Source organism: Acidovorax sp. FG42, assembly GCF_057809195.1.
This window is the reverse complement of sequence record NZ_JBMDJM010000003.1, coordinates 1-113,332: the sequence shown is the minus strand read 5'-3', so window position 1 is coordinate 113,332 and position 113,332 is coordinate 1. Positions and strand designations below refer to the sequence as shown.

General features: G+C 66.4%; 102 protein-coding genes and 2 tRNA genes (1 of these 104 cut by a window edge). 39 read left to right on the top strand and 65 right to left on the bottom strand.

The genetic code is table 11. From position 1 onward, the window contains the following. The 8 genes in view from ACODSM_RS04945 to phnG are tightly spaced (at most 2 nt apart) and all read right to left on the bottom strand, a layout consistent with a single transcriptional unit that may run on beyond the window. Positions 1-1,126 carry the 5' portion of an alpha-D-ribose 1-methylphosphonate 5-triphosphate diphosphatase gene (locus ACODSM_RS04945; RefSeq protein ID WP_488804514.1) on the bottom strand. 29 nt of this gene lie to the left of the window's left edge, so only the first 1,126 of its 1,155 coding nucleotides appear in the window; the start codon lies at positions 1,124-1,126; the stop codon falls past the left edge of the window. Then, on the bottom strand, positions 1,123-1,854 hold the full coding sequence (gene phnL / locus ACODSM_RS04940; RefSeq protein WP_488804513.1) for a phosphonate C-P lyase system protein PhnL: 732 nt from the start codon (positions 1,852-1,854) through the stop codon (positions 1,123-1,125). The genes ACODSM_RS04945 and phnL overlap by 4 nt, the downstream gene beginning before the upstream one ends. Beyond that, the gene (gene phnK, locus ACODSM_RS04935) at positions 1,851-2,639 is read right to left on the bottom strand and encodes a phosphonate C-P lyase system protein PhnK (RefSeq protein WP_055399975.1); all 789 of its coding nucleotides are present in this window, start codon (positions 2,637-2,639) and stop codon (positions 1,851-1,853) included. Before phnK ends, phnL begins: the two co-directional genes overlap by 4 nt. Next, positions 2,636-3,097: a GNAT family N-acetyltransferase gene (locus ACODSM_RS04930; protein ID WP_488804512.1), complete on the bottom strand. Its 462-nt coding sequence runs from the start codon at positions 3,095-3,097 to the stop codon at positions 2,636-2,638. The genes phnK and ACODSM_RS04930 overlap by 4 nt, the downstream gene beginning before the upstream one ends. Then, positions 3,094-4,014 (bottom strand): alpha-D-ribose 1-methylphosphonate 5-phosphate C-P-lyase PhnJ, encoded by a 921-nt coding sequence (locus ACODSM_RS04925; RefSeq protein ID WP_488804511.1) that lies wholly within the window; start codon positions 4,012-4,014, stop codon positions 3,094-3,096. The genes ACODSM_RS04930 and ACODSM_RS04925 overlap by 4 nt, the downstream gene beginning before the upstream one ends. Next, complete coding sequence (locus ACODSM_RS04920; protein WP_488804510.1) at positions 4,011-5,114, bottom strand: carbon-phosphorus lyase complex subunit; 1,104 nt, start codon at positions 5,112-5,114, stop codon at positions 4,011-4,013. The genes ACODSM_RS04925 and ACODSM_RS04920 overlap by 4 nt, the downstream gene beginning before the upstream one ends. Positions 5,115-5,116: 2 nt before the next feature. Further along, positions 5,117-5,758 carry a phosphonate C-P lyase system protein PhnH gene (gene phnH, locus ACODSM_RS04915; protein ID WP_488804509.1) on the bottom strand — a complete coding sequence of 214 codons (642 nt, stop codon included), beginning with the start codon at positions 5,756-5,758 and terminating at the stop codon, positions 5,117-5,119. After that, positions 5,755-6,267, bottom strand: a complete 513-nt coding sequence (phnG, locus tag ACODSM_RS04910) for a phosphonate C-P lyase system protein PhnG (protein ID WP_488804508.1) — start codon at positions 6,265-6,267, stop codon at positions 5,755-5,757. The genes phnH and phnG overlap by 4 nt, the downstream gene beginning before the upstream one ends. A gap of 75 nt (positions 6,268-6,342) precedes the next feature. Between phnG and phnF the strand changes: the two genes are divergently transcribed. From phnF to ACODSM_RS04885, 5 genes are read left to right on the top strand one after another with little or no spacing between them, the layout of a single operon-like run. Then, complete coding sequence (phnF, locus tag ACODSM_RS04905; protein ID WP_488804507.1) at positions 6,343-7,125, top strand: phosphonate metabolism transcriptional regulator PhnF; 783 nt, start codon at positions 6,343-6,345, stop codon at positions 7,123-7,125. Then, a complete protein-coding gene (locus ACODSM_RS04900) occupies positions 7,112-7,840 on the top strand; it encodes a DUF1045 domain-containing protein (RefSeq protein ID WP_488804506.1) in 729 nt (242 codons plus the stop codon). Before phnF ends, ACODSM_RS04900 begins: the two co-directional genes overlap by 14 nt. Beyond that, a complete protein-coding gene (gene phnN, locus ACODSM_RS04895) occupies positions 7,837-8,451 on the top strand; it encodes a phosphonate metabolism protein/1,5-bisphosphokinase (PRPP-forming) PhnN (protein WP_488804505.1) in 615 nt (204 codons plus the stop codon). The genes ACODSM_RS04900 and phnN overlap by 4 nt, the downstream gene beginning before the upstream one ends. Further along, on the top strand, positions 8,448-8,870 hold the full coding sequence (arsC, locus tag ACODSM_RS04890) for an arsenate reductase (glutaredoxin) (RefSeq protein WP_488804504.1): 423 nt from the start codon (positions 8,448-8,450) through the stop codon (positions 8,868-8,870). The genes phnN and arsC overlap by 4 nt, the downstream gene beginning before the upstream one ends. A 39-nt stretch (positions 8,871-8,909) precedes the next feature. Further along, positions 8,910-10,109: an MFS transporter gene (locus ACODSM_RS04885; RefSeq protein WP_488804503.1), complete on the top strand. Its 1,200-nt coding sequence runs from the start codon at positions 8,910-8,912 to the stop codon at positions 10,107-10,109. Positions 10,110-10,113: 4 nt separating this feature from the next. On the opposite strand, the gene ACODSM_RS04880 is transcribed toward ACODSM_RS04885, so the two are convergent. Then, positions 10,114-10,788 (bottom strand): DNA-3-methyladenine glycosylase I, encoded by a 675-nt coding sequence (locus ACODSM_RS04880; RefSeq protein ID WP_488804502.1) that lies wholly within the window; start codon positions 10,786-10,788, stop codon positions 10,114-10,116. A gap of 81 nt (positions 10,789-10,869) precedes the next feature. Here ACODSM_RS04880 and ACODSM_RS04875 point away from each other — a divergent pair, with 81 nt between their 5' ends. Genes ACODSM_RS04875 through ACODSM_RS04865 form a run of 3 tightly spaced genes read left to right on the top strand, consistent with a single transcriptional unit; the run spans position 10,870 to position 13,139 of the window. Continuing rightward, the gene (locus ACODSM_RS04875) at positions 10,870-12,042 is read left to right on the top strand and encodes an aminopeptidase (RefSeq protein WP_488804501.1); all 1,173 of its coding nucleotides are present in this window, start codon (positions 10,870-10,872) and stop codon (positions 12,040-12,042) included. Beyond that, positions 12,035-12,418 carry a polyhydroxyalkanoic acid system family protein gene (locus ACODSM_RS04870; protein WP_488804500.1) on the top strand — a complete coding sequence of 128 codons (384 nt, stop codon included), beginning with the start codon at positions 12,035-12,037 and terminating at the stop codon, positions 12,416-12,418. The genes ACODSM_RS04875 and ACODSM_RS04870 overlap by 8 nt, the downstream gene beginning before the upstream one ends. Positions 12,419-12,434: 16 nt before the next feature. Then, complete coding sequence (locus tag ACODSM_RS04865; RefSeq protein ID WP_488804499.1) at positions 12,435-13,139, top strand: nitroreductase; 705 nt, start codon at positions 12,435-12,437, stop codon at positions 13,137-13,139. A gap of 28 nt (positions 13,140-13,167) precedes the next feature. Here ACODSM_RS04865 and ocd read toward each other — a convergent pair whose 3' ends face one another. Continuing rightward, positions 13,168-14,232: an ornithine cyclodeaminase gene (ocd, locus tag ACODSM_RS04860; RefSeq protein WP_488804498.1), complete on the bottom strand. Its 1,065-nt coding sequence runs from the start codon at positions 14,230-14,232 to the stop codon at positions 13,168-13,170. 200 nt (positions 14,233-14,432) lie between these two features. Between ocd and ACODSM_RS04855 the strand changes: the two genes are divergently transcribed. Further along, complete coding sequence (locus tag ACODSM_RS04855; RefSeq protein ID WP_488804497.1) at positions 14,433-15,353, top strand: hydroxymethylglutaryl-CoA lyase; 921 nt, start codon at positions 14,433-14,435, stop codon at positions 15,351-15,353. Between the two features lie 63 nt (positions 15,354-15,416). Here ACODSM_RS04855 and ACODSM_RS04850 read toward each other — a convergent pair whose 3' ends face one another. Further along, positions 15,417-15,671 carry an acyl-CoA-binding protein gene (locus ACODSM_RS04850; RefSeq protein ID WP_060985084.1) on the bottom strand — a complete coding sequence of 85 codons (255 nt, stop codon included), beginning with the start codon at positions 15,669-15,671 and terminating at the stop codon, positions 15,417-15,419. 147 nt (positions 15,672-15,818) lie between these two features. Here ACODSM_RS04850 and ACODSM_RS04845 point away from each other — a divergent pair, with 147 nt between their 5' ends. Next, positions 15,819-17,453 carry a wax ester/triacylglycerol synthase family O-acyltransferase gene (locus ACODSM_RS04845; protein ID WP_488804496.1) on the top strand — a complete coding sequence of 545 codons (1,635 nt, stop codon included), beginning with the start codon at positions 15,819-15,821 and terminating at the stop codon, positions 17,451-17,453. Positions 17,454-17,485: 32 nt separating this feature from the next. Continuing rightward, on the top strand, positions 17,486-18,043 hold the full coding sequence (locus tag ACODSM_RS04840) for a DUF922 domain-containing Zn-dependent protease (protein ID WP_099731427.1): 558 nt from the start codon (positions 17,486-17,488) through the stop codon (positions 18,041-18,043). Positions 18,044-18,095: 52 nt separating this feature from the next. Here ACODSM_RS04840 and ACODSM_RS04835 read toward each other — a convergent pair whose 3' ends face one another. Beyond that, positions 18,096-18,704, bottom strand: coding sequence for a TetR/AcrR family transcriptional regulator (locus ACODSM_RS04835; RefSeq protein ID WP_488804495.1), 609 nt, complete (start codon positions 18,702-18,704; stop codon positions 18,096-18,098). Between the two features lie 89 nt (positions 18,705-18,793). Here ACODSM_RS04835 and ACODSM_RS04830 point away from each other — a divergent pair, with 89 nt between their 5' ends. Continuing rightward, positions 18,794-19,261, top strand: coding sequence for a nuclear transport factor 2 family protein (locus ACODSM_RS04830; RefSeq protein ID WP_056059789.1), 468 nt, complete (start codon positions 18,794-18,796; stop codon positions 19,259-19,261). Positions 19,262-19,294: 33 nt separating this feature from the next. Here ACODSM_RS04830 and ACODSM_RS04825 read toward each other — a convergent pair whose 3' ends face one another. Continuing rightward, positions 19,295-20,242, bottom strand: a complete 948-nt coding sequence (locus ACODSM_RS04825; protein WP_260666059.1) for a LysR family transcriptional regulator — start codon at positions 20,240-20,242, stop codon at positions 19,295-19,297. Between the two features lie 118 nt (positions 20,243-20,360). Between ACODSM_RS04825 and ACODSM_RS04820 the strand changes: the two genes are divergently transcribed. The 4 genes from ACODSM_RS04820 (at position 20,361) to ACODSM_RS04805 (ending at position 24,250) form a co-directional block, all read left to right on the top strand. Further along, on the top strand, positions 20,361-21,299 hold the full coding sequence (locus tag ACODSM_RS04820) for a dihydrodipicolinate synthase family protein (protein WP_056745719.1): 939 nt from the start codon (positions 20,361-20,363) through the stop codon (positions 21,297-21,299). An 81-nt stretch (positions 21,300-21,380) separates the two neighbouring features. Further along, positions 21,381-22,343 (top strand): Bug family tripartite tricarboxylate transporter substrate binding protein, encoded by a 963-nt coding sequence (locus tag ACODSM_RS04815; protein WP_260666057.1) that lies wholly within the window; start codon positions 21,381-21,383, stop codon positions 22,341-22,343. Beyond that, positions 22,333-23,031 carry an SDR family NAD(P)-dependent oxidoreductase gene (locus tag ACODSM_RS04810; protein ID WP_488804494.1) on the top strand — a complete coding sequence of 233 codons (699 nt, stop codon included), beginning with the start codon at positions 22,333-22,335 and terminating at the stop codon, positions 23,029-23,031. Before ACODSM_RS04815 ends, ACODSM_RS04810 begins: the two co-directional genes overlap by 11 nt. 52 nt (positions 23,032-23,083) lie before the next feature. Continuing rightward, on the top strand, positions 23,084-24,250 hold the full coding sequence (locus ACODSM_RS04805; protein ID WP_488804493.1) for a mandelate racemase/muconate lactonizing enzyme family protein: 1,167 nt from the start codon (positions 23,084-23,086) through the stop codon (positions 24,248-24,250). 67 nt (positions 24,251-24,317) lie between these two features. Here ACODSM_RS04805 and ACODSM_RS04800 read toward each other — a convergent pair whose 3' ends face one another. The 4 genes from ACODSM_RS04800 to ACODSM_RS04785 form a co-directional block, all read right to left on the bottom strand. Further along, on the bottom strand, positions 24,318-25,952 hold the full coding sequence (locus ACODSM_RS04800; protein ID WP_488804492.1) for a tannase/feruloyl esterase family alpha/beta hydrolase: 1,635 nt from the start codon (positions 25,950-25,952) through the stop codon (positions 24,318-24,320). 187 nt (positions 25,953-26,139) lie between these two features. Beyond that, on the bottom strand, positions 26,140-27,165 hold the full coding sequence (locus ACODSM_RS04795) for a helix-turn-helix transcriptional regulator (protein ID WP_488804491.1): 1,026 nt from the start codon (positions 27,163-27,165) through the stop codon (positions 26,140-26,142). 201 nt (positions 27,166-27,366) lie between these two features. Next, positions 27,367-28,464 (bottom strand): M14 family metallopeptidase, encoded by a 1,098-nt coding sequence (locus ACODSM_RS04790; RefSeq protein WP_309827110.1) that lies wholly within the window; start codon positions 28,462-28,464, stop codon positions 27,367-27,369. Positions 28,465-28,575: 111 nt separating this feature from the next. Further along, positions 28,576-29,787, bottom strand: a complete 1,212-nt coding sequence (locus ACODSM_RS04785; protein ID WP_108626405.1) for a M20 aminoacylase family protein — start codon at positions 29,785-29,787, stop codon at positions 28,576-28,578. A 76-nt stretch (positions 29,788-29,863) separates the two neighbouring features. On the opposite strand from ACODSM_RS04785, the gene argE reads away from it, so the two are divergent. Next, positions 29,864-31,021 (top strand): acetylornithine deacetylase, encoded by a 1,158-nt coding sequence (gene argE / locus ACODSM_RS04780; protein ID WP_488804490.1) that lies wholly within the window; start codon positions 29,864-29,866, stop codon positions 31,019-31,021. A gap of 46 nt (positions 31,022-31,067) precedes the next feature. On the opposite strand, the gene ACODSM_RS04775 is transcribed toward argE, so the two are convergent. Continuing rightward, a complete protein-coding gene (locus ACODSM_RS04775) occupies positions 31,068-32,216 on the bottom strand; it encodes an ABC transporter substrate-binding protein (protein ID WP_291441999.1) in 1,149 nt (382 codons plus the stop codon). Between the two features lie 136 nt (positions 32,217-32,352). On the opposite strand from ACODSM_RS04775, the gene ACODSM_RS04770 reads away from it, so the two are divergent. Further along, on the top strand, positions 32,353-34,473 hold the full coding sequence (locus tag ACODSM_RS04770) for a molybdopterin-containing oxidoreductase family protein (RefSeq protein WP_488804489.1): 2,121 nt from the start codon (positions 32,353-32,355) through the stop codon (positions 34,471-34,473). 146 nt (positions 34,474-34,619) lie between these two features. On the opposite strand, the gene ACODSM_RS04765 is transcribed toward ACODSM_RS04770, so the two are convergent. The 4 genes from ACODSM_RS04765 to ACODSM_RS04750 form a co-directional block, all read right to left on the bottom strand. Further along, on the bottom strand, positions 34,620-35,300 hold the full coding sequence (locus ACODSM_RS04765; RefSeq protein WP_488804488.1) for a type 1 glutamine amidotransferase domain-containing protein: 681 nt from the start codon (positions 35,298-35,300) through the stop codon (positions 34,620-34,622). Positions 35,301-35,441: 141 nt separating this feature from the next. Then, the gene (locus tag ACODSM_RS04760; RefSeq protein ID WP_488804487.1) at positions 35,442-36,524 is read right to left on the bottom strand and encodes an alpha/beta hydrolase family protein; all 1,083 of its coding nucleotides are present in this window, start codon (positions 36,522-36,524) and stop codon (positions 35,442-35,444) included. A gap of 170 nt (positions 36,525-36,694) precedes the next feature. Further along, complete coding sequence (locus tag ACODSM_RS04755; RefSeq protein WP_476016290.1) at positions 36,695-37,858, bottom strand: iron-containing alcohol dehydrogenase; 1,164 nt, start codon at positions 37,856-37,858, stop codon at positions 36,695-36,697. Between the two features lie 199 nt (positions 37,859-38,057). Next, the gene (locus ACODSM_RS04750; RefSeq protein ID WP_488804486.1) at positions 38,058-38,975 is read right to left on the bottom strand and encodes a LysR family transcriptional regulator; all 918 of its coding nucleotides are present in this window, start codon (positions 38,973-38,975) and stop codon (positions 38,058-38,060) included. Positions 38,976-39,106: 131 nt separating this feature from the next. On the opposite strand from ACODSM_RS04750, the gene ACODSM_RS04745 reads away from it, so the two are divergent. Both ACODSM_RS04745 and ACODSM_RS04740 read left to right on the top strand, forming a co-directional pair. Continuing rightward, positions 39,107-40,129, top strand: a complete 1,023-nt coding sequence (locus tag ACODSM_RS04745; RefSeq protein ID WP_488804485.1) for a zinc-binding alcohol dehydrogenase family protein — start codon at positions 39,107-39,109, stop codon at positions 40,127-40,129. A 126-nt stretch (positions 40,130-40,255) separates the two neighbouring features. Continuing rightward, positions 40,256-40,669 carry a VOC family protein gene (locus ACODSM_RS04740; protein WP_488804484.1) on the top strand — a complete coding sequence of 138 codons (414 nt, stop codon included), beginning with the start codon at positions 40,256-40,258 and terminating at the stop codon, positions 40,667-40,669. A gap of 119 nt (positions 40,670-40,788) precedes the next feature. Here ACODSM_RS04740 and ACODSM_RS04735 read toward each other — a convergent pair whose 3' ends face one another. Both ACODSM_RS04735 and ACODSM_RS04730 read right to left on the bottom strand, forming a co-directional pair. Continuing rightward, the gene (locus ACODSM_RS04735) at positions 40,789-41,766 is read right to left on the bottom strand and encodes a Bug family tripartite tricarboxylate transporter substrate binding protein (RefSeq protein WP_110961654.1); all 978 of its coding nucleotides are present in this window, start codon (positions 41,764-41,766) and stop codon (positions 40,789-40,791) included. A 96-nt stretch (positions 41,767-41,862) separates the two neighbouring features. Beyond that, positions 41,863-42,873, bottom strand: a complete 1,011-nt coding sequence (locus ACODSM_RS04730; RefSeq protein ID WP_056059821.1) for a fumarylacetoacetate hydrolase family protein — start codon at positions 42,871-42,873, stop codon at positions 41,863-41,865. 103 nt (positions 42,874-42,976) lie between these two features. Here ACODSM_RS04730 and ACODSM_RS04725 point away from each other — a divergent pair, with 103 nt between their 5' ends. From ACODSM_RS04725 to ACODSM_RS04715, 3 genes are all read left to right on the top strand, one after another. Next, positions 42,977-43,759: an IclR family transcriptional regulator gene (locus ACODSM_RS04725; RefSeq protein ID WP_015012292.1), complete on the top strand. Its 783-nt coding sequence runs from the start codon at positions 42,977-42,979 to the stop codon at positions 43,757-43,759. 23 nt (positions 43,760-43,782) lie between these two features. Next, positions 43,783-44,934: a DUF3108 domain-containing protein gene (locus ACODSM_RS04720; protein WP_488804483.1), complete on the top strand. Its 1,152-nt coding sequence runs from the start codon at positions 43,783-43,785 to the stop codon at positions 44,932-44,934. A 210-nt stretch (positions 44,935-45,144) separates the two neighbouring features. Beyond that, positions 45,145-45,444: a BTH_I0359 family protein gene (locus ACODSM_RS04715; RefSeq protein ID WP_060984226.1), complete on the top strand. Its 300-nt coding sequence runs from the start codon at positions 45,145-45,147 to the stop codon at positions 45,442-45,444. Positions 45,445-45,471: 27 nt separating this feature from the next. Here the strand turns inward: ACODSM_RS04715 and ACODSM_RS04710 are convergent, their stop codons facing one another. The 15 genes from ACODSM_RS04710 to ACODSM_RS04640 form a co-directional block, all read right to left on the bottom strand. Next, positions 45,472-46,554: an AbrB family transcriptional regulator gene (locus ACODSM_RS04710; protein ID WP_488804482.1), complete on the bottom strand. Its 1,083-nt coding sequence runs from the start codon at positions 46,552-46,554 to the stop codon at positions 45,472-45,474. Between the two features lie 255 nt (positions 46,555-46,809). Next, on the bottom strand, positions 46,810-47,394 hold the full coding sequence (locus ACODSM_RS04705; RefSeq protein WP_488804481.1) for a hemerythrin domain-containing protein: 585 nt from the start codon (positions 47,392-47,394) through the stop codon (positions 46,810-46,812). Between the two features lie 8 nt (positions 47,395-47,402). Continuing rightward, a complete protein-coding gene (locus tag ACODSM_RS04700) occupies positions 47,403-47,816 on the bottom strand; it encodes a ribonucleotide reductase subunit alpha (RefSeq protein ID WP_488804480.1) in 414 nt (137 codons plus the stop codon). A gap of 46 nt (positions 47,817-47,862) precedes the next feature. Then, positions 47,863-48,540: a nitroreductase family protein gene (locus tag ACODSM_RS04695; RefSeq protein ID WP_488804479.1), complete on the bottom strand. Its 678-nt coding sequence runs from the start codon at positions 48,538-48,540 to the stop codon at positions 47,863-47,865. Positions 48,541-48,612: 72 nt separating this feature from the next. Beyond that, positions 48,613-51,060 (bottom strand): adenosylcobalamin-dependent ribonucleoside-diphosphate reductase, encoded by a 2,448-nt coding sequence (locus tag ACODSM_RS04690; RefSeq protein ID WP_488804478.1) that lies wholly within the window; start codon positions 51,058-51,060, stop codon positions 48,613-48,615. A 99-nt stretch (positions 51,061-51,159) separates the two neighbouring features. Further along, positions 51,160-51,837, bottom strand: a complete 678-nt coding sequence (locus tag ACODSM_RS04685) for a carbonic anhydrase (RefSeq protein WP_110961660.1) — start codon at positions 51,835-51,837, stop codon at positions 51,160-51,162. A 52-nt stretch (positions 51,838-51,889) separates the two neighbouring features. Then, positions 51,890-52,831, bottom strand: coding sequence for a peptidylprolyl isomerase (locus ACODSM_RS04680; RefSeq protein WP_488804477.1), 942 nt, complete (start codon positions 52,829-52,831; stop codon positions 51,890-51,892). A 27-nt stretch (positions 52,832-52,858) separates the two neighbouring features. Beyond that, a complete protein-coding gene (gene narI, locus ACODSM_RS04675; RefSeq protein ID WP_209816440.1) occupies positions 52,859-53,593 on the bottom strand; it encodes a respiratory nitrate reductase subunit gamma in 735 nt (244 codons plus the stop codon). Next, positions 53,590-54,291, bottom strand: a complete 702-nt coding sequence (narJ, locus tag ACODSM_RS04670; protein ID WP_488804476.1) for a nitrate reductase molybdenum cofactor assembly chaperone — start codon at positions 54,289-54,291, stop codon at positions 53,590-53,592. The genes narI and narJ overlap by 4 nt, the downstream gene beginning before the upstream one ends. Before the next feature lie 22 nt (positions 54,292-54,313). Then, positions 54,314-55,837, bottom strand: coding sequence for a nitrate reductase subunit beta (narH, locus tag ACODSM_RS04665; protein ID WP_209816441.1), 1,524 nt, complete (start codon positions 55,835-55,837; stop codon positions 54,314-54,316). A gap of 23 nt (positions 55,838-55,860) precedes the next feature. Next, positions 55,861-59,658, bottom strand: coding sequence for a nitrate reductase subunit alpha (locus ACODSM_RS04660; protein WP_488804475.1), 3,798 nt, complete (start codon positions 59,656-59,658; stop codon positions 55,861-55,863). Positions 59,659-59,693: 35 nt separating this feature from the next. Further along, positions 59,694-61,103 carry a NarK family nitrate/nitrite MFS transporter gene (locus ACODSM_RS04655; RefSeq protein WP_060984778.1) on the bottom strand — a complete coding sequence of 470 codons (1,410 nt, stop codon included), beginning with the start codon at positions 61,101-61,103 and terminating at the stop codon, positions 59,694-59,696. A gap of 21 nt (positions 61,104-61,124) precedes the next feature. Further along, positions 61,125-62,417 (bottom strand): MFS transporter, encoded by a 1,293-nt coding sequence (locus ACODSM_RS04650; protein ID WP_488804474.1) that lies wholly within the window; start codon positions 62,415-62,417, stop codon positions 61,125-61,127. Positions 62,418-62,636: 219 nt separating this feature from the next. Then, entirely contained in the window at positions 62,637-63,359 is a 723-nt protein-coding gene (locus tag ACODSM_RS04645) for a response regulator (RefSeq protein WP_488804473.1), read from the bottom strand. Further along, the gene (locus tag ACODSM_RS04640; protein WP_488804472.1) at positions 63,356-65,311 is read right to left on the bottom strand and encodes a type IV pili methyl-accepting chemotaxis transducer N-terminal domain-containing protein; all 1,956 of its coding nucleotides are present in this window, start codon (positions 65,309-65,311) and stop codon (positions 63,356-63,358) included. Before ACODSM_RS04640 ends, ACODSM_RS04645 begins: the two co-directional genes overlap by 4 nt. 71 nt (positions 65,312-65,382) lie before the next feature. On the opposite strand from ACODSM_RS04640, the gene ACODSM_RS04635 reads away from it, so the two are divergent. Continuing rightward, on the top strand, positions 65,383-66,321 hold the full coding sequence (locus tag ACODSM_RS04635; protein ID WP_488804471.1) for a ChaN family lipoprotein: 939 nt from the start codon (positions 65,383-65,385) through the stop codon (positions 66,319-66,321). Between the two features lie 5 nt (positions 66,322-66,326). Here ACODSM_RS04635 and ACODSM_RS04630 read toward each other — a convergent pair whose 3' ends face one another. Next, positions 66,327-68,648 (bottom strand): putative bifunctional diguanylate cyclase/phosphodiesterase, encoded by a 2,322-nt coding sequence (locus ACODSM_RS04630; protein ID WP_488804470.1) that lies wholly within the window; start codon positions 68,646-68,648, stop codon positions 66,327-66,329. 72 nt (positions 68,649-68,720) lie between these two features. Between ACODSM_RS04630 and purU the strand changes: the two genes are divergently transcribed. The 5 genes from purU to ACODSM_RS04605 all read left to right on the top strand — a co-directional run bounded on the left by purU (position 68,721) and on the right by ACODSM_RS04605 (position 73,320). After that, positions 68,721-69,569: a formyltetrahydrofolate deformylase gene (gene purU / locus ACODSM_RS04625; RefSeq protein ID WP_015012272.1), complete on the top strand. Its 849-nt coding sequence runs from the start codon at positions 68,721-68,723 to the stop codon at positions 69,567-69,569. Between the two features lie 13 nt (positions 69,570-69,582). Then, positions 69,583-70,488 (top strand): LysR substrate-binding domain-containing protein, encoded by a 906-nt coding sequence (locus ACODSM_RS04620; protein ID WP_060984772.1) that lies wholly within the window; start codon positions 69,583-69,585, stop codon positions 70,486-70,488. 270 nt (positions 70,489-70,758) lie between these two features. Further along, a complete protein-coding gene (locus ACODSM_RS04615) occupies positions 70,759-72,246 on the top strand; it encodes an FAD-linked oxidase C-terminal domain-containing protein (RefSeq protein ID WP_488804469.1) in 1,488 nt (495 codons plus the stop codon). A 5-nt stretch (positions 72,247-72,251) separates the two neighbouring features. Further along, a complete protein-coding gene (locus ACODSM_RS04610) occupies positions 72,252-72,611 on the top strand; it encodes a CidA/LrgA family protein (RefSeq protein WP_488804468.1) in 360 nt (119 codons plus the stop codon). After that, the gene (locus tag ACODSM_RS04605) at positions 72,595-73,320 is read left to right on the top strand and encodes an LrgB family protein (RefSeq protein WP_060984769.1); all 726 of its coding nucleotides are present in this window, start codon (positions 72,595-72,597) and stop codon (positions 73,318-73,320) included. Before ACODSM_RS04610 ends, ACODSM_RS04605 begins: the two co-directional genes overlap by 17 nt. A gap of 60 nt (positions 73,321-73,380) precedes the next feature. Here the strand turns inward: ACODSM_RS04605 and ACODSM_RS04600 are convergent, their stop codons facing one another. Both ACODSM_RS04600 and ACODSM_RS04595 read right to left on the bottom strand, forming a co-directional pair. Beyond that, the gene (locus tag ACODSM_RS04600; protein WP_488804467.1) at positions 73,381-74,676 is read right to left on the bottom strand and encodes a DUF445 domain-containing protein; all 1,296 of its coding nucleotides are present in this window, start codon (positions 74,674-74,676) and stop codon (positions 73,381-73,383) included. Between the two features lie 33 nt (positions 74,677-74,709). After that, positions 74,710-75,849, bottom strand: coding sequence for an aminotransferase class V-fold PLP-dependent enzyme (locus tag ACODSM_RS04595; RefSeq protein WP_015012266.1), 1,140 nt, complete (start codon positions 75,847-75,849; stop codon positions 74,710-74,712). An 88-nt stretch (positions 75,850-75,937) separates the two neighbouring features. On the opposite strand from ACODSM_RS04595, the gene ACODSM_RS04590 reads away from it, so the two are divergent. Both ACODSM_RS04590 and ACODSM_RS04585 read left to right on the top strand, forming a co-directional pair. Beyond that, positions 75,938-76,747, top strand: a complete 810-nt coding sequence (locus ACODSM_RS04590) for a helix-turn-helix transcriptional regulator (RefSeq protein ID WP_488804466.1) — start codon at positions 75,938-75,940, stop codon at positions 76,745-76,747. Between the two features lie 99 nt (positions 76,748-76,846). Then, complete coding sequence (locus tag ACODSM_RS04585) at positions 76,847-77,458, top strand: LysE family translocator (RefSeq protein WP_488804465.1); 612 nt, start codon at positions 76,847-76,849, stop codon at positions 77,456-77,458. 19 nt (positions 77,459-77,477) lie between these two features. Here the strand turns inward: ACODSM_RS04585 and ACODSM_RS04580 are convergent, their stop codons facing one another. Both ACODSM_RS04580 and ACODSM_RS04575 read right to left on the bottom strand, forming a co-directional pair. Next, the gene (locus ACODSM_RS04580; protein WP_488804464.1) at positions 77,478-80,765 is read right to left on the bottom strand and encodes an acetyl-CoA carboxylase family protein; all 3,288 of its coding nucleotides are present in this window, start codon (positions 80,763-80,765) and stop codon (positions 77,478-77,480) included. Positions 80,766-80,833: 68 nt separating this feature from the next. Beyond that, positions 80,834-82,444 (bottom strand): AMP-binding protein, encoded by a 1,611-nt coding sequence (locus ACODSM_RS04575; RefSeq protein ID WP_488804463.1) that lies wholly within the window; start codon positions 82,442-82,444, stop codon positions 80,834-80,836. Between the two features lie 144 nt (positions 82,445-82,588). On the opposite strand from ACODSM_RS04575, the gene ACODSM_RS04570 reads away from it, so the two are divergent. From ACODSM_RS04570 to ltaE, 3 genes are all read left to right on the top strand, one after another. Then, positions 82,589-83,239: a TetR/AcrR family transcriptional regulator gene (locus tag ACODSM_RS04570; RefSeq protein WP_309827181.1), complete on the top strand. Its 651-nt coding sequence runs from the start codon at positions 82,589-82,591 to the stop codon at positions 83,237-83,239. A gap of 53 nt (positions 83,240-83,292) precedes the next feature. Further along, positions 83,293-84,540, top strand: a complete 1,248-nt coding sequence (locus ACODSM_RS04565; protein WP_488804462.1) for a branched-chain amino acid ABC transporter substrate-binding protein — start codon at positions 83,293-83,295, stop codon at positions 84,538-84,540. Between the two features lie 109 nt (positions 84,541-84,649). Continuing rightward, positions 84,650-85,720 (top strand): low-specificity L-threonine aldolase, encoded by a 1,071-nt coding sequence (gene ltaE / locus ACODSM_RS04560; protein WP_488804461.1) that lies wholly within the window; start codon positions 84,650-84,652, stop codon positions 85,718-85,720. A 6-nt stretch (positions 85,721-85,726) separates the two neighbouring features. Here ltaE and ACODSM_RS04555 read toward each other — a convergent pair whose 3' ends face one another. Continuing rightward, positions 85,727-86,446: a YggS family pyridoxal phosphate-dependent enzyme gene (locus ACODSM_RS04555; protein ID WP_488804460.1), complete on the bottom strand. Its 720-nt coding sequence runs from the start codon at positions 86,444-86,446 to the stop codon at positions 85,727-85,729. A 37-nt stretch (positions 86,447-86,483) separates the two neighbouring features. Between ACODSM_RS04555 and ACODSM_RS04550 the strand changes: the two genes are divergently transcribed. The 4 genes from ACODSM_RS04550 (at position 86,484) to ACODSM_RS04535 (ending at position 90,439) form a co-directional block, all read left to right on the top strand. Further along, positions 86,484-87,527: a type IV pilus twitching motility protein PilT gene (locus ACODSM_RS04550; protein WP_015012257.1), complete on the top strand. Its 1,044-nt coding sequence runs from the start codon at positions 86,484-86,486 to the stop codon at positions 87,525-87,527. A gap of 67 nt (positions 87,528-87,594) precedes the next feature. After that, positions 87,595-88,230 carry a Crp/Fnr family transcriptional regulator gene (locus tag ACODSM_RS04545; RefSeq protein ID WP_015012256.1) on the top strand — a complete coding sequence of 212 codons (636 nt, stop codon included), beginning with the start codon at positions 87,595-87,597 and terminating at the stop codon, positions 88,228-88,230. A gap of 58 nt (positions 88,231-88,288) precedes the next feature. Next, positions 88,289-89,425: a PilT/PilU family type 4a pilus ATPase gene (locus tag ACODSM_RS04540; RefSeq protein ID WP_488804459.1), complete on the top strand. Its 1,137-nt coding sequence runs from the start codon at positions 88,289-88,291 to the stop codon at positions 89,423-89,425. Between the two features lie 99 nt (positions 89,426-89,524). Next, the gene (locus tag ACODSM_RS04535) at positions 89,525-90,439 is read left to right on the top strand and encodes an NAD(P)-dependent oxidoreductase (protein ID WP_488804458.1); all 915 of its coding nucleotides are present in this window, start codon (positions 89,525-89,527) and stop codon (positions 90,437-90,439) included. Between the two features lie 127 nt (positions 90,440-90,566). Here ACODSM_RS04535 and ACODSM_RS04530 read toward each other — a convergent pair whose 3' ends face one another. The 3 genes from ACODSM_RS04530 to ACODSM_RS04520 form a co-directional block, all read right to left on the bottom strand. After that, entirely contained in the window at positions 90,567-91,232 is a 666-nt protein-coding gene (locus ACODSM_RS04530) for a BON domain-containing protein (protein ID WP_488804457.1), read from the bottom strand. Continuing rightward, positions 91,229-91,828 (bottom strand): SIS domain-containing protein, encoded by a 600-nt coding sequence (locus tag ACODSM_RS04525; RefSeq protein WP_015012252.1) that lies wholly within the window; start codon positions 91,826-91,828, stop codon positions 91,229-91,231. The genes ACODSM_RS04530 and ACODSM_RS04525 overlap by 4 nt, the downstream gene beginning before the upstream one ends. A gap of 90 nt (positions 91,829-91,918) precedes the next feature. Beyond that, complete coding sequence (locus ACODSM_RS04520) at positions 91,919-92,329, bottom strand: YraN family protein (protein WP_488804456.1); 411 nt, start codon at positions 92,327-92,329, stop codon at positions 91,919-91,921. Between ACODSM_RS04520 and rsmI the strand changes: the two genes are divergently transcribed. Continuing rightward, positions 92,329-93,258, top strand: coding sequence for a 16S rRNA (cytidine(1402)-2'-O)-methyltransferase (gene rsmI, locus ACODSM_RS04515; RefSeq protein ID WP_488804455.1), 930 nt, complete (start codon positions 92,329-92,331; stop codon positions 93,256-93,258). The two genes, ACODSM_RS04520 and rsmI, sit on opposite strands and share 1 nt — an antisense overlap. 101 nt (positions 93,259-93,359) lie before the next feature. Here the strand turns inward: rsmI and ACODSM_RS04510 are convergent, their stop codons facing one another. The 17 genes from ACODSM_RS04510 to ACODSM_RS04430 form a co-directional block, all read right to left on the bottom strand. Continuing rightward, the gene (locus ACODSM_RS04510) at positions 93,360-94,613 is read right to left on the bottom strand and encodes an Hsp70 family protein (protein ID WP_488804454.1); all 1,254 of its coding nucleotides are present in this window, start codon (positions 94,611-94,613) and stop codon (positions 93,360-93,362) included. Between the two features lie 173 nt (positions 94,614-94,786). After that, a tRNA-Phe gene (locus tag ACODSM_RS04505) sits at positions 94,787-94,862 on the bottom strand. 60 nt (positions 94,863-94,922) lie between these two features. After that, positions 94,923-95,606: a response regulator gene (locus tag ACODSM_RS04500; RefSeq protein WP_015012241.1), complete on the bottom strand. Its 684-nt coding sequence runs from the start codon at positions 95,604-95,606 to the stop codon at positions 94,923-94,925. Between the two features lie 42 nt (positions 95,607-95,648). After that, positions 95,649-97,943 (bottom strand): sensor histidine kinase, encoded by a 2,295-nt coding sequence (locus ACODSM_RS04495; RefSeq protein ID WP_488804453.1) that lies wholly within the window; start codon positions 97,941-97,943, stop codon positions 95,649-95,651. Continuing rightward, positions 97,940-98,551, bottom strand: coding sequence for a DUF4390 domain-containing protein (locus ACODSM_RS04490; protein WP_488804452.1), 612 nt, complete (start codon positions 98,549-98,551; stop codon positions 97,940-97,942). The genes ACODSM_RS04495 and ACODSM_RS04490 overlap by 4 nt, the downstream gene beginning before the upstream one ends. A 10-nt stretch (positions 98,552-98,561) precedes the next feature. Beyond that, positions 98,562-99,890, bottom strand: coding sequence for a 16S rRNA (cytosine(967)-C(5))-methyltransferase RsmB (gene rsmB, locus ACODSM_RS04485; RefSeq protein ID WP_488804451.1), 1,329 nt, complete (start codon positions 99,888-99,890; stop codon positions 98,562-98,564). A gap of 159 nt (positions 99,891-100,049) precedes the next feature. Further along, on the bottom strand, positions 100,050-100,658 hold the full coding sequence (locus ACODSM_RS04480; RefSeq protein ID WP_488804450.1) for a LemA family protein: 609 nt from the start codon (positions 100,656-100,658) through the stop codon (positions 100,050-100,052). Positions 100,659-100,837: 179 nt separating this feature from the next. Further along, positions 100,838-105,073 carry a DNA-directed RNA polymerase subunit beta' gene (gene rpoC, locus ACODSM_RS04475; protein ID WP_488804449.1) on the bottom strand — a complete coding sequence of 1,412 codons (4,236 nt, stop codon included), beginning with the start codon at positions 105,071-105,073 and terminating at the stop codon, positions 100,838-100,840. 21 nt (positions 105,074-105,094) lie between these two features. After that, complete coding sequence (gene rpoB, locus ACODSM_RS04470; RefSeq protein WP_060986603.1) at positions 105,095-109,207, bottom strand: DNA-directed RNA polymerase subunit beta; 4,113 nt, start codon at positions 109,205-109,207, stop codon at positions 105,095-105,097. Between the two features lie 266 nt (positions 109,208-109,473). Further along, positions 109,474-109,851, bottom strand: a complete 378-nt coding sequence (gene rplL / locus ACODSM_RS04465; protein ID WP_015012234.1) for a 50S ribosomal protein L7/L12 — start codon at positions 109,849-109,851, stop codon at positions 109,474-109,476. A 40-nt stretch (positions 109,852-109,891) separates the two neighbouring features. After that, positions 109,892-110,416 (bottom strand): 50S ribosomal protein L10, encoded by a 525-nt coding sequence (gene rplJ / locus ACODSM_RS04460; protein ID WP_060986604.1) that lies wholly within the window; start codon positions 110,414-110,416, stop codon positions 109,892-109,894. Positions 110,417-110,656: 240 nt separating this feature from the next. Continuing rightward, on the bottom strand, positions 110,657-111,352 hold the full coding sequence (rplA, locus tag ACODSM_RS04455; RefSeq protein WP_015012232.1) for a 50S ribosomal protein L1: 696 nt from the start codon (positions 111,350-111,352) through the stop codon (positions 110,657-110,659). Then, positions 111,353-111,784 (bottom strand): 50S ribosomal protein L11, encoded by a 432-nt coding sequence (gene rplK, locus ACODSM_RS04450; RefSeq protein ID WP_008907082.1) that lies wholly within the window; start codon positions 111,782-111,784, stop codon positions 111,353-111,355. A gap of 162 nt (positions 111,785-111,946) precedes the next feature. Further along, positions 111,947-112,543: a transcription termination/antitermination protein NusG gene (gene nusG, locus ACODSM_RS04445; protein ID WP_015012231.1), complete on the bottom strand. Its 597-nt coding sequence runs from the start codon at positions 112,541-112,543 to the stop codon at positions 111,947-111,949. After that, the gene (secE, locus tag ACODSM_RS04440) at positions 112,540-112,926 is read right to left on the bottom strand and encodes a preprotein translocase subunit SecE (protein ID WP_488804448.1); all 387 of its coding nucleotides are present in this window, start codon (positions 112,924-112,926) and stop codon (positions 112,540-112,542) included. The genes nusG and secE overlap by 4 nt, the downstream gene beginning before the upstream one ends. A 91-nt stretch (positions 112,927-113,017) precedes the next feature. After that, positions 113,018-113,093 (bottom strand) — tRNA-Trp (locus ACODSM_RS04435). Positions 113,094-113,108: 15 nt separating this feature from the next. Then, positions 113,109-113,332, bottom strand: a 224-nt coding sequence (locus ACODSM_RS04430; protein WP_488804447.1) for an EF-Tu C-terminal domain-related protein, incomplete at its 5' end; no start/stop codon positions are given.

The window sequence follows — 113,332 nt, the reverse complement described above, 5'->3', positions numbered from 1 at the left end:
CGCCACGCACCACGGCCTGGCGGCCGCCATCGGGCAGTTCGGCCATGTGCACCTGCACCAGGTCTGCGCGCAGGCCAGGGGCCAGCTCGCCGCGATCGGCCATGCCCGCAGCCTTGGCTGGGTTGCGGGTGACGGTGGCCACGGCCTGCGGCAGGGGCAGGATGTCGTCCTGCACCAGCCGCATCACCGCGCTCAGCAGGCTGCCGGGTACGTAGTCGGACGAGAGGATGTCCAGCAGCCCCCGGCGTGCCAGATCGGCCGCCGCCACGTTGCCCGAGTGGGAGCCACCACGGACCACATTGGGCCCACCCATCACGGTGAGCAAGCCACGCTCATGTGCAGCCTGGGCCGCGGCCAGCGTGGTCGGGAACTCCGACATCGCAGCCCCTTCGGCATGGGCCTGCTCCACGTGCGCCACCGTGGTGTCGTCGTGGCTGGCCAGCGAGATGCCGTGCGTACGGCAATAGTCCACGAAGTACGCACGGTGCGGCTCGGCGTACTGCGCCTGCAGCGTGGCCGCGTGCGCCACCTGGCGCTCGAACTTCTCGGCGCTCCAGCCCTTCTTGCCGGTGTAGTAGGTGCGTGCCTGCTCGATGTTCTCCCACTGGCGCTGACCCGGGGTGTGGTCCATCAGCGAGATCAGCGACAGGCGCGGGTGCCCGTGGAACGGCTCGAACAGGTCGATGGTGTTGGGCGCGGGCAGCTCGCAGCGCACATGCAGGTGGTGGTCGGCCCGCAGCAGGTTGCGCTCGGTGCAGGTGTCGATGGTATCGAGAACGCGGTTCCAGGCACTGCCGCGCAGGCTGTCCACATCGGCCTCGCCCACGCCCAGCGCGTCCAGCACCGTCGTGATGCCTGCGGCCGCAATCTCGGCGTCGTGCGCCAGCAGCGCGGGCATCTCGGCCCACTGCACCTTGGGGCGCGGCATGAGGTGGCGCTCGAAGTTGTCGGTGTGAATTTCCACCAGGCCCGGAAGCAGGTAGTCGCCGCCCAGGTCAATGCCCTGCAACGCCGATGTGCCACCGCCGTCCACCGACGCGATGCGCCCAGCATCCACCTGCAGGCTGCCCAACACCACTTCGCCCGGCAGCACCATGCGGGCGTTTTTGAACACGGTCGCGGTCATGCCGATACCCCCCGGAAGTCACCCACATTCACGCGGCGCGTGGCCACAGCGGCACCCACCTGCGCGTCGTGAAAGATGCCCACCAGGGCCGCGCCGCGCGCCACGGCCTCGCGGATCATGGCAATCACGGTCTCTGTGTTGGCCGCGTCGAGCGATGCAGTCGGCTCGTCCAGCAGCAGCAGCGGCTTGGGCTTGATCATGTTGCGGGCGATGTTGATGCGCTGCTGCTCACCGCCCGAGAAGGTGGCAGGCGGCAGGTGCCACAGCCGCTCGGGGATGCGCAGGCGGGTCAGCCACTGGCGGGCGGCCTCGCGCGCGGCCTCGATGCCCACGGGGTCGTCGCCCGCGTCTTCGGCCAGCGGCTCGGCCACCACATCCAGGGCCGACACGCGCGGGATGACCCGCAGGAATTGGCTCACATAGCCCACGGTGTCGCGGCGCAGCTGCACCAGCGCACGCGGCGTGGCCTGCGTCACGTCCACCACGGTGCCATCGGACGAGCGCACGGTGATGCGGCCGGCATTGGCCCGGTAGTTGGCGTAGATCATCTTGAGCAGCGTGCTCTTGCCCATGCCCGAGGGGCCGTCAAGCACCACGCACTCGCCGGGCTGCACGGCCAGGTCCACCTGGGCGAGCACAGACAGTTCGATACCGTTCTGGTGGTGCAGGGTGAAGCGCTTGGCCACCCCTTGCATCTGGAGAATGGGCGCAATGGAAGGTGGGTTCATGGCTGCAGTACCGAAGAAACAAGAAGCTGGGTGTAGGGGTGTTGCGGGTCGTCGAGCACCTGGTCGGTCAGGCCCGCCTCGACCACGCGGCCGCGCTGCATGACCACCATGCGGTGCGCCAGCAGGCGCGCCACGGCCAGGTCGTGTGTGACCACAATGGCGGCCAGCTGCATCTGCCGCGTGAGCTGGCGCAGCAGGTCCAAGAGGCGCGCCTGCACCGAAACATCGAGCCCCGAGGTGGGCTCATCCATGAACACCAGGCGGGGCTGGGTGACGAGGTTGCGCGCAATCTGCAGGCGCTGGCGCATGCCGCCTGAGAAGGTGCGCGGCGCATCGTCGATACGTGCAGCATCAATCTCCACGCGCTGCAGCCATTCCGTGGCCGTGGCGCGCAAGCGGCCATAGTGGCGCTCACCCAGGCCCATCAGGCGCTCGCCCACGTTGGCACCAGCAGATACATCCATGCGCAAGCCGTCGGCCGCGTTCTGGTGCACAAAGCCCCAGTCGGTGCGGGCCAGCAGGCGCTGCTGCGCTTCGGTCATGGCATAGATGTCCTGCAACTCGCCGCTGCGCTGGCGGAACTGCACCGTGCCTTCGTCCGGCGCGCTGCGCGCCGCAATGGCATTCAGCAGCGTGGACTTGCCGGAGCCCGACTCGCCCACCACGGCCAGCACCTCGCCGGGCCAGAGGTCAAAGGACGCGCCTTGCAGCGCCACGCGGTCGCCATAGCGCTTGCTGACGTTGCGCACGCTCAGCAGCGGCGCAGAAGGTTCGGGGTGATTCATGTGAGGGTCTCGACGACAAAGCTCAGGCCGTGCTGTGCAAAGCCCAGGGATTCATAAAAGGCATGCGCCCCCTTGCGGCGGGCGTTGGACGAGAGCGCGAGCTTGTAACAGCCCGCCTCACGCGCCTGCTGCATGGCGTGGGCCATCATCTGGCGGCCAATGCCACGGCCCTGCTGGTGCTGTGCCACCACCACGTCTTCGACGATGGCCGAGGGCGCGCCCCGGTGCGCCAGGTTGTGCATGACGAGCAGCGCATAGGTGCCCACCACCGCGCCGTGCTGCGCGGGGTCGCAAGCGACCCACAGCCGGTAGCTGGGGTAGCGCGCAAACTGGGCCCACACGGCCTGGGCTTCTTCCAGTGTCAGTACGTCGGCGGGGCTGTCCTCAATCGCGGCGTACAGGGCCAGCACGCTCTCCAGGTCGGCCTGCCGGGCTTCGTGGATCTGCACGGCGCTCATGCGGCGCCGCCTTGTTCCACCGCCGATTCAGCCTGCTCCGCCTGGCGTTCCTGGCAGTAGTCCGAGTCGGAACACACATGCATGCGCCCGCCCTGGTCGTCGGTGATGACCTCGTCCAGAAAGCTGTCGGTGGCACCGCACAGCGCACAGGCGGCATCCCAGCGCTGCACCTCGAACGGGTGGTCTTCAAAACCAAGGCTCTCCACCGGCGTGTAGGGCGGTACGGCGTAGATGCGCTTTTCGCGGCCCGCGCCAAACAGCTGCAGCGCGGGGTTCAAGTGCATCTTGGGGTTGTCGAACTTCGGGATGGGCGACGGCGCCATCACATAGCGGCCATTGACCAGCACGGGGTAGTCGTAGGTGGTGGCAATGTGGCCGTAGCGTGCGATGTCTTCGTAGAGCTTGACATGCATGAGCCCGTACTCGGCCAGGCCGTGCAGGGTGCGCGTTTCGGTCTCGCGCGGCTCCAGGCGCTGCATGGGCTCGGGCACGGGCACTTGGTAGACGATGACCTGGCCTTCGGCCAGCGGCGTCTCGGGGATGCGGTGGCGCGTCTGGATCAGCGTGGCCTCCCGCGTGCGGGTGGTAGTGGCCACGGCCGTGGTGCGCTCAAAAAAGCGGCGAATGTTGACCGCATTGACCGTGTCATCCGAACCCTGGTCGATGACCTTGAGGCAGTCCTCTGGGCCGATGATGGACGCGGTGACCTGGATGCCGCCCGTGCCCCAGCCGTAGGGCAGGGGCATTTCGCGCGAGCCAAACGGCACCTGGTAGCCGGGGATGGCCACGGCCTTGAGGATGGCGCGGCGGATCATGCGCTTGGTGCGCTCGTCCAGGTAGGCAAAGTTGAAGTGGCCGTCCACCGGCGCGGCGTCGGCGGGCAGGCCCATCACGGCGGATTCCATGGGCGCGTTCATGCGGCGTCCTCCTCGACGGGGGTAGTGGGGTGGGCGGCTGCGGCGCGCATCTTGCGCACCAGCTCCAGTTCGGACTGAAAGTCCACGTAGTGCGGCAGCTTCAGGTGCTGCACGAAGCCCGAAGCCTCCAGGCTGTCGCTGTGGCCCAGCACAAATTCCTGCATCTGCGCAGGCGACTCCACAGGCTCGCCCAGTTCGTCGGCGCGCAGCGCGCGGTCCACCAGGCTCATGGCCATGGCCTTGCGCTCGCTGTGGCCAAACGCCAGGCCGTAGCCGCGCGTGAACTGCGGCGGCTGGCTCTTGCTGCCCGCAAACTGGTTCACCATCTCGCACTCGGTGATCTCTATGTCGCCGATGTCGATGGCAAAGCCGAGTTCTTCGGGTTCGATCTCCACCGCCACCGTGCCCAGGCGCACCTCGCCCACAAAGGGGTGCGAGTGCGAGTAGCCGCGCTGTGTGGAATACGCCATGGCGAGCAAAAAGCCCTCGTCGCCGCGCGCCAGGTTTTGCAGGCGCGTGGCCCGGTTGGCGGGGAAGCGCAGCGGCTCGCGGGTCAGGTCCGTGGGCGCGGGGTCGCCTGGGGGGACGGGGCGGGTTTCGATCAAGCCTTCCTGGTTGAGCAGATCCACCACACGCGGCGTGGGGCTGGGTGGCACCACGGCTACTGCAGCGGCAGGCGGCGTCACCGTGCCTTCGGCCAGCAGCTTGAAGTCCAGCAGGCGCTGCGTGTAGTCGTAGGTGGGGCCTAGCACCTGGCCACCGGGCAGATCCTTGAACGTAGCGGAGATGCGCCGGTCCAGCGCCATGCGGCTGGTGTCCAGCGGGCAGGTCGTGCCCAGGCGCGGCAGCGTGGCGCGGTAGGCGCGCAGCAGGAAGATGGCTTCCACCAGGTCACCCGCAGCCTGCTTGATGGCCAGGGCCGCGAGCTCGGGGTCGTACACCGAGCCCTCGGTCATGACCCGATCCACGGCCAGCTTGAGCTGCTGGCGGATCTGCGGCACCGAGAGTTCGGGCTGTGCTACATCGCCCCGGCACTGGCGCGCCAGCAGCTGGTAGCTGTTGAGAATGGCGGCTTCCCCGCCTTTGACGGCTACGTACATGCTCAGGCCTCCTGAAGGGCAGTGGCACCGCGCGTTGCCCGCGTGGTGCGTGGCAGACCCACGATGTGGTCCGCAGTGGCCAGCAGCAGATCCACACCGCGTGGAAACACCCCATGGTTAGCCGCCCACTGGGTCTCGAAGTCGTCGGGCAAACCATCCACCTGCAAGTCCGCCACATCCCGAATGCCGGGGCCGCGCAAGTGCCATGCATCACTCGCGTCCACCGTGGTGGCGGCGGCACGCGATACATCGACCACGCAAGTCGCTGATTGGTCGGGGTAGATGTCGGTGCCCAGGGCCAGACGGTTCAGGGCAGGCAGCGCATCACCCTGCGCCACCCACACAAAACGGGCTTGCGCAGCGTCGGCCACCAAAGTACAGCCTGTGTGAAAGCGCAGCCAGGCACCGGCATCGCTGTTTGCCAGCCTGGGCGAGAGCCACAACGTGCAGTCGCTGTCGAGCAGCGCCAGCAGCACGGCAGCCGATGCGGCATGCCCCACGGCAGGAGCTTGCGCGTCGTGTTCTACCGCCACCGTGCGGCCGGGATGCGACAGCGCCTGCAGCACCGCGCGGAACACCGCCTGGCTGCCAAGGGCTTCGTTCGAGAATCCGGCACCCAGCGATGCCAAGGGGGTCGTGCTCATTCGGTGTCCTCGTCGTTGTCGGCACCGCTCTCGCGCGCCACGGTAAAGAAGTCCACCTTGGTGCTGGCAGCCCGCGCCTGGCGCTCGGCCTGGGTGTTGCGCAGGTGGTTGCGGATGGGTTCGAGCAGCTGTGCGTCCAGCACCGGTTGCTGAACAGGGTCTTGCAGCAGCGCATCGGCCAGGGCCGCCAGCTGCACCTGGCGGTGCGAGCGACCCAGCACGTAGGCCACGCCCACAGTGGCCTCGGCGGCGTCCGATGCGTCGGCCACGCGCAGCGCGCAGCGGGTGACGGTGACCTCGCCCAGGTTGAAGCACTCGCCCGTGCCACCGGCGCGGCCCTGCACCATCATCAGGCCGGTCTCTGGCGCACGCAGCCAGCGCGCGGGGCGCGTGGCATGCTCGTGCAAGGCAGATTCGAGCAGCCCCAGCGGCGCCCGGGCCAGCAGCGCCATCCACTGCGCGCGGCCCAGGGGGCGGCCCGGCCCCGGGTTGTCAAAGGCTTGAAACATGGAAGTGGTACCCTGAAAGTTGTATAGACAAATTGAACAACTGGCGCCAGCTTAAAGAGCGCGCATGTAGGTTTCATGACAGCCAGCACCACCTCTCTCACGACCCCGTTACAGGTCCCTCAAGCACCACCACTGCGCCCCGCGCGCGACAGTTTCTGGACGCGCATAGCCGCCGAGCTGGCCGAGGCCATCGGCAGCGGCGTCTATCCGCCGGGCCAGCGCCTGCCCTCGGAACACGCGCTGGCAGAGCAGTTCGGCGTGAACCGGCACACCATCCGCCGCTCCCTCGCCAGCCTGTGCAGCCAGGGGCTGGTGCGCATCACGCAGGGCAGTGGCACCTATGTGGAAGACTTTGCGGTGGACCTGGTGCTGGGCAAGCGCACGCGCCACCAGCAGGGCCTGGCACAGGCGGGGCTGCGCGGCAGCCTGGTGGTGCTGCAGGCCCAGACCACGCGCGCCACGGCGGCGCTGGCCAAGGCACTGCAGGTGCCCGCGCGCAGCCCGATGCTGGCGCTGCGCGTGCGGGGCGACGCCGAAGGCCAGCCCCTGCACATCAGCGAGCGCTACTTCCCCCTGCCGCGCTTCGACAACCTAGCGGCCGTGGTGCGCGAGACAGGCTCCATCACCGCAGGCTTCACCGCCCACGGTGTGGCCGACTACACGCGCCGCGAAAGCCGCATCACCGCCGAGCTGCCCAGCCCCGAAGTGGCCGCCCAGCTGCGCCAACCTACGTCACGCCCCGTGCTGCAGGTAGAGAGCCTGAACGTGGACCTGGAGGGCACACCCATCGAATGGGCCCGTGCCTGGTTTGCGGGCGACCGCGTGAAACTGACGATTGACCACAATGAACACGCCTGACATGCCACCCACCCACCACCGCTATGCGGTCTATTTCGCACCCAACCCGGGCAGCCTGGGCTGGCTGGCCGGCAGCCACTGGCTGGGGCGCTGCGCTGCGTTGCTGCAGCCGCTGCAGCAGCTGGCCATTGACGGCGTGGCGGCCGACACGCTGCACCGCCTGACCGCAGCACCCCGGCGCTACGGATGGCACGCCACGCTCAAGGCGCCGTTTGCGCTGGCGCCCGGCACCGACTGGATCACGCTGCACCAGGCCGTGCAGGAGGTGGCACGCGGGCTGCAACCCTTTGTGCTGCCGCCGCTGCAGGTGCAACGCATCGACGACTTTCTGGCGCTGGTGCCCCCCGCACTGCACCCCGCCAATGCGCAGATCCAGGAAACCGCTGCCACCTGCGTGACCGCGCTGCAGCCCTTGGCCGCGCCCCTGTCCGAAGCCGACCTGGCCCGGCGCCGTGCAGCGGTGCTCACCGCCCGGCAAGACGCACTGCTGCAGCAATGGGGCTACCCGTTTGTGCTGGACGAATTCCGCTTTCACATGTCTCTCACCGGCAGCCTGGCGCAGGTAGACGCACCCACCCAGTCGCTGGTGTTCGAAGCCGCGCAGGAGTTCTTCTCCGACCTGCCCATCCTCAAATTCAACAGCCTCGCCTTGTTCGCAGAGCCCACGCCGGGCGCGGACTTTGTGTTGCTGGACCACCTGGAGATGGGCGCATGACCACCGGTCGGCTGGTCTACTGCATGGGCCCCTCAGGCGCGGGCAAGGACAGCCTGCTGGGCTGGCTGCGCACGCACCTGCCCCAGCCCTGCCCCGTGCACTGGGCGCAGCGCACCATCAGCCGTGCCGCCACGTCCGGCGGCGAAGCCCATGACAGCGTTTCGCTCGCAGCGTTTGCAGCGCTGTGCAGCGAGCACGCGTTTGCCCTGCACTGGCAAGCCAACGGCCTGGGCTACGGCGTGCGGCATGCACAACTGGCGCCGCTGGCGCAGGGCCACTGGGTACTGCTCAATGGCTCGCGCGCCTACCTGCCTGAGGCCCTGGTGCGGTTCCCGGACCTGGTGGCCGTGCACATCACCGCCAGCCCGCAGGTGCTGCGCGAGCGCCTGCTGTCGCGCGGCCGCGAGACGCGCGAAGAGGTGGAGGCCCGGGTGCAGCGCGCACTGGCCTATACCCCGCCCCCGGGAGCCGCCAGCCTGGAGGTGCACAACGACGGCGCGCTGGGCGATGCGGGCCAGCGGCTGCTGAACGCGCTGGAAAATTTGCCGGGCTGGCCTCGGCGCAGTGGCAAACTTTCGCCCATCGCTCCCATCCTTTCCAGCACGCCATGACCACCATCACGATCTATCACAACCCAAAGTGCGGCACGTCCCGCAACACCCTCGCCATGATCCGTAACAGCGGTACGGAGCCCGAGGTCATCGAATACCTGAAAACCCCGCCCGACCGCGCCACGCTGGTAGCGCTGATTGCCGCCATGGGCGAGCCGGTGATCAACGCCGTGCGCACCAAGGAAGCGATCTTCACCGAGCTGCAGCTGGACGCACCAGGTGTCACCGACGCGCAACTCATCGACGCAATGCTGCAGCATCCCATCCTCATCAACCGCCCCATCGTGGTCACGCCCCTGGGCACACGGCTGTGCCGCCCTTCCGAGAAGGTGCTGGACATTCTGCCCGCGCCCCAGCAAGGTGCCTTCACCAAGGAGGATGGCGAAGTCGTCATCAACGCGCAGGGCCAGCGTGTCTGAGGCAACCTCGCGCGCCCCCGCCATAGCCCACCACGCGGCATGAGCGCCGCCTCGCAACGCTGGACCGTGGCGCGCCTGGGCACGGCCCAGACGCTGGCCTGGGCCTCGTCCTACTACCTGCCCGCCATGCTGGCCGCGCCCATGGCGCACGACCTGGGCGTGGCTACATCCACCGTGTTCGCGGCGTTTTCGGTGGCGCTCATCGTGTCGGCGCTGCTCGGGCCTTTCGCGGGCCGGGCCATTGACCGCCACGGCGGCCGCCCGGTGCTGGTGGGCACCAACCTGTTGTTTGCAGCTGCTTTGACGGGCATGGCCTTGGCGCAAGGCCCCGTGGGTCTGTTTGCCGCCTGGGTGTTGATGGGCGTGGCCATGGGTTCGGGCCTGTACGAGGCTGCGTTTGCCACGCTGGTGCGCCTGTACGGCCAGGGCGCACGCGGCGCCATCACCGGCATCACGCTGATTGCGGGATTTGCCAGCACCGTGGGCTGGCCGCTGTCGGCCTGGATGGAGACGCAATGGGGCTGGCGCGGCGCGTGTGCGGGCTGGGCTGCCCTGCACTTGCTGGTGGGCGTGCCGCTCAACGGCTGGCTGCCCCGTGCCGACACCGCAAAGAAGCCGTCCCCACCTTCGGCGGATGAACCTGTGGCGGCCACCTCGGCACCGGCTGCAACCGCCCCGTCCGCTGCCACCCACCCGCTGCGCACCACCGTGCTGCTGTCGTTTGTGTTCGCCGTCACCTGGTTCACCAGTACCGCCATGGCGGCGCACCTGCCGCGCCTGCTGCAGGCCAGCGGCACGTCGCTGCAGGCGGCAGTGGCCCTGGCCGCGCTGGTGGGCCCGGCACAGGTGGCGGCGCGCCTGCTGGAGTTTGGCTTGCTGCGCCGCCTGCACCCGCTGCTGTCGGCCCAGCTGGCTGCCGCCGCACACCCTGTGGGCGCGGGCCTGCTGATGGTGCTGGGCGGGCCTGCAGCTGCAGTGTTCACCCTGCTGCATGGCGCAGGCAACGGCATCCTGACCATTGCCAAGGGCACGCTGCCGCTGGTGCTGTTTGGCCCTGCGGGCTATGGCGCACGCCAGGGCCTGATGATGGTGCCCGCCCGTGTGGCGCAGGCGTTTGCACCGGTGCTGTTTGGCATGGCGTTGGACCACGCTGGAGCCGCCGCCCTGTGGCTCACCACGCTGCTGGGCCTGGCCGCACTGGCAGCGCTGTGGCTGTTGCGGCCTATGGCGCGGTCCTGAACGATCAGGCGCGCGGCACCACAAACGCCTCGCGCGCAGCGAGCGCTGCGGGGCGCGAATGGCAACCTTCCAGGTGGTCGTTCACCAGCCCCATGGCCTGCATGAAGGCGTAGACCGTGGTCGGACCCACAAAACTCCAGCCGCGCTTCTTCAGGTCCTTGGACATGGCGATGGATGCGGCCGAAGTGGACAGGGTGCGCGCCACTTCGCGCGTGAGGCGCTCGGGCCGGTCGGTGGCGGCGGGCTCGTAGCGCCAGGCGTAGTGCGCCAGCGAGCCGAACTCGCGCCGCAGCTCCAGCACGCGGCGCGCGTTGTTGATGGTGGACTCGATCTTGCCCCGGTGGCGCACGATGGCCACGTCCTGCACTAGGCGCTCAACCTCGGCCGGGCCGAAGGCCGCGACCTGCTCGGCGTCGAAGTTCGCGAACGCTGCGCGAAAGCCCTCGCGCTTGTTCAGGATGGTGAGCCAGCTCAGGCCCGACTGAAAACCCTCTAGGCAGATCTTCTCGAACAGCCGGCGGTCGTCCGCCACCGGGAAGCCCCACTCGGTATCGTGGTAGTGGCGGTACAGCGGCGTGGCCTGGCACCAGGTGCAACGCGGGCAACCGGATTCGTCGGCAAACAGGCCGTCGGCCAGTGCGGGTGGGCGAGCAGGATCTTGAGCAGTCGGGGGGGTCATGCGCGGCATTCTAGAAACCACCGCAGCCGGCTGCTGACAGGGCGGAGACAAAGGGCCCGATCTGCCCATAAACTGCACTGCATGCGTGAGCCACTTTCCCGCCTGCGGGTCACTTTCAGCCTGATGTTTTGCCTGGTGCTGGGCGGCTGCGCCAGCACCACCGGCCCCTCCAACGCTTGGGGCTACTACTGGCAATCGCTGCGCGGGCACATGCAGATCATGCATGCCGCAGAACCCATTGACGACTGGGTAGTGCGCAAGGACATCTCGCCCGCCCTGCGCGAGCGGCTGCAGCTGGCGCAACGTGCGCGGGCCTTTGCGGTCACCGAACTCGGCCTGCCCGACAACGCCAGCTACCGCCGCTATGCCGACCTGAAGCGCTCCGCCGCCGTGTGGAACGTGGTGGCTGCACCGCCCTATTCGCTGACGCTGCACACCTGGTGCTTCCCGGTCACAGGCTGCATCGGCTACCGGGGTTACTTCACCGAGGCCGCAGCTCAGGCCGAAGCCGCTGAGCTGGCCGCGCAGGGCCTGGAGGTGGAGGTGTACGGCGTCCCCGCGTACTCCACGCTGGGCTACATGAACTGGGCGGGCGGCGACCCGCTGCTGTCCACCTTCATCGCCTGGCCCGAGGGCGACTTTGTGCGCCTGCTGTTCCACGAGCTGGCGCACCAGGTGGTCTACGCCCAAAACGACACCTTGTTCAACGAGTCCTTTGCCACGGCGGTGGAGCGCCTCGGCGTGGCGCAGTGGCTGGCCACGCAATCCACCCCCGCCGCGCGCGAGGCCTACGCCACCAGCGAAGCGCGGCGCAGCGCCTTCCGCATGCTCACCCGGGCCACGCGCACCCGCCTGGCGGCCATTTATGAGCAAAAGGAGCTTCAAGCGCTAGAAGATCATGCCTTGAGCGCTATGAAAAAGGAAGCAATGCAAGCATTTCGCGACGACTATGCCGCACTGCGCGCACGCTGGCTGGACGCGCCCGGCGGCACGCCCCCCCGGGCCACCACCGCCCAGGTGGCAGGCTACGACCGCTGGGTGGCCCAGGCCAACAACGCCAGTTTTGCCGCCCAGGCCGCCTACGACGAACTGGTGCCCGCGTTCGAGGCCTTGTTTGAACGCGAGGGCCGCAACTGGCCCCGGTTTTATGATGCCATACGACAACTGGCGCAGCAGCCCCAGCCCGAGCGGCACGACGCACTGCGCGCCCTTTTACCTGACCCCCAACACCTCAAGGAGACAGCCGGTGCCTGACATTCATATCCACCGCGAACACCATCTGGGCTTCAAGGAAGCCCGCAAGGTCGCCTTCTCCTGGGCCGAGAAGGCCGAAGAAAAATTCGACATGGAATGCACCTACGAAGAGGGCGACAAGGAAGACCTGCTCACCTTCACCCGCTCGGGCGTCAAGGGCACGCTGCTGGTGGATGCCCACCAGTTCGAGATGAAGGCACAGCTCGGTTTTCTGTTCGGCGCGTTCAAGGACCGCATCGAGGCCGAAATTGGCGAGCAGCTGGACGCCCTGCTCAACGCGCCCCACCCCAGTGCCAAGAAGCCAGCGGCCGACAAGAAGAAAGCGGCGACAGACACGGATGCCGGCAAGCCTGCCGCCAAGGCCAAGAAGGCCTAGCCGCAAGGGCCCCGCCATGACATCCACCGCGAACGAGGCCAGCGCCCACAGCCCGGCGTTTGACACCCTCTCCACGCTGCTGCGCACCCGCTACAGCTGCCGCGCCTTTCTGCCCGAGCCGCTCCCGCGCAGCACCATCGAAGCCATCCTGGCCGCCGCGCAGCGCACGGCCTCGTGGTGCAACGCGCAGCCCTGGCAACTCACCATTGCCAGCGGCGCTGCGCTGGCGCGTCTGCGCAGCGCCCTGCAATCCCACATGCTCGCCGCGGCACCCCAGCCCGACCTGCCCTGGCCCCGCGAATACCGGGGCGTGTACCAGGAGCGGCGGCGCGAATGCGGCTGGGGCCTGTACGAATCCCTGGGCATTGCCAAGGGCGACCGCGAAGCTTCGGCGCGCCAGGCGGCGCAGAACTTCACCATGTTTGGTGCGCCGCATGTGGCCATCGTCACCAGCGACGAGGCCCTGGGCGTGTACGGCGCGGTGGACTGCGGTGCGTATGTGAGCAACTTCATGCTGGCCGCGCACAGCCTGGGCGTGGGCTCCATCGCGCAGGCCGCGCTGGCCTCCTACCCCGGCGTGCTGCGTGACGTGCTGGGCATTGGCGAAGACCGCAGCATCGTCTGCGGCATTTCGTTCGGCATGGCAGACCCAGCCCACCCGGCCAACCATTTCCGCACCACCCGCGCCGACCCGGCCAGCAGCGTGGTGTGGAAGGACTGAGACGCCGAGAGGCGGGACCTGACGGGCGTCAGGCTACAACACGCAGCAGGGGACTGCGTGTATGCAGCAACCCAAACAGGTTCTTGGGGTCGGACAGCTGGGGGATGAGTTCGATGGGCTGGCCCATGCCCAGCTCGGCCGCCGCGTCGCGCAGGAAGCGCAGCGCAGAAAAGTCCTCCAGCGCAAAGCCTACCGAGTCGAACACCGTCACCGCCGCATCGCTGGCGCGCCCGCCATGCTGGCCCGCCAACACTTGCCACAGCTCGGTCACTGCAAAGTCAGGCGGCAGTTGCTGGATGTCGCCTTCGATGCGCGTTTGCGGCGCGTATTCCACAAACACCTGGGCCTGGCGCAGCACGTCGGCATGCATCTCGGTCTTGCCGGGGCAGTCGCCGCCCACCGCGTTGATGTGCATGCCGGGCGCCAGCAGGTCGGGCGTGAGGATGGTGGCGTTGGTCTTGTCGGCCGTCACCGTGGTCACGATGTCGGCGCCGCGCACGGCCTCGGCCGTGCTGGTGCAGGCCACGGGGCGCAGGCCCACCGTGCCTTGCAGGTTGGCCTGCAGCTTGGCCGTTGCAGCCGGATCGGTGTCGAATAAACGCAGGGAGTCGATACCCAGCAGATGGTGAAAGGCCAGCGCCTGGAACTCGCTCTGTGCACCGTTGCCAATCAGCGCCATGGTGCGGGCACCGGGGCGGGCCAAGGCCCGTGCGGCCACGGCCGACATGGCGGCGGTGCGCAGCGCGGTGGTGAGGGTGAGTTCGCTCAACAGCAGCGGCGCGCCCGTGGACACATCGGCCAGCACGCCAAACGCCATCACGGTCGGCAAGCCCCAGCGCGTGTTCTTGGGGTGGCCGTTGACGTACTTGAATGCATAGGTCTGCCCATCTGCAATCGGCATGAGTTCGATCACGCCGTCGCGGGAGTGGCTGGCCACACGTGCGGACTTGTCGAAGGCGCCCCAGCGCAGAAAGTCAGCCTGGATGTAGTCGGCGATGCCGCGCAGGCAGGCCTCGATGCCCTTGCGCTGCACCAGCGCGATCACATCAGGGGCGCTGAGATACAGGGTGGAAAAGTGCTGGGGGGTAGCCATGGTGTAGGTCTCCGGGTGCCGATGTATGCGTCTACAGGCAGTGTCCCGAAGCGGAAAAACAATGGGAATCGCCCAAACTGCCGCCTATTGCAGGGCAGTTTGCCGGTATGCCAGCCAAAATTGCCACTTTGCTCAAAAGCCCAGGGCTGCGTTTGGCCCAGCCCGCGCGCTATCCTCTGCCGCTTGATTTGCCCCGCACCATGACGTCCCCAGAAATCCTCATCAGCGAAGTCGGCCCGCGCGACGGCCTGCAGTCCGTTCAGGCCACCATGCCCACGGCCGACAAACTGCGCTGGATCGACGCGCTGGTGGCGGCCGGCCTGCGCGAGATCGAAGTCGGCTCGTTCGTGCCCGCCCGCCTGCTGCCCCAGATGGCCGATGTGGCCGAAGTAGTGCGCCACGCGCTCACCCACCCCGGCATCACCGTGATGGCGCTGGCGCCCAACCTGCGTGGGGCCGAGGCCGCGCTGGCGGCGGGCGTGCACAAGGTCACCCTGCCGGTGTCGGCCAGCGCGGCCCATTCGCTGGCCAACGTGCGCAAGACGCGCGAAGCCATGGTCGAAGAAGTGCGTGCCGTGGCACAGCTGCGTGACGAGCAGGCGCCTGGCGTGCTGGTGGAGGTAGGGCTGTCCACCGCCTTTGGCTGCACGCTGCAAGGCGCGGTGCCCGAGGACGATGTGATCTGGCTCGCCGGCCTGTGTGCCGAGGCGGGTGCCGACGAGGTGGGCTTGTCGGACACCACCGGCATGGCCAACCCGGCCCAGGTGCGCCGCCTGTTCACGCGTTTGCGCGCCGAACTGGGCGCCAAGGCCGGAGCCGCCCACATGCACAACACCCGGGGCCTGGGCCTGGCCAACTGCCTGGCGGCCTACGACGTGGGGGTGCGCACCTTTGATGCGTCGCTGGGCGGCCTGGGCGGCTGCCCCTATGCGCCGGGCGCGTCGGGCAATGTGGTGACCGAAGACCTGGTGTTCATGTTTGAGGCCATGGGCATCACCACGGGGGTGGACCTGGAGCGCCTGATGGCCGCGCGCGCGCCGCTGCAGGCGGGGCTGCCGGACGAGCCGGTCTATGGGATGACGCCGGAGGCGGGATTGCCCAAGGGGTGGGTTCAGCGTTAGACCGCCGTTGCACCCAAAGAAAAAGGCGACCTTGGTCGCCTTTTTCTTTGGGAGTACGCCGTATCAGCTCAGCGAGGTGATCAGGTCCACATACTGCTGCTTGGCCTCGTCGGCGCTGGTGCCCTTGAGCTTTTCCCAGGCGTCCCACTTGGCACGGCCCACCATGTCGGAGAAGCTGGGCTTCTTCTCGGTGTTGTCGCCAGCGGTGGCCTGCTTGTACAGCGCGTAGATCTTGAGCAGCGTGGCGTTGTCGGGGCGCTCGCTCAGGTTCTTGGAATTGGCCACAGCGGCTTCGAAGGTGGCGTTCAGGTCGGCCATGTCGGTGCTCCTTGGGTTTGTATGGGGGAGGGAAAGAACGGTGTCGGCAAGGGTTTGCTGCGTTGTATCTTACGGGCTGAGCATGGCCCGGGGCCGCTCAATCCATAGAGGCAAGCCCCCAAAAATCAAACAATAGGTGTACATCTGATGGTGACCCGCATTCCCGCCCCCCGCAAAGCCGCACCCGGCCACAGCACAAGCCCCCTGCGCACCCTGCGCGACCAAGGGCCTGATGTGGCGCGCAAGGCGGCCCAGGCCCTGCCCCCCGCAGCCCGCAAGGCCGCCACCGTGGTGCAGAAGAACGTGCGCCGCGCGGCCACCGGCATGCTGGGCCTGTCGGGCGAACGCATGAGCAAGGTCGATACCGCCTGGCTGCGCATGGATTCGCACAGCAACCTGATGATGATCAACGGCGTGTGGACCCTGTCACCCGGCATCACCTGGGAGGCCTTGTGCGAACGTGTACAGCAGCGCCTGCTGCAGTACCCGCGCTTTCGCCAGCGGGTGGTGGAAGATGCCGCAGGCGCCACCTGGGTGGAGGACCGCAACTTCGACATCGCTGCGCATGTGCTGCGCGAAAAGCTGCCCCACCGCACAGGCCACAGCATGCAGCGCGCACTGCAGGACCGCGTGGGCGAACTCGCCATGCAACCGCTCGATACACGCCGCCCGCTGTGGCAAATGCACCTGATCGAAGACTTTGTGGGTGATGACGGCGCGAAAGGCAGCGCGCTCATCGTGCGCATCCACCACTGCATTGCCGACGGCATTGCACTCATCTCGGTGACCATGTCGCTGGTCGATGGCGGCTCGGAGCCCCCCAAGCGCAAGGCGCGGGCAGATAAGGAAGCCGCTACCGCCGAGGACTGGATCGCCGACGCACTCATCAAGCCCTTCACCGGCCTCACCGTCAAGGCACTGGACCTGGCGGGCGACAGCGCCGCCAAGTCGTTGCAGATGCTGGGGGACCCGGAAAAGGCCATGCACCACGGGCTGACCGGCACCATGGACATGGCCCGCGTGGCCTACCAGCTCGTCAGCGATGCGGCGGCATTGGCGCTGATGCCTGACGACTCGCCCACGCGCCTGAAGGGCCAGCCCGGCAGCGCCAAGCGCGTGGCCTGGTGCCCGCCGATTCCGCTCGAAGAGGTCAAGGCCATCGGCAAGGCGCTCAACTGCTCCATCAACGATGTGCTGCTGTCGTGTGTGGCGGGCGCCATCGGCGGCTACCTGCGCAGCCAGGGCGACGACCCCACGGGCCAGGAGATCCGCGCGATGATCCCGGTGAATCTGCGCCCCATGGAAGAGGCCTGGAAGCTGGGCAACCGCTTTGGCCTGGTGCCGCTGGTGCTGCCGATTGGCGTGGCCAACCCAGTCGAGCGCGTGTACGAAGTGCGCAAGCGCATGAACGCGCTCAAGGGCAGCACCCAGCCCATCCTGGCGTTTGCCATGCTCGCCGTGGCAGGCCTGATGATCAAGCCCGCGCAGGACGCACTGCTCAACCTGTTTGGCCGCAAGACCACGGCGGTGATGACCAACGTGCCCGGCCCCAAGGAGCAGCTCACGCTGTGCGGCGCACGCGTCACGCAGTGCATGTTCTGGGTACCGCAGTCGGGTGACATCGGCCTGGGGGTCTCCATCCTCAGCTACGGCGGCGGCGTGCAGTTTGGCGTGATCACCGACACCACCCTGTGCCCCGAGCCGCAGCAGATCATTGATGCCTTTGCGCCCGAGTTCGACCAGCTGTCGCTGCTCACGCTGATGCTGCCGTGGGGCGACTGAACGCATCTGCGTTGCCAGAGCCACCACCCTGCGTGCGTCTGGGGTGGGTGGTGGCCTTGCTGCTGTCTGCGGGCGGGGCACACGCGGCCGTGGAGGAAGAAAGCACCCAGCGGCCCTACGTGGTGCGCGCCCAGCCCGGAGAGACACTGCGCGAGGCCCTGCATGCTGCAACCCCCATTTCGGTGGGTGGACAGCGCTTTCATGGCTACACCCGCTGGAACGTGCGCTGGACCTTCCGCTGGTGGCGCGAAGCCTCGGGCCGCTGTGCGATCACCGAAGTCAACACCCGGCTGCGCACCGAAGTGCAGCTGCCCGACCTGCAGGCCGCCAGCCCGTCGCAGCAGGCGGTTTTTGACCGCTATTTGCAGGCGCTGTCCCACCACGAGCAAGGCCATGTGCAGATCGGGCGCGACGCAGCGCAGGCCATTGACCAGGCCATCCGCCAGATGCCCGCAGCGTCCGACTGCGCCACGCTGGAGCGCGAAGCCAACGCCTTGGGCCACCGGCTGCTGCAGGACCACGTGGCGCGCGAGAAGCAGTACGACCAGCGCACCCGCCACGGTGCCACACAAGGCGCGCGACTGGACTGACCGCCCGGTCGACCACCAGGAGCGTTCCCATCTTTTCTATCGACCGACAGGCTCACCCCTTGCGCTGAGGAGGCGCCGCCACCAACGCATCCGTCAGGCGGGACACTGCGGCCACCACAGCGGCCACGGGTTCGCCCATCTGCGCACGCACGATGGCGCCCTCCACCACCAGGGTGAGCGCCTGCGCGTCCTGCGCACGGTGGGAAGGCGCTGGCAACAAGGCAGCCAGCAACGCCGTCATGTCGCGCTTGTGGCGCTGCGCAATCTCCAGCACCTCCGGCACGGTGTCTCCCAGCTCGCTCACGCTGTTGATGAACGCACAGCCCCGAAAGTGCTTGCTGCCCAACCATTCCGCCAGGGCGGGCGCCAATGCTGGCGTGCGATCCGCCCCTGTGGGCAGCGCGTGCGCATGGCGCTGCAGCGCGTCGGCGAACCAGCGCATCCAGCCCGCATGCCGGTACTCCAGATACGCACAGATGAGCGCGTTCTTGCTCGGGAAATGCCGGTAGAAGGTCACCTTGGTCACGCCAGACTCCGCAATCACCCGGTCGATGCCCGTGGCGCGGATGCCATCCCGGTAGAACAGCGCGTGCGCCGTGTGCAGCAGGCGGTCTCGGGCGGGCAGGTCTTGCCAGCCAGGGGGGAGCGGATCAAAGGTCATTCGCTCATTGTAGACAAGTCTGTCTACATGGCTTTATGATGGCACGTAGACAGACCTGTCTACATCAACCCTTCACCGTCGAGGTTCCCATGGAAACACGCCCGCCTTTGCCCCCCTTTACCCAACACACCGCCGTCCAGAAAGTGCGCCTGGCCGAAGACGGCTGGAACTCGCGCGACCCTGCCCGCGTGGCCCTGGCCTACACCGAGGACACGCGCTGGCGCAACCGCGCCGAGTTCCCCGTGGGCCGCGAGGCCGCCCGGCAGCTGCTGGAGCGCAAGTGGGCACGCGAACTGGACTACCGCCTCATCAAGGAGCTGTGGGCGTTCAGCGGCCACCGCATCGCCGTGCGGTTTGCCTACGAATGGCATGACGACGCCGGCCAGTGGTACCGCAGCTATGGCAACGAGAACTGGGAGTTCAACGACGCAGGCCTGATGGCCGTGCGCCACGCCAGCATCAACGACCGCCCCATCCAGGCCGCAGACCGGCTGTTCTTCTGGCCGCTGGGGCGCCGGCCGGACGACCATCCGGGGCTGAGCGACCTGGGCCTTTAAGAATCGGCTGCCAGCCAGGGGGACGGCAAGCGCTCAGGCCTGCGGCGCCACCTGCGCCACCGCCAGTTCCCACAAGGACTCGGCCACTGGCGACATCTCGGCGCGCTGGCGGTACAGGCGAATCTGCACCGGCACGTTCCAGTCGGCGCCCCCGGCGGCCACCAGCGTGCCGGCGCGCAACTCGTCGGCAATCAGGCTTTCGGGCAGCCAGGCCACGCCCCGCCCTTCCTGGGCCAGGGTCTTGAGCAACACCGCGTGGTGCGCGGTGAACACCACCGCCACCGGGCCGTCAGCACCGTCAGCGAACACCCCGCGCATGCGGGCCCGCATGATGCGGCCCAGGCCCGACGCCTCGCTGTAGGCCAGCACGGGCACCGGGGCCTGCTGGCCCAGCGCATGCATCGGCTGGCCTGCTGCGCCGCCGGGCTGTGGCGCACTGACTGGCAGCAGCCGGTCGTCCGCCAGGCGGCACATGGGGTACTGCGCCTCGTCCAGGCGCCCCGGCACCTCGGCATGGCCATGGCACAGCACAAACTGCACACGCCGCTGGAGCATCAGGTCTTCGCAGGCCTGCGAGCTGTCGGACATGGTCTGGATGGGCCCCAGCCGCAGGCGCGCCTCCATGCCCACCAGCCAGCGCGGAAAGAACGTGAGCGAGAGCACGTGCGTGGCCGCAAAGCGCAGGCTGGCAGCCGCCAGGTCGTGTGCAGCACGGGCCTTGATGCGGGCAGCCTCCAGATTGGCCAGGATGGTTTCGAGCAGCGGCAGAAAGCGCTGGCCTGCCGCCGTGAGCGCCGCGGGATGGGCACTGCGGTCGAACAGCTCCACGCCCACCCAGTCCTCCAGCGCGCGGATATGGCGGCTGAAGGCGGGCTGGGCAATGGCGCGGGCCTCCGCTGCGCGCGAGAAATTGCCCGTCTCGGCCAGGGCGAGGAAATCCTCCAGCCATTCCAGGTCCAGGGGTCGGTTGCCGGGTCCCATGTGTCTCCGCGATGGATCGGTAGATAGTTGTATGCGATTCGAGTATTGGACCGCTGCAGCATGGCGCGGAATGATCCACCCCGTTGTTCACCAGCTTTTCCAACGGAGACAAGAAAGCATGCCTGCCATCTCGAATTATCGCGGGATCATCCCCGCCATCTCGTGCCCCTTCACCCCCGACCACCGCATCGACGAGCCCGCGCTGCGCAAGCTCGCCGCCTGGCTGGCGGGCCACGAGGGCGTGGTGGCCGTCATGACCAACGGCCACACCGGCGAGGTGTTCTCCCTCACACCGGCTGAACGCGCCGAGGTCACCCGCATCGTGGCCGACGAACTCAAGGGGCGCATGCCTGTCATTTCGTCCATCGTCTGCGAAGGCCTGGCCGACGCGGCCGACCATGCCCGTGCTGCCGTCGAGGCTGGTGCCGTGGCGCTGGACGTGATGCCCCCGCACCACTGGCTGCGCTTTGGCTTCACGCCCGGCCATGCACTGCAGTACTTCGAGGCCATCCACAAGGCGGCGCCCAACGCCGATCTGGTCTGCCACGTCTACCCGGCCTGGACGCGTGCCTCGTACTCGTCGCAGCTGCTGGCCGACCTGGCCCGGTTGCCCTACCTGCAGGCCTTCAAGGTGGGCCAGCGCGACATGAACAAGTACGCCCGCGACATCCAGGCGATCCGCGAGGCCGACGCGTCCAAGGCCATCCTGACCTGCCACGACGAGTACCTGCTGGCCTCGATGGTGCAGGGCGTGGACGGCGCGCTGGTGGGTTTTGCGACCTTCATCCCCCAGCTCATCATCGATCTGTGGAATGCGGTGAAGGCCGGCGACTTGAAGAAAGCCATGGCGGTGCAGGCTGTCATCACGCCCCTGAAGGACGCGGTGTATGGCGGCGGCGAGCCCACTGGCGAGGCCCACGCCCGCATGAAGGGTGGCATGTACCTGGCAGGCGTGATCGACGACGCCACCGTGCGCCCACCGACCGAGGCGCCCAACGCCAAGGAAGTCGAAGCGCTGCGCGCTGCAGTGAAGCAGGCCGGCCTGCTCAAGCGCTGAGCGGTCCCTGCGAGGCTCGGGGGATTTTGAGTCCCCCGCGCCTCATTGCACACAAGAAAACCGACAAGGAGACAAGACACCATGCAACGCCACCTTTTCATCCGCGCCGCCCTGGGTGTAGCCACGCTCGCGATGGCGGCCAGCAGCTTTGCGCAGGCTTACCCCACCAAGCCCATCCGGATGGTCATCCCCTTTCCGCCAGGCGGCACGCTCGACACCGTGGGCCGCATGCTCGCGCAAAAGCTGAGCGACCAGATGGGCCAGAACTTCATCGTCGAGAACAAGGCGGGCGGCAATGGCGTGATTGGCGGCGACGTGGTGGCCAAGGCCCCGGCCGACGGCTACACGCTGCTGTTCAACGCATCCACCTTCACCACGGCGCCCATGACCATGAAGTCCGTGCCCTACGGCGTGGTCAAGGACTTCACGCCCGTGGCGCTGGTGGCCAAGGCCCCGTTGTCGGTGGCCATCAACAAGAACCTGCCGGTCACCGACATCAAGTCGCTGATGGCCTACGCCAAAGCCAACCCCGGCAAGATGACCTTCGCCGTGGGCTCCATCGGGTCGGCCGGGCACCTCTCGACCGAACTGCTCAAGCGCGCAGGCAACCTCGACTACCTGATCGTGCCCTACAAGGGCACGGCGCCTGCGTTCCAGGACCTGATCGGCGGGCAGATCGACGGGTTCATCGACCCCATCCTGGGGTCTCTGCAGTACCACAAGAGCGGCATGCTGCGCGTGGTGGCCGTCACCTCCGCCCAGCGCGCAGCGAGCTTGCCCGACGTGCCCACGGTGGGCGAGACGATTCCGGGCTACGAGTTCTACAGCTGGTATGGCCTGTGGGGACCGGCCAAGCTGCCGGCGGACATCACCCAGCGGCTGAACACCGAGGTGAACAAGGCCCTGGCCGAGATGACGCCCAAGCTCAAGGAACAAGGGCTGCTGACCACGCCGGGCAGCGTGGAGGATTTCGCCAAGTTCCAGCGCAGCGACATGGAACGGTCGCAAAAAATCGTGACCGAAGGGAATATCCGTGTCGAGTAACACCCGCCACGCTGTCGTCACGGGTGCCAGCAGCGGCATCGGCCGCAGCATCGCCGAATCGCTGCTCGCGGACGGCTGGAGCGTGAGCGGCCTGGACGTTGCCCAGCCATCCATCGTCCATCCATCGTTCATCCACGTGCCGGTCAATCTTGCCGACGACGTTGACATTGCCCGCGTATCCACAGCGCTGCCCAACGTGGATGCGCTGGTCCACGCGGCGGGGGTGCTGCGCGTCGGGCCGCTGGGCCAGCTCGACCATGCGGGCGGCGAGCTGATGTGGCGGCTGCATGTCGACGCCGCCACCCGCCTGGCCGACGCCATCGTGCCCGACATGGCTCAGCGTGGCCAGGGGCGAGTGGTGTTCATTGGCAGCCGCGTGGCCCAGGGCATGGCCGGGCGCGGGCAGTACGCCGCGACCAAGGCCGCGCTGATCGCACTGGCGCGCAGCTGGGCGGCCGAGGTGGCTGCCCAAGGCGTGACGGTGAACGTGGTCTCGCCTGCTGCCACCGCCACCGGCATGCTGAGCGACCCTGCGCGCGATGGCAGCGCGCCGCGCCTGCCGCCCATCGGCCGCCTGATCGAACCCGCCGAGATTGCCGCGCTGGTGGCATTTCTTCTGTCCGCTCCTGCCTCCGCCATCACGGGGCAGGACATCGCGATCTGCGGAGGCTCTTCGCTCGCCCGCTGATCCGTCCTCTTTATTCCGCTCTCTTTCCTCTTTGCCAACGAACGCGACCACCATGAAGATCGTCAACATCCTCGAATCGACTCGCCCGATCAAGTCGGACATCCGCAACGCCTACATCGACTTCTCGAAGATGACGCTGAGCCTCGTGGCCGTGGTCACCGACGTGATCCGCGATGGCAAGCCGGTGATCGGCTACGGCTTCAACTCCAACGGCCGCTACGGCCAGGGCGCGCTGATGCGCGACCGTTTCATCCCGCGCGTGCTGGAGGCCGAACCCGCCAGCCTGCTGGATGAGACCGGTGAGAACCTGGACCCGCACAAGGTCTGGGCCCGCATGATGATCAACGAGAAGCCCGGCGGCCACGGCGAGCGCTCGGTGGCGGTGGGCACCATCGACATGGCCGTGTGGGATGCCACGGCCAAGATTGCGGGCAAGCCGCTGTTCCAGCTGCTGGCCGAACGCTACGGCAACGGCACACCCAACCCGCGCGTGTTCGTCTACGCCGCTGGCGGCTACTACTACCCCGGCAAGGGCTTGGACGGCCTCAAGAACGAAATGGAAAGCTACCTGGCGCGCGGCTATTCGGTGGTCAAGATGAAAATCGGCGGCGCCACGCTGGCCGAAGACTGCGAGCGCATCGAGTCCGTGCTCAAGATCCTGGGCCCCGGCCAGCAACTGGCGGTGGACGCCAATGGCCGCTTCGATCTGAAGACCGCCATCGAGTACGGCAAGGCCCTGTCGCAGTACCCGCTGTTCTGGTACGAAGAAGCTGGCGACCCGCTGGACTATGAGCTGCAAGCCAGACTGGGCGAGGTCTACAAGGGCCCGATGGCCACGGGCGAGAACCTGTTCTCGATGCAGGACGCGCGCAACCTGATCCGCCACGGCGGCATGCACAAGGACCGTGACTGGCTGCAGTTCGACTGCGCTTTGAGCTACGGCCTGGTGGAGTACCTGCGCACGCTCGACATGCTCAAGGAACACGGCTGGTCCGCCAGCCGCTGCATACCGCACGGCGGCCACCAGATGTCGCTGGCAATTGCCGCCGGCCTGGGCCTGGGCGGCAACGAGAGCTACCCCGACCTGTTCCAGCCTTACGGCGGCTTCCCCGATGGCGTGAAGGTGGATAACGGCTATGTCACGCTGCCGCCGCTGCCGGGCATCGGCTTTGAAGGCAAATCGGACCTGATTGCGGAGATGCGCGCGCTGGCATCCTGATGGACGACGGGACGAAAAAAGGCACGCCCAGGGGCGTGCCATTTTGCATCCACATCCAATGTGTTGCTCAAGTGGCTGAGCAGGTAAAGCTCTCTGCCTTGCTCGGGTCACCCGTGCCGTTGTAGCGCGGGAATTGGGGGTACTCGCACACCGGGCGCTGGGCCACGGGCGTGGTGGTGCTGGGCGCGAACTTGGTGGCGACCAGCTTATCCGGGGCCACGCCCTTTTCCACCCACGCGTCCATGGCGGCGAGCAGGTCGATGGAGCGCGGCTCGGTGCCCACGCCGTCCAGGTCATGCCCGTTGGAGGGCGATGTGACCATGCGTGCAAAGGTCTGTACCTTGCTGGCGCCCAGGCGCTGCTTCACCGTGTCGAAGTATTCCGCCGTGCGGTACAGCGACACGCAGGTGTCGCCCAGGCCGTACCAGATCAGCAGCTTGCCGCCGTTGTCGGCAAAGGCCGCAATGTCTGGGTCCGTGCCGTCGATCATCTCGGCCAGCCGGCTGTACTGCGCCTGGTACTGCGTGGGGTCGTGGGTCAGGATGTTGGCGTTGGGGTTGCCCTCCACCAGGCGCGCAGCTTCGGTCACGGCCATGTGGTTGAACGAATCGGGCGCGTCAAAGCTGGTGCCGAACATGTACGACTGCCAGTCCGAGGTGGACGATCCGCCCCGGCCATAGCGCGGGTAGCCCACGGCGCCGCGCGACAGGGTCACGGGCGTCTTGTGGTCGCTGTAGATGAGGCGGATGGACTCGATCTGTCCGGCCGTGAGGCAGCTGTCGTTGTCCGCGCCCTGGCACAGCAGGTCGGTGGGCACGTAGTTGCAGGCCTCGATGTTGCTGATGATGCCGTCCTTGAGGCCGTCCAGGCCGTCGCACGCCGCCACCTCGGCCTTGGCATACAGCGCGATCTTGGCGGGGCTCATCCAGTTGTCGCGGCTCTTGAAGATGTGGCGCAGCACCGTGGGGCCCAGGTTGACCTGGTGCGCCTGCTGGGCGATGGCGGGCTCCATGGCGACTACGCCGTCGTAGTCCTTGGGGTACTTCTGCGTGGAGATGAGCCCCGAGCGCCCACCGTTGGAATGGCCCATGTGGTAGCGCCGGGTGGGACGCTTGCCGTAGAACTCGGTAGCGATGGCGGTGCCCACCTCCAGCACGAAGTGGTTGGCGTCGAACGCATGGTTGCGCAGCGCCACGTCGCTGCGGCCCCAGGCAAAGCCGCGCACCTGGTGGCCGGAGTCGGAGCTGATCTTTACGTACGGGTTGGCCGACGGGCCCACCAGCTGCTGGTACCACGGGTCGTCGGTGGGGATGAAACCGTCAAAGCCGCCACCTCCAATGGTCAGCGTCTTGCCGTTCCACTGCGCGAGCGTGGGCAGCTCTACCGCCCAGTTGATGGTGGACTCGGGCGAGGAAACGATCTGCCCGCGCACGATGCAGGCATCGGGCAAGGTGGCGTCGGCCTTGCGCAGCTCGGTGCGGGTGACTTTGGCGCCATGGGGGAGCGCGGCAGAGGTGTACGCGGCGCAGGCTTCGGCCAGGGGTTTGCTGGCCAGTGGGGGATTGGCGTCGCTGCCGCCGCCGCAGGCGGTCAGGGCCAACGTGGCCACGGCACCCAAGGTGCAGGCGGCAGTCCATCGCCCTGCGCGTGCCAGGGCGTGGCGCCGGGGCGCCGCAGTGAGGGAGTGAGGATGGGGGAACATGCGAGGGTCTCCTGTTATGACGGTTCTTCAGGAATCCAGGCCGGGCGACGGTGTGGCCCGCACCGGTGTCTGGACTCCGGTGCGGACGATAGGAAAAGGCGGCGCGGTTGCAGCCTCTGCAAATGCAGAGGGAGCGGGAAACTACCGAGCACCGCGGGGTCCACCTGCGGTACCCCGTAACCGCTCGCTACTGGTGGCGCAGCGCGACCACCAGCTCCAGCTTGTTGCTCACGCCCAGCGCGGCATAGGCCGTGCGCAGGTAGGTGCGCACCGTGGCGGGGGTGAGGCCCAGCGTGGCCGCAATGTCTTTGTGCGAGCGGCCCTGTGCGTAGAGCATGGCGGCGCTCAGCTCGCGCGGGGCCAGCGCCTGCTTGTGCTGGCGCGAGGCCAGGCTCACCGCCACCAGCGGCCCGCAGGGCTCCAGCCGCAGGCGGCAGGCCTTGCCCACCGACAGGGTGCAGGGCGCGCCCGCCAGCGCCTGCGCCACCGCCGGTGGCAGGTGGGTGCCGTTCCAGCCGGGGCAGGCCTCGCCCAGCGCCCGGCTGATGCGCAGTCCGGCAAACAGCAGCTCGCCCGACGGCCGGGCCAGGGCAAAGCGGTCCCATGGGCGGCCGGGGGTGTCGCTCTGCAGACGCTGCAGCCGGTGGTGCCACTGCTGCAACAGGTGCAGGACGAATTCGCCGAACAGCACGGTCTCGCCGTCCGAAAACTCGGGCCGCGTCGGCGGGCGATAGATGGAGACAAAAAACATCAGTCCGCTGTCAGGCAGCTCGGCCGTGAGGGCCATGCAGTGGTGCAGGCCGTGGCGCTGGCTGAAGGCCAGCACCTGCGGGTGCTCTGGAGCCTCGCCGATCACATCGCGCTCGCGGATCACCACCCCGAGCTGGCGCATGGACTGCAACCCAAACTCATCGACGGCCGCCAGCGCGTTCCACTCCTCGGCAAAACTGCGACTCAGGCCCATGCTGCCGTGCAGCCAGTTGCGGGGCGCTACCTGCACGTCGCCCGCAGAGACCTCGCCCCACCAGGCGGAATCAAAAGGCACCAGGCTTTGCAAGGTCTGCATGGCCTGGTGCAACAAGTCCTGTGGGGCCACCTGCTGGGCGTGCTCAGACAGCTGGAGCAGGCTGCGGCTCAACGCGCGCAGCGGGTCGGGCGGGGGCACGAAGGGCTGCCGTGCCGACCCTGCCTGCCGGGCAGAAGGCGGGCTCATCGGCATGCGCGTCGCCCCGCATCGCGCACAGGGTCAGAGGCCATGGTGTCTCCTGGTTTTTGGGGCGATGGTAGCCGCCCTGCGGTGGCAGCCCCAACCCTCCTGAACCCGTACTACCCGCCAAACCCCTGCGCAATCACTACTATATTGATAGCGCCACAGGCATATGAAACTAGCACCTGGGGCTACTTTGGCACAAAATCAGGCCGCCAGCCCGTCCACCGCCTGGAACATCGACTGCCGTGCCTGGCTGATGATCTGGCCCTTCCACACGTCGGTGTCGGTGTAGAAGGCCGCCAGCATTTGCGCCTTGATCTGGGCCGCCTTGTCAGCCGGAGTTTCGGGGTGCAGATTGAGCCATTGCTCGGCACGGATGGCGTTCATCACGTCGAGCACGGGCACCGTGCCGTACTCCATGGCAATGCCGGTGTACTCGGCATGGGGGCACTCGTCGTAGATCGAGGTCCACATCAGGCCGGTGAGGAAGGCCGAGGTGGACGAGCCGTCGTAGATCGACGTGACCGGCGTGGCGCCGCCGCCGTCCCACCAGGCGCGTGCGCGAGCCACGGCCACGGCGTCGTCATTGCCGGCATAAATGCGCTCGCCATGGCCGCTGGGGCCCAGGCCGGTGTGCAGGTCAATCCAGGCAATCTTGGAAGCTGCGGCACCGTGCTGGCGCAGCACCTGGCGCAGCGTGCGGTTGCTCCAGGTGGGCTCGGTGCCACCAAAGAACACACCCTGCGGAAACTCGTGCTGGCCCTGCGAGATGGCGGCCTGCCACGCGGCCTCGCCCTTGGTGGCGATGTACTCCGCCACCGCCGCCTGGTTCTCGGGGCCGGGCGGCCACTGCTCGGGCAGCAGCAGGGGCTGCACCTCGCGGTAGGCCGTGTTCACCGGCAGGGGCTTGCTGAAGTCCTGGAAGTTGCGGTTCAGGTCCACGTTCTCGTGTGTGAAGCGGCGCACATGCGAGAAACCATAGGGGTTGAGCGCGTGGATGTAGAGCGTGGCCACTCCCGCATCGCGCGCCTTGGCGCGCCACTCGGCATCGTGCAGCGCAAACACCTGCACGCCGCTGCCACAGTAGCCCTCGACGCCATGGCAGGCACTGCTCACGATGAGCAGCTTCTTCGCATCCGCCGGGCCGTCGCGCACCACGTCCATCGCCAGGTCTTCACCATCGCGGCCCTTGAGCGGGTGGGCATGCGATTCGATGGGCAGGCCGGCGGCTGCGGCAGCCTCCAGAAACTTGGTGCGCGCCTGGGCATAGCTGGGCGAGAAGGCTTCAACGATTCCGGTCATGGGCAGGGCTTTCAGGAGTCAGTGGGGAGACAAAAAGAAAACCCGGGCACGCGCGCTGCGCGCGCCCGGGTGGAGGAGGGTCAACGCCGCTGCAAGCTGCTTCAGGCTGCTTCAGGCTGCTTTGGCAGGCTGGGCCAGCCATTCCTCGGCCAGCTTGACCCAGTAGGTCGCGCCCAGCGGGATCAGGTCGTCGTTGAAGTCATAGCTGGGGTTGTGCAGCATGCAGGGGCCGCCGCCGTGGCCCATCTCGCGGTGGGCACCGTCGCCGTTGGCGATGAAGCAGTACGCACCGGGCTTGGCCTGCAGCATGTAGGCAAAATCTTCGGCGCCCATGGTGGGCTCCTGGACCACCACACGCTCTTCACCCACGATGCCGGTCATGACCTTGCGGGCAAATTCGGCCTCGGCGGGGGAGTTGACGGTGGGCGGGTAGTTGCGCACGAACTCGAACTCGCAGGTGGCGTCGTGCGCAGCGCAATGGTTCTCGGCGATCTGGCGCATGCGCTTTTCGATGAGGTCCGTCACTTCAGTGGTGAAGGTGCGTACCGTGCCCTGCAGTTCCACGCTGTCGGGCACCACGTTGGTGGCCTCGCCCGCGTGGATCATGGTGACCGAGATCACGCCCGCGTCCACGGGCTTCTTGTTGCGGCTGATGATGGTCTGGAAGGTCTGCACCATGCCACAGGCAATCGGCACCGGGTCGATGCCGGTGTGCGGCAGCGCCGCATGGCCGCCCTTGCCCCGGATGGTGATCTTGAATTCGCTGGTCGATGCCATCACCGGGCCGGGGCTCACCGCAAAGGTGCCCACGGGCATGCCGGGCCAGTTGTGCATGCCGTACACGGCCTCCATGGGGAACTGCTCGAACAGGCCGTCCTCGATCATCACGCGGGCACCGCCACCGCCCTCTTCGGCCGGCTGGAAGATCAGGTACACGGTGCCGTCAAAGTTGCGGTGCTTGGCAAAGTGCTGGGCCGCCGCCAGCAGCATGGCCACGTGACCGTCGTGACCGCACGCGTGCATCTTGCCCTGGTGCTTGCTGGCGTGGGCGAAGGTGTTGAACTCCTGCATGGGCAGGGCGTCCATGTCGGCGCGCAGGCCGATGGCGCGGCCATTGGCGCCCCCATCGCGCCCCTTGACGATGCCCACCACGCCCGTCTTGCCCAGGCCCCGGTGGATGGGAATACCCCACTCGGTGAGCTTTTGCGCCACGACGTCGGCGGTGCGCACCTCCTCAAAGCACAGCTCGGGGTGGGCGTGAATGTCCCGGCGCACCGCTGCAATACTGGCCGCCTGGGTGACGATGGAGTCAATAACGTTCATGATATGTGTCCTTACGATCTCACAGTCTAGCCCGGGAGCAACACACGTGCCAACCCGGGTTATTCGCTAGCCACCCATGATTTCTGCCCACGCCCTCGAACTTGCGCAAACCCTGGTGCGCATGAACACCGTCAGCCACAACTCCAATCTGGAGCTGATCCATTTCATCCGCGACCACCTGGCCAGGCTGGGCGTGAAAAGCCGCCTAACCTTCAACGAGGACAAGACCAAGGCCAACCTGTTCGCCACGCTGGGCGAGGGCAAGCCAGCGGGCATCATCCTCTCGGGCCACACCGACACGGTGCCGTGGGACGGGCAGGACTGGACCATGGACCCGCTGAGTGCACTGGTCAAGGACGGCAACCTGTACGGGCGCGGCAGCGCCGACATGAAGGCCTTCATCGGCGTGGCCGTGTCGCAGGCCGAGCAGTTCCTGAACAGCGATGCGCCGTTCGCCCTTCACTACGCCTTCAGCTACGAGGAAGAGATTGGCTGCTTTGGCGTGAAGGAACTCATCGCCGACCTGCGCGACGCCAACATTCAACCACTGGCCTGCATCGTGGGCGAGCCCACCAGCATGATCCCCGCCATCGCGCACAAGGGCGTATACCGCTACAAGTGCTGCGTGCGCGGCAAGGAGGCGCATTCATCCCTCACCCCCCATTCGGTCAACGCCATCGAGATGGCCGCCCGCGTGGTGAGCCGGGTGCGCGACATGGCGGAAGACTTTGAAAAGAACGAGCCCCGCTTCGAGGGCTTTGACGTGCCCTTCTCCACCAGCAGCGTGGGCCAGTTCCACGGCGGCATCGCCGACAACGTGGTGCCGCGCGACGCCGAGTTCCGCTACGAGTTCCGCGACCTGCCCACGGCCAACGCCGCGCAGATGCAGTCTGAAGTGGTGGCCTACGCCAAATCGCTGGAGCCTGCCATGAAGAAGGTGGCGCCTGCCGCCGGCTTCGAGTTCGAGACCATCTGCGAGATCCCCAGCTTTCTGGGCAGCAAGGACGACCCGGTGACGCGTCTGGCGCAGGAGCTGTCGGGCGAAAAGAGCACCACGCTGGTGGCCTTTGGCACCGAGGCGGGCCTGTTCAAGAACGCAGGCATCTCCACCGTGGTGTGCGGCCCCGGCAGCATCCAGCAGGCGCACCAGCCGGATGAGTACGTGAGTCTGGAGCAGCTGGGCCGCTGCGAAGCATTCATGCAGGGGCTGGCGCGCACGCGCGCGCTGGGCTGATCGCTTCAGGGCGACGGGGCCTCCGCGTGCCCCCGCCCGACAGAGATCAGGTCCTGACCCGGCCGTCCCCGGTCAGCATCGACATCTCGACAAACTTCGACGCCGCATGGCTGGTGGCGCTGAACGACACCGGAAAGCCCGAGATCACCTGGTTGCCGATGGACTCGGTGCCGGTGATAAAGCTCTCGCGCGTGATCTTGCCGCCGGCCTGGGCCTGGCGCAGCCCTTCGGTGAACACGCGCGCGGCCAGGTAGCCCTCCATGCTGGAGTAGTTGGGCTGCACCTTGTCGCCGCCCTTCTTGATGGCCTCCAGAAACTCGCGCGTGATCTGGCGCGAAGGCTGGTAGGGCGATGGCACCACCTGCGACACCACCACGCCCGCACCGTCCTTGCCTAGCTCGTCGGCCAGCGCCTGCGTGCCCACAAACGATACGTTGTAGAACGTGCCGCCAAAACCCGCCTTGCGCGCCGCGCGCACAAAAGCAGCGCTGCCGGCGTAGGCGGCAATCTGCACCACCGCATCGGGCGTGGCGGGCACCAGCTTGTCCACGGCCGCTTTCACGTCGGTGGAATTGCGCTCCACGGTGGCGGTCGCCACAGGGGCCAGCTTCAGTTCGGCCAGCGCACGGGTCACGCCGTCAAGGCCGGCCTTGCCGTAGGCGTCGTTCTGGTAGAACACCGCGATCTTCTTGAGCCCCAGGTTGGTGAGCTGGCGCACGATGAGCGCGGTTTCGTCGTAGTAGGACGCACGCACATGGAAGATCAGCCGGTTGAACGGCTGGCGCAGCGCCTCGGCGCCGGTGAAGGGGCCAAAAAACGGCACCTTCTCCTTGGTGAACAGCGGCAGCGCGGCCAGGCTGGTGGGGGTGCCGATGTAGCCAAACAGGGCAAACACCTCGTCGGCAATCAGCTTGCGGGTGTTCTCGGCGCAGCGGTCGGGCTCGTAGCCGTCATCCATGGTGCGGATCTCCACCATGCGCTTGCCCACGCCGCCCTGGGCGTTGAGCTGGTCAAAAAAGAGTTTGGCACCCTGGTTGAACTGCACGCCCAGCTGGGCCGCCGGCCCGGTGAAGGCCGCCGACTGCCCCAGCACGATGCGCCCCTCGCCCTGCGCACGCGCCAGGCCGAACCCGCCCAGCGCCACGGCCCCCATGCCCACCGAAAACTGCCTGCGCCCCAATACTGTCTGGTTCATGGTGAAATCTCTGCTCTTATAAGAAGAAAGAAGGGGCATCCCCCTCTGCACTGCCGGTAGGCAGCTCCGTGGAAACAGGGGCCCATATGCACACCTGTTCCAACCCTGACAGCCAGTTTAACGATCCAGCCCCCGAATGCCCACGCCTTCTGACGCTAAATCCCCTCCATCGGCCCTGATTCAGGTGCGCGGCGCCTGCCCCCACGACTGCCCCGACACCTGCGCCCTGCTCACCACCGTGGACGAACATGGCGTAGCCACCCGCGTGCAGGGCAACCCCGACCACCGCCACACCGACGGCGCGCTGTGCGCCAAGGTGAGCAAGTACACCGAGCGCAGCTACCACCCCGAGCGCGTGCTCACGCCGCTCAAGCGCATCGGCCCCAAAGGCAGCGGCCAATTCGCGCCCGTGACCTGGGACGATGCCCTGGCCCACATCGCCCAACGCCTGCAGTCCATCGCCGCGCGCGCGCCCGAGGCTGTCCTGCCCTACAGCTACGCGGGCACCATGGGCATGGTGCAGGGCGAGAGCATGGACCGCCGCTTCTTCCACAAGCTGGGCGCCTCGCAGCTCGACCGCACCATCTGCGCATCCGCCGGTGCCGAGGCGCTCACGCAGACCCTGGGCGGCAAGGTGGGCATGAAGGTAGAGTTTTTTGCCGAATCGCAGCTCATCCTCATCTGGGGCAGCAACTCCATCGGCAGCAACCTGCATTTCTGGCGCTACGCGCAACAGGCCAAGCGCAGTGGCGCCAAGCTGGTGTGCATCGACCCGCGCAAAAGCGAGACGGCTGACAAGTGCCACGAGCACATTGCCCTGCGCCCCGGCACCGACGCGGCGCTGGCCCTCGCGCTGATGCACGAGCTGATCCAGAACGACTGGCTCGACCACGACTACATCGCCCGCCATACGCTGGGCTGGGACCCGTTGCGCGAACGCGCGCTGCAGTGGCCACCCGAGCTCGCGGCCGAGGTCTGCGGCATTCCGGTGGAGCAGATCCGCCAGCTGGCCAAGGACTACGGCACGACGAAGCCCGCCGCCATCCGCCTGAACTACGGCATGCAGCGCGTGCGCGGCGGCGGCAATGCGGTGCGCGCCGTGGCCTGCCTGCCTGCGCTCACGGGCGCCTGGCGCCACCGCGCGGGCGGCGTGCTGCTGTCCAGCTCGGGCCAGTTCCCCGCGCAGCGCGCCGTGCTGCAGCGGCCCGACCTGATGCCCGCCCAGACACCGCGCACCATCAACATGTCCACCATTGGCGACGACCTGCTGCGCGAGGCCTCGCCCACGTTCGGCCCGAAGGTCGAGGCCATCGTGGTCTACAACAGCAACCCCGTGGCCGTGGCGCCGGACTCCAGCAAGGTGGTGCAGGGCTTTGCGCGCGAGGATTTGTTCACCGTGGTGCTGGAGCATTTCAAAACCGACACGGCCGACTACGCCGACTACATCCTGCCCGCCACCACGCAGCTGGAGCACTGGGACATCCACCTGAGCTACGGCCACACCGACGTGCTGCTCAACCGCCCCGCCATTGCGCCGCAGGGCCAGGCGCGCAGCAATGCGCAGATCTTCCGCGACCTGGCCGCGCGCATGGGCTTCACCGAGCCGTGTTTTGCCGACACTGATGAGGCGCTGTGCCGCCAGGCCTTTGGCGACGCCGTGGACTACGCACTGCTCGAAAGCCAGGGCTTTGCCACGCTGGCGCTGCCCGATGCGCCGTTTGCCGAGGGCAACTTCCCATCGCCTTCGGGCAAGTGCGAGTTCTACAGCGCCCGCCTAGCCGCGCAGGGCCTGGACGGCCTGCCCGACCACCTGCCCAACTACGAACTGCAGGGCACCAACACCCGCTACCCGCTGGCGATGATCTCGCCGCCCGCGCGCAACTTCTTGAACTCCACCTTCGTGAATGTGCAGAGCCTGCGCAACATCGAGGGCCGCCCCGTGCTGGAGATCCACCCCGACGACGCCGAAGCGCGCGGCATTGCCAACGACGCCGTGGTGCGCGTGTTCAACGACCGGGGCAGCTACCTATGCCACGCCACCGTCTCGCGCCGTGCACGGCCCGGCGTGGTCAACGGCCTGGGCATCTGGTGGCGCAAGCTGGGGCTGAACGGCACCAACGTGAACGAGGTGACCAGCCAGGCGCTGACCGACCTGGGCCGTGCGCCCACGTTTTACGACTGCTTGGTGGAAGTGGAGGCCGCAGGCGCCGCCGATGCCGACATGGACGCCGGCGCCCACGCCAGCACCACGGCCTAAGGGCAGCGTGAGACGCTCGGATTGCTATCTATTCAATAGCTGCTTGCGCAATATGCGCTGGCGCTTGCAGTCATTTTGACCCTTAACCTGCGCAAACACCCGTTCTGCGCAGGATCTGCGGCTGTGCAGGGCTCCTTCGCGGTCCGTTACCCCAACAGCTTCAGCAACGCGTGTGCGCCCTGCTCGGACGATGCCGGGTTCTGCCCCGTGATCAGCGTGCCATCGGTCAGCACATAGGGCGCCCAGTCAGGGCCTTTGGAATACACGCCGCCATTGGCCTTGAGCATGTCTTCCACCAGAAAGGGCACGATCTTTGTCAACTGCACCGCGTCCTCTTCGCTGTTGGTAAACCCCGTCACCTTTTTGCCCTTGACCAGCGGCGACCCGTCAGGCGCCTTGGTGTGGCGCAGCACGCCCGGTGCGTGGCACACCAGCGCCAGCGGCTTGCCTGCGGCAAAGGTCTTTTCGATGAGAGCGATGGACTGCGCGTCTTCGGCCAGGTCCCACAGCGGGCCGTGGCCGCCGGGGTAGAACACGGCGTCAAAGTCCCCGGCCTTCACGCTGGACAAAGGCACGGTGCTGGCCAGCTGCTTTTGCGCTTCGGCATCGGCCTTGAAACGGCGCGTGGCATCGGTCTGGGCGTTTTCGTCGTCGCTCTTGGGGTCCAGCGGCGGCTGGCCGCCGTGGGGCGATGCCAGGGTGATCTGCGCGCCAGCGTCCTTGAACACGTAGTACGGGGCGGCAAACTCTTCCAGCCAGAAGCCCGTCTTTTTGCCGGTGTCGCCCAGTTGGTCGTGGGACGTGAGAACCATGAGGATGTGTGCCATGGAGGTCGCTTTCTGTAGGGGGCGGATCGGAAAACCAAACCACCACCGTAGCAGCCATCGCGCATCTTGTCCCGCGATACGGGCAGGTTTGCGGCATTGGCTTACAGCGCGGCGCGGCCGTGCGTGCCACGCCTTCGCCCTTCAACGCAGCTGCCGGTCCAGAAACTCCGCCACCTCGTTCTCCAGTGTGGCGTGGTAGGCCACGCGGTCAAAGCCCTCGGGGTTGGCTGCAGCGTCTCCCGCCTCGGACGCCAGCGGCCAGACGGACTGGGCCATGAAGGCGAAGTGGCCCGCGCCCGGCACCGTGCTGGCCTGTGCAGCAAGCAAATTCGCCGCCACGTAGCCGCCGTGGTACTTGCCGGTGAGCACGGCATCGCGCTCGGCCACCATCAGCCGCACGGGTACGCTGATGGCCTTCAGGCTGCCCTGCGTGAACACCACCGCCATGGGCGCCATGGCCACCACGGCGCGAATGCGGGGGTCTGCCACGGAGACCAGCGGGCCGTCCTGCACGGCGGCAGGGCCCTGCGCAGTCACCGCAGCGGCAACGGCTGGTGCGGCCTGGCCTGACTGGGGGCGGCTCGGGAGCTTGCCCAGGCTGCAAAAGCCCGGGTCGTCCGACACGTTGCGGCAGTGCTCTGCCGCACGGGCCGGTTCGGCCTGCGCGCCAGCCAGGGCCAGCACGGTGTAGCCACCTGCCGAGTGCCCCACGGCGCCAATGCGGCCGGCCGGAATGCGGGGGCCCCACTCGGGGCTGGCCAGCAGGGCATCCAGCACGCGGCTCACCTGGCGGGGGCGTTCGCTGAAGTAGCGGCCCGAGGTGATCATCGACCGGTCTTCCCAGTTGTCGCCCGGGTGGCGCAGCGCCGCCACCAGATAGCCGTCGGCCGCCAGGCGGGTTGCCAGGTTGTGATGGCCCAGCTCATGGCCGCCGGTGCCGTGCGAGATAAGGATCAGGCCCTTGAGGGGCACGGCCGCCACCGGCGCGCCCGGCGTGACCACGGGCCGCCAAGGGCCCATGGGCTGTGTGCGCGCCACCACCGGCGTGGGGTAAAACAGGGCCACAGTCACCGGCTCGGCGCCAGGGACCACCAGGGTGCGCAGCCCGGCGTACTGGGCCGATGCCGGCGTGGCCCAGGCCAGCAGCGCCAAGAAAGCCGCCAACAGCGGGGCACGGGCGTTGCGCCATGCAGAGCGGAGGGCCAAGAAGAGGATGAGAGTCACGGTGCGCCTTTCGTCAAATGCCACCCTGAGGGGCGGCTTGACGGCACTGTAGGTGGCGCAACCGGCGGGCTCCAGCGCCCTGCGACGAAACGCGGCTGTGCGGCGTGAAATGCGTTGTGGAGAGGGCGAGCGCATGTGCGCCCCCCCTCCCCACCACAGCCCGCAGCCGATTACAGCGCGGCTTCCAGGATGCGGCGGCTGACGGCGGGCGTGATCTCGCGCTGCTCGCCCAGGGTCACCATGCCATGCGCTTCGAGCTGCGCCACCACGGCGGTCACCGTGTCGCCGCCCAGGCCGTAGCCCGACAGGCGCGTGGCGATGCCCATGCTTTCAAAGAAGTCGCGCGTGCGCTCGATGGCGGCGGTGATGCGCTCGTCATCCGTGCCGGTGGTGATGCCCCACACGCGCTCGCCGTACTGCAACAGCTTGGCGCGCTTGGCCACCCGGCGCTCGTTCAGCAGCGCGGGCAGCACGATGGCCAGGGTGCGCGCGTGGTCGATGCCGTGCAGGGCCGTCAGCTCGTGGCCGATCATGTGCGTGGCCCAGTCCTGCGGCACGCCCGCGCCAATCAGGCCGTTGAGCGCCATGGTGGCGGCCCACATGAGGTTGGCACGGTCGTCATACACGGGCTCTTGCGCTGTCAGCAGGCGCGGGCCCACCTCGATCAGCGTCTGCAGGATGCCCTCGGCAAATCGGTCCTGCACGGGCGCGTTGACCGGGTAGGTCAGGTACTGCTCCACCGTGTGCACAAACGCATCCACCACGCCATTGGCCAGTTGCTGCGGCGGCAGGGTGTAGGTCTTAGTGGGGTCGAGCACCGAGAACACCGGGTAGGTGTGCACGCTGCCAAACGACAGCTTGGCGCCTTTGGCACGGTGGGTGATGACGCCGCCGTTGTTCATCTCCGAGCCCGTGGCGGGCAGCGTGAGCACCGAGCCGAATGGCATCGCCCCCTGGATATTGCGGCCGTGTTTTTCGAGGATGGCCCAGGGGTCGGCGCCCTCAAAACGCACGGCGGCGGCGATGAACTTGGTGGCGTCGATCACCGAGCCTCCGCCCACGGCCAGCAAGAAGTCAAAACCGCCTTCGCGGATCTGCGCCACGGCCTTCATGGAGGTTTCGTAGCTCGGGTTGGGCTCGATGCCACTGAAGGTGGCGTGCTGGCGCTCGCCCAGCGCGGCGCGCACTTCGGCCAGCGTACCGGTCTTTTCGGCGCTGGCGCCGCCCACCAGGATCAGCACCTTGGCGGCAGCGGGCACGAGCTTGGCCAAGTCGGCAATGCGCCCCTGGCCGAAGGCGATGTGGGTGGGGTTGTGGAAGTCGAAATTCAGCATGATCGTCTTTCTCCGTCAATGGCGTTGCCGCAGCACCGGGCATTTGGCTGCGCAGCGGGTGCGCCGCTCTCGGTGGCGGCAGCAAGGGCGCGATTGTGCGGCGCACGGGTGGGCGGCGCCGGTCGCGTGTGCGATAGCCCTGCTGCTGGCAGAGCCTCGTGCAGCAGGTCGGCGCAGCGCATGCGGTTGCTGCTAGCGCTCAGCGTGGCGCCCGCTCCATGAGCGCCTGCAGGCGCCCGGCCACGAAGTCGCGCAGTGCCCGCACCAGCGGCGTGAACTGGCGGCGGCTGGGGGCAACCAGAAAGAGCGGCACGGCCTCGGTGGTCCAGCCAGGGCACAGCGGCACCATCCGCCCGGCGGCCAGATCATCAGCCACATCAAAGTACGACTTGTACGCAATGCCCCGGCCCAGCACGGCCCAGCGGCGCACCACATCGCCATCGTTGGCCACGTTGCGGCTGCGCACGCGCACCACGACCTCCTGACCAGCGGCGTCCCAGAAGCGCCAGCGGTCGTGCACGTCCTCGCCCAGCATGAAGCACAGGCCCTCGTGTGCGGCCAGTGCGTGGGGCGTGTCGGGCATGCCGTGCGCTGCCAGGTAGGCGGGCGCCGCGCAGAGCACACGCCGGTGGTCGGCGGCCAGCGGCAGTGCGACCAGGCTCGAATCCTGCGGCTTGCCGTAGCGAAAGGCTGCGTCCACCGGCTCGCTGTACACGTTGGCCACGCGGTCGGCCAGCTGCAGGCGGAGGTCAATGCCGGGGTGCTCGGCCTGGAAGGCATCGAGCCAGGGCAGCAGCACATTGCGCCCCAGGTCAGACGGCGCCGCCAGCTGCAGCGTGCCGCGCAAGCCACCGGCGCGCCCGCCTGCTAGCTGGCCTTGCACCTGCTGCAGCGCGGCCAGCGCGGGGCGGCAATGCTCCAGGAACAGCGCGCCCTCCTGCGTGAGCCGCAGGCTGCGCGTGGAGCGCACGAACAGCGCCACGCCCAGCTCGGCCTCCAGCCGCTTGAGCGCGGCGCTCGCAGCGGCGGGTGTGAGGTCCAGCGCACGCGCCGTGGCCGAGAGGCTGCCGCTGTCCACGGTGCGTACAAAGATGTCAAGGTCTTGCAGGCTTTTCATGGCGTGCCTTGGGTGCGGATGGGTTTATTTACAAACAATGATTGAAGATGGATTCAATCAGCACCCCATTTAAAAACAATTTCGCAAAACCCATCATCGGGGCATCCTTTGTTCACCTCCAGGACCTCCCCATGAAAGCCGTTGGCTACAAAACCGCCCACCCCATCGACCACCCCGAGTCGCTGGTCGACATCACCCTGCCCGACCCGGTGGCCACGGGGCACGATCTGTTGGTGGAAGTGCATGCCGTCTCAGTGAACCCCGTAGACACCAAGGTGCGAAAAAGCAGTTCGCGCAGCGGTGATGGCCCCGACTACAAGGTGCTGGGCTGGGACGCGAGCGGCATCGTGCGCGCCGTGGGGCCCGAGGTGACGCTGTTCCAGCCCGGCGACCGCGTCTGGTACGCAGGCTCCATTGCCCGCCCCGGCACCAACAGCGAACTGCACCTGGTGGACGAGCGCATCGTGGGCCACGCGCCGAAGTCGCTGGACTTTGCCGAGGCCTCCGCGTTGCCGCTGACCACCATCACCGCATGGGAGCTGCTGTTTGACCGCCTGGGCGTGGCCCCCGGCAAGCGGCCCACCAACAAGACCCTGCTCATCATCGGCGCGAGCGGCGGTGTGGGCTCCATCCTCACGCAGCTGGCAGCGCGGCTGACCAGCCTCACGATCATCGGCACCGCATCGCGCCCCGAAACGCAGCAGTGGGTGCGCGACCTGGGCGCCCACCACGTCATCGACCACAGCAAGCCACTGACCGAGGAGCTGGCCAGCATCGGACACCCCACGGTGGACATCATCGTGAGCCTCACGCAGACCGAAGCACACTTCGACCAGATCGTGGAGGCCATCGCGCCCCAGGGCCAGTTCGCACTGATCGACGACCCGGTGTCGCTCGACGTGACGAAATTCAAGCGCAAGTCGGTGTCGGTGCACTGGGAGCTGATGTTCACGCGTGCGCTGTTTGGCACCGCCGACATGATCGGCCAGCACCGCCTGCTGACCGAGGTAGCGCAGCTGGTGGACGCCGGGCTGATCCGCACCACGCTGGACCAGCGCTTTGGCACCATCAATGCCGAGAATCTCAAGCGCGCACATGCGCTCATCGAGAGCGGCAAGGCGCGGGGCAAGCTGGTGCTGGAGGGTTGGGCCTGAAGCACTGCGGGCCCCGCAGGGGCGCCGCATCATCAGCGCTGTGGCTTGTGTATCGGGTTGAAAATACTGTATTTATAAACAGTTATTCAGGTATAAAACGGGGTCCACAACCCGAGGAGACCTCCCATGCTGGACCACATGACCTTCCGCGTCACCGACATCGCCCGCACCAAGGCGTTCTACACCGCCGCCCTTGCGCCTTTGGGCTACAGCCTGTGTTTTGAGGGCAACTACGGCTCGAACATGCTGGGCTTTGCCTACCCGGCGCCGTCCGAGCCGGATGGCAAGAAGGCCGATGTGTGGTTCATCGACGGCCCCTCGCCGTACGGTGGCCCACCGGCCACTGCGGGCTGCCACCTGGCGTGGCGCGCCCAGAGCCGTGCGCAGGTGGACGCTTTCTACGCCGCCGCCATCGCCGCCGGGGGCAAGGACAACGGCGCGCCGGGCCTGCGGCCCGACTACCACGCGCACTACTACGGCGCCTTTGTCATCGACCCCGAAGGCAACAACGTGGAAGCCGTGTGCCACCTGCCGGAGTAAGCAACACCGCAGCACACCCCGCAAAGGGCGCCTCCCCCAGCGAGTGCACCCGTGGAACTGGCTTTGCCAGGCCACCAGCTGCGTCCCCCTGGGGGGAAGCGGCGCAGCCGCTCAGGGGGTCAGTCGAGTTTCACACCCGCCGCCTTGATGATCTCGCCCCAGCGCTTGGACTCGGCGCGCGCCATGGCGCGGAACTGCTCGGGCGTGCCGGGCAGGGCTTCCATGCCAAAGTCGTTCATGCGCTTGACCACGGCGGGGTTGAGCAAGGCCTTGTTGAGGTCGGTGTTCAAACGTGTGGTGATGGCGGCGGGCAGCCCGGCGGGCGCCAGGATGCCCTGGAACGCGAACACCTCGGTGTTGGGCACACCGGCTTCGGCCAGCGTGGGCACGTCGGGCAACGCGGCCACGCGCTTGGCCGAGCCGATGGCCAGCGCGCGCACCTTGCCCGAGGTGATCACGGGCAGGCCGGCGGCCAGGTCCAGGAACATGCAGGGCACCTGGCCGCCCATCACATCCTGCAGCGCAGGCGCGGCGCCGCGGTAGGGGATGTGGGTGAGGAAGGTCTTGGTGCGGTTCTTGAACATCTCCATCGCCAGATGGTGTGGCGAACCATTACCGGGCGAGGCGTAGTTGAGCTTGCCGGGGTTGGCGCGCGCGTAGGCCAGAAACTCTTTCACCGTCTTGGCTTCAAACGCAGGGTTCACCACCAGTGCCAGCGGAAAGCGGCTGATGCCGCCCACGTAGGTGAAGTCCTTTTCGGGGTTGAACGGCAGCTTGGTGAACAGGTGTTCGTTGTAGGCCAGGATGGCGTTGTCGGCCGACATGAAGGTGTTGCCGTCGGGCTTGGCAGTGGCCACCATCTGGCCGCCGATGTTGGTGGACGCGCCGGGGCGGTTGTCTACCACGATCTGCTGGCCCAGCGTCTGGCGCATGGCCTCGGCCACGGTACGGGCCAGCACGTCGGTGCCGCCACCGGCGGGGTACGGCACCACCCAGCGCAGGGGCTGGTCGGGCCAGGCGGACTGGGCGGCGGCCCAGGGCGCGGCGGTGGTGGCGCCTGCGGCGGCCAGGGCGGACAAGAGGGTACGGCGTTGCATGGGGTTGTCTCCTTGATACTATGAATTTGATAGCTGCCAGCGCATATTCAACTAGCGCCTGCAGCCGGTTTTATTCAAATTTTGCGCTGCAGGGCCTCAGGCGGCCGGTGCGGCAATGGTCTGGTCGATGGCACCAAAAATGCTGGCGCCGTCCTTGCCCTTGACCTCGATGCGGATGGTGTCGCCAAACTTCATGAAGTCGGTGCTGGGCTTACCGTCCTGGATGGTTTCGATGCAGCGCTTTTCGGCGATGCAGCTGTAGCCCTTGGGCCATTCCATGCGGCCGTTCTGCTCCACGCCCTTGTTGCTGACGGTGCCGCTGCCCACGATGGAGCCGGCGCGCACGTTGCGCGTCTTGGCGATGTGGGCAATGAGCTGGCCGAAGTGGAAGGTCATTTCGGGGCCCGCGTCGCACATGCCGACCTTGCGGCCGTTCCAGGTGGACTGCACGGTGAGGTTCACGCGGCCGTGGTCCCAGGCGTCGCCCAGCTCGTCCAGTGTGACGGCCACGGGGCCGAAGGCGGTGGCGGGCTTGCTCTGGAAGAAACCAAAACCCTTGGCCAGCTCGGCCGGGATCAGGTTGCGCAGGCTCACGTCGTTGGCAATCATCACCAGGCGGATGCCGTCCAGCGCCTGGTCGGCATTGGTGCCCATCTTCACGTCGCCGGTGATGACGGCGATCTCGGCCTCGAAGTCGATGCCCATCGCCTCGCTGGGCACCACCACATCGTCGCAGGGGCCGATGAAGTCGTCGCTGCCGCCCTGGTACATCAGCGGGTCGGTGTAGAAGCTCTCGGGCACTTCGGAGTTGCGCGCTTTTCGCACCAGTTCGACGTGGTTGATGTACGCAGACCCGTCAGCCCACTGGTAGGCGCGGGGCAGCGGGGCCATGCACTGGGCCGGGTCGAAGGGGAAGGCGTGGCGTGCGCGGCCGCTGTTGAGCTGGTCGTACAGGTCCTGCAGCTGGGGCGACAGGAAGCCCCAGTCGTCCAGCACCTGCTGCATCTTGCTGGCAATGCCGGTCGCATAATGGGCCGTGCCCAGGTCGCGGGAGACGACAACCAGTTGGCCGTCGCGCGAGCCGTCTTTGTAGGTAGCGAGTTTCATGGTGGCAGGACCTTTGTCTCAGAAGGGTTGATGGGCACCGCTAGCGAAAATTACGCTTGGGTAAATTGATTTAACTAAACAAAACTCGCAAATTTTAGTGCACATGGACAAAGAACGTGCAGGAATTCAATCGGTCGAGGTGGGTTTTGCCCTGCTGGAGGGGCTGACCCGCTCGCGCGGGCCGCTGATGCTCAAGGATGTGGCCGCCTCGGCGGGCATGAGCGCGGCCAAGGCGCACCGGTATCTGGTGAGCTTTCAGCGTCTGGGCCTGGTCACGCAAGACCCGCGCACCGCGCGCTATGACCTGGGCCCGGCCGCACTCAAGCTGGGGCTGGCGTCGCTGACGCGGCTCGATGGCGTGCGCCTGGCCCGCGAGCGCATGCCGGCACTGATGGAAACCATCGGCCACACGCTGGCACTGGCCGTGTGGGGCAACCATGGCCCCACCATCGTGCACTGGGAGGAATCGCCCCAGGCCGTCACCGCCAACCTGCGCCTGGGCGACGTGATGCCGCTGCTGTCGTCGGCCACGGGCCGGTGTTTTGCGGCCTTCATGTCGCCCGAGGTGGTGGCGCCGCTGCTGAAAGAAGAACTGGCCCGCGCCGTGAAGATGCGCCGCACCGACCTGCCAGCCACCATGGCCGAAGTGAATACCCTGCTGGCCGAGGTGCGCGAGCGCGGCGCCGCCCGCGTGGTGGACACGCTGCTGCCCGGCATCGTCGCCTTCTGCGCCCCGGTATTCGACGCCGACGGCCACCTGGAGCTGGGCATCACCACGCTGGGCTCCATCGCCACCTTCGACCCCGAGTGGGGCGGCGCCATTGATGCACCGCTGCGCGCGGCGGCGGCCCAGCTGTCCAGCGACCTGGGCGCGGGCAGCGCCTGACGGCCCCGCCACGCACGGACAAAATGCCACGGCGCGCGCTGGTTTTAATCACGGCCCTGGTGCTGGCCCTGCACTGGCTGGTGCTCAGCGGCGTGCCCCTGGCCTGGGACAGCCCCGCGCAGCCGTCCCGCCAAGTGTTCAGCACACGCAGCATTGCGCCCACGCCGTCGCTACCAGCCGTGGCGCCCCCCGGCGTCACCGCCGTGCCGGTTGCTGCACCACAACCTGCGCCCCGCAAAAAGGCGCCTTCCCCCAAGCGCCCCCCAGCCCCTGCGGCCCTGGACCGTCCCGAACCCGCACCGACAGCGGCTCCCGTCGCAGAGGCCGAGGCGCCTGCAGACGCCGGTGTAGCAACCACCCTTGCCAGTGCAACCCCTGAGACGCCTGCCAACGACGCCGCACCGGCACCCGCACCTGCAGCATCGGCACCAGCCGCACCTTTAGAGCCTGCCACCGAAGACGCGCAAACCGGCACGGGCGTGGACATCCGCCCGCCCGGAGGTACCGGCCGCAGCGCCAGCACCTCACCACCGCCCGTGCGCATGCCTGCCCCCACGCGCCTCGCGTTTGATGTGAGCGGCCAGGCCAAAAAATTCGCCTACAGCGCCCGGGCCGAGCTACTGTGGCAGCACGACGGCAACCGCTACGAGGCGCGCCAGGAGATCAGCGCCTTTTTGGTGGGCACACGCACGCAGCGCAGCGTTGGCACGGTCACGGAGCAAGGACTGCTGCCCGAGAAGTTCTCCGACAAATCCCGCAGCGAGCAGGCCGCGCACTTTGACTACGCCAAGGGCCGCGTCACCTTCAGTGCCAACACGCCCGACGCGGCGGCAGGCCCCGGCGTGCAAGACCGCCTGAGCCTGTTCATCCAGCTGGGCGCGATGCTGGCCGCAGACCCGGGCCGATTTGTGCCCGGCACCCAGATCACGTTGACCACGGTGAGCGCCCGCAGCGCCGACCGCTGGACCTTCACCGTGGAAGGCCCCGAAACCCTGGATCTGCCCGCCGGGCCCACGCCCGCCCTCAAGCTGCTGCGCCTGCCCCGCAAGGACTACGACCAGAAGGCCGAACTCTGGGTGGCCCCCGGGCTGGGCTACCTGCCCGTGCGCATCAAGCTCACCCAGGCCAACGGCGATTTCGCCGACCTGCTGCTGCGTGCCAGCGGCCCGCCCTGAGCATTGCCTGCGATCGCTTGCGCTGCACGGAGTGTTGCGCCCAAGCGCCATCCGGGCAAAAAAGCCCCACGAACCCGGCGTACTCCGTTTTTCATGAAATACTGCAACGCAGCAGGGGACAAAAGCCGTGGTTTCCTAAGAACCTTTCTAAGGCCCTTGAACTCTGCACACCCGCTGTCATCTGACGTTTATATCGACAAGGGGAACACGATGCACATGCTCTACGACTCAGAATCCTTCGTGGTGGTCCATATGCTGCCCGACGCCGTGGAGAAAAAGAGCACCCAGGTGCTCAACGACACTGCCCCCGCCGTTCCCCAGCTTGCACGCCATGGTTTTGAAATCGTGGACAAGCGCTCCGGCAAGGAGGTGTACCTGGACGGCTCCTGGGCCGAGATGTTCCAGGAACAGATCCTGGCCTGGCAGCGCGAAACCCCGACCCAGGAAGAAGTGGAAGACGCGCTGGACCGCTATGCGGGCCTGGCACAACACCCGGTGGTGGTGCACTGACGCCACGTCCAAGGCCCGCGCGTTAACTCAGCCCGCCGCACCTTCGGGTGCGCTGGGCGGATAAATCCGCCGGTACAGCGGGTCCACCAGCATCAGCACCGCAATCAGTCGGCACACCTGGAACGCCGTCACTACCGGTACGCCCAGTTGAAGCACTTTGGCCGTGATGGCCATCTCGGTGATGCCGCCGGGCGAGGTGCCCAGCAGCAAGGTGACCCAGGGCAGCCCCGTTGCCCAGGCCAGGGCACCGGCGAACAGGGCGCACACGCCCATCAGCCCCACGGTGCCCAGCGCCACCGACGCCAGCCAACGCGGCGCAGTGTGCAAGAACTCCGCGCGAAACCGCACACCCAGGCTCACCCCGATCACGAGCTGCGCGGCGTTGACCATGCCCTGGGGCACGGCCGACAGGCTCTGGCCGGCCATGGTCAAGCCCATGGACACGAGCATCGCCCCCATGAACCACGGGTTGGCGCGGCCCAGCCGGTCCATCAGCAGCGCCCCGGCCCCGGTCAGCAGCGCCATCAGCGCCAGCCCCGGCCAGTTCACCACCCGCAGCGTGGGCGGCAGGATATCAAGGCCGTGCAGGCCGCTGAACTGCAGCGCAAACGGAATGGTCACCGTGACGATGAGCAGCCGCAGGCTGTGGCTGGCGGCCACCAGGTCGGTGCGCGCGTTTTCGCGCTCGGACAACAAGGTCATCTCTGACGCCGCACCAATCGCGCCGGCAAAGTAGCTGGTGGCGCGCAGCATCGGTGCCGGAACACCGTGCATGCGGGGCGCGTGCACGCGGTAGAGCCACGCGCCAAACAGCCAGCCCAGAAACAGCGCCCACACAATGCCCAGCACGATGGCCCACCACAGCCCACCAATGAGCGCCACCACCTGGGGCGTGAAATACAGGCCCAGGGCGGCGCCAATGGTCCATTGCCCGGCATTGCGCAGCGGGCCCCAGCTTTCGGTGGGGCCGCCGGCCATCGACACGACGGAGGTGGCCAGCAGCGGGCCGATCATCCAGGGCAGCGGGGTCTGCAGGGCCACACAGGCAGCAGCAGCGGCCCACGCCAGGGCCAGGGTGGCCACGGTGCGAACAATGAAAAGGGGGCGCATACGGAGAACGACAGGCAGGCAGGCGGACAGACGGACGCGGCGGGAGGCGCGCCCAACCCCGCAGTATCGCGCGCCCTACCGCCCTGGCCGCCGTGCAGGCGCTGCCCAGACGGAACGGCAGGCATCGCCACCGGGCAACGGCCACCTTGCACCGGGTGCTCAGGCGCCCTGACGGGTGGCAAACAGCAAAATTTCAGCCCCAGCGGCCTGATGCGCTAGTCGAATATGCCCAAGCAGCTATATTTTTAATAGCAATCAGGCAGCACCCCGCCGCGCTGCCATCTCACGCCCCATCACCTCCAGGGCGGCAGGCGGCAGCAAAGCGGCAGCGGCGGGGTAGGCCACGCCTTCTTCGGCCGCGATGTGGGCGCCATACCGCCTGGCAAAACGGTCCAGCGCAGCCTCGTCCAGGGGCGTGAAGCCGGTCGCGTTTTCGTGCAGCAAGGCTTGCAGCCCGGCGCGGGCCGCCGCCCAGTCGGCGGTCATGGCCACGTGGTCCTGCTGAAGGCGGGTGACCAGCGCCTGGACCTCGGGCGTGGCCTGGGCCGACAACAGGGGGAACACATGCAGCTCTTCGTCCTGGTGGTGCAGCGGCGCCGCGATATCGAAGTAGCGGAGCACATCGCGCGCGGCCTGGCGTGCGTCGTGATCCACGCCCTGCTGCCGCACATGCTCCCGCAAGCGGCCCAGCAACCCCAGCGTGCGCTGCACGCGCTCGTGGCAGGCCTCCAGCATGGCAAAGGGCTGCTCAAAGCCCACGGCGGGGGCGCTGAAGCCGGGCAGATGCCGTGGCGCTGCAGCAGATGCGGGTGCGGACGCAGGTGCGGAAGCCCGTGCCATGGCCCGATTCAGCCAAACCGCACAGGGTGGCCCTGGCGGTCGAACGGAATGAACGCCCCATGCGCACCGCCCTTGATGGCATCCACCATGCGCTGCAAGGGCGCCTCGGCGTCGGCACTGGTGGGCGGCTTGTTCAGCGTGCCGGACATCGCCGCCGCAAACACGATGGCCCAGTCGTGGCCTGGGGCGGTGAACTGGCGGGCCTCGGCCACCAGCGCGTCAAACGATGCCAGCTCCTGCGGCGTCTTGTCCACACACATCAGCGGCACCAGGGCACCGCCCTGGCCGGCCTCGTAGCGCGCACGCTGCGCCGGGGTGGCGTCGTCGGGCAGTTCCACCGCCGCGAAGACGAACAGCAGGCGCTGTGGCTCGGGCTGCATGCGTGCAGCCTGCAGCAGGTCGTCAAAACTGGAAATATCCATGCAAAGGTCTCGCAATCAATGAAAGGTTGGGGCCCACCAGCGCGCCTCAAAAACCGGGCAACACGCCCCGCTCGGCATCCAGCGTGCTCACATAGGCACTGGCCGCCGGGCGTGCACGCACCGCCTTGCGCGACAGCACGGTGCCAATGCTGATGAAGCACAGGGCCTGCTCGGAGGCCGCCAGCTGGAACAAGGCCCGCAGGCTGGGCGCCTTCAGCGCCTTGCCGCTGGTCAGCGCGGAGCCGTAGCCCTGCGCCGTCGCCATCAGCAGCATGTTCTGCACGGCACAGCCCGCAGAGACGGTGCGCTCGGCCAGATCGATCTCGGCGTCGCCCCGCTCCGCATCCACCACGGCCAGCAGCAATACCGGAGAGCGGTACGCCTTCTCGCTTGCCTGCGCGGCCTGCTCGGCGGTCGCAGCAGGGTCGCGCTCCAGCAGGGCTTGCGCAAACACATCGGCCAATGGCGCACGTGCGGTCTGCGGCACGAGGATGAAGCGCCAGGGCAACAGCTGTCCATGGTCTGGCGCATGGGCTGCGGCCTGGAGGATCTGTGCCAGCTCGGCCGCGCTGGGGCCAGGGCCGCCCAGGCGCTTGGGCAGGATGGTCTGGCGCGACTGGATCAGCGCTGCCGCCAGCCCGGCCACATCGTCCGGCGCACTGGCCCGCGCCGCAGCCGGCTGCGCACGGGACGAAGGGTTCAACGGCCAGGGAATCACAGACATGGGGAAATCCTCGGAATGCTTACCGCGTCAACCACAAGGAGCACCGGGACAGGCCGCGTGGGGCGCCACGGCTCATCCGCAGCTCCCCAGGTGCCCACACTGCGTGCAGTAATCGCAGCCGTCCTTGCGGATGACCGCATGGGCACCGCACTCGCTGCACTTCTTGCCCGCCATGGCCTGGGGCACGGCCACAGGCGGTGGCGTGGGCTCGTCCAGCGGCAGTTGCTGCTGCACCGGGTCGGCCACGCGGCGCGCCAGGATGTTCTGGATGGCGTAGGCCATGGCCGCCACCTCGGAGTCGTGCCACATGGGCACCAGCGTGCCGTCGTCCTTGCGGTGGGTGCCCAGGCGCACGGGGCCCCGGTCCCAGGCGACCTTGCGCATGTCGCTCAAGGCTCGCTCCAGAAAACCGCCCCGCGCGGCCAGCGAGAGCAGGCGCATGCTGGAGGTGATCCACTGCTGCGACTCGCCGCTCTGGCCCACAGGCATGAAGAACTCAATGGCACGGTCCACAGTACGGTTGCCCACCCCCGTAGGCACGGGCAAGAAGGACACGATGAGGTACAGCGTCTTGTGGCCTTCCTGCGTCCAGTATTCAAGCTTTTCGGCCACGGCGGAGAGGCCGCCTTGCGGGCGGCTCTCGATCACGGTGCGCATCGGGTCCACGGGCGGCGCAGCGGGCGCAGGCGCTGCCACGGCGGCAGGCGCTGGTGCAGGTTCTGCATGCGTTTCGAGCACCGAGCCCAGGATGCTGTTGGGCCGGTAAGTGGCCAGGCCTTTGAGCCGCGCGCGCCAGGCCTGCAGATACAGGTCCTTGAAGTCCTCGTAGGGGTAGTCCGCCGGGATGTTCACGGTCTTGGAGATGGCCGTGTCCACAAAGGGCTGCACGGCTTCCATCATGGCGATGTGGTCCTGCGCGGACATGGCCAGGGCCGAGACAAAGTAGTCGGGCAGCGCGTTCACATCGCCGCCCAGCTCGCGGTACAGGCGCCAGGCGTGGTCTTCCACCGCGTATTCGGTGGTGCTGCCGTCCGACTCGCGCTTCTTGCGCTTGTACATCCAAGAGAACGGTGGCTCGATGCCGTTGGAGGCGTTGTCGGCAAAGGCCAGGCTCACCGTGCCCGTGGGGGCAATCGACAGCAGGTGGCTGTTGCGGATGCCGTGCGCGCGGATGGCCGCTTGCAGCGACTCGGGCAAGCGGCTGGCGAAGGTGCCTTCGGCCAGATAGCCGGTGGCGTCGAACTTGGGGAACACGCCCTTCTCGCGCGCCAGGTCCACCGACGCAGCGTAGGCCGCATCCCGCATGCACTCGGCAATGCGCGCGGCCATGGCGCGGCCCTCGGGCAGGTCGTAGCGCAGGCACAACATGGCCAGCGTGTTGCCCATGCCGGTAAAGCCCACGCCAATGCGGCGTTTGGCCATGGCCTCGTCACGCTGCTGCGGCAGCGGCCAGTAGGTGACGTCCAGCACGTTGTCGAGTGCCCGCACCTGCAGCGCCACGGCCTGGGTGAAGGCGTCAAAGTCAAACGCGGCCACGCCGCCAAACCCGAAGGGGTGGCGCACAAAGCGGGTAAGGATGATGGGCCCCAGGTCACAGCAGCCATACGACGGCAGCGGCTGTTCGCCGCACGGGTTGGTCGCCGCAATGTCTTCGCAGTAGTGCAGGTTGTTGTCTTCGTTGATGCGGCCCAGGAACAGGATACCCGGCTCGGCAAAGTCGTAGGCCGACTTCATGATCGTGTCCCACAACTCGCGCGCGGGCACGGTGGCATAGACCCACAGGCCATCGGCGCGCTGGCGGGCGCCCTGGGCCAGCAGGGCGGCGCCGGGGCGGGCCTTGTGCACCAGCTCCCACGGCGCGTTGTTCTGCACGGCCTGGATGAACGCGTCCGACACGCCGACCGACACATTGAAGTTGTTCCAGCGGCCCGGCGTGCGCTTGGCGGTGATGAACTCGTGCACATCCGGGTGGTCGATGCGCAGCACGCCCATCTGCGCGCCCCGGCGTGCGCCCGCGCTCTCCACCGTGGAGCAGGACTGGTCGAACACGTTCATGTAGCTGCACGGCCCCGACGCCATGGAGGCCGTGGCCTTGACCTGGGCGCCCTTGGGGCGGATGCGCGAGAAGTCGTAGCCCACGCCACCGCCGCGCCGCATGGTCTCGGCGGCCTCGCGCAGGGCTTCATAGATGCCCGGAAAGCCTTCGTCATCCACGCCCTGGATGCAGTCGCCCACGGGCTGCACAAAGCAGTTGATGAGGGTGGCCTGGATGTCGGTGCCCGCCGCGCTCATGATGCGGCCCGCGCCGATGGCGCCCGCCTTCAGGTTGGCGAGGAATAAGGACTCGTATTTTCCGCGCAGCTCCGGCTTTTCGACCGAGGCCAGGGCACGCGCCACGCGCTGGTACAGCTCGTCGGCCGTGGTTTCGCCGGGTTTGAGGTATTTCTCGCTCAGCACATCCAGGCTGATGGGCTGCAGGGAAGCGGTGGGGTTGAGAGGGGGCTGGGGTTCGCGTTTCATGGGGGCCGATGATTTGGGTTGCGGGCTGAAACGGGGTTGCGTTCGGTCAAGGAGCGCTCATTCCACTCCGAATGCCGGCTCCTGGCAAGCAGGGACCAATCACTCGTCCACCAGCACTTGGCCGTCATGCTCCACATAGGGCTGGTAGGGGCCGGTACCGCTGTGGTCCGACTGCGAGGCGGGCACGAACCCGCCGGTCTGCACATCAAAAACATGGACCTCGCCATCCTCGATCACGTAATGCCATCCGTGCAGGCTGATCTGGCCCGACTGCACCCGGCTGCGCACCATGGGGTACTCCATGAGGCGCTCCAGCTGCAGCACCACCGCGCGCTGCTCGGTGCGGCGCAACACCTCGGGGCCCGGCTGCATGGGCAGCAGGGCCTCGCGCCCCAGGTCCAGCCAGCGGTTGAGGTTGGGGGCCTCGGGCGAGACCTCACCATACATCGCCTTGATAGCCCCACAGTGACTGTGGCCGCACACCACGATGCGGCGCACCTTCAGGTTGAGCACTGCAAATTCGATGGCCGCCGTCGTGCCATGGTGGCCGTGCGATCCGTCGTAGGGCGGGATGAAGGCCCCCACATTGCGCACCAGAAACAGCTCGCCCGGCCCCGCGCCGGTCAGCAGGTACGGCACCAGCCGGGAGTCGGAGCACCCGATGAACAGCGTGGTGGGATGCTGCCCCTCGTCCACCAGCGCCTGGAACTGCTGGCGGTACTGGGGAAAGGCGTCGTCATGGAAGCGGCGCAAACGGTCCAGCAACTCGTCGGGCATGGGCGGGCAATGAGGGGATAGGGCAATAGGGTTCAACAGGTGTGCTGCGCAGTTACTGCACCAGCGGCGAATCGGCCGCGTCCAGCGCCACCCCTTCAACCACCGCAGCACCTGCCAGCAGTTGCAGATACTGGCGCAGCGCATTCACCCAGGCCTGCTGGCGCAGGGTGAGCGCGATGGCCTGGCGCACGTCCTCGAACGCGGGCTGTTGCCCGGCCTCGCGCGCTACCACTTCCACCACATGCAGGCCAAAGCGGCTGTGCACCAGGCGGGCCAGCACGCCGATCTCGGCACTGCCAAACACTTCGCGGGCGAACTCTGGCGCGCAGTCGGCGCGGGTGAGCCAGCCCAGGTCACCGCCTTGCTGGCCGCTGGGGCAGTTGGACCACTGGGCGGCGGCTTCGGCAAACTTCGCACCCCCATCATCAGCGCAGCGCAAGTCGATCAACAGCGCCTCGGCGCGCAGGCGCAGCTGTTTCACATCCACGCCCGGCGTCACCGCAAAGAGCACGTGGCGCAGTTGTGCGCGCTCGCCCTGGGCGTGCGCTGCAGGGTGCGCCTCGTGGTAGCGGCGGCAAGCTTCCTCTGACGGATCAGGGACGGGCAGCTCGCGGTCCAGCAACTGCTCGATGGCGTCGGAAGCCTCGGTGCTGATAGCGCCCAGGGCGCCCGGCACATCGTCGGCCGACAGCAACCCCGCCTGCTGGGCCGCCTGGCGCAGCAGCTCGGTGCAGGCACGTTGGCGCAGGGCCTCTTCGTCCAGCAACTCGTGCGGGGCGTTGAGGGCTACGCCGTTGATGCGTGCGATGTCAGCCATGGCCCCTGGCCCGCTTGCTGCGGGTGCGGGCATCGCCTGCACGGGCGCATCGGCCATCGTTGCCACCAGGGCCTCGTAGGCCGCAGTCTGCGTGGGGGTCAGTGTGCTGGCAGGGGCTGCTGCCGCGCTGCTGTCGGTGGAGCCGCATCCGCAGCTCCCGGTTCCACATCCGCTCATGGTGTGCTCCTGGATGGTCGGTGGGTTTCAGGCGCGGCGGTCTTGCGACTGCAGGTGGCCAGCGGGCAGGTTCAGGCGGCGCGCACGCACCACCTGGTAAGGGCGCAGCACATAGGCCAGCGTGCCAAAGCCGCTCCACACATGCACCAGGCGGGTGAACGGGAAGATCAGGAAGATGCTCATGCCCAGGAACATGTGGGCCTTGAAGATCCAGCCCGCCTCAGCCAGCAGCTCCACACCGCCGCTGCGGAAGGTGACCACGCGCTGGCCCCACTCGGCCAGCTTCATCATCATGGAGCCGTCCAGGTGCTGGGCCGACAGCGGAATGGTGGCCAGGCCCAGTGCCAGCTGCAGCCAGAGCAGGATCAGCAGCACGATGTCGCTGGTCTTGGACGTGGCGCGGATGCGCGCGTCCGACAGGCGGCGGTGCAGCAGGATGGAGATGCCCACGAAGGCCAGCAGGCCCGCAATGCCCCCGGTCACCATGGCCATCAGCTGCTTGTTGCCCGCGCTGATGAAATGCTCATACACAAAGTGCGGCGTCAGCATGCCAAAGGTGTGCCCGAAGAACAGGAACAGCACGCCCACGTGGAACAGGTTGCTGCCCCAGCGCAGGCTGCCGGTGCGCAGCAGCTGCGACGAGTCGCTTTTCCAGGTGTACTGGTCGCGGTCAAACCGCGCCCAGCTGCCGATGAAGAACACGGCCAGACAGATGTAGGGATAGATGCCAAACAACAGGGTATCGAGCCAGGGGGTAGTCATGCTGAGACTCCTTCGGGGGCCCGCTCGGCGCGGGGGGTACGGACAAAATGCAAGGGTTGCGGCTGGTCAGGCTTGGACTGGCCCTGGGTGCTGCAACCGCCGAACGCTTCGGGCTCGGCCCAGACCTCGTCCATGGGCGGCTCGGGTGTGAGCGCCACCGACTGCACGCGCTGGCCCGAGACTTCGAGCACCGCAGCGATCACGCTGGCGTAAGGGCTGTTGCGCGACACCAGGGCGCTGAACAAGGCGTTGAGGATGTGGGCCATTTCGCCCAAAAACTCCTTGGCCACGGCGGGTGGCTGGGTGGAGGCAAACTCCAGCACCACCGGCAGGTGGTCGGGCAGCTCGTCGGCTTCAAACTGCAGGCCCGCCTTTTCGTAGGTCTGCAGCAGGTCGATGAGCGCCGGGCCGCGGTCGCGCGAGTCGCCGTGCACATGCTCAAACAGGTGCAGCGAAGTCTGACGGCCCCGGTCAAAGTTGTCCACGTAGCGGGCCTCGGCTTCCAGCGGGTCCAGCGCGGCGAGGTGCTGGCACACGGCCTTCAGCTCGTCCATGCGCTCGGCGCTGAGGGCCTGCTCGGCCTGCAGCGCATCGATGAGCTGCGGCATCACACTGCGCAGCTGCGCATCGGGATAGCTCAGCAGGTAGCCCAGGGCGCGCAGGGTCAGGCGCACAGAGGTCGGGTTCTTCTTGAACATGGTGATTCCTTCCTGTGTGCGATCAGACCGTGGCCTTGATCGGGATGGTGCGGGGCTTCTTGCCCCCGAACATGCTGACTTCCGTCGCGCCATCCGAGCAACCATTGCCGAACGAGAAGCCGCAGCCGCCTCGGATGTCGAACGCGTTCTCGGCGTATTCGCGGTGGGCCGACGGGATCACGAAGCGGTCTTCGTAATTGGCAATCGCCATCACCTGGTACATCTCTTCGACCTCGGCCATCGACAGGCCTGCCTGCTTGAGCACCGACAGGTTCTGGCGCTGCTCCACATGCTTGTCGCGCTGGTAGGTGCGCATGGCCAGCATGCGCTCCAGCGCGCGCACCACCGGGCCGGTGTCGCCGGCGGTGAGCAGGTTGGCCAGGTACTGCACGGGGATGCGCAGCTGGGACACGTCGGGGATCTCGCCATTCACGCCCACATGGCCCGCGTTGGCGGCGGCCGTGATGGGCGACAGAGGCGGCACATACCAGACCATGGGCAGCGTGCGGTACTCGGGGTGCAGCGGCAGGGCCACCTTCCAGTCTACGGCCATCTTGTAGACGGGGCTGTTGCGGGCGGCTTCCATCCAGCTGTCGGGGATACCGTCGATGCGCGCCTGCTTGATGACGTCCGGATCGTTCGGGTCCAGGAAGATGTCGAGCTGGGCCTGGTACAGGTCGCGGTCGCGCTCCACGCTGGCGGCTTCCTGGATGCGGTCCGCGTCGTACAGCAGCACGCCCAGGTAACGGATGCGGCCCACGCAGGTCTCGGAGCACACCGTCGGCTGGCCCGCCTCGATGCGGGGGTAGCAGAAGATGCACTTCTCGGCCTTGCCCGACTGCCAGTTGTAGTAAATCTTCTTGTAGGGGCAACCGCTCACGCACATGCGCCAGCCACGGCACTTGTCCTGGTCGATCAGCACAATGCCGTCTTCCTCGCGCTTGTAGATCGAGCCCGAGGGGCACGATGCCACGCACGCCGGGTTCAGGCAGTGCTCGCACAGGCGCGGCAGATACATCATGAAGGTGTTTTCGAACTGGCCGTAGATGTCCTTTTGCACATCGTCGAAGTTCTTGTCCTGGCTGCGCTTGCTGAACTCGCCGCCCAGGATTTCCTCCCAGTTCGGGCCCCACTCGATCTTCTCCATGCGCTTGCCGGTGATCAGGCTGCGCGGCCGGGCCGTGGGTGCGGCCTTGCTTTCAGGCGCAGCCTGCAGATGGTCGTAGTCGAACGTGAAGGGCTCGTAGTAGTCGTCGATCTGCGGCAGGTTGGGGTTGGCGAAGATGCGCATGAGCAGCTTCCACTTGCCGCCCTGGCGGGGGGCGATGGAGCCATCGGGGTTGCGTACCCAGCCACCGTTCCAGCGGTCCTGGTTTTCCCATTCCTTGGGGTAGCCGATGCCGGGCTTGGTTTCAACGTTGTTGAACCAGGCGTATTCCACGCCGGGGCGGCTGGTCCAGACGTTCTTGCAGGTGACCGAGCAGGTGTGGCAGCCGATGCACTTGTCCAAGTTGAGCACCATGCCGATTTGTGCGCGAATTTTCATCATGTTTCTCCTTGTCTTCGGCTTCAGGCGGGGTCGGATGCAGCGGCTTCGCCATCCATCCAGTCGATGCGGTCCATCTTGCGCACCAGCACGAACTCGTCGCGGTTGGTGCCGATGGTTCCGTAGTAGTTGAAGCCGTAGCTGTACTGCGCGTAGCCACCGATCATGTGGGTGGGCTTGAGCACGATGCGCGTGACCGAGTTGTGGATGCCGCCACGGGTGCCGGTGATCTCGGAGCCGGGGGTGTTGATGATCTTCTCTTGCGAGTGGTACATCATCACCATGCCGGGGTTCACACGCTGGCTCACCACCGCGCGGGCCGCAATGGCACCGTTGGCGTTGAACAGCTCGACCCAGTCGTTGTCCACGATGCCGGCGCTCTTGGCGTCATCTTCGCTCAGCCACACCACCGAGCCACCCCGGTTCAGCGTGAGCATCATCAGGTTGTCGCTGTACGTGCTGTGGATGCCCCACTTCTGGTGCGGCGTGATGAAGTTCAGCGCAATCTCGCGGTGGCCGTTGGGCTTCTTGCCTTCGACTTCTTCCAGCGTCTTCAGGTGGACGGGGGGGCGATAGCTCACAAAGCCTTCGCCGAAGTCGCGCATCCAGGGGTGGTCCTGGTAGAACTGCTGGCGGCCCGTGAGGGTGCGCCATGGGATCAGCTCGTGCACGTTGGTATAGCCGGCGTTGTAGCTGACCTTTTCGCTTTCCAGGCCCGACCAGGTGGGCGAGCTGATGATCTTGCGCGGCTGCGCCTGGATGTCGCGGAAGCGGATCTTCTCGTCCTCGCGGTGCAGCGCCAAGTGCACGTGGTCGCGGCCGGTCTGCTTGCCCAGGGCCTCCCAGGCCTTGCAGGCCACATGGCCGTTGGTTTCGGGCGCCAGCATCATCACCACTTCGGTGGCGTCGATGTCGCTCACGATGCGGGGCATGCCTTGCGTCACGCCTTCTTCCTTCACCCGGCCGTTCAGGTCGCCCAGCTGGCCCACTTCGGTCTGCGTGTTCCAGCCGATGCCCTTGCCTCCGTTGCCCACCTTGTCCATCAGCGGGCCCAGGGCCGTGAAGCGCTTGTACAGGTTGGGGTAGTCACGCTCGACCACCGTGACCTGCGGTGCGGTCTTGCCGGGGATGAGGTCGCAGTCGCCGTGCTTCCAGTCGCGCACGCCGTAAGGCTGTGCCATTTCGCCCGCTGTGTCGTGCATGATGGGTGTGAGCACCACGTCCTTCTCCACGCCCAGGTGGCCCACGCTGACCTCGCTCACGGCCTTTGCAAAACCCTTGTAGATCTCCCAGTCGCTCTTGGCCTGCCAGGCAGGGTCCACGGCGGTGGACAGCGGGTGGATGAAGGGGTGCATGTCGCTGGTGTTGAGGTCGTTCTTCTCGTACCAGGTGGCGGTGGGCAGCACGATGTCCGAATACAAACAGGTCGTGCTCATGCGGAAGTCGAGCGTGACCAGCAGGTCCAGCTTGCCTTCCGGGGCCTTGGCGTGCCACTGCACTTCCTCGGGCTTGGCTTCGTCCTGACCCAGGTCCTTGCCCTGCACGCCGTGGGTGGTGCCCAGCAGGTGCTTGAGGAAGTACTCATGCCCCTTGCCCGACGAGCCCAGGATGTTGGAGCGCCACACGAACATATTGCGCGGCCAGTTGGAGGGGTGGTCCGGGTCCTCGCAGCTCATTTGCAGGTTGCCGTTCTTGAGCGACTGCACCACGTAGTCCTTGGCGTCCATGCCCTTCGCAGCGGCGTCCTTGGCCACCTGCAGCGGGCTGGTCTTGAGCTGGGGCGCCGAAGGCAGCCAGCCCATTCGCTCGGCGCGCACGTTGTAGTCGATCTGAGCACCGTGGTAGGCCTTCTTGTCGGCCAGGGGCGAGAGGATTTCTTCCATGCCCAGCTTTTCGTAGCGCCACTGGTCGGTGTGGGCGTAGAAGAAGCTGGTGCTGTTCATCTGACGGGGCGGGCGGATCCAGTCCAGCGCAAAGGCCAGGGCCGTCCAGCCGGTTTGTGGCCGCAGCTTTTCCTGGCCCACATAGTGCGCCCAGCCGCCGCCGCTTTGGCCGATGCAGCCGCACAGCATCAGCATGTTGATGATGCCCCGGTAGTTCATGTCACTGTGGTACCAGTGGTTCATGGCCGCACCGATGATGACCATGGACTTGCCGTGGGTCTTGTGCGCGTTGTCGGCAAACTGGCGGGCCACGGTGATGACCTGGTCGCGCGGCACGCCGGTGATCTTTTCCTGCCATGCGGGGGTGTAGGGGCGGTCGCTGTCGTACGTGACGCCTTGTTCTTCGCCGGGCAGGCCCCGGTCAATGCCGTAGTTGGCGGCCAGCAGGTCGAACACGGTGGCCACCATCACACGGCCTTGGGCCTCGTGGCCGGACAGCTCCAGATGGGACACCGGCACGCGGCGCACCATCACGTCACTGCCCTGTTCATTGGCCGTGAAATTCGGCGCATGTACGCCGCCAAAGTACGGGAAGGCGACATCGGCCACGTCGTGGGCCTGCGCGCCATCCTCGATCACCGACAGCTTGAGCTTGACGGTATTGGCGGTACGCGCGTCCTTGTTCTCCAGATTCCACAGGCCCTGGTCGGTGCGACCGTCGGCCCCCCAGCGGAAGCCGATGGAGCCGTTGGGCAGCGTGACCTGGCCCAGCTCGTCGTAGCCCACGGTCTTCCAGTCGGGGTTGTTGGACTGGTCGAGCTGATGGGGGAAGTCGCTGGCGCGCACATAGCGGTCGGGCACCATCACCGTGCGGCCATCGGGCAGCGTCTTTTCCTTGAGCACCACCAACAGCGGCAGGTCGGTGTAGCGGCGGGCGTAGTCATCAAAGTACGCGCTGCGGCCCTTGCCGCCGTCCTTGAAGTAGAACTCTTTCAGGATCACATGGCCCATGGCCATCGCCACGGCGGCGTCGGTGCCCTGCTTGGGGTGCATCCACAAGTCACCCAGCTTGGCCACTTCGGAATAGTCGGGCGTGATGGACACGACCTTGGTGCCCTTGTAGCGCACCTCGGTCAGGAAGTGCGCGTCGGGCGTGCGGGTCTGGGGCACGTTGGAGCCCCAGGCAATGATGTACGAGCTGTTGTACCAGTCGGCCGACTCGGGCACGTCGGTCTGCTCGCCCCAGGTCTGCGGGCTGCTGGGAGGCAGGTCGCAGTACCAGTCGTAGAAGCTCATGCACACGCCGCCGATCAGGCTCAGGTAGCGCGAACCGGCGGCGTACGAAATCATCGACATGGCCGGGATGGGCGAGAAGCCGATGATGCGGTCCGGCCCGTGTTTCTTGATGGTGTAGACGTTGGCCGCAGCGATCATCTGGTTGACTTCGTCCCAGGTGCTGCGCACGAAGCCGCCCAGGCCGCGCTGCTTTTGCCATTCGCTGCGCGAGGCATCGTTCTCGACGATGCTGGCCCAGGCATCGACCGGGCTCTTGGCCAGCGCGATGGCGGCGCGCCAGTGCTTGAGCAGGCGGCCGCGCACCATGGGGTACTTCACGCGGTTGGCGCTGTACAGGTACCAGCTGTAGCTGGCGCCGCGTGCGCAGCCACGGGGTTCGTGGTTGGGCAGGTCGGGGCGGGTGCGGGGGTAGTCGGTCTGCTGGGTTTCCCAGGTGACGATGCCGCCCTTGACGTAGATCTTCCAGCTGCAGCTGCCGGTGCAGTTCACGCCGTGCGTGCTGCGCACGATCTTGTCGTGCGCCCAGCGGTCGCGGTAGGCGTCTTCCCAGGTGCGGTCTTCACCGTTGGTCTGGCCATGGCCCTGGGCAAAGGTCTCGCGGGGCTGCGAGAAGTACGAAAGGCGATCGAGGAAATGGCTCATCGGGGGCTCCTTGTTCTGTTCTGTTCAGGGGGTCTTCAGCAAGGCATGGCGGCGTTCTTGCGCGCGTAGTGCCACCAGGTGATCACGATGCATACGAGGTAGAAGGCGAAGAACGTCCACAGCGCGGCGTGGGGGCTGCCGGTCAGCGCGATAGAGCTGCCGTAGCTCTTGGGAATGAAGAACCCGCCGTAGGCCGCCATGGCGGCGGTGAAACCCAGCGTGGCAGCACCCAGGGTGTTGCCTTCCTTGTTGGCCTGGGCCACAGCCGCCGCGTTGCGGGGGTCCACACCGCGCATGGCTTCGGTCAGAAAGATCACGGGGATCATGCGGAAGGTGGAGCCGTTGCCGATGCCGGTGGTGAGAAACAACACCAGGAAGCACACAAAGAAGCCGGCAAACTGGCCTTCGTTGCCGCCCGATGGCAGGAACACCGTCACACCGACCACGGCGATAGCCATGACGATGAAGTTCCACAGCGTGACACGGGCACCGCCGAGCTTGTCGGCCAGCCAGCCCCCAAAGGGCCGCACCACCGCACCCACCAGCGGCCCCAGCCAGGCGTAGGCCAGGGGGTTGATGCTGGGAAACTGGCTCTTGATGAGCAGCGGAAAGCCTGCGGCATAGCCGATGAACGAGCCGAAGGTGCCGAGGTACAGCACACACATCAGCCAGTTGTGCTTGCGCTTGAAAATGGCGGCCTGCGCAGCGAACGAAGCGCGCGCGTCGGCAATATCGTTCATGCCAAACCAAGCCGCCAGCGCGGTCAGCGCAATCCATGGCACCCAGATGAAGGCGGCGTTCTGCGTCCAGACCTGTGCGGTCTGGCCGTTCTTGACGATGGTCTGGGCATCACCCCCAAAAACTCCAAAGATGCCGGCCGTGACGACCAGCGGGCTCAGGAACTGCACCACCGACACGCCCAGGTTACCCAGGCCTGCATTCACGCCCAGCGCCGAGCCCTTGCGCTCCTTCGGAAAGAAGAAGCTGATGTTGGCCATGCTGGAGCTGAAGTTGCCACCGCCCAGGCCACACAGCAGCGCCAGGATGAGCATGGTGGGGTAGGCCGTGGTGTTGTCCTGCACCGCAAAGCCGATGCCCAGCGCGGGAATCAGCAGCGAGGCGGTGGAGATCGCCGTCCAGCGGCGGCCACCGACCAGCGGCACCATGAACGAATAGAAGATGCGCAGTGTGGCACCCGAGAGCGCGGGCGCCGCCGCCAGCCAGAAGAGCTGGTTGGTCGAGTACTTGAAGCCGAGGCCGGGCAGGCTCACGGCCACAACGCTCCAGACCTGCCAGATGGCAAAGGCCAGGAACAACGCGGGCACCGAGATCCAGAGGTTGAGCTTGGCGATGGCCTCGCCTTCGCGCTCCCAGAACGATTTGTCCTCCGGGGCCCAGAGGGTGAGCAGACGCCCCTGGCGCCCGCTGGTGGTGGTGGCAGACATGGTGAGAGTCCTTGGAAAAAATCAGCGGGCGGCCGTCTGTGCGGCGGCGCTTTGCGAACCCATGAGACGGGTGTTGCGCACTTCGGTGAAGTACATCCAGATGAGCGAGACCCACACCACGCCATACATCAGCATGAAAGCGCTGGAACGGATGCCGGTCAGGTCCATCAGTGCACCGAACAGGATGGGCAGGACGAAGCCGCCCATGCCGCCTGCCAGACCCACGATGCCGCTGATGGCGCCGATGTTGTGGGGGTAGTCGTCGCTGATGTACTTGAAGACACTGGCCTTGCCGAAGGCCCAGCAAATGCCCAGCAGGAACATGAGGCCAGTGAACAGGTACACGTTCAGGCCGATGTGGAAGGTCTGCGGGCCGTTGACCGTGAGGATGGTGAAGTCGGTCTGCGGGTAGCTCAGCAGGAACAGGCAGATCCAGCTCACCCACATCACCCACCAGGTCACGCTGTGGGCGCCGTACTTGTCACTCAAAATGCCGCCAATGGCGCGCAGCACTCCGCCGGGCAGCGAGAAGCAGGCGGCCAGCAGCGCGGCCACGCGGATGTCCAGGCCGTATTCGCCCACGTAGTACTGCACCATCCACAGCGACAGCGCCACATAGCCACCAAACACGATGCTGTAGTACTGGCAGTACTTGAGCACCTTGGGGTCCTTCAGCGCCTTGAGCTGGTCGGTGAACTTGACGTTGCTGGGCACCAGGTGGGCCGGGTCGCTGTAGCTGAACAGCCAGAACAGCACCAGCGTGCCGAGCATGATGGCCGCATACACCTGCGGCACCATGGTCCAGCCAAAGGCCACCAGGATCACGGGCGCCACGAACTTGTTCACGGCTGCACCCGAGTTACCCGCACCATACACACCCATGGCCGTGCCCTGGCGATGCTTGGGGAACCAGCGCGCCACATAAGGCGTACCCACTGAGAACGAGCCCCCCGCCAAGCCCACAAACAGGCCGATCGTCAGGAAGTGCCAGTACTCCGTGGCATAGCTCATGAGCCAGATAGCAGGCACGGTGGTGGCCATGACGGCCGCCATCACGATGCGGCCACCGAACTTGTCGGTCCAGATACCCAGGGGCACCCGCACCAGTGAGCCCGTGAGCACGGGCATGGACATCAGCAGCCCGAACTGCGTGGAGTTCAGGTTCAGCATCTTCTTGATGGGGATGCCGATGACGCCAAACATCATCCAGACCATGAAGCAGACGGTGAAGGCGAAGGTGCTGACGATGAGCACCGACCACGCCTGACGGGTGCGCTGCGGGCTGTCGCCCGGCGGCAAAGTTGCGTTGGCCATTGCGCGATTCCTCTCTTTTTGCATGAGAGGAATGGTCGCGTGTGCAGAGGCTTTTGCACATCCTTCGCTAGAGGGTGTGCGGCGCGGCAGAGGGAGTAGTCACTGGGGGTGCGGCATCGTTCGAAAGAACTATGGCGCACGCGTTGGACGGTGCTGCCCCTGCCCGCCAAGCACGCGATGCACGCCGCGTGTGCGGGCGTGCAGACGTCTATGCGTGTGCTATTCGGCGCGCTGCCGGTCCGAGGCGTACACCGCTGCCTGCACGCGCGAGCTGAGGCCCAGCTTGCGCAGGATGTGCTGCACGTGGATCTTCACCGTGGTCTCGGCGATGTCGAGCGTGCGGGCGATCTCCTTGTTGCTCGCACCCCGGGCGATCTCGCGCAGCACGTCTTCCTCGCGCGGCGACAGGGGGGTGAAACCGTTGGGGGCGGCCGCCGCTGCGTCGGCAGGTGGCATCGGCGCGGGGGGCGCCTCGGGCGCGCCCTGCGACTGGAACGCCGCCACGAGCTTGCCCATCAGCTCAGGGCTGACCACGGGCTCGCCCCGGGCGGCGCGGTGAATGGCCTGGGCCAGCAGCTCGCCGTCGATGGTCTTGAGCAGGTAGCCCTGGGCACCATTGCGTAGCGCGGTCGCCAGGTCCTGCGCGTCCTCGCTCACGGTGAGCATGAGCACGCGCGAGGTGGGCGACACCTCGCGCAGCCCCTGGATCGCGTCCACGCCCATCACGCCGGGCAAGTGGTTGTCGAGCAGGATGACCTGGGGCTGCAGCTGGGGCGCAAGCCGCAGGGCCTGCGCGGCATCCCCCGCCTCGCCCACCACGGACAGGCCCTCATACTGGCTCAGCAGCGCGATCAACCCGCGCCGGAACAGCGTGTGATCGTCCACCACCAGCAGCGTGACCAGGGGAGAGGAGGCGGTGGCGGAGGCAGCTTGGTTCGTCATGGAGTGGTGGCGGTGTGGGGAATGTCGACCTGGGCAGCATGGGCTGCTTGAGCCAATGGCACTTCAGGAGCAACGGCCACAGTCTGGGCGGGCACGACCGAAGGCAGCTCGATGCACACCCGGGTGCCCTGCCCTGGCGTGGACTCCACCTGGACCACGGCGCCAATGCGCTGGGCCCGCTCGCGCATGATGCCCATGCCCACGTGCAGCGAATCGGGCGGCACGGCGGTCACGTCAAAACCCGTGCCGTTGTCCTGCACCTCAAAGCGCCAGCGTGGATGGCGGTGCACGAGCACATCGACCCGCGTCGCGCCCGAGTGCTTGCGCACGTTCGACAGCGCCTCCTGCACCATGTGCAGCACCTGGATCTGCACGTCCTGCGCCAGTGGCAGGCCATGGCCCACCATGCCCAGCGTAGTGACCATGCCGGTCTGGTGCTCGAACTTGGACAAGGTGGCGCGCAGCGCCGATTCAATGTCTTCCTCGCTGGTGCGGGTGCGAAAGTGCACCAGCAGTTCGCGCACATCCGAATAGCACTCGCGCACGCCCACATCCAGCTCGCCGATGCTGCGGTCGCGCTTGGCCTCGTCGCCGCGCGCCACTGCGTCGCGCAGCAGCTGAGTCTGGATCTTGAGGAAGGCCAGCGACTGGGCGATGGAGTCGTGCAGCTCGCGCGCTAGCAGGCCGCGCTCCTCGGCCACGGCAGCCTCGCGCTCCAGCGCGGTGGCACGCAGGCCCTCCATGGCGCTGGCCAGGTGGCGGGTCATGGCTTCGAGCAGATCGCGCAGCTCGTCGGTCATCTCGACGGGCGAGCGGAAGAACAGGTTGACCTCGCCCAGCATGCGCATCTGCATCTTGACGGGGATGGTGACCATGGTTTCAAACCCTGCATCGCGGCAGTGCGGCAAGGCGACCTCGGTGGATGGCGTGATGGGGATGACCCGGGTGCGCGCCTGCGCCTGCGGCTGGCCGCACAGGCAGCTGCCGGTGTGCAGGCAGTGCTCGCCCTCGGCCATGGCCACGGGCAGGCCATCGCCGGCCAGCAGCACGTAGCGCTCGTTGGCCTCGTTGGACCAGCGCACGGCGGCGGCATCGGCCCCCGCCACGCGGCGGATCTGCTGCACAAAGCCCTGGGCCAGCAGCTCCAGGCTGCTGGCGGTGCTGGCCAGCGCACTGACCTCGTACAGGGCGGCCAGCCGCTGGTTCTGCACGGCGATGCTGGCGGTCTTTTCGCGCACCTTGTGCTCCAGCTCGTCGTGCGAGGCCTGCAGCGCATGCGCCATCAGGTTGAAGCCGGCCGAGAGCTGGCCGAACTCATCGTCGGTGTCCACCGGCAGCCGCGTGCCCAGCTCGCCCTGGCGCAGCCGGGCCTGGGCCTGCTGAAGGCGCGCCACGGGGTTGATCACCAGCAGGTAGCTCACGGCCATGAAGGTGACGGCCGCCACGATGGCCAGCGCCATCATGAACAGTTGGAACAGGTGCAGCGCGGCGGTCCAGCCTGCGATCTGGATTTCGATGGCATCCACAAAGCCGTCCACCTGCTGCACAAAGGCATCGGCCTCGGCCAGGTTCCGGGCCCGGTCGGGGGGCAAGGCGCTGACCCACCCGGTGCGGGCCTCCGCCCACCGGGCGCGGATGCCGTCGAACCGCGTGCGCGTCTCGTCGCTCCACGGCACAAACAGCGGGCGCGACGGATCGCCCGTGCGCAGCAACTCCAGGCTGGCGTCGAACTGGCGCGCGCGCTCCTGCACGGCCTCGGGAGGCTCGGTCTGGAGCACCAGCACCATGCGCAGCATGTTCATGCGCAGGCGGCCCGCCTCGTTGACGGCCGCCGCGCCGCCTTCGAGCTTCCAGGTCACCCACAAGGTGAGCCCGATGGAAGCCAGGGCCACCAGCAAAAATCCGGCGCCCATGGCCAGGAGCTTGGTGGAAAGGGTGGGCCGCGAGCGCATGGCGCAGTGTAGGCAAGGGGTTTTGTGCGGTTCTTGACCTGCGTCAAGTGCGCGCCCGCTAGCATGGCCGGATGCATACGCCGAGCCGCCTCATCCGCCATTCCACCCTCCACACCACCCGTGCCATCTCCTGGCGCCCTGCATCCGCAGTCCTGGCCGTGGCCTGCCTGGCCACCCTGGCCGGCTGCGCGGGCCCAGCCCTAAAGCCCATGCCGTCCCCGTCCACACAGGCTGCTGCGGTGGTGCCCGCCGCAGCCTGGCCGGAGCGCCTGCAGCAATGGCTGCCCGCCGACGTGCTGCTATTGGGCGAGCAGCACGACGCGCCGGACCACCAGCGCCTGCAGCGCGAGACGGTGGCCTGGCTCGCCAGCCGGGGCCAGCTGGCAGCCCTGGTGATGGAAATGGCCGAGCGCGGGCACAGCACCCAGGGCTTGCCCCGCGATGCCAGCGAGGCCCAGGCGCGTGCCGCCCTGCAGTGGGACGACGCGGCTTGGCCCTGGAAGGCCTATGGCCCGGTGGTCATGGCTGCCGTGGGCGCAGGGGTGCCGGTGCTGGGCGGCAACCTGCCCCGCACGCGCATGCGCGCCGCCATGGCCGACGCCTCCCTCGACCAGCACCTGCCCGCCCCGGCGCTGGCCGAGCAGCAGCAGGCCATGCGGGACGGCCACTGTGGCCTGCTGCCCGAGTCGCAAATCGCGCCCATGGCCCGCATCCAGATCGCCCGCGACGCCAGCCTGGCCCAGACGGCCCAGGAGGCGTTGCGATCGGGCCAGACGGTGCTGCTGGTGGCCGGCGGCGGCCATGTGCTGCGCCACCTGGGCGTGCCCACACATTGGCCCGCCAGTTTGGTGTCAAAAGTGGTGGTAGCGCAGGTGGAACATGCGCCCGCAGCTATCAAATCAGGTGCAGAGGCGGATGCTGTGGTCCAGACCCCGGCGCTGCCCCCGCGCGATGTGTGTGCCGAGTTGCGCGAGCAATGGCGCCCTGCGCCGCCGGGCAAGAAGGTCTGAGCCTGTCAGCCCTGCACGGTAGCGGCGGGCTCGCCCTGTGCCCGCAGCAACGCCACGAACTCGTCCGCAGGCACAGGACGGCTGCACAGGTAGCCCTGGTAGGCGTCGCAGCCCCGCTCGCGCAGGAAGGCCAGTTGGCCCTCGGTCTCCACCCCCTCGGCCAGCACCGACAGGCCCATGCTATGCCCCATGGCGATGATGGCGGCGCTGATGGCCATGTCGTCCTCGCTTTGCGGAATATCGCGGATGAATCCCTGGTCGATCTTGAGCACGTCGATGGGAAACCGCTTGAGCTGCGCCAGCGACGAATAGCCGGTGCCAAAGTCGTCCACCGCGATGCGCACCCCCAGCTCGCGCAGGCGCACCAGCACCTGGCGGGCTTCTTCGGTACGTTCGGCCAGGGCGCTTTCGGTGATCTCCAGCTCCAGCAGTGCCGCGGGGAACCCGCTGGCCTGCAGCGCGGCGGACGTGCAACCGGCCAAGTCGGTCAGGTGGAACTGGCGCGGCGACACATTCAGCGCCAGGGTCAGCGGTGGCAGCCCGGCATCACGCCATTGCTGGCCCTGGCGGCAGACCTCGCGCACCACCCATTCGCCCAGCGGGCCAATCACGCCCGAGGTCTCGGCCACGGGGATGAAGCGTGCGGGCGAAATCAGCCCCTCTTGCGGGTCGTTCCAGCGCACCAGGGCTTCGGCGCCCTGGATGCGGCCGGTGGCGATATCAATCTGCGGCTGGTAGTACATCTGCAGGTGGCCCTGGGCCAGCGCCAGGCGCAGGCGCGACTCCAGCTCCAGCCGCTCGCGGGCCGCTTGGGTCATGGCCTCGTGGAAGAAGCACCAGGCCCCCCGCCCGCGCGCCTTGGCACCGTACACCGCCGCGTGGGCGCCCTGCAGCAGCAGCTCGGTGGTACCCGCGTGCTCAGGGAACATGCAGATGCCCACGCTCACGCCCGCCACCACCTCCAGCCCGTCGGGCGAACGCCAGGGCTCGGCCACCGCGCGGATCAGGTGGCGCGCCACGGCAGCCGCACCGTCGGCATGGCGCAGGTTGCGCGCCACCACGGCCAGCTCGTCGCCTGCCATGCGCCCCAGCACATCCCCAGGCCGCAGGGCAGACTGCACCTGCCGCGCGATGTGCTTGAGCACCTCGTCGCCCGTGGCATGGCCATAGCTGTCGTTCACATCCTTGAAGCGGTCCAGGTTGAGCAGCAGCACCGCAATGTGCTCGCCGCTGCCCTGGGCCTCCTGCACCGCCAGCTCCAGCTGGTGCCCGAACCAAGTGCGGTTGGACAGGCCGGTGAGCGGGTCGTTGTGCGCCAGGTATTCCAGCTGCCGCTGCTGGGCCTTTTCTTCGGAGATGTCGGTGAACATGCACACGTAGTGCGTGATCTCTCCCGCCGGGTCGCGCACGGCCGACAGCGACATGTGCTCCGGAAAGATCTCGCCGTTCTTACGGCGGTTCCAGATCTCGCCCTGCCAGTACCCGGTCTCGGTCAGGGCCGACCACATCGCCTCATAAAACGCCTTGTCGTGGCGGCCGGACTTGAAGACGCGCGGGGTCTTGCCCAGCAGCTCTTCTTCGGTATAGCCCAGCAGCCGGGTGAACGCAGCGTTGACCGACAGGATGCGGCTGTGGGCATCGGTCACCACCACGCCCTCCATGGTGTTGTCCACCACCGTGGCGGCCAGGCGCTGGCGGGCCTCGCTGCGCTGCAGCGCGGCGCGCGCGGCCTTGATCTCGTCGAGGTCCTGCACCACGCACACCAGGTGCGCGGGCTCATCGCCCACTTCGGGCGCCAGCGTCACGGTGCACAGCACGGGCACCCGGCGGCCGTTGTCCAGCCGCAGGCAGTGGCGCTCGCCCACGTAGTGGTCGATCTCGCCGGCCAGCAGGCGCTCCAGTTGCGACGCTGCCCAGTCGGGGTCCTGGGCGATCATCACATCGCGGAAATTGAGGCTCAGCGTCTGCACGGGCTCAGCGCCCAGCAGGTCACACAGGCGGGTGTTGGCCCATAAGAATCTGCCATCCAGCGCCACCCGCGCAAAACCGGCGGGCGCGTGGCGCACGATCTGCGTCAGCTCCTGCGCCATGGCCATGCGCACCTTCTCGGCGCGGCGCATGCGCCGCAGCAGCCACCAGGCCAGGCCGCTGGTCAGCGCCACATAGCCCCAGCCCTTCCAGGTCTGAAAACGGGTCAGCAGGGCCGGGTCGGTCACCCAGTGGGCCAGCAACACATCGCCCGCAAACACCCAGGCCACCCCCAGCACCAGGTACAGCAGCATGCCCCGCCAGGGGACCAGTGATGAGGCATAGCCCTCGTTGCCCATTGCGCTTCTTGCGCTCCTTGTTCAGTCCACTGTTTCACGGTCCCTGGCCCTTGCTGCGACAATTGCACAGCTATGACCAACGCCTACATCCTTACCCTGTCCTGCCCCGACCGCCTGGGGCTGGTGCACGCCGTCTCCGGCTTTTTGCTGGAGCATGGCGGCAACATCGAAGAAGCCGCGCAGTACAACGACCACGCCACGGGCCTGTTCTTCATGCGGGTGCAGTTTGCCTGCGACCAGCACGACCACCCCACCCTCAAAGCGCGCCTGGCCAGCTTTGCCGAGCCCTACAACATGCACTGGAGCCTGCACGCCACGGCAGCCCCCATGAAAACCGTGCTCATGGTCAGCAAGGAAGGCCATTGCCTCAACGACCTGCTGTTCCGCTGGAAGAGTGGCCTGCTGCCCATCGACATCCGCGCCATCATCAGCAACCACCGCGACTTCTACCAGCTGGCGGCCAGCTACAACGTGCCCTTCCACCATATCCCGGTGACCGGCAGCACCAAAGCCCAAGCCGAAGCCAAACAGTTTGAGATTATCGAGGGCGAAGGGGCCGAGTTGGTGGTATTGGCCCGTTACATGCAGATACTTTCTCTTGACCTATGTCAAAAGTTGGCCGGTCGGGCGATCAACATCCATCACAGCTTCCTGCCCAGCTTCAAGGGCGCCAAGCCTTACTACCAGGCGCATGACCGGGGCGTGAAGCTGATCGGCGCCACGGCCCACTACGTAACGGCCGACCTGGACGAAGGTCCGATCATCGAACAGGACGTGGCCCGTGCGGACCACACCGACACCGTGGAAGACCTCACCGCCCGGGGCCGCGACACCGAAAGCCAAGTGCTGGCCCGCGCCGTGAAGTGGCACAGCGAGCATCGCGTGATCCTGAACGGTCACAAGACGGTGATCTTCCGCTAGATCGCTTCGTCCCATGGCCACGGCAGCTCCGTCCTCTTTCCTCAGCAGCGCCGCACGGCGCATTCCGCCCATCCAGTGCCTGCTGACGTTCGAGGCGCTGGCCCGCCTGCGCAGCGTGACGCAGACGGCCGATGAGCTGTGCGTGACGCCCAGCGCCGTGAGCCACCGGGTCAAGCAGCTGGAGCAGATCCTGGGCGTGCGGCTGTTTGGCCGGGCCGACTTTTCGCTGACCACCGAGGGCAGCGCCTACCTGGCCCATGTGCGCGAAGGGCTGGGCGCGCTGCAGCGCTTTCCGGGCCAGGCGGCAGCGCCCGGGCGCCGGCGGCTCAAGCTGGCTGTGACGCCCACGTTCGCACGCACCATCCTCATCCCCCGCCTGCGGCAATTCACCGAAGCGTATCCCGAGATCGACCTGGCGCTGCAGGTGTCCATCCCGCTGCTGGACGTGGTGGCCGAAGACGCCGACCTGATGGTGCGCTTTGGCCCCGGCCACTATGCCGATGTGGAGCATGTGGAGCTGGCCCGCGACGTGGTCACGCCCCTGGCCTCGCCCGCGTTTGTGCGCGAACACGGCCCCTTTGACCGCCCCGAGGACCTGGAGGGCGTGCCCCTGCTGCGCAGCCCGCTGGAGCCCTGGCGCACCTGGTTTGCCGCCACGGGCCTCGACTGGGCGGAGCCCAGCGAGGGCTCGCAGTTCAACGACATCGGCCTGATGTGCGACGGCGCCGCTGCCGGCATGGGCGTGGCGCTGGTGCGCCTGAAGCTGGGCGCGCCCTGGCTGGAGAACGGCACGCTGGTGCGCCTGTTTGCCACCGACACCGCCAGCCCCCACGCCCACTACCTGTGCTGGCGCACCGGCACCATGGACCGGTGGGAATGCGCGGCCTTTGCCGAGTGGCTGCGCAAAACGATGGCGTAGCAGAGGCATCCCCCTGAGTCGCCTTGGGCGCCTTCCCCCTTCTCTCGGCTGCGCCGGGAAGGGGGACGCAGCCCTCGCTGCGGGGCGGCCCTTGCTCGGCGGCCCTCGCCCGAGCCCCGCCCTCCTCCACCAGATTCAGACAAAATTTGCCTCTAGCGCTTTTCCCAAAAGCGCTAGCAGCTATCAATTGATGAGCATCCAGGTGTTTTTCACAATCCCCTGCAGAAAAGCTCAAGCCCAGGCACCCAGCCATCCCCTACAGTGACAGCCATGAACACTGCCGCAGCCCTGTCCGAACGCGCCGCACGCCAGGCCGAAGTGGTCCAGGCCCTGAGCCGCGCCCTGCCCGCACACGCCCTGCTCTGGCACAGCGAAGACACCACGCCGTATGAATGCGACGGCCTCACCGCCTACCGCCAGCGCCCGCTGGTGGTGTGCCTGCCCGAGACGTATGAAGAAGTGCAGGCCGTGCTGCGCGTGTGCCACCAGTTGCAGGTGCCCGTGGTGGCGCGCGGTGCGGGCACAGGACTGTCGGGCGGCGCCATGCCGCACGCCCTGGGCGTGACGCTGTCACTGGCCAAGTTCAACCGCATCCTCGACATCAACCCCGAAAGCCGCACGGCCGTAGTGCAGTGTGGCGTGCGCAACCTCGCCATCAGCGAGGCGGCGGCACCCTACAACCTCTACTACGCCCCCGACCCCAGCAGCCAGATCGCCTGCACCATCGGCGGCAACGTGGCCGAGAACTCGGGCGGCGTGCACTGCCTCAAATACGGCCTTACCGTGCACAACGTGCTCAAGGTGAAGGGCTTCACGGTCGAAGGCGAGCCCGTCGAATTCGGCAGCGAGGCACTGGACGCCCCCGGCTACGACCTGCTGGCCGCTGTGATCGGCAGCGAGGGCATGCTGGCCGTGACCACCGAGGTGACGGTGCGCCTGATCCCCAAACCCCAGCTGGCGCGCTGCATCATGGCCAGTTTTGACGACGTGCGCAAAGCGGGCGATGCGGTGGCCGCCGTCATCGCCGCCGGCATCATCCCTGCCGGCCTGGAGATGATGGACAAGCCCATGACCGCCGCCGTGGAAGACTTTGTGCACGCAGGCTATGACCTCACCGCCGAAGCCATCCTGCTGTGCGAAAGCGACGGCACGCCCGAAGAGGTGGAGGAAGAAATCGGCCGCATGAGCGAAGTGCTGCGCGCCGCAGGCGCCACCGCCATCAGCGTGAGCCGTGACGAGGCCGAACGCCTGCGCTTCTGGAGTGGCCGCAAGAACGCCTTCCCCGCCAGCGGCCGCATCAGCCCCGACTACATGTGCATGGACTCGACCATCCCGCGCAAGCGCCTGGCCGACATCTTGCTCGCCATCCAGGAGATGGAAAAGAAATACCAGCTGCGCTGCGCCAACGTGTTCCACGCGGGCGACGGCAACCTGCACCCTCTCATCCTGTTCGATGCGAACGATGCCGACCAGCTGCACCGCTGCGAGCTGTTTGGTGCCGACATCCTGGAAACCAGCGTGGCCATGGGCGGCACGGTGACGGGCGAACATGGCGTGGGCGTGGAGAAGCTCAACAGCATGTGCGTGCAGTTTTCTGCGGCGGAGAACGCGCAGATGTTCGGGCTCAAGCACGCGTTTGATCCGGCGGGGTTGCTGAACCCCGGCAAGGTGATTCCCACGCTGAACCGGTGTGCGGAGTACGGGAAGATGCTGGTGCGCGGGGGGCAGATCAAGCACCCCGATCTGCCACGTTTCTGACCGCCATGAAGGCGCTGCAAGGACTGGCTTTTCTTCTGCTCATGCAGTCGGGGGGCGAGGCACTGTCCCACTTTTTAAAGCTCCCGGTGCCTGGGCCGGTCGTCGGCATGGTGCTGCTCTTGCTCGCGCTGCGCTGGCAGCCGGTGCAGGATGCCGTCGCCCCAGCGGCGGGCTTCTTGCTCCAGCACCTTTCGCTGCTGTTTGTGCCAGTGGGCGTGGGGGTGATGACCCACCTCGCGTTGCTGAGTACCTATGGCCTGCAGCTGGTGGCGGTGATCGTACTGTCCACCTGGATTGGCATGGCGGTGACGGCGCAGGTGTTGCGTCTTCTACAGCCCAATGAGAACCATGGCGAACTTCGTTGAGCTGTGGGTGTACCTGGCCTCGGCCCCGCTGTTCGGGCTGACGGCCACGCTGGCGGTGTATGTGCTGGCGCAGGCACTGTCGGTGCGCTCCGGGCACGCACCCTGGGCCAATCCGGTGATGGTGTCGGTGGCCATTCTGGCCAGTGTGATGCTGGCCACGGGCACGGCCTACCCCACGTACTTTGCGGGTGCGCAGTTCATCCACTTCTTGCTGGGCCCTGCGGTGGTGGCACTGGGCTGGCCCCTGTGGCAGCGCCGTGCGGCCCTGCGCTCACGCTGGGGCCGGCTGGTGCTGGCCTCGCTGGCGGGTGGCAGCGCAGCGGCCGCCAGTGCTGTGGGCCTGGGCTGGGTGCTGGGCCTGCCCGGTGATGTGCTGATGTCGCTGGCCCCCAAATCTGTCACTGCCCCGGTCGCCATGGGCATTGCCGCACAGGTTGGCGGCGTGCCAGCCCTGGCCGCCGTGTTCGCGGCCTTGACGGGCATGGTGGGGGCGCTGTCTGCACGCTGGTTGTTTGGCTTGATGCGCCTGCCTACCGACGCACAAGGCATGGCGCTGCGAGGCTTTGCGCTGGGCACTGCGTCGCACGGCATTGGGGCGGCACATGCGCTGCAGGTGCATGCCGAGGCCGGGGCGTATGCAGGGCTGGCGCTGGGGTTGCAGGTGGTGCTGGCGGCGGTGCTGATGCCGTTGGTGTTCCGGTTGTTGTGAGGGGTGTGGCGGGGGCATCGCCTCTCGTCCCGCGCTACGCAGCGCAGCGCTCAGCGGCCCTCACCCGCCCCACAAAGCCCGCCCCATGGCCCCCACATGCGACACGCCGAACAGCAGCAGCCCGATGAGCCCGCCCACCACCGTGCCATTGATGCGGATGTACTGCAGGTCCTTGCCGATGTTCAGCTCGATCAGCTGCGTCATCTGCTCCGCATCCCAACGCCGCACCGTATCCTCAATGTGCTGCGCAATGAACGCAGACACATCCGGCGCCAGCCCCTCCACCCAGCGCTCCAGCCGGTCATTGAACGACTGCCTGAGCGCCGCATCCCCCGCTAAAGACTCCCCCAGCCACAGCCCCAGCTTGCTCACCTGCCGAGCCAGCACGGAGTCAGCGTCGGCCAAATCGCGCTGCAACGCACCACGCAGGTCCAGCCACAAGGCCTGCACATAGCCACCCACGGTGGCATCGGTCTGCAGCCAGGTGCGGATTTCCTCGCCCTTGCGCGCCCATTCCGGGTCGCTGCGCAGACGCTCGATAAAGCGCTGTACGGCGGTATCAAACTGCGCGCGCAAAGCGTGCTGAGGGTTGGCGGCCACATCGGCCATCAGGCTCTCCAGCGCGCGAGCCAGCAGGGCCGAGCCCTTGTCGCCCAGCCAGTCGCTGGGCAGCAACTTCTCGGTGCGCGGGTGGTCCTTCTTGAGCCAGGCCACGATGGACTGAGCGACCCAGGTGCGGGTCTGCTCGTTCTGCAACAGCTCAATGAGCTTGGCCAGCACGTCGTCCAGCAGCGCCTGGTGGCGTCCGTTGTGGGTCAGCGTGTCCAGCACGGCCGCCAGCGCACGCGACATGTCCACCTGCCCGATCAAGGCACGCGCAGCCTTCTGGATGAAACGCTCCACCTGCGCGTCCTGCACCGTCTCCAGCGCAGCCGATGCCAGGCGCGTGGCCTGGTGCCCCAGCAGCGCGGCGCTGCCGGGCGCGGTAAGCCACTGCGCCAGCCGCTCGGCCGGGTCGTGTCTGCGGATCAGCGACACGAGCGAGGGCACGTCCAAGAACTTGTCGCGCACAAAGGTGGCCAGGTTGCGGCCGATGCGCGCCTGGTTGCGCGCGATGACCGCTGTGTGCGGAATGGGCAGGCCCAGCGGTCGGCGAAACAGCGCCACCACCGCAAACCAGTCGGCCAACGCGCCCACCATGGCGGCCTCGGCCATGGCTTTCACGGCGTTGAGCCACAGGCCGCGCTCCACCACGCTGGTGGCAATGAACACGGCCGTGACCAGCAACAGCAGGCCCAGCGCCTGCCGTTTGGCACGCCGCAGGGCGAGGGTTGCGCTGTCAGCCTCTGGCTTCATCCGGGCCCGCCCACTGCCCTAGCGTGCACCCCGTCAGGCAGCCGCCGCAATCTGGTCCAGCGCCTTCGACAGGTGGCCCACCGTGCGGTCCACGTTGTGCCACTTCTCCAGGCCGAACAGGCCGATACGGAAGGTCTTGAAGTCCGGCCCTTCATCGCACTGCAGCGGCACACCCGCAGCGGTCTGCAAACCGACTTCGAGGAACTTCTTGCCGTTCTGGATGCCGGGGTCGGTGGTGTAGCTCACCACCACGCCGGGGGCCTTGAAGCCCTCGGCCGCCACGCTGGGGAAGCCGCGCGACTCCAGCAGCGCACGCACCTTGGCGCCCAGTTCGATCTGCTCTTCGCGCACCTTGGCAAAGCCATAGGCACGTGTCTCGGCCATCACGTCGCGCAGGCGCACCAGTGCATCGGTGGGCATGGTGGTGTGGTACGCGTGCTGGCCCTTTTCGTAGCCCTCGGCGATCTGCATCCACTTCTTGAGGTCGCACGAGAAGCTGCTGCTCGTCGTGCCCTCGATGGCCTGGCGTGCGCGTTCACTCAGCATCACCATGGCGCAGCAGGGCGAGCCGCTCCAGCCCTTTTGAGGGGCGCTGATGAGCACGTCCACCCCCGTGGCCTGCATGTCCACCCACATGGCGCCCGACGCTACGCAGTCCAGCACAAACAGCGCGCCCACCTCGTGGGCAGCCGCTGTCAGCGTGCGAAGGTAGTCGTCAGACAGGATGATGCCGCTGGCCGTTTCCACATGCGGGGCGAACACGACCTTGGGCTTTTCGGCGCGAATGGTGGCTGCGACTTCGTCCGCCGGGCATGGCGCCCAGGGTGCCTGCGGGCCGCTGCCCTGCTGGCGCGCCTTGCACACCACGGAGCCACCGCCCAGGCCCTTGTCGGCATCAAAGATCTGCGTCCAGCGGTAGCTGAACCAGCCGTTGCGCACGATGAGCACCTTTTCCTTGTTGGCAAACTGGCGCGCTACAGCCTCCATGCCGAAGGTGCCGCTGCCGGGCACCAGCACGGCGGTGTGGGCGTGGTAGACCTCTTTGAGCGTGCCCAGAATGTCCTGCATCACGCCGGTAAAGCGCTTGGACATGTGGTTGAGCGCGCGGTCGGTGTAGACCACCGAAAATTCGAGCAGACCATCGGGGTCGATATCGGGCAAAAGGCCGGGCATGGTGGGTCTCCGCGTGTGAAACTGGGGGAAGAAACAAGGCGATCGGACCAGCTTATCATGGCCCCGCACCTCCATTGGTCGCTGCGCCATGCCGCCAAAACCCTTCCAGTTTCTGCCCACTGCACTGCCTGGCATCGACGCGATGCAGGCGGACTCGCACTTCGCCTTCGGCAGGCACATGCACCTGCAGTTCGGCCTGGGCGTGATCGACCGGGGGGCGCAGAAATCGTTCAGCGGCCGGGGCACGGTGGAGTCACTCCCCGGCGACACCATCACGGTCAACCCTGGCGAGGTCCACGACGGCAAGCCCCTGGGCGAAGGCGGCCGCGCCTGGCGCATGCTGTACCTGGAGCCCGCCCTGGTGGCCGGTCTGGCGGCCGAGGTGCGCCCCAGCACGCCCGGCGCAGGCTTCGAATTCCACGCGCCCAACCTTCGCGATGCGCGGCTTGCCGCGCAGGTCCGTGCGCTGTTTGCGGCCGCCACACGGCACCCCCGCCACGCGGCAGCGCCGCTGCAGGTCGAGGAATGCCTGCTCCAAATTCTGGCGGGCCTGCTGCGCCCGCCGGGCAAGGGCAGGCACATCGCCGCGTCCATTGCCAACGCCCGCGCCATGGTGGACGACGACCCGACCATGGCCTGGAGCCTTGCCGACCTGGCCCGCGAAGCCGGGCTGAGCCGCTACCAGCTGGTGCGGCAGTTCGCACAGGCCACGGGACTCACGCCGCACGCCTACCTGGTGCAGCGCCGGTTGCACCACGCGCGGCGGCTCATGCGCGCCGGCACGCCCCTGGCCGAGGTGGCCGCCGCCAGCGGCTTTGCCGACCAGAGCCACCTCACGCGCCTGTTCGCGCGCAGCTTTGGCACCACGCCCCACGCCTACCTGCGCGCCCACCGCTGAGGCGCTGCAATTTTGTTCAAGACGCGGGCCCGCGCGTGCGGCGATGCTGCGGACCTCTCCACTCCACAGCATGCCGCCGCTGTGCGGCTTCAAAGCGCCATGGGCATCGAATTCCTCATCACTTCCCTCGTCGTCGTCATCTCGCCCGGGCCGGGCGCCCTGCTGACCGTGGCGGCCGGGCTGTCGGGCGGCGCGCGGGCTGCGGCCGTCACGGCCCTGGGGTGCACGCTGGGCATCGTGCCGCACCTGCTGGCCGCAGTCACCGGCCTGGCCGCGCTGCTCCATGCCAGCGCCACCGCCTTCGACGTCCTGCGCTACGCGGGGGTGGCCTACCTGCTGTACATGGGCTGGGCCACCTGGCGCTCCCCTGCCGCGCTGGAGGTGCGCGCCGACGCGTCCGCGCGCTCCACCGGGGGACGCATCGCCGAGGCGATGCTCGTCAACCTGCTCAACCCCAAGCTGTCGCTGTTCTTCCTCACGTTCCTGCCGCAGTTCATCGCACCGGGCGAGACGCAGCCGGCAGAGCGCATGGCGCAGCTGTCACTGGTGTTCATGGCCATGACGCTGGTGGTGTTCCTGGGCTACGGCGTCTTTGCCGCGCGGCTTCGCGACCAGGTGCTGCAGCGCCCGAGCGTGCTGGTGTGGCTGAGGCGCTGCTTTGCCGCAGCGTTTGTGGCGCTTGGGGGAAAGCTGGCGCTGATGCAGCGCTAGCCAGGCGACCCTCCCCTGCTCACCAGGTGTCGACGAACCGGTGCCCCAGCGGCGCCACCTGGGCCGACGCCAGCCCGCGCGCCAGCCACGCACGCGTGTCGGCCGGGTCGATCACCGCGTCGATCTCCAGCGTGGCGGCCATGTGCATGGCCTCGCCGTTGGCGTAGGACTTGGCGAGCAGCTTGGCAAACAGCGCGTCGCGCTCGGCGCCCTCAGGCAGGGCCTCCAGCTCCTTGCGAAAACCCAGCCGCACGGCACCTTCGAGCCCCATGGCGCCGAACTCGCCCGTGGGCCACGCCACCGTGAACACGGGCGCATGGAAGCCACCGGCCGTCATGCCCATGGCGCCCAGGCCATAGCCCTTGCGCAGCACCACGCTGAAGGTGGGCACGCGCAGGCTGGCGGCGGTGACGAACAGGCGGCTCACGTGGCGCACCTGGGCCGTGGCTTCGACCTCGGGGCCGACCATGAAGCCGGGCGTGTCCACCAGGCTCACGAGGGGCAGGCCATGCGCGTTGCACAGCTGCATGAAGCGCGCGCCCTTGTCCGCCGCATCGGCATCGATGGCACCGCCCAGGTGTTGCGGGTTGTTAGCCAGCAGGCCCACAGGGCGGCCTTCGATGCGCGCCAGCGCCGTGTGGATACCCGCGCCAAAGCCGGTGCGCAGCAGCAGCATGCTGCCCTCGTCCACCAAGCCGGCCATTGCCGTGCGGGTGTCGTACACGCGCAGCCGATTCTCGGGCACCACGGCGCGCAGCAGGCGCTGGTCGGGCGCGGACCATTGCGATGTGCGGCCCTGGAAGAACGACAGGTAGTGGCGCGCGGCCTGCACCGCCCCGGCCTCGTCATCGACCAGCACGTCGATCACGCCGTTGGCATGCTGCACGCGGCTGGGGCCGATCTGCTCGGGCTTGAAGACGCCCAGGCCGCCACCTTCGATCATGGCCGGGCCGCCCATGCCGATGTTGCTGGCGCGTGTGGCGATGATCACATCGCTGCAGCCCAGCAGGGCGGCGTTGCCCGCAAAGCAGCGCCCCGCCGCGATGCCGATCACCGGCACCTGGCCCGACAGCGCGGCGTAGCTGGCGAAGGTGTGCACATGCAGGCCCGCCACAATGGGCATGTCGGTGTCGCCCGGGCGGCCACCGCCGCCTTCGGCAAACAGCACCACGGGCAGCTTCTGCGCTAGGGCGATGCCGAGCATGCGGTCGGTCTTGGCGTGGTTGCGTGCGCCCTGGGTACCTGCGAGCACGGTGGCATCGTAGGACATGACCACGGCGCGGGATTTCTCTTCGCCAAACAGTGCGCCGTTGATGCCGCCAATGCCCGTGACCATGCCGTCGGCGGGCGTGTTGGCAATCAGGTCTTCCTTGCTGCGGCGGCGCGCCTGCGCGGCGATGGCGAGGGCGCCATATTCGATGAAGCTGCCGTCGTCGCACAGGTCGGCAATGTTCTCGCGCGCGGAGCGGCCACCTTGCGCGTGGCGCTTGGCGATGGCCTCAGGCCGTGCGGCGTCGAGCGTGAAGGCGTGGCGGTTGATGACACGTTGCAGGTCGGCGCGGATGTGATCGGGGTCGTGTGCCGTGTGGTCCTGCAATCCTAGATTGGCCGCATCGTCCACAGCCTCCAGCACCAGCAATGGCTGGCCCTGCACCACGTAGCCGCCAGCTACAGCCAACAGTGCGCCCACGCGGCCCGCATGGGGCGCCAGCAGCACATGCTCCATCTTCATGGCTTCGAGCACAGCCAGCTCGGCGCCTGCGGCGACCACATCGCCCTCGGCCACGCTCAGCTGCACGAGGCGGGCGGGCATGGGAGCCAGCACGGCGCCTTCGGGTGCGTCGGAGGCGATCTGCAGGTCTTTTTGCCCTGTAGCGCTAGTCACATATTCCTTAGCAGCTATTTCTTTGGTAGCAGCCAGAAGCTCTGGCAGGACCGACTCCAGCCAGCGCGTGTGCACCTGCTGGCTCTCCATTTCTTGCCGCGCAGCCAGCGCCTGCAGCAGCGCCAGGTTGGTGGCCACGCCCTCGATGCGGCACTCGGCCAGCGCGCGCTGCGAGCGGCGCAGCGCGTCGGCAAAACGCGGGCTGCGCGTGTGCACGATGAGCTTGGCCAGCAGCGTGTCGTAGTGCGGCGAGGGCGTGGCGCCTGCGGCGCCGTGCGTGTCCAGGCGCACGCCTGGGCCTGCGGGCAGGTCAAAACGGCGCAGCGTGCCACTGCCAGGGGTGGCATTGCCCTGCGCGTCCAGCGTTTCGGCGTTGATGCGCCACTGAACCGCAAAGCCCAACACGGTGGGCGGTGCGGCAGGGTCGAGACCGATGTCCCGCAGCCTGCGGCCCGCCGCCAGCGCAATCTGCGCGTGCACCAGGTCCACGCCAGTGACTTCTTCGGTGATCGTGTGCTCCACCTGCAGGCGCGGGTTGCATTCGATGAAAACAAAGGGCAGGTCGGCGCTGGCCAGGTCCACCAAAAATTCGAAGGTGCCCAGGCCCTGGTAATCCACAGCGCGCGCCATGGACAGCGCAGCCGTGGTGATGCGCTCACGCAATGCGCCCGGCAGCGAGGGGCTGGGCGCGATCTCCACCACTTTCTGAAAGCGCCGCTGCAGCGTGCATTCGCGCTCGCCCAGGGCGATCACCTCGCGCCCGTCTCCCAGCACCTGCACCTCGATATGGCGGGCGTTGCCCATCAAGCGCTCGACGTACACGCCGTCCACACCAAAGGCGGCCTGCGCCTCGCTGCGGCAGCGCGCGTAGGCAGCGGGCAAGTCATCGGCCGACGCCACCGCGCGCATGCCGCGCCCGCCGCCACCGCCGATGGCCTTGATGACGATGCCCGCATGGGCGTGCTGCGCAAAGAAGGCCTGCGCCTCTTCCAGAGACACCGCCGCCTGCGTGCCGGGCATGAGCGGCACGCCGTGCTGCTGCGCCAGCGCACGGGCCTGCGCCTTGTCGCCGAACAGCGCCAGTTGCGCAGGCGTGGGGCCGATGAAGCGCAGCCCCGCTTCGTCGCAGGCACGGGCGAAGTCGGCCCGCTCGCTCAAGAAGCCGTAGCCCGGGTGCACGGCATCGCAGCCCTGCGCCTGGGCGATGGCGATGAGGCGCGCGCCGTCCAGGTAGGCGGCCGGGCCGGTGGCACCCAGCGCCACGGCCGCACTGGCCGCCTGCACATGGGAGCTGGCGGCGTCGTCGTCGGCATACACGGCCACGCTGGCTATGCCGAGGTCGTGCAGTGCGCGTACGGTGCGCAGTGCGATTTCGCCCCGGTTGGCAACCAGCACTTTGGTGAACAGAACAGAAGATGGCATGGGGCAGTTGCTCTATTTTTTATAGCTACCAGCGCATATTCAACCAGCGCCAGCGGTCAATTTGTTATTCAATCAATATCACGCAGCAGGCGGCGCAGCACCTTGCCCGCGCCCGTGGCGGGCAGCGCGTCGATGAAGCGCACCTCGCGCGGGGCCTTGTAGGGCGCCATGTTCTCGCGGCACCAGGCCACCAGGGCGGCGGCATCCACGTCCTGGCCGGGCTTCTTAACGATGAAGGCGCGCACCACCTCGCCCTTTTCCGCATCGGGCACGCCAATCACGGCGGCCTGGGCCACGGCAGGGTGTTTGATGAGCAGGGTCTCCACCTCTTCGGGGAACACGCTGTAGCCCGAGACCTTGATCATTTCCTTGAAGCGGCCGATGAAGGTGAGGTAGCCGTCCGCGTCGATTTGCCCCATGTCGCCGGTGTAGACCCAGCCGTCACGCAGCGTCTTGGCCGTGGCCTCGGGCTTGTTCCAGTAGCCCTTGAAGTTGCCGGGGCCGTGGATGGTGATCTCACCCACCTCGCCGGCAGCCAGCGGCGCGCCGGTGTCGGGGTTCACGATGCGGATCGTGTTGCCCGGCACGGGCTTGCCCTGTGTGCCCCAGCGGATCGCGTCCACCGGCATAGCGGTGTCCACGGTGTGGGTTTCGGACAGGCCATAGGCCGCCTCGTGAGAGATGCAATTGGGCGCGAACTGCTGCCACTGCAGGGCCAGTGCCTCGGTGAAGGTGATGCCAAAGCTGGTGACCGGGTTGCGGCGCAGCGCGCTCCAGTCCATGTCGCGCGCGCCCGGCACCTGCATCAGTGCGCCGTTCATGGGCGCGATGCTGTACCACCAAGTCACGCGGTGGCGCTCCAGCGCCTGGGCCACGCCCAACGGGTCAAAGCGGTACAGCAGCACGGCCGTGGCGCCGGTGTAGACCGGCAGGTTCACGCCCATCACCATGCCGGCGATGTGGTACAGCGGCGCCACGGCCAGCAGCGTTTCGTGCGGCGTCATGCCGTTGCAGTCGGCGGAGGCAGCGGTCTTGAAGGTGGCGTTGCCATAGCTCAGCATCGCGCCCTTGGGCAAGCCGGTGGTGCCCGAGGTGTAGGTCATGAGCGAGACATCGTCCATCGCCAGCGCCACGGGAGCAGGCCGCGCGCCGGTGCGCGTGGCGGCCAGGAAGTCTTCGCAGCCCGCCGGCACCGGGCCCATGGCGGCGCGCATGTTCAGCAGCTCGGCGGGCACGTCGATGCTGGGCGCGCCCTCGGGCAGCAGCTCCGCATAGCGCACCACAAACACATGCTGCAGCGCCGTCTTGGCGCGCACCTTGTCCACCACGGGCAGCAGCACATCGGCCGCGACGATCACCCGCGCCTGCAGGTCGGTGAGCTGGTATTCCAGCTCGTGCTCTTTGTTCAGCGGCCCGCAGGGGCAGACGATGGCGCCGATCTTCTGGATGCCGTAGTGCGCCATCACGTACTGGGGGCAGTTGTTCATGAACAGGGCCACGGGCTCGCCCTTCTGCACTCCCAGCGCCTGCAGGCGCGCGGCGAAGGCATCGCTGGCTGTGTCGAGCTGCGCCCAGGTGAGGGGCTGGCCGTACCAGAGGTAGGCGATGCGGTCGGGCGTTTCGCGCGCGTGGCGGCGCAGGTGTTCGTGCAGCGGCAGCTGCGGTGCGGCAGAAGGCATGGCGTTGTCTCCGAGGTGTCTGGAATCGCTGGTTCTTGGGGTTTTTGCTAGGTGCTCGCACCCGCCAGCGTCTTGCCAATATATACCGCTCGGTAGAACAATGCTACCCATGGGTATAACTCCAACGTCGCGCAAAGGACACCGATGAACCAGCAGCCCCCCGTGCAGGCCAGCGGCCGCCAGAAGGCCGCCACGGCCGGGTCGGACGAGAAGCGCGAACGCATCTTGCGCGCGGCCGAGGCGCTGTTCGATGCGCAGGGCTACGCCAACACCACCATCGAGCAGATCGTGCAGCAGCTGGGCGTGACCAAGCCCTTTGTGTACTACTACTTTCGCAACAAGCAGGAGATCTTCGAGACGCTATCGTGGGCGCCTGCCGTGGCGTGTTTCACTGCGATGGACTTTGCGGCGGACGATGACCGGCCTGCGCATGTGAAGGTGACGGAGGGCATCGAGCGGCTGATCCGCGCCACGCTGGAGCACCACCCGTCGGCCTTCTTCCCGTACCGCGAGCCGCAGGTGTACCGGCCCGAGTACCTGGCGGCGCAAAAGGACCTGGCGAACCACTTCTACGACCGGCTGTGCGCGCTGCTCGAACAGGGCCGCCAGGACGGCATGTTCGATTTCAACGACACCAAGATCACCGCCCTGGCCGCCTGCAGCCTGCCCGGCTTTCTCTACAACTGGTACCGCCCTGACGGCCGCCTGTCGCAAGACGAGGTGGCGCAGGAGCTGGCGCAGCTGGCCTGGCGTGTGCTGGGGCTGCGGCGAACCCGCAAGCGCAACTCAGCCTGACGCGCACCGCAGCACCCCTACACCAAGCACAACAACCACCGGAGACAAAACCCATGAAAACCGTGTTCCTCACTCCCCTGGCCGCTGCGGCGGCACTACTCATCGGCACACCCGCCAGCGCGCAGGAGACCTTCAAGGTCGCCTACATCGACCCGCTGTCGGGCCCGTTCGCCAACGTGGGCGAGCTGATGCTCACCCACACGCAATACGCCATCGAGGACATCAACGCCAAGGGCGGCGTGCTCAAGGGCACCAAGCTGCAGCTGCTGCAGTTCGACAGCAAGCTCTCGGCACAAGAGAGCCAGAGCGCGCTGCAGGCCGCCATCGACCAGGGCGCCAAGGCCATCGTGACGGGCGGCTCGGGCTCCTCCGTGGTCACGGCACTGGTGCAGGCGGCGGCGCGCCACAACCAGCGCAACCCGGGCAAGGAGATCCTGGTGCTGAACCACTCCTCCATCGACCCTGAGCTGACGGGCAAGGCGTGCAACTTCTGGCACTTCCAATTCGAGGCCAACACGGCCATGAAGATGAAGGCCATTGCCAACTACATCAAGAAGCAGCCGGACATCAAGAAGGTGTACCTGCTGAACCAGGACTACGCGCACGGCAAACAGTGGGCGCACTACGGCCGCGAGATGGTGGGTCTGGCGCGGCCGGATATCCAGTTCGTGGGCGAGGCACTTCACCCCATCGGCCGGGTGAAAGACTTTGCGCCCTACCTCGCCAAGGTCAAGAGCAGCGAGGCCGACTCGGTCATCACCGGCAACTGGGGTCAGGACATGACGCTGCTGCTGAAGGCCGCAGGCGATGCGGGCTACAACCTGCGCTACTTCAACCACAGCGCGGGCTCCATCCCGGGCACGGTGCTGGCGGTGTCGCAGGCCAAGCAAGGCCAGCTGACCTGGGTGGCCGAATGGCACCCCGGCCAGGCCGACACTCCCAAGGTGGATGCGCTGGCCAAGGCCTACAAGGCCAAGACGGGCAAGGATTTCCTCGCGCCGCGTATCGAGATGACGCCGCGCTTCCTGGCGGCCGCCATCAACAAGGCCCAGTCCACCGACCCGGTGAAGGTGGCCCACGCGCTGGAAGACCTGACGCTGGAATCGGTGGTGGGCCCCGTACGCATGCGGGGTGAGGACCACCAGCTGCTGCTGCCCCAGGTGGTCAACACCATTGCTCCGGTGGACGGCAAAGCCGTGAAGGTGGGCTGGGAAGGCACGAACTACGGCTTCCGCACCGATGCGGCCTACACCGGCAATGAGCTGGCGCAGGGCACGGACTGCAAGATGGCGAGACCCTGACACCACGGCGCATCAGCGCGCGGTAGACCCCACGGCGGCAGCTGCCACGGGCCGCCGCTACCATGGCCGGTCATTGCATTCATTGACCAGACCCACAAGGACCGCGCCCATGCCCGACTTTCGCAGCGACACCGTCACCCAGCCCACGCCAGCCATGCGCGAGGCCATGTTCAAGGCCCCGCTGGGCGACGATGTGTTTGCCGACGACCCTTCGGTGAACGCACTGCAGGACCACGCGGCCGAGCTGTTGGGTTTTGAGGCGGCGTTGTTCGCCCCCTCCGGCACGCAGACCAACCTGATCGCGCTGTGGGGCCACTGCCAGCGCGGCGACGAGGCCATCGTGGGCCAGAGCTGGCACACCTACCGCTGGGAAGCAGGCGGCATGGCCGTGCTGGGCTCCATCCAGCCCCAGCCGGTGGAGACACAGCCCGACGGCACCCTGCGCCTGGCCGACATCGCCGCCGCCATCAAGCCCGACGACCCGCACTTTGCCCGCACCCGCCTGGTGGTGCTGGAAAACACAACCGGTGGCCAGGTGCTGCCGCCCGCCTACATCGCCGAGGTCGCACAGTTGGCGCGCAGCCGGGGGCTGGCCATGCACCTGGACGGCGCACGCATGTTCAACGCGGCAACGGCCAATGCCGCGCGCAACGGCACCGATGTGTACGACGAAGCGCGCGCGCTGTGCAGCCACTTTGATTCTGCGTCGCTGTGCCTGAGCAAGGGCCTGGGCGCGCCCGTGGGCTCGCTGGTGCTGGGCTCGCGCGACTTCATCCGGCAGGCGCGCCGCACCCGCAAGATTTTGGGCGGTGGCATGCGGCAGGCGGGTGTGCTGGCGGCTGCCGGCCACTATGCGCTGCAGCACCATGTGCGGCGCCTGGCCGAAGACCACGCCCGCCTGGACCGTTTGGCACAAGGGCTGGCCGAAGCCAACCGCAGCCATCAGGCGCTACAAGGCAAGATCACCGTGCTGCCGTGGCAGACCAACATCCTCTTCACCGACCTGCATGCAGAGGTGGCGCCCGCATTCACCGCCTGGCTGGCGCAGCACGGCGTGCGTGTGACCAGCAGCCTGTATGGCGGCGCCACCCGGCTGCGCTGGGTGACGCACCTGGATGTGAGCGAGGCGGATGTGACGACAGCGCTGGACTGCGTGGGGAGCTTCAGGCTGCCAGGCTGAACCCGCTCAAGCGGCGGGGTAGGTCCGTCCACCAAACACCCCGGTGCCCACGCGCACCAGGGTGCTGCCCGCCTGGATGGCGGCGTCCAAGTCCGCCGTCATGCCCAAAGACAGGGTGTCGAAGTGTTCCAGGCCCGGCTCCCCCAGTGCAGCCACCTGATCAAAAAGTGCTCTGGCGCTCCTGTGGATTGCCAGTTGCGCTTCAAATTCAGGAGCATGGTCTGGAATACTCATGAGCCCCCGCACCACCAGCCGTGGCAGTTTTGCGACAGCGCGCAGCAGGTCCAGGGCCTCGGCCGGGGCCACCCCTGACTTGGTGGGGCCTCCGTCGATGTTGACCTGGATACATATCTGTAGCGGCGGCAGGTGATCGGGCCGCTGGGCCGACAGGCGCTCTGCGATCTTGAGCCGATCCACCGTGTGCACCCAGTCGAAGTCCTCGGCCACCGGGCGCGTCTTGTTGCTCTGAATGGGGCCAATGCAGTGCCACTGCAGCGCTGCGCCGGGCAAGGCCGCCCGCACGGCAGCGATCTTGTCCACGCCCTCCTGGATGTAGTTCTCGCCAAAGGCGCGCTGGCCAGCGGCCACTGCCTCCAGCACCGCATCGGCGCCAAAGGTTTTGGAAACGGCCAGCAGGCCCACCTGGGCCGGGTCGCGCCCGGCGGCCTGGCACGCCTGGGCGATCCTGCCCATAACCTGTTGGAGGTTGTTAGCAATCGTGGTCATAATGTTTGATAAGCGTACCAAACGATAGAGGGACTCCGTGGACATTACCCAATTGCTCGCGTTCAGCGTGAAGAACAAGGCCTCCGACCTGCACCTCTCCGCCGGTCTGCCGCCCATGATCCGGGTCCACGGCGACGTGCGGCGCATCAACGTCGATGCGCTGGACCACAAGACGGTGCACGCCATGGTGTACGACATCATGAGTGACGCGCAGCGCAAGACGTATGAAGAGTTCCTGGAGGTGGACTTTTCCTTCGAGATCGAAGGCCTGGCCCGCTTCCGCGTCAACGCCTTCAACCAGAACCGGGGCGCGGCCGCCGTGTTCCGGACGATTCCGAGCAAGATCCTGACGCTGGAGCAGCTCAACGCCCCAAAGATCTTTGGCGACCTGGCCTTGAAGCCACGGGGCCTGGTGCTGGTGACCGGCCCCACGGGCTCGGGCAAGTCCACCACGCTGGCCGCCATGGTCAACTACCTCAACGAATCCGAATACGGCCACATCCTCACGGTGGAAGACCCGATCGAATTCGTGCACGAGTCCAAGAAGTGCCTGATCAACCAGCGTGAAGTCGGCCCGATGACGCTGTCGTTCGCGGCGGCCCTGAAGTCCGCACTGCGCGAAGACCCGGACGCCATTCTGGTGGGCGAAATGCGCGACTTGGAAACCATCCGCCTGGCCATGACGGCTGCTGAAACGGGCCACTTGGTGTTCGGTACGCTGCACACCTCGAGCGCCGCCAAGACCATCGACCGGATCATCGACGTGTTCCCCGCCGAAGAAAAGGAAATGGTCCGTGCGATGTTGTCCGAATCGCTGCAGGCCGTGATCTCGCAAACGCTGTGCAAGACCAAGGACGGCTCCGGCCGGGTGGCTGCGCACGAGATCATGCTGGGCACCAGCGCCATCCGCAACCTGATCCGCGAGGCCAAGGTGGCGCAGATGTATTCCACCATCCAGACCAGCAACAGTGTGGGCATGCAGACGCTGGACCAGAACCTGACCGACCTCGTGCGCCGCAACATCATCAGTCCGGCCGAAGCACGCAGCAAGGCCAAGATCCCCGAGAACTTCCCCGGCTGAGCCCCCGACAGCACACCCCCATGAACGACTTTGCGGCCCCTGCAGGCGCCGCATACCGGAGCGCGATATGAAAGGCATTTTGAGCCTTCTGAAAATGAAAGCCCGCAGCGGCAAGCCATCGGACGACCACACGGATTCCGTGTTGTTTTCCACCGCGTTTGCGGGCCAGGGTGTGGACGACTCCATGCTGGTGCCATGGGAGGCGCGCGCCGTGGAAGTGGGCGCCAAGCGCCTGCCTACCAGCCGGGGCGGCAAACTGCTGCAAGGCCTGTGGGCCAAGGACAAGTACATGGCGCACCTGGACAAGGACGCTGTGGAGCGCATGGAGCGCTTTTTTGAATTTGCGGCCGTCCCGTCCAATCGCGACGTGATTCGCCAGGATGAGTACGGCAACTTCATGGTGGTGCTGCTCACCGGCACCATCGCCGTGGACCGCGTGCAGCCTTGGGGCGAACAATTGCGTCTGGCCGAGACACGCCCTGGGGACATCCTGGGCGAGATGTCGCTGCTGGACAGCGGCATCCGCTTTTCGGCCTGCACCACGCTGACCGACTGCGAGATCGCCGTGCTCTCCGCCGAGGCCATGGACGACATGATGACCAAGGATCCGCAACTGGCCGCCAGCCTGATTGCCCTGCTGGCGCGCAAGCTGTCGCTGCGCCTGCGCGTGGTGAGCGCACGCCTGAGCGACAACCAGAAATGATGCACCTATCCACGACACAAGATCGTCCGGCAGACGACCACCCCCGGGAGAACTTCTGATGGAACGCGATCAGGCCAGTAAATTCATCAATGACCTGCTCAAGCTGATGGTGAGCCGCAACGGCAGCGACTTGTTCATCACGGCAGAGTTTCCACCCGCCATCAAGGTCGATGGCAAGGTGACCAAGGTGTCGCCGCAACCCCTCACGTCCAACCACACGCTGACGCTGGCGCGCGCCATCATGAGCGACAAGCAGGTGGCGGACTTCGAGCGCACGAAAGAGTGCAACTTCGCCATATCGCCCGCCGGCATTGGGCGCTTCCGCGTCAACGCCTTCATCCAGCAAGGCAAGGTGGGCATGGTGCTGCGGACCATTCCGCTCACGCTGCCGACCATTGACGGCCTGGGCGTGCCGCAGGTGCTCAAGGAAGTGACGATGACCAAGCGTGGCCTGTGCATCCTGGTGGGTGCCACGGGCTCGGGCAAATCCACCACGCTGGCCGCCATGGTGGACTGGCGCAACGAGAACTCGTTCGGCCACATCATCACGGTGGAAGACCCTATCGAATTTGTGCACCCGCACAAGAACTGCGTGGTCACGCAGCGCGAAGTGGGCCTGGACACCGACAGCTGGGAAGCCGCCCTGAAGAACACGTTGCGGCAGGCGCCCGACGTGATCCTGATGGGCGAAATCCGCGACCGCGAGACCATGGAGCATGCGGTGGCGTTTGCCGAAACCGGGCACTTGTGCCTGGCCACGCTGCACGCCAACAGCGCCAACCAGGCGCTGGACCGGATCATCAACTTCTTCCCTGAAGAACGCCGCGCCCAGTTGCTGATGGACCTGTCGCTCAACCTGCGCGCCATGATCTCGCAGCGCCTGATCCCCAAGCAGGACGGCAAGGGCCGCGCTGCGGCGGTGGAGGTGATGCTCAACACCCCGCTGATCTCCGACCTGATCTTCAAGGGCGAGGTCTCCGAGATCAAGGAGATCATGAAGAAGAGCCGCAACCTGGGCATGCAGACCTTCGACCAGGCGTTGTTCGATGCCTACGAGGCCAACGTCATCAGCTACGAAGACGCGCTACGCAATGCCGACTCGCTCAACGACCTGCGCCTGCAGATCAAGCTCAACAGCCAGCGCGCCAAGTCGCCCGACCTGGCGCAGGGCACCGAGCATTTCGCGATCGTGTGACGCCAGAGCAAGCTCCGCACGCCTTCGCCCCGCTTCACCCGCCCTTCTGGGCGGGTTTTCGTTTTGACCCATACTTTCAGCTCATCACGCGATCACACCATGCCAAGCACCAATCCCCGCAATTACGACGCAACCCCTTCCCGCAAGGTCGCCTTTCTGGGCCTGGGCGTGATGGGCTACCCCATGGCTGGCCATCTGGCGCTGGCCGGTCATGAAGTCACGGTGTATAACCGCACCGCTACCAAATCCGTAGCATGGTGCGCAGAATATGCGGGCACCAAAGCCCCCAATCATGCAGCGACGCCCCGCGAGGCGGCCGCAGGCGCCGACATAGTGTTCTGCTGTGTGGGCAATGACGACGACCTGCGCTCTGTCACGCTGGGCGCGGACGGCGCCTTTGCAGGAATGAAGCCAGGCGCCATTTTTGTGGACCACACCACCGCATCGGCCGAGGTGGCGCGCGAGCTGTACGCTGCTGCCCAAGCCCTGGGCCTGCAGTTTGTGGATGCCCCCGTGTCGGGCGGCCAGGCGGGCGCACAGAACGGCATGCTCACGGTGATGTGCGGCGGTGATGCCGCTGCCTTCGAGGCCGCTCAGCGCGTGGCCATGGCGTTCTCGCGCGCCTTCACGCTGCTGGGCGCCAGCGGCTCGGGCCAGTTGGCCAAGATGGTCAACCAGATCTGCATCGCCGGGCTGGTGCAGGCCCTGTCAGAAGCCGTAGCGTTTGGCCAGAACGCCGGGCTGGACATGAAGCAGGTGCTGGACGTGATCGGCAAGGGCGCGGCCCAGAGCTGGCAGATGGACAACCGTGGCAAGACCATGGTGGACGGCAAGTTCGACTTCGGCTTTGCGGTGGACTGGATGCGAAAGGACCTGGGCCTGGTGCTGGATGAAGCCAAGCGCAACGGATCGCGCGTGCCCGTGACGGCGCTGGTGGACCAGTTCTACGCCGATGTGCAAAAGATGGGTGGCAACCGCTGGGATACGTCCAGCCTGATTCAGCGTTTGAAGTAACCCCGCAACCACCGGCGACGTGTGGCAGAGCAGCGGAGCGGCGGGCTCCCACGCTACACACCAATAAAAAAGTCCCAGACCACGCGCTGCGGTCTGGGACTTGGACCCTGCGGTCTGATGCTCGGCCTTAGCCGCCAGCCGGCTTGGTGTCCGTGGTGACTGGCGCAGGCTGCGGCGCGATGCGGCGCAGCTCTTCTTCTGAAACGATCTCGAACACGCGCACCACCTTGCGCACATCGGTCACGCCCCGGGCGATGTCCGTGGCGCGGTTGGCCTCACGCTGTGACACACGGCCCATCAGGTAAACGGTGTTGCGCTCCGTCACCACCTTGAAGGAGTTGGCCGAGATGTCCTGGGCGTCCACCAAGCTCGCGCGCACCTTGCCGGTGATGAAGGTGTCCGTGGACCGCTGGCTCAGCGTGGAAGGGGGCATCACGGCCAGATCGTTGACGACCGAGCGCACGTTTTCCACCTGCGACACCATCTGCTCCACCGCCTGGCGGTCCTGGGCCGTGGCGACTTCACCGGTCAGCAATGCCTGGCGGTTGTAGCTGGTCACATTGACGTGGGCCCGGTCGCCCAGGGTCTCGCGGATTCGATTGGCAGCGCGCAGCTCGATGCCTTCGTCTTCGATCTGGGTGCCGGCCGTGCGGCGGTCTACCGCCATCACGCCGCCGACCACGGCGCCGCCCACGATCAGGGGCGCGCAGGCCGATAGTGCCGCGGCCAGCGTGGCGGCAGTCAGGGCAGTGCCCACCACGCGGCGGGTGCGGTTCAGGGTTTTCGGGGTCATAGTGGAATCTCCTGTTCACCAAGTAACTGTGCGTCCACGCCGTCACTGAGGCAGTGCAGCACCAGCGTGTGGACTTCGCGCACGCGTGCAGCACGGTCGTGGGGCACGCTGATCAAAACGTCGGTCTCCCGCAGCATGGCGGCCAGCTTGCCACCGGTGCGGCCGGCCAGCACCACCACCGTCATGTCGCGCTCGTGCGCGGCCTCGGTGGCGGCCAGCAGGTTAGGGTCGTTGCCATGCACCGTCAGGGCCAGCAGCACATCACCCGCCTGGCCCAGGGCACGCACCTGGCGCGCAAACTGCTGGGTGGCATCGTGGCTGCCCGCAGCCGCCGTGAGCAGCGTGTTGTCAGAGGTGAGCGCCAACGCGGCCAGCTCGGGGCGTTCGCGTTCAAAGCCCGCCACGCAGAAGGCGGCAAACTGCTGCGCCTCGGCTGCCGATGGGCCATTGCCACAGGCCAGCACCTTGCCGCCGCTGGTCACGCAGGCCAGCACGGCCTGTACGGCAGCGGCAATAGGGTGGCTCAGGGTTTGCGCGGCCTGGTACTTCAGGTCGGCGCTGTCGATGAAATGCTGTTGGATGCGTTGCTCAAGCATGAGGGCCCGATGATACCTGCCGCGTGTTACAGCTTTTGTAGCAAAGGGTAGCCACCTGCATTGCGCTGGCGGCCAGCGGGTCGCATGCCGCTACTGCGCATCGAACGCTGCCTTGATCCACTGCACGCCCTCCTCCACCAGCACCACATCAAAACGGCAGGGCGGTGGCGACGGCAAGCGCATCAGGTAGTGCCGTGCGGCAAAGATGATGCGCTGCTGCTTGATCGCGCTGATGCTGGCCCCGGCGCCGCCAAAGCCGCAGTGCGTGCGGCTGCGCACCTCCACAAACACCAGGGTGCCGTCCCGGTCGCGCATCACCAGATCGATCTCGCCCCCACCGCGCCCAGGCGTCCGATAATTGCGCACCGCCAGTTGCAGGCCAGCCGCCTGCAGATGGGCCAAGGCCTGATCCTCTGCCGCATTGCCCCGATCGCGTGTGGTGGCTTTTTTGGCAACCCCTGGGGTGGCAGCGGCGGGTGGTCTTTTTCCAAGGAAATTCATTGAGCGCATCTTTCGCTTCAGCCCAGAGCGCGGCGCACGACGCCGCCGCTGCGCAGCATTATCCGCAGGGCGCGCTGTATGCAGTGGCCACGCCCATCGGCAACCTCGCCGACATCACCCTGCGGGCCCTGCACGTGCTGCAGCTGGCCGACACGGTGGCTTGCGAGGACACGCGCCACACGCAGTCCATGCTGCGCGCCTATGGCATTGACAAGAGCGCCAGCCAGTTGCTGGCCGTGCACCAGCACAACGAGGCCGAAGCCGCGCAGAACGTGGTGCACCGACTGCAGCAAGGCCAGCGCGTAGCCTATGTGAGCGACGCAGGCACTCCCGGCGTGAGCGACCCCGGCGCACGCCTGGTGGCTGCCGTGCAGGCCGCAGGCCTGCGCGCCGTACCGCTGCCGGGCGCGAGCAGCATCACCACCGCACTGAGCGTGGCGGGTGCCGTGGCCCACAGCACCGAGCATGGCGGGTTTGTGTTTGCAGGCTTCCTGCCCGTCAAGAACGCGGAGCGCGCCAACGTGATTGCCCAGCAGCTGGCCCACGAACCCCGGTGCGTGGTGCTGCTCGAAGCGCCGCACCGCATCGGCGAGCTGGCCCAGGCCCTGGCCGTGCTGGGCGAGCGCCCCGTCACCCTGGCGCGCGAGCTGACCAAGCAGTTTGAAGAAGTCACCACCCAACCCGCACAGGCGCTGACCGCGTGGCTGGATGGGTCACCCCAGCGCTCGCGCGGCGAGTTTGTGGTGCTGCTGCACCCGGTGCCCGTGGTCAGCGACGCGGGCGACAGCCACCGCGTGCTGCGCCTGTTGTTGGCCGAGCTGCCCCTGAAGACCGCCGTGCGCCTGGCCGCCGAGATCACGGGCGCATCGCGCAACGTGCTGTACGACACCGCGCTGGAGTGGAAGCGCGAAGACGGCGCGCAAGACTGACGCCAGGGGCTTCTGGGCGGCGTTTTGGGCATTTTCGGGCGGTTGCGCTAGTGCAACATGCCCCGACAGCTATCCAATTGATAGCAACCTGAAGTGCGTGACTACCGCGACACCGCCAGACCCGCAGCCACCCCGCCGAACAGATCGCCTTCCACCTGCGGGATCGCTGGAAACGCCGTGCGCAGCGCCTGCCGCAAGGGTCGCAGCGCTGACGAGCCCCCGGTCGGGTAGATCGCGTCCACCCCATCATCGTCCAGGCCCGCCAGTTGCAGGCAGTCGCGGGCGCAAGCCACCACCTGGTCCAGTGGCTGCGCCAGGGACTGAGCCAATCCGGGCGGCGTGACCGCAGCGCTGAGCCCGGCCTCCACCCAATCCAGCGGCATGGGCGCCTCGGCATCGGCCAGAGACGCAGCGATCTTCGCCTGCTCCACCGTGTTGGCCAGGCGGTGGCCCAGCCGCTCGTTCAGCACCCGCATCAGCCGGGCATGCAGAGCAGCGTCGGCATAGTCGGTGCGCAGGTTCTGCGCGTCGCGCAGCGCGCGCGGCGAATACAGCCACTGGATCAGGTGCCAGGTCGAGAGGTCAAAAAACACGCGGCTGGGCACCTCGCGCCCCGACGGGCCGATGTGGCGAAAGCCCAGCAGCGGCATGAGCAGGTCCAGGCTCAGGCGCCGGTCAAAGTCCGTGCCGCCGATGTGCACGCCGGTCGTGGCCAGTACGTCGCTGCTGCGATCGGCCCGAGCCATGCGCTCGGGGCCCAGGCGCACCACGGTGAAGTCCGAGGTGCCGCCGCCAATGTCCACCACCAGCACCAGCGACTCGCGGTCGATCCGCTGCTCGTAGTCCAGCGCGGCGGCGATGGGCTCGAACTGAAAACTCACGTTCTCGAACCCTGCCGACAGCGCGGCCTGGCGCAACGCGTCCTCGGCCTGCTGATCGCGCGCGGCGTCGCCATCCACAAAATGCACCGGCCGCCCCATCACCACCCGCGCGGGCAGGCCCCCCAGCGCGTCACGGGCCTTCTGCGCCAGCATCCGCAAGAAGAGCCCGATGATGTCCTGGTAGCTGACCATTTGGTTGTGTACCGCCGTCTTGTCCTGCAGCAGCGCGCTGCCCAGCAGGCTCTTGAGCGAGCGCATCAGCCGCCCTTCGGTGCCCGCCAGGTACTGCGCCACCGCATCGCGCCCAAAGTGAGTGCGTTGGTCTTCAGCGTTGAAGAACAGCGCCGTGGGCAGCGTAGGCGCATCCCCCTCCAGCGCCACCATTCGCGACAGGCTCGCCCCTTGCCGTACCGCCATCGCGGAATTGGAAGTGCCAAAGTCGATACCAAGCGTGACGTCCTGCAAAAGGGGCATGGGAGAAGTGGGGAGAGAGACAACAAGAAATGCAGCGCGCGGTGGCTGGCGGCAGGCACGGAGGACACGCACAGCAGGGCTGCAGGGTGCAACACAGGCTTTGCGGGCGTGACCCGCGTTGGCAGCACGCAATTGAAAAAGCCCTTGATTTTTGCAAATCAAGGGCTTTTGTTTGGTGGCCTGGGGCGGAATCGAACCACCGACACAAGGATTTTCAATCCTCTGCTCTACCGACTGAGCTACCGGGCCTGAGCCTCAAATTATAGCCAGAAAAAACAGCGTTTCTGGCAAAAGACACAAATTAATTGATCAGCCGCGCTTGCCGCGTCCCAGGTCCACGCCCAGCTGGCGCAGTTTGCGGTACAGGTGGGTGCGCTCCAGGCCCGTCTTTTCGGCCACGCGCGTCATGGAGCCGCCTTCACGGGCCAGGTGGAATTCGAAGTAGGCCTTCTCGAAACCGTCGCGCGCTTCGCGCAGGGGGCGGTCCAGGTCGAAGCCCTGGTGGGCGTGCGGGCCAGGGTCCACTCCGGCCATCACCGCCGAAACGGCGGGCAGCTGCGAAAAGGTCGGGTCAGCCGGGGCGGCTGCGGGCGCAGCGACCGCGGCCACGGGAGCGGCTTGGTGGGCGGCATTGCGGGCCAGTCCCTGCTCCACGGCCTTGAGCAGCTTTTGCAGGGTGATGGGCTTTTCGAGGAACGAGAAGGCGCCGATGCGCGTGGCCTCCACCGCCGTGTCGATGGTGGCGTGGCCACTCATCATGATGACCGGCATGGTGAGCACGCCGGCAGTGGCCCATTCCTTGAGCAGCGAGACGCCGTCGGTGTCGGGCATCCAGATGTCCAGCAGCACCAGGTCATAGCTGTTGCCTGCCCGGGCGGCTCGGGCCTGGGTCGCATTTTCTGCGAGGTCTACGCTGTGACCTTCGTCGTTCAGTATTTCCGACAGCAGATCACGAATGCCGAGCTCATCGTCGACCACCAGAATGTTTGCCATGTGTGTTGAAGCGCCTTGGGGAGGTACTGCGGGGCGGTGTTGTTATGACGCCACCGCTGGTTCAGGGGCGAATGATAACGACACTTGGGCGCCGCGCACCACGTCGTTTTCGGTGCGGTTGGACAGTTCGATGCGCGCTCCGTGCTCATCTGCGATCTTTTTGACCACGGCCAAACCGAGGCCAGTGCCACGCGGCTTGGTGGTGACATAGGGTTCGAACGCGCGCTGCAGGATGTGCGACGGAAAGCCCCCGCCGCTGTCCGACACAGTGAGCCGTACGCGCCGTGACGATTCGCTCCAGCGGGTGCTGATGCGCACCGGCGGCACGGGCTCAGAGGCCCCAGCGCGGGCCTGTTCGGTGGAGTCCTGGGCGTTCTGCAGCAGGTTGTGCACGACCTGGCGCAGTTGCTGCGCATCGCCCGCAATCAAGGGGCAGCGCGGGTCCAGCTCAGCCTCTACAGGCACGGTGGCGTTTTCTGCACCATATAAATGAAGCACGTCGGCGACCAGTGCGTTCAGGTCCAACGCATGCAGTTCGGCGGCAGGCAAGCGTGCGTAATCGCGGAACTCGTTGACCAGCCGTTTCATGGCATCGACCTGGTCCACGATGGTCTTGACGGACTTGGCGAGGATGGCCTGTTCAGCGTCCGGCAGCTTGCCCGACAGCTTCATTTCAAGCCGCTCAGCCGACAGCTGGATGGGGGTCAGCGGGTTCTTGATTTCGTGCGCCAGCCGGCGCGCCACCTCGCCCCAGGCCTGCGCACGCTGGGCCGAAACGATCTCCGAAATGTCGTCAAAAACCAACAGTCGGGTGGCATCGGGCAGCTCGGCGCCCCGTGCGACCAGGCTGGTGGCGTGTTGCCCGGCGCCGCCGGAGGAGGCATGCAACTCGAATGGCTGCTGCCAATGGTCCAGGCCGTGCCGTTCGTGGTCCCCCAGAAACGCGTCGAAATGGCCCTGGACCGACGCGGCAAACTCCGCCAAGCCCGGCACTTCAGACAGTGGCCTCCCTTCATAAGCGGCCATGGGGGCGCGCAGGATGCGGGTAGCACCCGGGTTGGAGGAGCGGATCAACCCTTGCGCGTCCAGCACGATGACGCCCGCCGTGAGGTTGTCCAGAATGGTCTGCAGGTTGGCGCGGGAGGCATCGACCTCGCCCATGCTCTGCTCCACCGCCTGGCGTGCATCCGCCAGTTGCTGGGTCATGAGCGCGAACGAGCGTGTGAGCCCCCCCAGCTCGTCCTTGCTTTGCAAAGCGGCCTTGGGACTCAGGTTGCCCGCCGCCACCTCGCGCACCCCTTCGGCCAGCACCAGCAGGGGCCGCGCCAGCTGGTTGCCCAGCAGCACCGCCAGCAGCACCGCACCAAACACGGCCAGAAACAGGCTCAACGTCAGCGTGCCCACATACATGCGCCGCAACCCGCCCCGGGCCAGCGCACGCTCCTGGTATTCGCGATTGGCTTCCTGCACGGCAATGGCATTGGCCACCAGCGCGGGCGGCAGGGGCAAGGTGGCCTGCAGGTAGCGCGGCTCCATCAACAGGCCCACGCTGGGGCTGCTGACCAGGGCCAGCACCTTGACCCGTGCGTTCTGCGCTGCGGCCGGGTCGGCAATGTCGTCCAGCCCTTCGATCTGCGCGGTGGCGCGCTGCTGGCGCGCCGTGCGCAGCAAGGCCGCGCCGGGCCGCTCGGGGTTCAGGCTGAACCGCGACTGCCCTGCGCTGGCGACCGCCTGGCCGGACGCGTTCCAGAGCACCACGTCGGTCGCGCCCAACTGGTCGCGAATGCGCTCCAACACCAGGCCCGCAGCGGCATCGGGCACCTGGGCCACCTGGGCACTGGCGTTGCGGGTTTTGGCGGCCATGTCCGTGGCCAGCGAGTCCAGAGACACACGGGCCAGATTGACGCCCGCGGACAGCGCCCCCTCCACCTTTACGTCGAACCAGCTTTCGATGGAGCGCGTGACGAACTGGTAAGACACTACATAGATCAGCAGCCCCGGCATGAGCCCCACCAGCGCAAAGATGGCTGCCAGCTTGACCAGCAGGCGGCTGCCAAAGCGCCCCTTGCGCAGGCGCAGGCCCAGGCGCACCGCCACCCAGCCCAGCACCAGCAGCAGCAGCAATGCCACAAACACGTTGACGCCAAACAGCCAGGCGTAGTTGCGCTCGTACAGCACGCGGTTGTTGGTGGCCAGCGTCAGCAAGAACAGCAGCACCAGACCGATGGCCGACATGATGGCCGCCCCGACGCCCACGGCCCAGCGCACTGCGCGGGACTGGCGGGCGGTGGCGTGGGTGGATGCCGAAACGCCGGTGGTCGGGGGGGAAGTGCTCACTTGGCAGGCTCTGCGCCCAGGCGCTGGCTGCGGGAGACCAGCAGGTTCCAGCCCGACCGGCCCACCGCGCCAATCTGGAAGGGACGGGGCAACTGTGAGATGTCGAGGCGGAAGCGGAAGTTCACCGTATGCACGGCATCAGACTCGATCACATCGCGTTCAGCAATCTTCCAGCGTGAAAACCGCTGAATCGACGACAGGGCGTCGGCGTAATTGTCAAAGTTCTGACCCAGCACCACCCCCAGCCCGCTGTTGGTGAAAGGCGTCGAAGAAATGTTCAGGCGCCATCGGCGGGTGAGTGGCTGGTAGCTCAGGCGGAAATACCGGGTGGTTTCGGCCACCTGCCGGTCCGACCAGTACCAGCGGTCGCGCAGCACCTGGGCATCGGCCACGAAGAACATGGGAATGCCTTTTTGCAAGGCGTCTTCGGCCAGCTCGGGCAGTTCAAATTGCAGGTTGGCACTCAGGTACAAGCCATCTTCCCCGCGCTCCAGGCGCAGGTCGCCCACCTCGGAGGAAGCGGCCTGCGCCGCCTCAGCCTGCGGCACTCCGCAGAGCACCGTCCCCCAAAACAGTACAAACCACGCGCACAGCCACCACCAGCGCACGCCCCGTGGCTCATTGCGCCGATTTTTGCAACAGTGCGTAAAAAAAGCCGTCGTGGTCACCGGTCAGATTGTCCGGGACAGCCCCGCCCTTGTCCGCGTTGCCGGGAATTAAATGACCCGGCGACGGCAGCAATTGCGCATCGGTGTTGTGTGCAAGAAACGTTTGCACCTGGGCATCGCCCTCTGCCCGGAAGACGGAACAGGTGCAATACAGCAGGCGTCCGCCGGGCCGCAACAGCGGCCACAGGGCCTTGAGCAGAGCCGCCTGCAGGGTCGCCAGCTGCGCGATGTCGGACTCACGGCGCAGCCAGCGCACATCCGGGTGGCGCCGCACGATGCCGGATGCTGTGCACGGTGCGTCGAGCAGGATGGCGTCGAACAGCACCCCGCCGCACTCTGACTGCCACCAGTCTTGCGGACGTGCCGCATCGGCCACCAGGACCTGGGCCGTCAGCCCGAGGCGCTCCAGGGTGTCGCCAATACGGGCGCTGCGCGTGGCATCGATCTCCAGCGCCGTGACCTGCAGGGGAGACTGCGGCCCCGCCATCTCCAGCAGGTGCGCTGTCTTGCCGCCAGGGGCGGCACAGGCGTCGAGCACGCGCAAGGGCTGACTCAGATCCAGCCCTTGCAGCAGCAAAGGAGCCGCCTGCTGGGCGGCGGCGTCCTGCACGGACACCCAGCCCTCCGCAAAGTGTGGCAGCGACTGAACGGGCACCGCCTGACGCAGCGCGACGCCATGCTGGCCCACCGCAATCGCTCCTAAACCAATAGCATCCAAGGCATGTAAATACTGCGCTACCGTGCATTTTTGTTCGTTGACCCGCAACACCATGGGTGCGTGGGCATTGTTGGCCTGCAGGATCTGCTCCCAGTGCTGGGGGTGGTCCCTGCGCAGGCGCTGCACCCACCAGGCCGGATGGTTCCAGCGCGCCACGGGGTCGTTGTCGGTGGCCGCCACAAGGGCGTCGCGCTCGCGCAGAAAGCGGCGCAGGCAGCCGTTGATGAACGAGGCCTGCGCGCGCGTGGCCGGGTGGTGCTTGGCCGCCTCCACCGCCTGGTTCACCAGGGTGAACGGTTCGTAGGGCGAGGCCTGTGGGTCCCAGCACAGCGCCAGCGCGCTGCACAGCAGGGCATCGGCGGCGGGTGCGGGCGCGCGGGCGGCCAGCTGTCGGCGCAGGGCCTCGGCCCGCCCGGCCTGGCGCAAGACCTGGAACAACAAGGCCTGCACGCCGGGGCGCAGCGCAGCATCCACCGCCGCCAGCGCTGTTGTGCCCGACTGCCCGCCACGGATCGCCTGCAAGGCACCTGCCACTGCCGTGAGCAACCGCCACAGGGGCACGGGGGCGCCTCCCGCAGAAGACGCTGGACCCGGCCTGTGTGCCTCAGAACCCGCCTGCGAAGATGGCCCGGAGGCTGGGCGCGCCGGACGCGGCGCATTGCCAGCAGCGCGGCGGGGGCGGTGGTGGGGAGGTGGAGTCATCGTGATCCTGACAACGGGTTACAGCGCACGGGCCGCCTTGAAGCCAAACACCCTGGCCAGCAGGCTGGCCGGAAACTGGGCGATGGCGGCGTTGTACTGCACCACGGCCTCGTTGAATACGCGAATCGCCTGTTCGTTTTGCACCGCATGTTCCTCCCAACGGACCTGCCAAACGGACAGGCCCACGGGAATAGCTCCTGGAGCCCCCGTACCAGCATCGACAGCCGAGGTCAGCGCTGTGGGTTGGACGGGGTCGGCCAGCAATTTCTGCAAGGCCGTGGCCCAGGTCGCGCGCAGCACCTCACGGGCAGCCGCCAACGCCGCCACCGCATCGCCCTGCAACGGGCGGGCGCGCGCTACAGCCAGCGAGGCACTGAATTGCGTCACGGCGCCCTGCAGCGCAGCCAGCTCTTGCGCCCCGGCATCGGCCAGCAAGCTACCGCGCTGTACTGTCTGCGCCGCCCCGAACTCGCCGAGCAAGGCCACCAGCCGCACCATGTGCGCGTCAAAACTGCCGAACGACTGCACGACAGCCGAGCGCAGGCGCATCAGACGGTTGTAGGCCCCCAGGGCCCAGAACAGAAAGACGGCAAAAGCAATCCAGAAAAGGGGCGACGACCACAGCATGCGCAGTTGCCGGAGCAGGTGCGGCTGCACCCGTCCCGGCCCGAAAAACAGAAGATTGAAACAAACGACGGACGGTGAAAAGACGCACGTCCATCAAAAACGCCCCCGGCCTGCCTGGGACAGGACGGGGGCGCTGTGGCGACCGCAGCAGGGCCTGGGGAAGGCCTTGCTGTTTGCTATCAGTCTGCCGCTGCGTCGGTGGCAGTGACGCTGCCACTGCCCACATCCGAGGCGTCCGACTGGGCTGCCATTTCGGCGGCTTCGGCTTCGGCGATGGCACGGCGCTCGGCGTCGTCCATGGCGTCCTTGGCCTTGCGTGCCTGGTGGTAAGCCAGACCCGTACCGGCAGGGATCAGACGGCCCACGATCACGTTTTCCTTCAGGCCGCGCAGTTCGTCCTTCTTGCCCATGATCGCGGCTTCGGTCAGCACGCGGGTCGTTTCCTGGAAGGAAGCAGCCGAGATGAACGAGTCGGTAGACAGCGATGCCTTCGTGATACCCAGCAGCAGGTTGCTGTAGGTCGCGGGGATCTTGCCCTCGGCCTGCAGTGCCTCGTTGGTATTGAGGATCTCGGAACGCTCGACCTGTTCGCCGGCAATGTAGTTCGACTCGCCGACGTTCTCGACCACGACGCGGCGCAGCATCTGGCGAACGATCACCTCGATGTGCTTGTCGTTGATCTTCACGCCCTGCAAGCGGTACACGTCCTGCACTTCATCGACGATGTAGCGCGAGAGTTCTTCGATACCCAGCAAACGCAGGATGTCTTGTGGGTCGGCCGGACCGTCCACAATCGATTCGCCCTTGTTGACCACCTGGCCTTCGTGCACCAGGATGTTCTTTTCCTTGGGCACGAGCTCTTCCCACACCTTGCCATCAGGGTCGGTGATCTGCAGGCGGACCTTGCCCTTGGTTTCCTTACCGAACGACACGGTACCGGTCATTTCGGCCAGCGTGCCCTTGTCCTTGGGCGTGCGGGCTTCGAACAGCTCGGCCACGCGGGGCAGACCGCCGGTGATGTCGCGGGTCTTCTGGCCTTCGACCGGAATACGCGCCAGCACTTCGCCGGGGCCCACGTCCTGACCGTCACGCACCTGGATCAGAGCGCCGACCTGGAAGCCAATGGTCACCGAGTGGTCGGTGCCAGGGATCTTCACTTCGTTGCCCTGGGCGTCGATCAGCTTCACCTGAGGACGCACCACCTTGGCGGCACCACGGCGCTTCGGATCGATCACCACCAGCGTGGACAGACCGGTCACTTCGTCGACCTGCTTGGCCACCGTCAGGCCTTCTTCGACGTTCTCGAACTTGGTCTGACCGGCGAACTCGGTGATGATGGGGCGCGTCAGCGGATCCCAGTTGGCCAGGATCGTGCCGGCCTTGATCTGCTGGTCGGCCTTCACCGTCAGCGTCGCACCGTAAGGCACCTTGTGGCGCTCGCGCTCGCGGCCATGCTCGTCCTGGATGATGATTTCACCCGAACGCGCAATCACCACCAGCTCGCCCTTGGTGTTGCTCACGTAGCGCATCGTGGCGTTGAAGCCGATCACGCCGTTGGACTTGGCTTCCACGCTCGACGCGATGGCAGCACGCGAAGCGGCACCACCGATGTGGAACGTACGCATGGTCAGCTGCGTGCCGGGCTCGCCGATGGACTGGGCGGCGATCACACCCACGGCTTCGCCGAGGTTGATCAGGCCACCGCGGCCCAGGTCGCGGCCGTAGCACTTGGCGCACAGGCCGTAGCGGGTTTCGCAGGTCAGGGCCGTGCGCACCTTCACTTCGTCCACGCCAGCAGCTTCCAGCTCTTCGATCAGGTCTTCGTCCAGCATCACGCCAGCTTCGACCAGCACCGAGCGGTTCTCGGGGTGCAGCACGTCTTCGGCCGCCGTACGGCCCAAGATACGTTCACGCAGCGATTCGATCACTTCACCGCCTTCGACGATGGCGCGCATCAGCGAACCATTGGCTGTGCCGCAATCCTCTTCGGTCACGACCAGATCCTGCGTCACGTCCACCAGACGGCGGGTGAGGTAACCGGAGTTGGCGGTCTTCAGCGCCGTGTCGGCCAGACCCTTACGGGCACCGTGGGTGGAGATGAAGTACTCCAGCACGTTCAGACCTTCGCGGAAGTTCGCGGTGATAGGCGTCTCGATGATCGAGCCGTCTGGCTTGGCCATCAGACCCCGCATACCGGCCACCTGACGGATCTGGGCGGCAGAGCCGCGGGCACCGGAGTCGGCCATCATGTAGATGGAGTTGAAGGACTCCTGGTCCACTTCCTTGCCGTGGCGGTCGGTGACCTTCTGCTTGGACAGCTGGGCCATCATCACCTTGGACACTTCGTCGCCGGCCTTGCCCCAGATGTCCACCACCTTGTTGTAGCGCTCGCCAGCCGTGACCAGACCGGACACGTACTGCTGCTCGATCTCCTTCACTTCCTTCTCGGAGCGCTCGATGATGCCGGCCTTTTGAGGCGGCACCAGCATGTCGTCGATGGCGATGGAGATACCGGCGCGCGTGGCCAGACGGAAGCCGTTTTGCAGCAGCTTGTCGGCAAACACCACGGTTTCCTTCAGACCGCACTTGCGGAAGGACACGTTGATCAGGCGCGAGATTTCCTTCTTCTTGAGCGCCTTGTTCATGTTGGAGAACGGCAGGCCCTTGGGCAGGATCTCGGACAGCAGTGCGCGGCCCACGGTGGTTTCCACCAGCGAGGTCGAGGGCACGAATTCGCCCGTGGCCTTGTCCTTTGTCCACTCGGTCATGCGCACCGTGATCTTGGCAGCCAGTTCGACCTGGCCGGCGTCCAGCGCACGCTGTACTTCACCGGTGTCCGCGAACACCAGGCCTTCGCCCTTGCCGTTGATACGGTCACGGGTGGCGTAGTACAGGCCCAGCACCACGTCCTGCGAAGGCACGATGGAGGGTTCGCCCGAAGCAGGGAACAGCACGTTGTTGGAGGCCAGCATCAGCGTGCGGGCTTCCATCTGCGCTTCCACCGACAGCGGGACGTGCACAGCCATCTGGTCACCGTCGAAGTCGGCGTTGAAGGCCGCGCAAACGAGGGGGTGCAGCTGGATGGCCTTGCCTTCGATCAGGATGGGCTCAAAGGCCTGGATGCCCAAACGGTGCAGCGTAGGCGCACGGTTCAGCATCACGGGATGTTCCTTGATGACCTCTTCCAGGATGTCCCACACCACCGGCGTGCCGGATTCGACTTCCTTCTTGGCGGCCTTGATCGTCGTCGCGATGCCCATGGCTTCCAGGCGCGAGAAGATGAAGGGCTTGAACAGCTCCAGGGCCATCAGCTTGGGCAGGCCGCACTGGTGCAGCTTGAGCGTAGGGCCCACGGTGATCACGGAACGACCCGAGTAGTCCACGCGCTTGCCCAGCAGGTTCTGGCGGAAACGGCCGGACTTGCCCTTGATCATGTCGGCCAGCGACTTCAGGGCGCGCTTGTTGGCGCCCGTCATGGCCTTGCCACGGCGGCCGTTGTCCAGCAGCGAGTCCACGGCTTCCTGCAGCATCCGCTTTTCGTTGCGGGCGATGATTTCAGGGGCCTTCAGCTCCAGCAGGCGGCGCAGACGCGAGTTGCGGTTGATGACGCGGCGGTACAGGTCGTTCAGGTCGGAGGTCGCGAAGCGGCCGCCGTCCAGCGGCACCAGCGGACGCAGGTCCGGTGGCAGCACGGGCAGCACGTCCAGCACCATCCATTCGGGCTTGATGCCCGACTTCTTGAATGCTTCCAGGACCTTCAGGCGCTTGGCGTTCTTCTTGACCTTGACTTCGGAGCCGGTCAGGTCGCCGCGCAGGCGTTCGATCGACAGGTCGATGTCGATGGATTCGAGCAGGTCCTTGATGCCTTCGGCGCCCATCTTGGCGATGAACTCGTCGCCGTATTCCTTGCGCTTGGCGTCGTAGTCGTCCTCGGACATGATGCTGAACTTCTTCAGCGGGGTCATGCCGGGGTCGGTCACCACGTAGGCTTCGAAGTACAGCACGCGTTCGATGTCGCGCAGCGTCATGTCCAGCACCAGGCCCAGGCGCGATGGCAGCGACTTCAGGAACCAGATGTGGGCGCAGGGCGCGGCCAGGTCGATGTGGCCCATGCGCTCGCGGCGCACCTTGGTCTGCGTGACTTCAACGCCGCACTTCTCGCAGATCACACCGCGGTGCTTGAGGCGCTTGTACTTGCCGCACAGGCACTCGTAGTCCTTGATGGGACCAAAGATCTTGGCGCAGAACAGGCCGTCGCGCTCGGGCTTGAACGTACGGTAGTTGATGGTCTCGGGCTTCTTCACTTCGCCGAAAGACCACGAACGGATCTTCTCGGGCGAAGCCATGCCGATGCGGATGGCATCGAAGTGCTCATCCGGCGTGAATTGCTTGAACAGGTCGAGTAGCGATTTCATAGTGACTCTTTCCTTTTCCGCTTAGGAGCGTTCCAGCTCGATGTCCAGGCCCAGCGAACGGATTTCCTTGACCAGCACGTTGAACGATTCCGGCATGCCGGCCTCAATGGCGTGTTCGCCCTTGACGATGGATTCGTACACCTTGGTACGGCCCACCACGTCGTCGGACTTCACGGTCAGCATTTCCTGCAGCACGTAGGCGGCGCCGTAAGCTTCCAGCGCCCACACTTCCATTTCCCCGAAACGCTGGCCACCGAACTGGGCCTTACCGCCCAGAGGTTGCTGCGTCACGAGCGAGTACGGACCGGTCGAGCGGGCGTGCATCTTGTCGTCCACCAAGTGGTGCAGCTTCAGGTAATGCATGTAGCCGATGGTGGTCGGGCGCTCGAAGCGCTCGCCCGTACGGCCGTCATACAGATACGCCTGGGTGCGCGACTCGGTCAGGCCCTTGCGCTCCTTGATGTCGTCCGGGTAGGCGATCTTGAGCATGTCCTTGATTTCTTCTTCCGAAGCACCGTCGAACACGGGAGTGGCATAAGGCACGCCATTGGTCAGGTTCTCGGCCATGGCCATCAGCTCGTCGTCGCTGAGCTGCGACAGATCTTCCTTGCGGCCTCGGGAGTTGTAGACCTCCTCCAGGAACTTGCGCAGTTCGGCGGCCTTGGCCTGCTCCTGGAGCATGTTGCCAATGCGCTGACCGATGCCCTTGCCGGCCCAGCCCAGGTGAACTTCCAGCACCTGACCGATGTTCATCCGCGAGGGCACGCCCAGCGGGTTCAGAACGATGTCGGCTGGCGTACCGTCGGCCATGTAAGGCATGTCTTCGACCGGGACGATCTTGGATACCACACCCTTGTTACCGTGGCGGCCGGCCATCTTGTCACCGGGCTGCAGGCGGCGCTTGACGGCCAGGTACACCTTGACCATCTTGAGCACGCCCGCTGGCAGCTCGTCGCCTTGGGTGAGCTTCTTGCGCTTTTCTTCAAAAGCCAGGTCGAAGCTGTGGCGGGTTTGCTCCAGCGCGTTCTTGATGGATTCGAGCTGTGTGGCCACTTCGTCTTCCGCTGGGCGGATGTCGAACCAGTGGAACTTCTCGACAGAGGCCAAGTAAGCCTTGTCGATCTTCGTGCCCTTGGCCAGCTTTTGCGGGCCACCGTTGGCCACGCGGCCGGTCAGCAGTTTTTCGATACGGTCGAACGCGTCGGCCTCCACGATGCGCAGCTGGTCGTTCAGGTCCAGGCGGAAGCGCTTGAGTTCGTCGTCAATGATCTGCTGGGCGCGCTTGTCGCGCTGGATGCCTTCACGGGTGAAGACCTGCACGTCGATCACGGTGCCCGACGAGCCTTGGTCCACACGCAGCGAGGTGTCCTTCACGTCCGAAGCCTTCTCGCCGAAGATGGCGCGCAGCAGCTTCTCTTCAGGCGTGAGCGTGGTTTCACCCTTGGGCGTGACCTTGCCGACCAGCGTATCGCCGGGCTGCACTTCGGCCCCCACGTAGATGATGCCGGACTCGTCCAGACGGTTCAGTTGCTGCTCGGACAGGTTCGGAATGTCGCGCGTGATTTCTTCAGCGCCCAGCTTCGTGTCACGGGCCATGACCACGAGTTCCTCGATGTGGATCGAGGTGTAGCGGTCTTCCGCCACCACGCGCTCACTGATCAAGATCGAGTCTTCGAAGTTGTAGCCGTTCCAAGGCATGAACGCGATCAGCATGTTCTGGCCGATGGCGATTTCGCCGAAGTCCGTCGATGCGCCGTCGGCGATCACGTCCCCCTTGACCAGCATGTCGCCCTTTTTGACGATGGGACGCTGGTGGATGTTCGTGTTCTGGTTGGAACGCTGGTACTTGATCAGGTTGTAGATGTCCACACCGACTTCACCGGCCACGGCTTCGTCGTCATTCACGCGCACCACGATACGGGTGGCATCCACGTAGTCCACCACACCGCCGCGGGTAGCAGTCACCACGGTGCCCGAGTCCACTGCAGCCACGCGCTCGATGCCCGTGCCCACCAGCGGCTTTTCAGGACGCAGCACAGGCACTGCCTGGCGCGACATGTTGGCGCCCATCAACGCGCGGTTCGCGTCGTCGTGCTCCAGGAAGGGCACCAGCGAGGCAGCCACCGACACGATCTGCGCGGGCGACACGTCCATGTACTGCACACGGTCTGCACCGCACAGGATGGACTCACCCTTTTCACGGGCGGAGACCAGTTCGCCCGTCAGGCGGCCGTCCTTGTCGAGCTGCGCATTGGCCTGCGCGATCACGTACTTGCCTTCTTCGATCGCCGACAGATAGTCGATGTCGTTGGTCACCTTGCCATCCACCACGCGACGGTACGGGGTTTCGATGAAACCGTACTCGTTCAGGCGGGCATACAGAGCCAGCGAGTTGATCAGACCAATGTTGGGGCCTTCCGGCGTTTCGATAGGGCAGACGCGACCGTAGTGGGTCACGTGCACGTCACGCACTTCGAAACCTGCGCGTTCGCGGGTCAGACCACCTGGGCCCAGAGCGGACACACGGCGCTTGTGCGTGATTTCGGCCAGCGGGTTGGTCTGGTCCATGAACTGCGACAGCTGCGAAGCCCCGAAGAATTCCTTCAGGGCGGCCGAGATCGGCTTGCTGTTGATCAGGTCGTGGGGCATCAGTGGCTCTTGCTCGGCCTGGCCCAGACGCTCCTTCACGGCCTTTTCGATACGTGCCAGGCCTGTGCGGTACTGGTTTTCAGCCAGTTCGCCCACGCAACGCACGCGGCGGTTGCCCAGGTGATCGATGTCATCGACTTCGCCATTGCCGTTACGCAGATCCACCAGAATCTTGACCACGGCCAGGATGTCTTCGTTGGACAGCACCATGGGGCCGGTGGATTCGTCGCGGCCGATCTTGGCGTTGAACTTCATGCGGCCCACGCGCGACAGGTCGTACGTGTCGGGGTTGTAGAACAGGCGCTGGAACAGGGCCTGCACGGCGTCTTCGGTCGGTGGCTCGCCAGGGCGCATCATGCGGTAGATGGCCACGCGGGCAGCGAACTCATCCACGGTTTCATCGATGCGCAGGGTCTGCGAGATGTAAGCGCCTTGGTCCAGTTCGTTCGTGTAGATGACCTGCAGGTCTTGCACACCAGCAGAACGCAGCTTCTTGAGCAGCGCTTCGGTCAACTCTTCGTTGGCCTTGGCAATGATTTCACCGGTGTCGGCGTCCACAATGTTGCGGGCGACCACACGGCCGATCAGGAAGTCTTCAGGCACGCTGATGTGCGTGGTGCCAGACTGTTCCAGTTCGCGGGTGTGACGGGCGGTGACACGCTTGTCCTTAGCTACCACCACCTTGCCGGACTTGTCGGTGATGTCGAAGCGCGCGACTTCGCCACGCAGACGCTCGGGCACAAACTCCATCTGCGCGCCGCTGTCCATCAGGCGGAAGTTGTCGTTGACGAAGAAGTTCGCCAAGATGGACTCGGGGTTCAGGCCAATGGCCTTGAGCAGGATCGTGACCGGCATCTTGCGACGACGGTCCACGCGGAAGTACAGGATGTCCTTGGGGTCGAACTCGAAGTCGAGCCAGGAACCACGGTAGGGAATGATGCGTGCCGAGAACAGCAGCTTGCCCGAGCTGTGGGTCTTGCCCTTGTCATGCTCGAAGAACACGCCCGGCGAGCGGTGCAGCTGGGACACGATCACACGCTCGGTACCGTTGATGATGAACGAGCCCTTGTCGGTCATCAAAGGCACCTCGCCCATGTAGACCTCTTGCTCCTTCACTTCCTTGACCACCTTGGACTGCGACGTCGAAGACTCGCGGTCATAGATGATCAGCTGCACCTTGGCGCGCACGGCCGAGGCGAAGGTCAGACCACGGGTCTGGCATTCGCGCACGTCAAAAGCCGGCTTGGCCAGGTTGTATTCAATGAACTTCATCTCCACAAAACCGTTGTGGGAGACGATCGGGAAGGCAGCGTCGAATGCAGCCTGAAGGCCTTCGATGGTTCTTTTCTGGGGCGCTGTATCTGCCTGCAGGAAAGCGGTGTATGCGTCCTTCTGCATCTGCAGCAGATAAGGAACTTCGAGCACGCTATCGCGGGTGCCGAAACTTTTGCGAATTCGCTTGCGTTCGGTGTAGGAATAGGCCATGAGATCTCCGGGCAAAGACATGAGTCCTGGGTCTTCGACGACTGACCCACAAGGCGAGTGGTCCTTGTGGGCTTGGCGGTTGGCCACTACCAACCATGGCGGACGGTGATGCGTTGCACATCACCCGAACCAAGGCGTCTTCTGCTGTCGGGATTGTCAGAAGACACTCGAAAGCCGCGTTGAGAACGGGGCTTGCGGGTGCGCTCTGAAAGCACCAAAGGCTGGAGGCCCTTTGAGGAGCACTCCAGCCCTTGAGCAAGACCGAATTACTTGAGTTCGGCCTTGGCGCCGGCTTCCACCAGCTTCTTGACGGCTGCTTCGGCGTCGGCCTTGGCAATGCCTTCCTTGACGTTCTTGGGAGCGCCGTCCACCAGGTCCTTGGCTTCCTTGAGGCCCAGACCGGTGATTTCGCGCACTGCCTTGATGACGGACACCTTGTTGGCGCCAGCATCGGTCAGCACCACGTTGAATTCCGTCTTTTCTTCAGCAGCAGCTGCGCCGCCGCCGCCGCCAGCGGCAGCAGGAGCAGCCATGGCTGCAGCGCTCACGCCAAACTTCTCTTCAATGGCCTTCACCAGGTCATTGAGTTCCAGGACCGTCATGCTGTCCAGCGCGGTCAAAAATGCGTCTTTATCGAATGCCATTTTGATTTCCTAACAATTGTGTTGGTTGACTGCCCAGCTATCAAGCTGCTGCAGGTTCGGCGGCCGGTGCGGCTGCGCCTTCGCCTTTTTTCGCCGCCAGCGCGCCCAGCACAACGGCCGTACGCGACATGGGGGACATAAGCAAGCCACAAATCTGAGCCAGCAAAACTTCCTTGGAAGGAATGTTGGCCAGTTGCTTCACGCCATTGACGTCCAGGGCCTTACCACCGAAAGCGCCACCGCGAATCACCAACTTGTCGTTGGTCTTCGCAAAGTCGGACACCACTTTCGCGGCGGCCACAGCGTCTTCGGAGAAGCCATAGATCAGGGGACCCGTCATCTGGTCGGCCACCACGTCAAACTGGCTGCCTGCCACAGCACGGCGGGCCAGGGTGTTCTTCAGAACACTCAGGCTCACACCCTTGCTGCGAGCATCGACGCGCAGTTTGGTCATGTCGGCGACCGTGATGCCACGGTATTCCGCAATCACAAGCGTTTGAGCTTTAGCGGCGAGGCTGGTCACTTCACTGATGACCGCTTCTTTCTCACTGCGATTAAGACTCAAGGTCTACTCCTTAAATTGCGCATTCGGATTTGCACCCTTTTGCGCGCTCTTGTTGCAGCGACCAACTGTTTCGGAACGGATTCCATCTGCAGCGGGATCGCCATCTGCGTTGGCCCCAAGGAGGGATTAAGTGCGGCTAACCACACACCAACGGTCTTGGATGGCCTGCAGGCAGTTGTTACACCACCCACAGCCCACCACATCAGGCCCTTTGAAAGACCTGAAGATTTCTTATCGCAATTACGCTGCGATGGATTGCGTATCCACGCGGACGCCAACGCCCATCGTGGAGGACACAGCGACCTTACGCAGGTACAGACCCTTGCTCGAAGCTGGCTTGGCCTTGTTCAGTGCGTCGATCAGTGCAGCCAAGTTGCCTTGCAGTTTTTCGTTGTCGAACGAACGGCGACCGATGGTACTGTGCACGATACCGGCCTTGTCCACACGGAACTGCACTTGACCAGCCTTGGCGTTCTTCACGGCCGTAGCGACGTCAGGAGTCACGGTGCCCACCTTGGGGTTAGGCATCAGGCCACGGGGGCCCAGGATCTGGCCCAGGGTACCCACGACGCGCATAGCGTCAGGAGCAGCGATCACCACGTCGAAAGGCATGTCGCCAGCCTTGACCATGGCGGCCAGGTCGTCCATGCCCACAACGTCAGCACCTGCGGCCTTGGCTTCTTCAGCCTTGGCGCCTTGTGCAAACACGGCCACGCGGGTCGTCTTGCCAGTGCCGTTGGGCAGCACCACAGCGCCACGCACCACTTGGTCCGACTTCTTGGCATCAATGCCCAGCTGCACCGCCACGTCGATGGATTCATCGAACTTGGCCGTTGCGGCTTCTTTCACCAGCGCCACTGCGTCTGCAAAAGCGTACAGCTTGGTGCTGTCAACCTTGCCCTGCAGGGCCTTTTGCTTTTTCGTCAACTTGGCCATTTACAAACCCTCCACCGTCACGCCCATCGAGCGTGCGGAACCAGCCAGCGTACGGACAGCAGCGTCAACGTTCGCGGCGTTCATGTCCTTCATCTTGGTCTTGGCGATTTCTTCGAGCTGTTCGCGCGTGATCTTGCCGACCTTGGTCTTCAGGGCATTGGAAGAACCCTTTTCGAGCTTGATGGCCTTCTTGATCAGAGTCGTCGCAGGCGGCGTCTTGATGATGAAGGTAAAGCTCTTGTCTGCAAACGCCGTGATGACCACGGGCAATGGCAGGCCTGGCTCCACACCTTGGGTCTGCGCATTGAATGCCTTGCAGAACTCCATGATGTTGAGGCCACGCTGACCCAGTGCTGGGCCGATAGGTGGGGATGGATTGGCCTTACCAGCTGGAACTTGCAGCTTGATAAAACCGACGATTTTTTTCGCCATGTTTTACTCCTGACGGGTCATAACGCTTGTGTTGCACCGAGCAACCACCAGCTCCCCGGGGTTAACGACTCACTGTGACGATGTCCGCACCGAGCCGAAAAGTGCGGCATCCAAAAATTTTGTCCAGATCACCGAGGTCGAACGCCTCAATGATCACGGGACTTATGTCTTTTCGACCTGTCCGAATTCCAGCTCCACAGGGGTAGAGCGGCCAAAGATCATCACGGAAACGCGCACACGGCTCTTTTCGTAATTGACTTCTTCCACGGAACCATTGAAGTCTGTGAAAGGGCCTTCCTTGACGCGCACCAACTCGCCCACCATGAACTCGATCTTGTGGCGCGGCTTGTCGGTGCCTTCCTGCATCTGGCTGACGATCTTTTGCACTTCGTCTTCCGAGATGGGCGCCGGACGGTTCTTGGCCCCACCCACAAAACCCGTCACCTTGTTGGTGTGCTTCACCAAGTGCCAAGTGTCGTCATCCATCACCATCTCAACGAACACATAGCCAGGGAACAAGCGACGCTCCGTCGTCTTGCGCTGGCCGTTTTTCATTTCGACGACTTCTTCGGTCGGCACCAGAATGCGGCCGAATTTGTCTTGCATGCCAGAGCGGCCGATCCGCTCCTGAATATTGCGCTCCACCGCCTTTTCCATGCCCGAATAGGCATGAACGATGTACCAGCGCAAGTCGGGATTGGCCGAGGCAGAAGCGCCTGCAGGAGCCTGTGCTCCCGTGATTTCCGCAGCGGTCGTCATGACTTTCTCCAACCCAAAATCAAGTCGTACAAGACCCATTCCAGCGTCTTGTCCGTGAACCACAGGAAAAGCGCCATGATCACCACAAAGGCGAACACATAGGCCGTCATCTGCAAGGTTTCCTTGCGGGTGGGCCAGACCACCTTTTTCACTTCGCGCCATGCATCCTTGGCAAACGCGACAAACTGACGCCCGGATTCCGACAGCAGAAACACTGCCGCCGCCGCAACCAGTCCGACGATCAGCGCAGCCCACTGCACGACAGCACCCTGCTTGCCCAACAAATAAAAGCCCGCAACAGATGCAATGACCAAAGCCACCACCGCTGCGAGCTTGGCCTTGTCTGCGCCTGTATTGACAGTTTCAACCTGTGAAGTGGCCATCTTTGAGTATTTCCTGCTTCCGATTCACGGCATCACTTAAGACACCGAAGCCCGCCAGGTTCTGGCGGGCTTGTTGGGGGCCACATTCAAGTGGCAGGGGCAGTAGGAATCGAACCTACAACCTTCGGTTTTGGAGACCGACGCTCTGCCAATTGAGCTATACCCCTGTATACCTTGCTTGATTAAGCAATGATCTTGGCCACGACGCCAGCGCCCACGGTGCGGCCGCCTTCGCGGATAGCGAAGCGCAGACCTTCTTCCATGGCGATGGGGTTGATCAGCTTCACAGTGATCGACACGTTGTCACCAGGCATGACCATTTCCTTGTCGGCTGGCAGCTCGATGGCGCCCGTCACGTCGGTCGTGCGGAAGTAGAACTGGGGACGGTAGTTGTTGAAGAAAGGAG

Coding starts and splice junctions, on each gene's coding strand:
- secE (WP_488804448.1), bottom strand. CDS start 112,926: ATGGCCACTTCACAGGTTGAAACTGTCAATACAGGCGCAGACAAGGCC.
- phnG (WP_488804508.1), bottom strand. CDS start 6,267: ATGTTTCAAGCCTTTGACAACCCGGGGCCGGGCCGCCCCCTGGGCCGC.
- ACODSM_RS04590 (WP_488804466.1), top strand. CDS start 75,938: ATGCCGCCAAAACCCTTCCAGTTTCTGCCCACTGCACTGCCTGGCATC.
- phnL (WP_488804513.1), bottom strand. CDS start 1,854: ATGAACCCACCTTCCATTGCGCCCATTCTCCAGATGCAAGGGGTGGCC.
- ACODSM_RS04845 (WP_488804496.1), top strand. CDS start 15,819: ATGGTGACCCGCATTCCCGCCCCCCGCAAAGCCGCACCCGGCCACAGC.
- ACODSM_RS04795 (WP_488804491.1), bottom strand. CDS start 27,165: ATGAGCCCGCCTTCTGCCCGGCAGGCAGGGTCGGCACGGCAGCCCTTC.
- ACODSM_RS04540 (WP_488804459.1), top strand. CDS start 88,289: ATGGAACGCGATCAGGCCAGTAAATTCATCAATGACCTGCTCAAGCTG.
- ACODSM_RS04710 (WP_488804482.1), bottom strand. CDS start 46,554: ATGCGCCCCCTTTTCATTGTTCGCACCGTGGCCACCCTGGCCCTGGCG.
- ACODSM_RS04875 (WP_488804501.1), top strand. CDS start 10,870: ATGCGTGAGCCACTTTCCCGCCTGCGGGTCACTTTCAGCCTGATGTTT.
- rpoC (WP_488804449.1), bottom strand. CDS start 105,073: ATGAAATCGCTACTCGACCTGTTCAAGCAATTCACGCCGGATGAGCAC.
- ACODSM_RS04720 (WP_488804483.1), top strand. CDS start 43,783: ATGCCACGGCGCGCGCTGGTTTTAATCACGGCCCTGGTGCTGGCCCTG.
- ACODSM_RS04525 (WP_015012252.1), bottom strand. CDS start 91,828: ATGCTTGAGCAACGCATCCAACAGCATTTCATCGACAGCGCCGACCTG.
- ACODSM_RS04520 (WP_488804456.1), bottom strand. CDS start 92,329: ATGAATTTCCTTGGAAAAAGACCACCCGCCGCTGCCACCCCAGGGGTT.
- ACODSM_RS04825 (WP_260666059.1), bottom strand. CDS start 20,242: ATGGGACCCGGCAACCGACCCCTGGACCTGGAATGGCTGGAGGATTTC.
- phnN (WP_488804505.1), top strand. CDS start 7,837: ATGACCACCGGTCGGCTGGTCTACTGCATGGGCCCCTCAGGCGCGGGC.
- ACODSM_RS04685 (WP_110961660.1), bottom strand. CDS start 51,837: ATGCCCGACGAGTTGCTGGACCGTTTGCGCCGCTTCCATGACGACGCC.
- rplK (WP_008907082.1), bottom strand. CDS start 111,784: ATGGCGAAAAAAATCGTCGGTTTTATCAAGCTGCAAGTTCCAGCTGGT.
- ACODSM_RS04635 (WP_488804471.1), top strand. CDS start 65,383: ATGCATACGCCGAGCCGCCTCATCCGCCATTCCACCCTCCACACCACC.
- ACODSM_RS04705 (WP_488804481.1), bottom strand. CDS start 47,394: ATGGCACGGGCTTCCGCACCTGCGTCCGCACCCGCATCTGCTGCAGCG.
- ACODSM_RS04930 (WP_488804512.1), bottom strand. CDS start 3,097: ATGAGCGCCGTGCAGATCCACGAAGCCCGGCAGGCCGACCTGGAGAGC.
- ACODSM_RS04585 (WP_488804465.1), top strand. CDS start 76,847: ATGGGCATCGAATTCCTCATCACTTCCCTCGTCGTCGTCATCTCGCCC.
- ACODSM_RS04745 (WP_488804485.1), top strand. CDS start 39,107: ATGAAAGCCGTTGGCTACAAAACCGCCCACCCCATCGACCACCCCGAG.
- narI (WP_209816440.1), bottom strand. CDS start 53,593: ATGACTACCCCCTGGCTCGATACCCTGTTGTTTGGCATCTATCCCTAC.
- ACODSM_RS04865 (WP_488804499.1), top strand. CDS start 12,435: ATGACATCCACCGCGAACGAGGCCAGCGCCCACAGCCCGGCGTTTGAC.
- ACODSM_RS04700 (WP_488804480.1), bottom strand. CDS start 47,816: ATGGATATTTCCAGTTTTGACGACCTGCTGCAGGCTGCACGCATGCAG.
- arsC (WP_488804504.1), top strand. CDS start 8,448: ATGACCACCATCACGATCTATCACAACCCAAAGTGCGGCACGTCCCGC.
- rplL (WP_015012234.1), bottom strand. CDS start 109,851: ATGGCATTCGATAAAGACGCATTTTTGACCGCGCTGGACAGCATGACG.
- ACODSM_RS04750 (WP_488804486.1), bottom strand. CDS start 38,975: ATGAAAAGCCTGCAAGACCTTGACATCTTTGTACGCACCGTGGACAGC.
- ACODSM_RS04580 (WP_488804464.1), bottom strand. CDS start 80,765: ATGCCATCTTCTGTTCTGTTCACCAAAGTGCTGGTTGCCAACCGGGGC.
- ACODSM_RS04480 (WP_488804450.1), bottom strand. CDS start 100,658: ATGCTGTGGTCGTCGCCCCTTTTCTGGATTGCTTTTGCCGTCTTTCTG.
- ACODSM_RS04575 (WP_488804463.1), bottom strand. CDS start 82,444: ATGCCTTCTGCCGCACCGCAGCTGCCGCTGCACGAACACCTGCGCCGC.
- ACODSM_RS04620 (WP_060984772.1), top strand. CDS start 69,583: ATGGCCACGGCAGCTCCGTCCTCTTTCCTCAGCAGCGCCGCACGGCGC.
- ACODSM_RS04615 (WP_488804469.1), top strand. CDS start 70,759: ATGAACACTGCCGCAGCCCTGTCCGAACGCGCCGCACGCCAGGCCGAA.
- ACODSM_RS04765 (WP_488804488.1), bottom strand. CDS start 35,300: ATGGCACACATCCTCATGGTTCTCACGTCCCACGACCAACTGGGCGAC.
- ACODSM_RS04770 (WP_488804489.1), top strand. CDS start 32,353: ATGCCCACGCCTTCTGACGCTAAATCCCCTCCATCGGCCCTGATTCAG.
- ACODSM_RS04820 (WP_056745719.1), top strand. CDS start 20,361: ATGCCTGCCATCTCGAATTATCGCGGGATCATCCCCGCCATCTCGTGC.
- ACODSM_RS04600 (WP_488804467.1), bottom strand. CDS start 74,676: ATGAAGCCAGAGGCTGACAGCGCAACCCTCGCCCTGCGGCGTGCCAAA.
- ACODSM_RS04730 (WP_056059821.1), bottom strand. CDS start 42,873: ATGAAACTCGCTACCTACAAAGACGGCTCGCGCGACGGCCAACTGGTT.
- ACODSM_RS04785 (WP_108626405.1), bottom strand. CDS start 29,787: ATGAACGTTATTGACTCCATCGTCACCCAGGCGGCCAGTATTGCAGCG.
- ACODSM_RS04535 (WP_488804458.1), top strand. CDS start 89,525: ATGCCAAGCACCAATCCCCGCAATTACGACGCAACCCCTTCCCGCAAG.
- ACODSM_RS04725 (WP_015012292.1), top strand. CDS start 42,977: ATGGACAAAGAACGTGCAGGAATTCAATCGGTCGAGGTGGGTTTTGCC.
- ACODSM_RS04880 (WP_488804502.1), bottom strand. CDS start 10,788: ATGACCCCCCCGACTGCTCAAGATCCTGCTCGCCCACCCGCACTGGCC.
- ACODSM_RS04715 (WP_060984226.1), top strand. CDS start 45,145: ATGCACATGCTCTACGACTCAGAATCCTTCGTGGTGGTCCATATGCTG.
- narH (WP_209816441.1), bottom strand. CDS start 55,837: ATGAAAATTCGCGCACAAATCGGCATGGTGCTCAACTTGGACAAGTGC.
- ACODSM_RS04640 (WP_488804472.1), bottom strand. CDS start 65,311: ATGCGCTCGCGGCCCACCCTTTCCACCAAGCTCCTGGCCATGGGCGCC.
- ACODSM_RS04805 (WP_488804493.1), top strand. CDS start 23,084: ATGAAGATCGTCAACATCCTCGAATCGACTCGCCCGATCAAGTCGGAC.
- nusG (WP_015012231.1), bottom strand. CDS start 112,543: ATGACGACCGCTGCGGAAATCACGGGAGCACAGGCTCCTGCAGGCGCT.
- ocd (WP_488804498.1), bottom strand. CDS start 14,232: ATGGCTACCCCCCAGCACTTTTCCACCCTGTATCTCAGCGCCCCTGAT.
- ACODSM_RS04500 (WP_015012241.1), bottom strand. CDS start 95,606: ATGGCAAACATTCTGGTGGTCGACGATGAGCTCGGCATTCGTGATCTG.
- ACODSM_RS04855 (WP_488804497.1), top strand. CDS start 14,433: ATGACGTCCCCAGAAATCCTCATCAGCGAAGTCGGCCCGCGCGACGGC.
- ACODSM_RS04555 (WP_488804460.1), bottom strand. CDS start 86,446: ATGACCACGATTGCTAACAACCTCCAACAGGTTATGGGCAGGATCGCC.
- ACODSM_RS04565 (WP_488804462.1), top strand. CDS start 83,293: ATGAAAACCGTGTTCCTCACTCCCCTGGCCGCTGCGGCGGCACTACTC.
- rpoB (WP_060986603.1), bottom strand. CDS start 109,207: ATGGCCTATTCCTACACCGAACGCAAGCGAATTCGCAAAAGTTTCGGC.
- ACODSM_RS04680 (WP_488804477.1), bottom strand. CDS start 52,831: ATGAGCGGATGTGGAACCGGGAGCTGCGGATGCGGCTCCACCGACAGC.
- ACODSM_RS04650 (WP_488804474.1), bottom strand. CDS start 62,417: ATGGCCAACGCAACTTTGCCGCCGGGCGACAGCCCGCAGCGCACCCGT.
- narJ (WP_488804476.1), bottom strand. CDS start 54,291: ATGTTCAAGAAGAACCCGACCTCTGTGCGCCTGACCCTGCGCGCCCTG.
- ACODSM_RS04835 (WP_488804495.1), bottom strand. CDS start 18,704: ATGACCTTTGATCCGCTCCCCCCTGGCTGGCAAGACCTGCCCGCCCGA.
- phnF (WP_488804507.1), top strand. CDS start 6,343: ATGACAGCCAGCACCACCTCTCTCACGACCCCGTTACAGGTCCCTCAA.
- ACODSM_RS04690 (WP_488804478.1), bottom strand. CDS start 51,060: ATGAAACGCGAACCCCAGCCCCCTCTCAACCCCACCGCTTCCCTGCAG.
- ACODSM_RS04570 (WP_309827181.1), top strand. CDS start 82,589: ATGAACCAGCAGCCCCCCGTGCAGGCCAGCGGCCGCCAGAAGGCCGCC.
- ACODSM_RS04830 (WP_056059789.1), top strand. CDS start 18,794: ATGGAAACACGCCCGCCTTTGCCCCCCTTTACCCAACACACCGCCGTC.
- rplA (WP_015012232.1), bottom strand. CDS start 111,352: ATGGCCAAGTTGACGAAAAAGCAAAAGGCCCTGCAGGGCAAGGTTGAC.
- ACODSM_RS04755 (WP_476016290.1), bottom strand. CDS start 37,858: ATGCTGAATTTCGACTTCCACAACCCCACCCACATCGCCTTCGGCCAG.
- ACODSM_RS04655 (WP_060984778.1), bottom strand. CDS start 61,103: ATGTCTGCCACCACCACCAGCGGGCGCCAGGGGCGTCTGCTCACCCTC.
- ACODSM_RS04510 (WP_488804454.1), bottom strand. CDS start 94,613: ATGCCCCTTTTGCAGGACGTCACGCTTGGTATCGACTTTGGCACTTCC.
- ACODSM_RS04595 (WP_015012266.1), bottom strand. CDS start 75,849: ATGCCCGGCCTTTTGCCCGATATCGACCCCGATGGTCTGCTCGAATTT.
- ACODSM_RS04530 (WP_488804457.1), bottom strand. CDS start 91,232: ATGACCCCGAAAACCCTGAACCGCACCCGCCGCGTGGTGGGCACTGCC.
- ACODSM_RS04605 (WP_060984769.1), top strand. CDS start 72,595: ATGGCGAACTTCGTTGAGCTGTGGGTGTACCTGGCCTCGGCCCCGCTG.
- purU (WP_015012272.1), top strand. CDS start 68,721: ATGACCAACGCCTACATCCTTACCCTGTCCTGCCCCGACCGCCTGGGG.
- ACODSM_RS04645 (WP_488804473.1), bottom strand. CDS start 63,359: ATGACGAACCAAGCTGCCTCCGCCACCGCCTCCTCTCCCCTGGTCACG.
- ACODSM_RS04885 (WP_488804503.1), top strand. CDS start 8,910: ATGAGCGCCGCCTCGCAACGCTGGACCGTGGCGCGCCTGGGCACGGCC.
- phnK (WP_055399975.1), bottom strand. CDS start 2,639: ATGAATCACCCCGAACCTTCTGCGCCGCTGCTGAGCGTGCGCAACGTC.
- ACODSM_RS04610 (WP_488804468.1), top strand. CDS start 72,252: ATGAAGGCGCTGCAAGGACTGGCTTTTCTTCTGCTCATGCAGTCGGGG.
- ACODSM_RS04850 (WP_060985084.1), bottom strand. CDS start 15,671: ATGGCCGACCTGAACGCCACCTTCGAAGCCGCTGTGGCCAATTCCAAG.
- ACODSM_RS04925 (WP_488804511.1), bottom strand. CDS start 4,014: ATGAACGCGCCCATGGAATCCGCCGTGATGGGCCTGCCCGCCGACGCC.
- argE (WP_488804490.1), top strand. CDS start 29,864: ATGATTTCTGCCCACGCCCTCGAACTTGCGCAAACCCTGGTGCGCATG.
- ACODSM_RS04900 (WP_488804506.1), top strand. CDS start 7,112: ATGAACACGCCTGACATGCCACCCACCCACCACCGCTATGCGGTCTAT.
- ACODSM_RS04920 (WP_488804510.1), bottom strand. CDS start 5,114: ATGTACGTAGCCGTCAAAGGCGGGGAAGCCGCCATTCTCAACAGCTAC.
- ACODSM_RS04775 (WP_291441999.1), bottom strand. CDS start 32,216: ATGAACCAGACAGTATTGGGGCGCAGGCAGTTTTCGGTGGGCATGGGG.
- ACODSM_RS04815 (WP_260666057.1), top strand. CDS start 21,381: ATGCAACGCCACCTTTTCATCCGCGCCGCCCTGGGTGTAGCCACGCTC.
- ACODSM_RS04790 (WP_309827110.1), bottom strand. CDS start 28,464: ATGACCGGAATCGTTGAAGCCTTCTCGCCCAGCTATGCCCAGGCGCGC.
- ACODSM_RS04800 (WP_488804492.1), bottom strand. CDS start 25,952: ATGTTCCCCCATCCTCACTCCCTCACTGCGGCGCCCCGGCGCCACGCC.
- ACODSM_RS04740 (WP_488804484.1), top strand. CDS start 40,256: ATGCTGGACCACATGACCTTCCGCGTCACCGACATCGCCCGCACCAAG.
- ACODSM_RS04660 (WP_488804475.1), bottom strand. CDS start 59,658: ATGAGCCATTTCCTCGATCGCCTTTCGTACTTCTCGCAGCCCCGCGAG.
- ACODSM_RS04630 (WP_488804470.1), bottom strand. CDS start 68,648: ATGGGCAACGAGGGCTATGCCTCATCACTGGTCCCCTGGCGGGGCATG.
- phnH (WP_488804509.1), bottom strand. CDS start 5,758: ATGAGCACGACCCCCTTGGCATCGCTGGGTGCCGGATTCTCGAACGAA.
- ltaE (WP_488804461.1), top strand. CDS start 84,650: ATGCCCGACTTTCGCAGCGACACCGTCACCCAGCCCACGCCAGCCATG.
- ACODSM_RS04695 (WP_488804479.1), bottom strand. CDS start 48,540: ATGTCTGTGATTCCCTGGCCGTTGAACCCTTCGTCCCGTGCGCAGCCG.
- ACODSM_RS04735 (WP_110961654.1), bottom strand. CDS start 41,766: ATGCAACGCCGTACCCTCTTGTCCGCCCTGGCCGCCGCAGGCGCCACC.
- ACODSM_RS04545 (WP_015012256.1), top strand. CDS start 87,595: ATGAAAGGCATTTTGAGCCTTCTGAAAATGAAAGCCCGCAGCGGCAAG.